103 protein-coding genes and 1 riboswitch (1 of these 104 only partly in view) are annotated in these 114,360 nt (G+C 69.6%); of the genes, 54 read left to right on the top strand and 49 right to left on the bottom strand.

Features of this window, described 5'->3' with window-relative positions; genetic code table 11:
• On the bottom strand, positions 1-693 hold the 5' portion of the coding sequence (locus AB0H49_RS25870) for an EamA family transporter (RefSeq protein ID WP_357254986.1). 225 nt of this gene lie to the left of the window's left edge; the window shows 693 of its 918 coding nt (coding positions 1-693); its start codon is at positions 691-693; its stop codon lies off the left edge, out of view.
• A 79-nt stretch (positions 694-772) separates the two neighbouring features.
• Here AB0H49_RS25870 and AB0H49_RS25865 point away from each other — a divergent pair, with 79 nt between their 5' ends.
• On the top strand, positions 773-1,648 hold the full coding sequence (locus tag AB0H49_RS25865) for a LysR family transcriptional regulator (RefSeq protein ID WP_357254984.1): 876 nt from the start codon (positions 773-775) through the stop codon (positions 1,646-1,648).
• A 559-nt stretch (positions 1,649-2,207) separates the two neighbouring features.
• Here the strand turns inward: AB0H49_RS25865 and AB0H49_RS25860 are convergent.
• Positions 2,208-3,629 (bottom strand): MFS transporter, encoded by a 1,422-nt coding sequence (locus AB0H49_RS25860; protein WP_357254982.1) that lies wholly within the window; start codon positions 3,627-3,629, stop codon positions 2,208-2,210.
• A 121-nt stretch (positions 3,630-3,750) separates the two neighbouring features.
• On the opposite strand from AB0H49_RS25860, the gene AB0H49_RS25855 reads away from it, so the two are divergent.
• Both AB0H49_RS25855 and AB0H49_RS25850 read left to right on the top strand, forming a co-directional pair.
• Complete coding sequence (locus AB0H49_RS25855; RefSeq protein ID WP_357254980.1) at positions 3,751-4,650, top strand: LysR family transcriptional regulator; 900 nt, start codon at positions 3,751-3,753, stop codon at positions 4,648-4,650.
• 37 nt (positions 4,651-4,687) lie between these two features.
• Complete coding sequence (locus AB0H49_RS25850) at positions 4,688-5,326, top strand: hypothetical protein (protein ID WP_357254978.1); 639 nt, start codon at positions 4,688-4,690, stop codon at positions 5,324-5,326.
• A gap of 96 nt (positions 5,327-5,422) precedes the next feature.
• On the opposite strand, the gene AB0H49_RS25845 is transcribed toward AB0H49_RS25850, so the two are convergent.
• Positions 5,423-5,989, bottom strand: coding sequence for a TetR/AcrR family transcriptional regulator (locus tag AB0H49_RS25845; protein ID WP_357254976.1), 567 nt, complete (start codon positions 5,987-5,989; stop codon positions 5,423-5,425).
• Positions 5,990-6,060: 71 nt separating this feature from the next.
• Here AB0H49_RS25845 and AB0H49_RS25840 point away from each other — a divergent pair, with 71 nt between their 5' ends.
• Positions 6,061-6,510, top strand: a complete 450-nt coding sequence (locus tag AB0H49_RS25840) for a DUF6463 family protein (protein WP_355002618.1) — start codon at positions 6,061-6,063, stop codon at positions 6,508-6,510.
• Positions 6,511-6,550: 40 nt separating this feature from the next.
• On the opposite strand, the gene AB0H49_RS25835 is transcribed toward AB0H49_RS25840, so the two are convergent.
• Positions 6,551-7,927 carry an aminotransferase class I/II-fold pyridoxal phosphate-dependent enzyme gene (locus AB0H49_RS25835; RefSeq protein WP_357254974.1) on the bottom strand — a complete coding sequence of 459 codons (1,377 nt, stop codon included), beginning with the start codon at positions 7,925-7,927 and terminating at the stop codon, positions 6,551-6,553.
• A 105-nt stretch (positions 7,928-8,032) separates the two neighbouring features.
• On the opposite strand from AB0H49_RS25835, the gene AB0H49_RS25830 reads away from it, so the two are divergent.
• From AB0H49_RS25830 to AB0H49_RS25770, 13 genes are all read left to right on the top strand, one after another.
• The gene (locus AB0H49_RS25830; RefSeq protein ID WP_355002616.1) at positions 8,033-8,881 is read left to right on the top strand and encodes a nitrilase-related carbon-nitrogen hydrolase; all 849 of its coding nucleotides are present in this window, start codon (positions 8,033-8,035) and stop codon (positions 8,879-8,881) included.
• A gap of 13 nt (positions 8,882-8,894) precedes the next feature.
• Entirely contained in the window at positions 8,895-10,316 is a 1,422-nt protein-coding gene (hydA, locus tag AB0H49_RS25825; protein WP_357254971.1) for a dihydropyrimidinase, read from the top strand.
• 9 nt (positions 10,317-10,325) lie between these two features.
• Entirely contained in the window at positions 10,326-11,351 is a 1,026-nt protein-coding gene (locus tag AB0H49_RS25820; protein ID WP_357254970.1) for a TIGR03842 family LLM class F420-dependent oxidoreductase, read from the top strand.
• Positions 11,348-12,676: an aspartate aminotransferase family protein gene (locus tag AB0H49_RS25815; protein WP_357254968.1), complete on the top strand. Its 1,329-nt coding sequence runs from the start codon at positions 11,348-11,350 to the stop codon at positions 12,674-12,676. Before AB0H49_RS25820 ends, AB0H49_RS25815 begins: the two co-directional genes overlap by 4 nt.
• Positions 12,673-14,181 carry a CoA-acylating methylmalonate-semialdehyde dehydrogenase gene (locus AB0H49_RS25810; RefSeq protein WP_357254966.1) on the top strand — a complete coding sequence of 503 codons (1,509 nt, stop codon included), beginning with the start codon at positions 12,673-12,675 and terminating at the stop codon, positions 14,179-14,181. The genes AB0H49_RS25815 and AB0H49_RS25810 overlap by 4 nt, the downstream gene beginning before the upstream one ends.
• A 26-nt stretch (positions 14,182-14,207) precedes the next feature.
• A complete protein-coding gene (locus AB0H49_RS25805) occupies positions 14,208-15,671 on the top strand; it encodes an NCS1 family nucleobase:cation symporter-1 (protein ID WP_357254964.1) in 1,464 nt (487 codons plus the stop codon).
• 81 nt (positions 15,672-15,752) lie between these two features.
• Complete coding sequence (locus AB0H49_RS25800) at positions 15,753-16,259, top strand: GNAT family N-acetyltransferase (protein WP_357254962.1); 507 nt, start codon at positions 15,753-15,755, stop codon at positions 16,257-16,259.
• A 76-nt stretch (positions 16,260-16,335) separates the two neighbouring features.
• Complete coding sequence (locus AB0H49_RS25795) at positions 16,336-17,298, top strand: alpha/beta hydrolase (protein WP_357254960.1); 963 nt, start codon at positions 16,336-16,338, stop codon at positions 17,296-17,298.
• A gap of 212 nt (positions 17,299-17,510) precedes the next feature.
• Positions 17,511-18,632: an alpha/beta hydrolase gene (locus tag AB0H49_RS25790; RefSeq protein ID WP_357254958.1), complete on the top strand. Its 1,122-nt coding sequence runs from the start codon at positions 17,511-17,513 to the stop codon at positions 18,630-18,632.
• Positions 18,633-18,713: 81 nt separating this feature from the next.
• Positions 18,714-19,364, top strand: a complete 651-nt coding sequence (locus AB0H49_RS25785; protein ID WP_355002675.1) for an ABC transporter permease — start codon at positions 18,714-18,716, stop codon at positions 19,362-19,364.
• Positions 19,357-20,538 (top strand): ATP-binding cassette domain-containing protein, encoded by a 1,182-nt coding sequence (locus tag AB0H49_RS25780; RefSeq protein WP_357254956.1) that lies wholly within the window; start codon positions 19,357-19,359, stop codon positions 20,536-20,538. The genes AB0H49_RS25785 and AB0H49_RS25780 overlap by 8 nt, the downstream gene beginning before the upstream one ends.
• Complete coding sequence (locus AB0H49_RS25775; protein ID WP_357254954.1) at positions 20,535-21,308, top strand: ABC transporter permease subunit; 774 nt, start codon at positions 20,535-20,537, stop codon at positions 21,306-21,308. Before AB0H49_RS25780 ends, AB0H49_RS25775 begins: the two co-directional genes overlap by 4 nt.
• Positions 21,305-22,270, top strand: coding sequence for a glycine betaine ABC transporter substrate-binding protein (locus AB0H49_RS25770; protein WP_357254952.1), 966 nt, complete (start codon positions 21,305-21,307; stop codon positions 22,268-22,270). Before AB0H49_RS25775 ends, AB0H49_RS25770 begins: the two co-directional genes overlap by 4 nt.
• A gap of 127 nt (positions 22,271-22,397) precedes the next feature.
• On the opposite strand, the gene AB0H49_RS25765 is transcribed toward AB0H49_RS25770, so the two are convergent.
• On the bottom strand, positions 22,398-22,964 hold the full coding sequence (locus AB0H49_RS25765; protein ID WP_355002604.1) for a hypothetical protein: 567 nt from the start codon (positions 22,962-22,964) through the stop codon (positions 22,398-22,400).
• A 177-nt stretch (positions 22,965-23,141) separates the two neighbouring features.
• On the opposite strand from AB0H49_RS25765, the gene AB0H49_RS25760 reads away from it, so the two are divergent.
• Positions 23,142-23,369: a hypothetical protein gene (locus AB0H49_RS25760; RefSeq protein ID WP_357254950.1), complete on the top strand. Its 228-nt coding sequence runs from the start codon at positions 23,142-23,144 to the stop codon at positions 23,367-23,369.
• Positions 23,370-23,812: 443 nt separating this feature from the next.
• Here the strand turns inward: AB0H49_RS25760 and AB0H49_RS25755 are convergent, their stop codons facing one another.
• Entirely contained in the window at positions 23,813-24,898 is a 1,086-nt protein-coding gene (locus tag AB0H49_RS25755) for an alkane 1-monooxygenase (RefSeq protein ID WP_357254949.1), read from the bottom strand.
• Between the two features lie 650 nt (positions 24,899-25,548).
• Entirely contained in the window at positions 25,549-26,859 is a 1,311-nt protein-coding gene (locus tag AB0H49_RS25750; protein ID WP_355002601.1) for a lipase family protein, read from the bottom strand.
• 274 nt (positions 26,860-27,133) lie between these two features.
• Here AB0H49_RS25750 and AB0H49_RS25745 point away from each other — a divergent pair, with 274 nt between their 5' ends.
• Both AB0H49_RS25745 and AB0H49_RS25740 read left to right on the top strand, forming a co-directional pair.
• Entirely contained in the window at positions 27,134-27,739 is a 606-nt protein-coding gene (locus AB0H49_RS25745) for an ATP-dependent Clp protease proteolytic subunit (protein WP_355002600.1), read from the top strand.
• Entirely contained in the window at positions 27,736-28,329 is a 594-nt protein-coding gene (locus tag AB0H49_RS25740; protein ID WP_355002599.1) for an ATP-dependent Clp protease proteolytic subunit, read from the top strand. The genes AB0H49_RS25745 and AB0H49_RS25740 overlap by 4 nt, the downstream gene beginning before the upstream one ends.
• Before the next feature lie 5 nt (positions 28,330-28,334).
• Here the strand turns inward: AB0H49_RS25740 and AB0H49_RS25735 are convergent, their stop codons facing one another.
• Positions 28,335-28,703 (bottom strand): helix-turn-helix transcriptional regulator, encoded by a 369-nt coding sequence (locus AB0H49_RS25735; RefSeq protein WP_355002598.1) that lies wholly within the window; start codon positions 28,701-28,703, stop codon positions 28,335-28,337.
• A 130-nt stretch (positions 28,704-28,833) separates the two neighbouring features.
• Between AB0H49_RS25735 and AB0H49_RS25730 the strand changes: the two genes are divergently transcribed.
• Together AB0H49_RS25730 and AB0H49_RS25725 are read left to right on the top strand one after the other, a co-directional pair.
• On the top strand, positions 28,834-29,493 hold the full coding sequence (locus tag AB0H49_RS25730) for a class I SAM-dependent methyltransferase (protein WP_357254946.1): 660 nt from the start codon (positions 28,834-28,836) through the stop codon (positions 29,491-29,493).
• Positions 29,494-29,605: 112 nt separating this feature from the next.
• On the top strand, positions 29,606-32,938 hold the full coding sequence (locus AB0H49_RS25725) for a protein kinase (protein ID WP_357254944.1): 3,333 nt from the start codon (positions 29,606-29,608) through the stop codon (positions 32,936-32,938).
• On the opposite strand, the gene AB0H49_RS25720 is transcribed toward AB0H49_RS25725, so the two are convergent.
• Both AB0H49_RS25720 and AB0H49_RS25715 read right to left on the bottom strand, forming a co-directional pair.
• A complete protein-coding gene (locus AB0H49_RS25720) occupies positions 32,939-33,523 on the bottom strand; it encodes an HdeD family acid-resistance protein (protein ID WP_357254942.1) in 585 nt (194 codons plus the stop codon).
• A 57-nt stretch (positions 33,524-33,580) separates the two neighbouring features.
• Positions 33,581-33,994 (bottom strand): VOC family protein, encoded by a 414-nt coding sequence (locus tag AB0H49_RS25715; protein WP_357254940.1) that lies wholly within the window; start codon positions 33,992-33,994, stop codon positions 33,581-33,583.
• Between the two features lie 197 nt (positions 33,995-34,191).
• On the opposite strand from AB0H49_RS25715, the gene AB0H49_RS25710 reads away from it, so the two are divergent.
• Positions 34,192-35,166 carry a glycosyltransferase family 9 protein gene (locus AB0H49_RS25710; RefSeq protein ID WP_355002593.1) on the top strand — a complete coding sequence of 325 codons (975 nt, stop codon included), beginning with the start codon at positions 34,192-34,194 and terminating at the stop codon, positions 35,164-35,166.
• A gap of 4 nt (positions 35,167-35,170) precedes the next feature.
• Here the strand turns inward: AB0H49_RS25710 and AB0H49_RS25705 are convergent, their stop codons facing one another.
• Positions 35,171-35,488 (bottom strand): metalloregulator ArsR/SmtB family transcription factor, encoded by a 318-nt coding sequence (locus tag AB0H49_RS25705; RefSeq protein WP_355002592.1) that lies wholly within the window; start codon positions 35,486-35,488, stop codon positions 35,171-35,173.
• A gap of 261 nt (positions 35,489-35,749) precedes the next feature.
• On the opposite strand from AB0H49_RS25705, the gene AB0H49_RS25700 reads away from it, so the two are divergent.
• Together AB0H49_RS25700 and AB0H49_RS25695 are read left to right on the top strand one after the other, a co-directional pair.
• Complete coding sequence (locus AB0H49_RS25700) at positions 35,750-36,376, top strand: M23 family metallopeptidase (RefSeq protein ID WP_357254938.1); 627 nt, start codon at positions 35,750-35,752, stop codon at positions 36,374-36,376.
• 222 nt (positions 36,377-36,598) lie between these two features.
• Positions 36,599-37,615 (top strand): hypothetical protein, encoded by a 1,017-nt coding sequence (locus tag AB0H49_RS25695; protein ID WP_357254936.1) that lies wholly within the window; start codon positions 36,599-36,601, stop codon positions 37,613-37,615.
• Between the two features lie 66 nt (positions 37,616-37,681).
• Here AB0H49_RS25695 and AB0H49_RS25690 read toward each other — a convergent pair whose 3' ends face one another.
• The gene (locus tag AB0H49_RS25690) at positions 37,682-38,005 is read right to left on the bottom strand and encodes a hypothetical protein (RefSeq protein ID WP_355002589.1); all 324 of its coding nucleotides are present in this window, start codon (positions 38,003-38,005) and stop codon (positions 37,682-37,684) included.
• 262 nt (positions 38,006-38,267) lie between these two features.
• On the opposite strand from AB0H49_RS25690, the gene AB0H49_RS25685 reads away from it, so the two are divergent.
• Positions 38,268-38,603, top strand: a complete 336-nt coding sequence (locus tag AB0H49_RS25685; protein ID WP_067791875.1) for an RNA polymerase-binding protein RbpA — start codon at positions 38,268-38,270, stop codon at positions 38,601-38,603.
• Between the two features lie 60 nt (positions 38,604-38,663).
• Here AB0H49_RS25685 and AB0H49_RS25680 read toward each other — a convergent pair whose 3' ends face one another.
• From AB0H49_RS25680 to AB0H49_RS25650, 7 genes are all read right to left on the bottom strand, one after another.
• Positions 38,664-39,446: an ABC transporter permease gene (locus AB0H49_RS25680; protein WP_355002674.1), complete on the bottom strand. Its 783-nt coding sequence runs from the start codon at positions 39,444-39,446 to the stop codon at positions 38,664-38,666.
• Between the two features lie 172 nt (positions 39,447-39,618).
• Positions 39,619-40,611 (bottom strand): ATP-binding cassette domain-containing protein, encoded by a 993-nt coding sequence (locus AB0H49_RS25675; RefSeq protein WP_355002588.1) that lies wholly within the window; start codon positions 40,609-40,611, stop codon positions 39,619-39,621.
• A 16-nt stretch (positions 40,612-40,627) separates the two neighbouring features.
• A complete protein-coding gene (locus AB0H49_RS25670) occupies positions 40,628-54,280 on the bottom strand; it encodes an amino acid adenylation domain-containing protein (protein ID WP_357254933.1) in 13,653 nt (4,550 codons plus the stop codon).
• Between the two features lie 378 nt (positions 54,281-54,658).
• Positions 54,659-56,383 carry an apolipoprotein N-acyltransferase gene (gene lnt, locus AB0H49_RS25665; RefSeq protein WP_357255122.1) on the bottom strand — a complete coding sequence of 575 codons (1,725 nt, stop codon included), beginning with the start codon at positions 56,381-56,383 and terminating at the stop codon, positions 54,659-54,661.
• Positions 56,384-56,385: 2 nt separating this feature from the next.
• Positions 56,386-57,984: an amidohydrolase gene (locus AB0H49_RS25660; protein ID WP_357254931.1), complete on the bottom strand. Its 1,599-nt coding sequence runs from the start codon at positions 57,982-57,984 to the stop codon at positions 56,386-56,388.
• 53 nt (positions 57,985-58,037) lie between these two features.
• Positions 58,038-58,562, bottom strand: coding sequence for an FxsA family protein (locus AB0H49_RS25655; RefSeq protein WP_357254929.1), 525 nt, complete (start codon positions 58,560-58,562; stop codon positions 58,038-58,040).
• A gap of 83 nt (positions 58,563-58,645) precedes the next feature.
• Positions 58,646-59,305, bottom strand: coding sequence for a response regulator transcription factor (locus AB0H49_RS25650; RefSeq protein ID WP_067791887.1), 660 nt, complete (start codon positions 59,303-59,305; stop codon positions 58,646-58,648).
• A gap of 118 nt (positions 59,306-59,423) precedes the next feature.
• Between AB0H49_RS25650 and AB0H49_RS25645 the strand changes: the two genes are divergently transcribed.
• Positions 59,424-60,125, top strand: a complete 702-nt coding sequence (locus tag AB0H49_RS25645) for a DUF4132 domain-containing protein (protein WP_355002584.1) — start codon at positions 59,424-59,426, stop codon at positions 60,123-60,125.
• A gap of 1 nt (position 60,126) precedes the next feature.
• Here AB0H49_RS25645 and AB0H49_RS25640 read toward each other — a convergent pair whose 3' ends face one another.
• Positions 60,127-61,305: a histidine kinase gene (locus tag AB0H49_RS25640; protein ID WP_355002583.1), complete on the bottom strand. Its 1,179-nt coding sequence runs from the start codon at positions 61,303-61,305 to the stop codon at positions 60,127-60,129.
• A 122-nt stretch (positions 61,306-61,427) separates the two neighbouring features.
• Between AB0H49_RS25640 and AB0H49_RS25635 the strand changes: the two genes are divergently transcribed.
• Positions 61,428-62,195, top strand: a complete 768-nt coding sequence (locus tag AB0H49_RS25635) for a TSUP family transporter (RefSeq protein ID WP_357254926.1) — start codon at positions 61,428-61,430, stop codon at positions 62,193-62,195.
• A gap of 7 nt (positions 62,196-62,202) precedes the next feature.
• Here the strand turns inward: AB0H49_RS25635 and AB0H49_RS25630 are convergent, their stop codons facing one another.
• Positions 62,203-62,859, bottom strand: a complete 657-nt coding sequence (locus AB0H49_RS25630; RefSeq protein WP_355002581.1) for a helix-turn-helix domain-containing protein — start codon at positions 62,857-62,859, stop codon at positions 62,203-62,205.
• Positions 62,860-63,056: 197 nt separating this feature from the next.
• Here AB0H49_RS25630 and AB0H49_RS25625 point away from each other — a divergent pair, with 197 nt between their 5' ends.
• Complete coding sequence (locus AB0H49_RS25625; protein WP_357254924.1) at positions 63,057-64,601, top strand: TldD/PmbA family protein; 1,545 nt, start codon at positions 63,057-63,059, stop codon at positions 64,599-64,601.
• 95 nt (positions 64,602-64,696) lie between these two features.
• A complete protein-coding gene (locus AB0H49_RS25620) occupies positions 64,697-66,013 on the top strand; it encodes a metallopeptidase TldD-related protein (RefSeq protein WP_357255120.1) in 1,317 nt (438 codons plus the stop codon).
• A gap of 69 nt (positions 66,014-66,082) precedes the next feature.
• Here AB0H49_RS25620 and AB0H49_RS25615 read toward each other — a convergent pair whose 3' ends face one another.
• The 3 genes from AB0H49_RS25615 to AB0H49_RS25605 all read right to left on the bottom strand — a co-directional run bounded on the left by AB0H49_RS25615 (position 66,083) and on the right by AB0H49_RS25605 (position 67,708).
• Positions 66,083-66,583: a DUF4333 domain-containing protein gene (locus tag AB0H49_RS25615; protein WP_355002579.1), complete on the bottom strand. Its 501-nt coding sequence runs from the start codon at positions 66,581-66,583 to the stop codon at positions 66,083-66,085.
• Between the two features lie 165 nt (positions 66,584-66,748).
• Positions 66,749-67,135: a PPOX class F420-dependent oxidoreductase gene (locus AB0H49_RS25610; protein ID WP_357254921.1), complete on the bottom strand. Its 387-nt coding sequence runs from the start codon at positions 67,133-67,135 to the stop codon at positions 66,749-66,751.
• 24 nt (positions 67,136-67,159) lie between these two features.
• Positions 67,160-67,708: a PadR family transcriptional regulator gene (locus tag AB0H49_RS25605; RefSeq protein ID WP_355002577.1), complete on the bottom strand. Its 549-nt coding sequence runs from the start codon at positions 67,706-67,708 to the stop codon at positions 67,160-67,162.
• A gap of 118 nt (positions 67,709-67,826) precedes the next feature.
• On the opposite strand from AB0H49_RS25605, the gene AB0H49_RS25600 reads away from it, so the two are divergent.
• Positions 67,827-68,546: a glyoxalase gene (locus AB0H49_RS25600; protein ID WP_357254919.1), complete on the top strand. Its 720-nt coding sequence runs from the start codon at positions 67,827-67,829 to the stop codon at positions 68,544-68,546.
• A 16-nt stretch (positions 68,547-68,562) separates the two neighbouring features.
• Here AB0H49_RS25600 and map read toward each other — a convergent pair whose 3' ends face one another.
• Together map and AB0H49_RS25590 are read right to left on the bottom strand one after the other, a co-directional pair.
• A complete protein-coding gene (gene map / locus AB0H49_RS25595; protein ID WP_357254917.1) occupies positions 68,563-69,330 on the bottom strand; it encodes a type I methionyl aminopeptidase in 768 nt (255 codons plus the stop codon).
• A gap of 179 nt (positions 69,331-69,509) precedes the next feature.
• On the bottom strand, positions 69,510-69,656 hold the full coding sequence (locus AB0H49_RS25590; RefSeq protein ID WP_185757093.1) for a hypothetical protein: 147 nt from the start codon (positions 69,654-69,656) through the stop codon (positions 69,510-69,512).
• Between the two features lie 458 nt (positions 69,657-70,114).
• On the opposite strand from AB0H49_RS25590, the gene AB0H49_RS25585 reads away from it, so the two are divergent.
• From AB0H49_RS25585 to AB0H49_RS25550, 8 genes are all read left to right on the top strand, one after another.
• Complete coding sequence (locus AB0H49_RS25585; protein WP_357255118.1) at positions 70,115-71,890, top strand: hypothetical protein; 1,776 nt, start codon at positions 70,115-70,117, stop codon at positions 71,888-71,890.
• Entirely contained in the window at positions 71,887-72,078 is a 192-nt protein-coding gene (locus AB0H49_RS25580) for a hypothetical protein (RefSeq protein ID WP_355002574.1), read from the top strand. Before AB0H49_RS25585 ends, AB0H49_RS25580 begins: the two co-directional genes overlap by 4 nt.
• Positions 72,075-72,464, top strand: coding sequence for a hypothetical protein (locus tag AB0H49_RS25575; RefSeq protein WP_357254915.1), 390 nt, complete (start codon positions 72,075-72,077; stop codon positions 72,462-72,464). The genes AB0H49_RS25580 and AB0H49_RS25575 overlap by 4 nt, the downstream gene beginning before the upstream one ends.
• A gap of 76 nt (positions 72,465-72,540) precedes the next feature.
• On the top strand, positions 72,541-73,878 hold the full coding sequence (locus tag AB0H49_RS25570; protein ID WP_357254913.1) for a hypothetical protein: 1,338 nt from the start codon (positions 72,541-72,543) through the stop codon (positions 73,876-73,878).
• Positions 73,879-73,932: 54 nt separating this feature from the next.
• Entirely contained in the window at positions 73,933-74,196 is a 264-nt protein-coding gene (locus AB0H49_RS25565; protein WP_357254911.1) for a helix-turn-helix transcriptional regulator, read from the top strand.
• A gap of 52 nt (positions 74,197-74,248) precedes the next feature.
• Entirely contained in the window at positions 74,249-74,647 is a 399-nt protein-coding gene (locus AB0H49_RS25560; RefSeq protein ID WP_355002570.1) for a TOBE domain-containing protein, read from the top strand.
• Complete coding sequence (gene modB, locus AB0H49_RS25555; RefSeq protein WP_355002569.1) at positions 74,644-75,456, top strand: molybdate ABC transporter permease subunit; 813 nt, start codon at positions 74,644-74,646, stop codon at positions 75,454-75,456. Before AB0H49_RS25560 ends, modB begins: the two co-directional genes overlap by 4 nt.
• Entirely contained in the window at positions 75,453-76,502 is a 1,050-nt protein-coding gene (locus AB0H49_RS25550) for an ABC transporter ATP-binding protein (RefSeq protein ID WP_357254908.1), read from the top strand. Before modB ends, AB0H49_RS25550 begins: the two co-directional genes overlap by 4 nt.
• Positions 76,503-76,574: 72 nt before the next feature.
• Here the strand turns inward: AB0H49_RS25550 and AB0H49_RS25545 are convergent, their stop codons facing one another.
• Entirely contained in the window at positions 76,575-76,745 is a 171-nt protein-coding gene (locus AB0H49_RS25545; RefSeq protein WP_355002567.1) for a hypothetical protein, read from the bottom strand.
• 157 nt (positions 76,746-76,902) lie between these two features.
• On the opposite strand from AB0H49_RS25545, the gene AB0H49_RS25540 reads away from it, so the two are divergent.
• From AB0H49_RS25540 to AB0H49_RS25530, 3 genes are read left to right on the top strand one after another with little or no spacing between them, the layout of a single operon-like run.
• A complete protein-coding gene (locus tag AB0H49_RS25540) occupies positions 76,903-77,277 on the top strand; it encodes a metalloregulator ArsR/SmtB family transcription factor (RefSeq protein ID WP_357254906.1) in 375 nt (124 codons plus the stop codon).
• Entirely contained in the window at positions 77,274-78,365 is a 1,092-nt protein-coding gene (gene arsB, locus AB0H49_RS25535; RefSeq protein WP_357254904.1) for an ACR3 family arsenite efflux transporter, read from the top strand. Before AB0H49_RS25540 ends, arsB begins: the two co-directional genes overlap by 4 nt.
• Positions 78,366-78,395: 30 nt before the next feature.
• Positions 78,396-78,827 carry an arsenate reductase ArsC gene (locus tag AB0H49_RS25530; RefSeq protein ID WP_357254902.1) on the top strand — a complete coding sequence of 144 codons (432 nt, stop codon included), beginning with the start codon at positions 78,396-78,398 and terminating at the stop codon, positions 78,825-78,827.
• Positions 78,828-78,869: 42 nt separating this feature from the next.
• Here the strand turns inward: AB0H49_RS25530 and AB0H49_RS25525 are convergent, their stop codons facing one another.
• Complete coding sequence (locus tag AB0H49_RS25525) at positions 78,870-79,424, bottom strand: ATP-binding protein (RefSeq protein WP_357254900.1); 555 nt, start codon at positions 79,422-79,424, stop codon at positions 78,870-78,872.
• Positions 79,425-79,642: 218 nt separating this feature from the next.
• On the opposite strand from AB0H49_RS25525, the gene AB0H49_RS25520 reads away from it, so the two are divergent.
• On the top strand, positions 79,643-79,774 hold the full coding sequence (locus AB0H49_RS25520) for a hypothetical protein (protein WP_355002562.1): 132 nt from the start codon (positions 79,643-79,645) through the stop codon (positions 79,772-79,774).
• Positions 79,771-80,220, top strand: a complete 450-nt coding sequence (locus AB0H49_RS25515; protein ID WP_355002561.1) for an SgcJ/EcaC family oxidoreductase — start codon at positions 79,771-79,773, stop codon at positions 80,218-80,220. The genes AB0H49_RS25520 and AB0H49_RS25515 overlap by 4 nt, the downstream gene beginning before the upstream one ends.
• 650 nt (positions 80,221-80,870) lie before the next feature.
• On the opposite strand, the gene AB0H49_RS25510 is transcribed toward AB0H49_RS25515, so the two are convergent.
• A complete protein-coding gene (locus AB0H49_RS25510) occupies positions 80,871-81,380 on the bottom strand; it encodes a hypothetical protein (protein WP_357254897.1) in 510 nt (169 codons plus the stop codon).
• A gap of 322 nt (positions 81,381-81,702) precedes the next feature.
• Positions 81,703-85,359, bottom strand: coding sequence for a cobaltochelatase subunit CobN (gene cobN / locus AB0H49_RS25505; protein WP_357254895.1), 3,657 nt, complete (start codon positions 85,357-85,359; stop codon positions 81,703-81,705).
• A 29-nt stretch (positions 85,360-85,388) separates the two neighbouring features.
• Positions 85,389-85,510, bottom strand: a riboswitch (cobalamin riboswitch).
• A gap of 222 nt (positions 85,511-85,732) precedes the next feature.
• Here cobN and cobG point away from each other — a divergent pair.
• Positions 85,733-86,911, top strand: coding sequence for a precorrin-3B synthase (gene cobG, locus AB0H49_RS25500; RefSeq protein ID WP_357254893.1), 1,179 nt, complete (start codon positions 85,733-85,735; stop codon positions 86,909-86,911).
• Between the two features lie 82 nt (positions 86,912-86,993).
• On the opposite strand, the gene ddaH is transcribed toward cobG, so the two are convergent.
• Positions 86,994-87,836, bottom strand: coding sequence for a dimethylargininase (gene ddaH, locus AB0H49_RS25495; RefSeq protein ID WP_357254891.1), 843 nt, complete (start codon positions 87,834-87,836; stop codon positions 86,994-86,996).
• A gap of 129 nt (positions 87,837-87,965) precedes the next feature.
• On the opposite strand from ddaH, the gene AB0H49_RS25490 reads away from it, so the two are divergent.
• The 5 genes from AB0H49_RS25490 (at position 87,966) to AB0H49_RS25470 (ending at position 92,249) form a co-directional block, all read left to right on the top strand.
• Complete coding sequence (locus AB0H49_RS25490) at positions 87,966-88,403, top strand: Lrp/AsnC family transcriptional regulator (protein WP_355002557.1); 438 nt, start codon at positions 87,966-87,968, stop codon at positions 88,401-88,403.
• A gap of 286 nt (positions 88,404-88,689) precedes the next feature.
• Complete coding sequence (locus AB0H49_RS25485) at positions 88,690-89,325, top strand: precorrin-8X methylmutase (RefSeq protein WP_141810222.1); 636 nt, start codon at positions 88,690-88,692, stop codon at positions 89,323-89,325.
• Entirely contained in the window at positions 89,322-90,998 is a 1,677-nt protein-coding gene (locus AB0H49_RS25480; RefSeq protein WP_357254888.1) for a precorrin-2 C(20)-methyltransferase, read from the top strand. The genes AB0H49_RS25485 and AB0H49_RS25480 overlap by 4 nt, the downstream gene beginning before the upstream one ends.
• A 50-nt stretch (positions 90,999-91,048) precedes the next feature.
• Positions 91,049-91,654 carry a helix-turn-helix domain-containing protein gene (locus tag AB0H49_RS25475; protein ID WP_355002555.1) on the top strand — a complete coding sequence of 202 codons (606 nt, stop codon included), beginning with the start codon at positions 91,049-91,051 and terminating at the stop codon, positions 91,652-91,654.
• A gap of 70 nt (positions 91,655-91,724) precedes the next feature.
• Positions 91,725-92,249 carry a PadR family transcriptional regulator gene (locus tag AB0H49_RS25470; protein ID WP_355002554.1) on the top strand — a complete coding sequence of 175 codons (525 nt, stop codon included), beginning with the start codon at positions 91,725-91,727 and terminating at the stop codon, positions 92,247-92,249.
• On the opposite strand, the gene AB0H49_RS25465 is transcribed toward AB0H49_RS25470, so the two are convergent.
• The 4 genes from AB0H49_RS25465 to AB0H49_RS25450 all read right to left on the bottom strand — a co-directional run bounded on the left by AB0H49_RS25465 (position 92,250) and on the right by AB0H49_RS25450 (position 95,708).
• Positions 92,250-92,999 carry a cobalt-precorrin-6A reductase gene (locus AB0H49_RS25465; RefSeq protein ID WP_357255116.1) on the bottom strand — a complete coding sequence of 250 codons (750 nt, stop codon included), beginning with the start codon at positions 92,997-92,999 and terminating at the stop codon, positions 92,250-92,252.
• Positions 92,996-93,601 (bottom strand): hypothetical protein, encoded by a 606-nt coding sequence (locus AB0H49_RS25460; RefSeq protein ID WP_355002553.1) that lies wholly within the window; start codon positions 93,599-93,601, stop codon positions 92,996-92,998. The genes AB0H49_RS25465 and AB0H49_RS25460 overlap by 4 nt, the downstream gene beginning before the upstream one ends.
• Before the next feature lie 96 nt (positions 93,602-93,697).
• On the bottom strand, positions 93,698-94,945 hold the full coding sequence (cbiE, locus tag AB0H49_RS25455) for a precorrin-6y C5,15-methyltransferase (decarboxylating) subunit CbiE (protein ID WP_357254885.1): 1,248 nt from the start codon (positions 94,943-94,945) through the stop codon (positions 93,698-93,700).
• A 7-nt stretch (positions 94,946-94,952) separates the two neighbouring features.
• Entirely contained in the window at positions 94,953-95,708 is a 756-nt protein-coding gene (locus tag AB0H49_RS25450; RefSeq protein ID WP_357254883.1) for an SDR family NAD(P)-dependent oxidoreductase, read from the bottom strand.
• A 105-nt stretch (positions 95,709-95,813) separates the two neighbouring features.
• Here AB0H49_RS25450 and AB0H49_RS25445 point away from each other — a divergent pair, with 105 nt between their 5' ends.
• Positions 95,814-96,212 carry a PPOX class F420-dependent oxidoreductase gene (locus tag AB0H49_RS25445; RefSeq protein WP_355002550.1) on the top strand — a complete coding sequence of 133 codons (399 nt, stop codon included), beginning with the start codon at positions 95,814-95,816 and terminating at the stop codon, positions 96,210-96,212.
• 16 nt (positions 96,213-96,228) lie between these two features.
• Here the strand turns inward: AB0H49_RS25445 and AB0H49_RS25440 are convergent, their stop codons facing one another.
• Positions 96,229-97,356 carry a Xaa-Pro peptidase family protein gene (locus tag AB0H49_RS25440; protein ID WP_357254881.1) on the bottom strand — a complete coding sequence of 376 codons (1,128 nt, stop codon included), beginning with the start codon at positions 97,354-97,356 and terminating at the stop codon, positions 96,229-96,231.
• A gap of 111 nt (positions 97,357-97,467) precedes the next feature.
• Here AB0H49_RS25440 and AB0H49_RS25435 point away from each other — a divergent pair, with 111 nt between their 5' ends.
• Positions 97,468-98,433, top strand: coding sequence for a 5'-3' exonuclease (locus AB0H49_RS25435; protein ID WP_357254879.1), 966 nt, complete (start codon positions 97,468-97,470; stop codon positions 98,431-98,433).
• A gap of 350 nt (positions 98,434-98,783) precedes the next feature.
• Here the strand turns inward: AB0H49_RS25435 and AB0H49_RS25430 are convergent, their stop codons facing one another.
• The 7 genes from AB0H49_RS25430 to AB0H49_RS25400 all read right to left on the bottom strand — a co-directional run bounded on the left by AB0H49_RS25430 (position 98,784) and on the right by AB0H49_RS25400 (position 106,829).
• Positions 98,784-99,500 (bottom strand): DUF4333 domain-containing protein, encoded by a 717-nt coding sequence (locus AB0H49_RS25430; protein WP_355002547.1) that lies wholly within the window; start codon positions 99,498-99,500, stop codon positions 98,784-98,786.
• A 146-nt stretch (positions 99,501-99,646) separates the two neighbouring features.
• Positions 99,647-102,343, bottom strand: coding sequence for an RNA helicase (locus tag AB0H49_RS25425; protein ID WP_357254877.1), 2,697 nt, complete (start codon positions 102,341-102,343; stop codon positions 99,647-99,649).
• Positions 102,344-102,346: 3 nt separating this feature from the next.
• A complete protein-coding gene (gene tatC / locus AB0H49_RS25420; RefSeq protein ID WP_355002545.1) occupies positions 102,347-103,294 on the bottom strand; it encodes a twin-arginine translocase subunit TatC in 948 nt (315 codons plus the stop codon).
• A gap of 148 nt (positions 103,295-103,442) precedes the next feature.
• Complete coding sequence (tatA, locus tag AB0H49_RS25415) at positions 103,443-103,703, bottom strand: Sec-independent protein translocase subunit TatA (RefSeq protein WP_355002544.1); 261 nt, start codon at positions 103,701-103,703, stop codon at positions 103,443-103,445.
• Positions 103,704-103,805: 102 nt separating this feature from the next.
• A complete protein-coding gene (locus tag AB0H49_RS25410; RefSeq protein ID WP_357255113.1) occupies positions 103,806-104,837 on the bottom strand; it encodes a 2-dehydropantoate 2-reductase in 1,032 nt (343 codons plus the stop codon).
• 19 nt (positions 104,838-104,856) lie between these two features.
• A complete protein-coding gene (locus AB0H49_RS25405; RefSeq protein WP_355002543.1) occupies positions 104,857-105,837 on the bottom strand; it encodes a YafY family protein in 981 nt (326 codons plus the stop codon).
• Positions 105,834-106,829: a YafY family protein gene (locus tag AB0H49_RS25400; protein WP_355002542.1), complete on the bottom strand. Its 996-nt coding sequence runs from the start codon at positions 106,827-106,829 to the stop codon at positions 105,834-105,836. Before AB0H49_RS25400 ends, AB0H49_RS25405 begins: the two co-directional genes overlap by 4 nt.
• Before the next feature lie 71 nt (positions 106,830-106,900).
• On the opposite strand from AB0H49_RS25400, the gene AB0H49_RS25395 reads away from it, so the two are divergent.
• Positions 106,901-107,248, top strand: a complete 348-nt coding sequence (locus AB0H49_RS25395) for an MTH1187 family thiamine-binding protein (protein WP_357254875.1) — start codon at positions 106,901-106,903, stop codon at positions 107,246-107,248.
• A gap of 32 nt (positions 107,249-107,280) precedes the next feature.
• Here the strand turns inward: AB0H49_RS25395 and AB0H49_RS25390 are convergent, their stop codons facing one another.
• The 6 genes from AB0H49_RS25390 to dop form a co-directional block, all read right to left on the bottom strand.
• Positions 107,281-107,661 carry a nuclear transport factor 2 family protein gene (locus AB0H49_RS25390; RefSeq protein ID WP_355002540.1) on the bottom strand — a complete coding sequence of 127 codons (381 nt, stop codon included), beginning with the start codon at positions 107,659-107,661 and terminating at the stop codon, positions 107,281-107,283.
• Between the two features lie 108 nt (positions 107,662-107,769).
• Positions 107,770-109,128, bottom strand: a complete 1,359-nt coding sequence (gene pafA / locus AB0H49_RS25385) for a Pup--protein ligase (protein WP_185757090.1) — start codon at positions 109,126-109,128, stop codon at positions 107,770-107,772.
• 339 nt (positions 109,129-109,467) lie between these two features.
• Positions 109,468-110,241 (bottom strand): proteasome subunit alpha, encoded by a 774-nt coding sequence (gene prcA / locus AB0H49_RS25380; RefSeq protein WP_355002538.1) that lies wholly within the window; start codon positions 110,239-110,241, stop codon positions 109,468-109,470.
• The gene (gene prcB, locus AB0H49_RS25375; RefSeq protein ID WP_355002537.1) at positions 110,238-111,086 is read right to left on the bottom strand and encodes a proteasome subunit beta; all 849 of its coding nucleotides are present in this window, start codon (positions 111,084-111,086) and stop codon (positions 110,238-110,240) included. Before prcB ends, prcA begins: the two co-directional genes overlap by 4 nt.
• 14 nt (positions 111,087-111,100) lie before the next feature.
• Positions 111,101-111,295, bottom strand: coding sequence for a ubiquitin-like protein Pup (locus tag AB0H49_RS25370; protein WP_067781199.1), 195 nt, complete (start codon positions 111,293-111,295; stop codon positions 111,101-111,103).
• A gap of 175 nt (positions 111,296-111,470) precedes the next feature.
• Entirely contained in the window at positions 111,471-112,970 is a 1,500-nt protein-coding gene (dop, locus tag AB0H49_RS25365) for a depupylase/deamidase Dop (RefSeq protein WP_355002536.1), read from the bottom strand.
• A gap of 92 nt (positions 112,971-113,062) precedes the next feature.
• Here dop and AB0H49_RS25360 point away from each other — a divergent pair, with 92 nt between their 5' ends.
• A complete protein-coding gene (locus AB0H49_RS25360) occupies positions 113,063-114,256 on the top strand; it encodes a DUF418 domain-containing protein (RefSeq protein ID WP_357254871.1) in 1,194 nt (397 codons plus the stop codon).
• Positions 114,257-114,360 lie beyond the last annotated feature (104 nt).

The following is a 114,360-nucleotide window of genomic DNA, read 5'->3' as shown; positions in this document are numbered from 1 at the left end:
GACCAGACCCAGCCAGAGGTAGCCGAGCGCGGCGGTCGGGTCGATCGCCGAAGGCGGGCCCTCGACGAGAAGGGTGACGGGAAGCAGGAAGAGGCCACCCGCGGTGAGCTGCCACGCGGCGAACGCGGTGGCGCCGACTTCGGCGGGGCGTCCCCAGCGCTTGGTGAGGGTCAGCCCGAACGCCATCGAGGCCGCGCTGCCCAAACCCGCCACGATCCCGGTGAAGTCGAGTGCCGCACTCGGACCGAGCACCACCAAGCTGACGCCGACCACGCCGGTCACTCCCCACGCGAGGCGCCAAGCGGACGGACGCTCGTGCAGCACAGCCACGGCCAGTAGGGCGACGATGAGCGGCTGGGCCGCGGCCAAGGTGGCGGCAACGCCGCCCGGCAGGCGTTCGGCCGAGACGAACAGCAGCGCGGTGAGCAGGCCGATGTTCAGCACGCCGAGTGCCGCGGCTTTCCACCACCACGCGCCGCGCGGCAGCGTCCGGGTGATGGCCAGCGCGATCACACCGGCGGGCAACGCGCGAAGGAGACCCGCGAACAGCGGGTGTCCCGGTGGCAGAAGCTCGGTGATGACGACATACGTCGTGCCCCATGCCGCGGGGGCGAGCGCCGTCAGGGCGGTCCGCCGCAGATTTCCCCGCGGTGCACCTCCCAGGGAAACCTCCTGTACTGCTGGACTTTTCACGTTCGCAGTCTCACCCGGCGGCAATCAATGAGTCCAACACATGTTTGTCACTTCATCGATCGTGATCCACGATTGATTCATGGAGCTTCAGCAGATGCGCTACGTGGTCGCCGTCGCCGAGACGACCAGCTTCACCCGCGCCGCCGAACGGTGTCTGGTCGTCCAGTCCGCGCTCAGTCACCAAATCGCCCGTCTGGAAAGGGAACTCGGTGCGCGGCTGTTCGAGCGCACCAGCCGCCGGGTGCGGCTGACACCGGCGGGCGCTGCGTTCCTCCCGGCCGCGCGTCAGTGTCTGGACGCCGCCGAACGCGCGGCCGCCGAAGTCGCCGCCGCCGTCGGCGAGGTGCGCGGACGACTCGCCGTAGGGCTGATTCCGACTGTCGCCGCGGTCGATCTCCCCGCGGCGCTGCGCGAATTTCGCGGGCGGTACCCGCACGTGCGCGTCAACCTGCGGGTCGGTGCGAGCGAGGAGCTGACCGAGCAGGTCGAGCGGGGAGCTATCGATGTGGCCTTCCTAGGACTGCCGACCACGACGCAACCGCGGGGTGTCGCCGCCCACGAACTCGCCCGCGACCGGCTCGTCGCCGTGGTCGCGCCAGACCATCCGCTCGCGGGCGAACCCGCGGTCGACCTACGCAGGCTGTCTTCCGAAGTGTTCGTGGACCTGCCGGCCGGGACAGCAGGACGCGCCCAGTCCGACCAAGCCTTCGCCGCGGCCGGTCTCGCCCGGGACGTCGCCTTCGAAGTGAGCACCGCGGACTCGCTGATGTCGCGGCTCGTCGAGCAGGGGCTCGGCATCGCCCTGCTCGCCTCGTCCTACGCGCCACGGCTCACCGGCGTCGTCACCCTCGAGATCACCGACGCTCCCGCCCGCGTCGAGTACGCCATCTGGGGCCAGTCCACCCGCACCCCGGCGGCGACCGCGTTCCTCTCGGTTCTCGACATCCCAACCTGAGCGAGTTCACCAGCCGGGCACGCGAAGCCGCCGGTTGGCCAATCGAACCGCGCGGCGCAAGACGGGGCGCTCTCGAGAGCGAGGCTCGAACGGGTCGTCGTCGGCAGACTTCGAGCCACGCCACTACTCGAAGGAACGGTAGGCTGCTCGAGGTGACCGGATATCCGCTTTCGGCCGAGGAGGCCGCTGAACTGTGGGCGGCGTGGACTCCCACCGAAGTCGCGGAACGTATGGCGGGCGTCTCGGCGCCGTGGTACGTGGCCGCCGGGTGGGCGCTCGATCTGTTCACCGGAGGCGATGCTCGCGAACACAGCGATCTCGAAATCGGTATTCCGCGAGAACGATTCGGCGAGGTTGTCGCCGCTTGTCCCGGTTTCGAGTGGGATGTCGTCGGCGACGGACGGGTGTGGCCGTTTCCCGCGGAAGCCGAGAATCAGCATCAGACCTGGCTGCGGAATCCGGCGACCGGGCGCTATCACCTCGACGTGTTTCGCGAACCGCATATCGGTGATCGCTGGGCTGTCGCGGATTCATCCCGGGCACCCGTGGCTCGAAAGACTCAGCGCGACATAGCCCGAGGCCTGCGCAGCATCAGAACCAACACCGAACCGGCACCGACCAGCAGTGCCGCGACCGCGAAAGTCCAGTGCGTTCCCCGCGCTATCTCCGCCGGTGTACCCGTCGTGATGTCCCGCGTTCCGGCGGCGCGCGCGAAGACCGCGCCCATGACCGACGCACCGGTCATCAGACCGAGGTTGCGGGAGAGGTTCAGCATCCCGGACACCAAGCCACGCTGTTGCGCGGCAACATCTTTCATCACCGCGGTGTTGTTGGCCGCTTGGAACGTCGCGTAACTCGCGGTGCAGACGACCAACGGCAGCACGTAGCCGAGGACGCCCGCCGCCACGGGCATCACCGACAGCGTCAGTGTGGCGACGATGATGCCGACGAGACCGACGATCACCATCGTTCCCGACCCGAAGCGGTCGGTGGCGCGCCCGGCAGGCACGCCGGTGAGCGCTGAGACCGCCGGCCCCGCCGACATCACGAGCCCCACCGCGGCGGTGCCGAGACCGAGCGCACCGCCCAGGTGGAACGGGCCGACGACCAGGGTCGTCATCATGACGGCCGAGACCAGTGCACTCGTCGTCAACCCGACGGCGAGCGCCGGATCGCGCAACATCCCGAGGGTCAGCAGCGGGAACGACACCTTGCTCTCGACGACCGCGAACAGCACGAGACCCGCACCGGCGACGCCGAGCAAGCCGAGCGAGAGCGGCCCGAACGACCCGGCGGTCACGGCGAGCGCATAAGCCCCCAGCGTCACGGCCAGCAGTACGGTGCCCATGGTGTCGAAACCCCGGGCCGAGGTTCCGGACGCACTGTCCGCAGGCAACCGGAGGGTGAGCGCCAACGCGAGCGCCCCGACCGGCACGACAGCCAAAAAGATCGCTCGCCAACCGAATACATCGATCAGCGCACCGCCGAGGGACGGCCCGAGCGCCGTACCGACGGCCGACATCGTGCCAAGCAGCCCCATCGCGCTACCCGTGCGATGTTCGGGCACGACGGCGCCGACCGAGGCCATCGTCAGCGCCATCATGCACGCCGCACCAATCCCTTGCAGCGCCCGCGCGGCGATCAGGAGCGCCAGATTCGGAGCGAGACCGCACGCCAGCGTCGCGACGGTGAACACCGCGATACCGAGCACCAGGAACCGACGGCGGCCGACCAGGTCGCCGAGCCGACCGACCCCGACGATCAGCGTCGTGATGGCCAGCAGGTAGGCGATCACGATCCACTGGACCTCGTGGAAGGACGCGTCCAGCGCCACCGCCATCGACGGCAGGCCCACGTTGGCGATGCTGATGCTCAGCGACGGCAGCAGCATCGACAGCGAGAGTGCGGTGAGCACCCAGCTCGGTGCGCGACGGCCCACCGGCTCGTGCCCGACGCCGGGAGGTGTTGCTGATCTGGACATGAAGGTCTTCCTCCTGGCTTCGACGGTGTGCCTCGAACGTAGGTTCCATTCCGACCTGGCGGAAGACGCAAAGAAGTAAAGCCAACTGTGCACCGGACGCCAGGTGTGCGATCCTGTCCGCATGGCGCGGCCCGATCTGAACTTGCTCGTCACCCTGGACGTTCTGCTCGAGGAGGGCAGCGTGACGGGGGCGGGCGAACGGCTCGCACTGAGTCCGTCCGCGATGAGCCGTGCGCTCGCCCGGCTCCGGCGCGCCACCGGAGACCCGTTGCTGGTGCGGGCGGGACGCGGCCTGGTCCCCACTCCCCGTGCCGTCGAGTTGCGCGAACGGGTGCGCGGGCTCGTCCAGGAAGCCGAAGCGGTGTTGCGGCCGGTCGAAACTCTCGATTTGGCCACGCTGCGAAGGACTTTCGCGCTGCGCGGCAGCGATGGGTTCGTCGAGCGATTCGGGCCCGCGCTGGTTGCCGAGGTCGCCGAGGCGGCGCCGGGCGTGCGCTTGCGGTTCCTTCAGAAGACCAAGAAAGACACCGCGCCCTTACGCGAGGGCGTCGTCGACCTGGAAACCGGCGTCGTCGAGAACGCGCTGCCGCCGGATGTGCTCAGCAAACCACTGTTCACCGACCGCTTCATCGGCGTGGTCCGCGCCGAGCATCCCCTCGGCACCGGGAAGGTGACCGCCGCACGGTACGCCGCGGCGCGCCACGTGCACGTCTCCCGTCGCGGACTGACCGCCGGACTCGTGGACGAGGCGCTGGAACCGACCGGCCACCGCCGCGACGTCGTGACCGTCGTGGACGGCTTCGGCGCGGCACTGGCGCTCGCCCGAGCCACCGACCTCGTCGCCACGGTGCCGCGGCGGCACACGGCGAACCTGCGTGCGGGACTGCGCTCGTTCGAATTGCCTTTCCGTGCCCCGGAAGTGACGATCTCTCTGCTGTGGCACGTCCGGCTCGACGCGGACCCGGCGCACCGGTGGTTGCGCGATCGCGTCTCGGCGGTGTGCCACTTCGAGGACGACTGACCCACCGATGTCGGCGCGACCTGCTACCTTCCGCGGCATGGTGATCGACGGAAGCTCCGCGCACGGAGCGCCTCTGGTGGAGCGCGTGATCGAGGCGGTGCGGCAAGACCCGGGAGCTTCCATGCTCCCGCACCAGCACGTGCCGTGGGTGACGGGAGCCCCGCGGCCGATGGCGGCGGATGTGTTGGCCGAGACGGTCTTTCCCTCCGGGCATCCGTTGTCGCCGAGTCTGCGGGCGTGGCTGGCGTTCGACATCGGCCTGCTGGAGCGCTACGACTGGTTCGGAACGGACGGCGGCTTCGCACCCCGGCGGCTCGACGAGCTGGTCCGCGACGAGCTCGGCGAGCCATGGGCCGAGTGTTACGCCCCGCTCGCCGAGCGTTTCGAGGAGTGCTTCCTTCTCCCGGGCGGCTCGGACTCGCGCCGGATCCTCGCCGTCGGCGAAACGGATTCGGAGGGCGAGTATCCCGTCCTCGCCCTGGACGTCGACGACCTGCCGTTCGTCGGTTTGATGTATCCCGGCATCGATGTCTACCTGGCCGACCGGGCGGGACTCATCCGTACCGAATTTCCTACTTACACAGCGCTTTTCGATCACGCTGCCTACAGCAGGCGGTTGCTTCAGCACGCCAGGTCGTGGTTCGCGGGAGAAGCCTACGCCGAGTTTCCATTCTGATCCGAAGCTGGACGAGGGTACCGCGACGGCGGCGCAGCCCACCGCCGCTACATCGAGGCGGGTCCACCAAAAGAAGCCCGGCAGACCAGCGCGGTACTACGGACGCAAAAGATGTTCTCCGGCAAGCTGAATCGCTTCGAGTTTGGTGTACCCGGGATGGTCCGCGACGATGAAGTGGCGGCCGATGGCCAGCGCGAAGGTCAGCATGCATCGCGCCTCGATCTCGTCGGGATCGTCGAGGAAGGCGCCGAACATCTTGCGCAGGAAGTCCATTCGCTTGTTGTCGATGCGCCGCAGCCGCGCCGCGACGGATTCGTCGCGGTTGGCCCAGGCCCGGATCGCGAGATCGATCCGGTGCAGGTCCTCGGAGAAGGTCAGTTGGCCGACGCGCCGGATGCGCTCGGCGGCGTCGCCGCCCTCGGCGTCGGCTTGGGCGATGACCTCTGTGGTGCAGCGGCATTCCCACTCGTCGAGCATCTCCGCCAGAAACGCGGCGCGGCCGTCGAAGTGCCCGTAGAACCCGCCCTTCGTCACTCCGAGTGCGGCGGCGAGCGTTTCGACACGGACCGCGTCGGGGCCTCCCCCGGCGAGCGCGTCGAGACCCGCCGCTATCCAGCGGGCGCGTGTCGTGCGGGCCACAGCGGGAATCGGGGTCACCTCCATTGATCGCCTCTCGTTTATACGGTACCGTACAAACGAACTGTACGGTACCGTATAAAAGGGAAGGCGAACCGATGAACGCCGGAAAGTCGTTGCTACGCTGGGCGAGCGGGATCATGATCGTCCTCGGCACCGGCCATCTCATCCTGTTGGCACTCTTCGCGTGGAGCGACATCACCGACTGGGTGGATCGCGGAGTGTGGGCGGCCGTCCCGCTCGGTCTCACCGACGAGGAGGAGACGGTCGCGTCCACGCAGAACGCGCTGACCTTCTGGAGCGGTCCCGGCAGCTTCGCCGTGCCGTTGATTCTGTTGGGCTGTCTCACTTGGCATCTCGCGCGGCGCGGCGTGCCAGTGCCCGCCTGGGTCGGCTGGGCTTTGGCAGTGTGGTGTGCCGTGGGCGGCGTGCTTCTCGTGCCCTCCCCGTACTTCGCCGGCACAGTCGCCGGAGTCCTGGTCGTCTTGGCGGCGCGACAGGGCGATCGGTCGGTCACGGCACGAGAGCGGGCGATGGACCCGGCCTGACGTCGCCCGGTAGCGTCACGGCCGGGCGGTGGCGAGGAGGCTATCGACCGTCCCGAGACCCCGGGTCGAGCGAGAAGTACTCCGACTGCCGCGGGCGGGCGGCTAAGGCGAGGGCGGCGGCGACCTCGTCGATGCCGCCCGACAGCGGCGCGATGGTCACGCGCACCGCTTCCGGATGACCGCGATCGGCCACGAAAAAGGGGCCGCCGGGTGCTACGCGGATTCCGTTGGCCGCCAAGTGGATCAGGGCGGTGCGCTCGTCGGCGACCGGCAGCCAGGCGTTGAGGCCCTGCCCTTCGGCGAGCCGGGCGCCGTGATGCCGAAGCGCGTCGGCGAGGGCGCGGCGGCGGACCTGATATTGCTCGCGCGCGTGGTCGACGGTGCGGGTGACGGTGTCGTCGCGAAGCATCTCGTGCAGCAGGCGCTGCAGGATGCGCGGCGTCCAACCCGGCCCGAGGACCCGAGTGGCGACAATCCGGTCGATGATCTCCTCGGGACCGGACAGGGCCGCGATCCGCAGGTCGGGACCGTGCGATTTGGAGTAGCTGCGCACGTGCAGCACCCGGTCGGGCAGCCAGCGGCCGAGGCTGATGTCCTCGGCGGGGACGACGGCTCCGGAGTGATCGTCCTCGACGATCATGCAGCGGTGATCGCCGCGGCGCAGGATCGCGACGAGTTCCTCGGCGCGCTCGGTGCTCATCGACGCGCCGGTGGGATTCTGCGCGCGCGGTTGCAGAACCGCCGCGGTCGCGCCGGTGGCCACCGCCCGCGCGAACTCGTCGGGCAGCACCCCTTCCGCGTCCATGCGCACCGGAACGATCTGCGCGCCAATGGATTCCAGGTAGTCGAGAATGTGCGGGAAGGTGGGATCCTCGACGATCACCCGATCACCGAATCGAACGACGGCCTGCAGGCTGCGGGCGACCGCGTCCATGGCGCCGTCGACGACGGTCAGCGCGCCGGACCCGGTGGGCCAGTCCGCCTGCAACAACCGCCCGAGCTCGGGAACCACCGGCGCCTGGTGGTAGTCGGTGGTCTCGGCGTTCAGGGCCAGCCGGGACAGGATCGATCCGATCTCGGGCAGCAGCGCCGGATCGGGCGTGCCGAGCGAGAGGTCCAGCCGAGCGGAGCTCGCGCCGCGGGTCATGCTGTCGGTCCGGGAGGACCCCGCCCTGGTCCCGCCGTCGGCGACGAACGTCCCGCTCCGACCGCGGGACACCACCAGCCCGGCCTGCGCCAGTGCCCGCCAGCCGTGACTCACGGTCGCCGGACTGACCCCGAGGCGATTCGACAGCTCCCGCACCGTGGGCAGCCGGTCACCGGCGCGTAGCTCGCCGCTGGTGATCAGCCGGGCGATGGCGCCCGCGATACCCGCGGGAGTGGGGTCATCGATCTGGATTCGGTCGTTCGTTTCCATGCCTCGATCACCTCGCGAGATTTACACTTTCGGCACCGACTGAAATATTCAGGAAATGTTTACCTTCGAAGATAACATAACCAACTTCGGCAGGGAGATCGACAGGTGACGACAATCAAAGCCGCCATCACCCAGGCGACGTGGACCGGCGACAAGAAGTCGATGCTGGCCAAGCACGAAGGTTTCGTCGAGCAGGCCGCCGCCGCGGGCGTGCAGGTCATCTGCTTCCAAGAACTGTTCTACGGACCGTATTTCGGCAACGTGCAGGACAAGAAGTACTACGAGTACGCCGAATCCGTGCCGGGTCCGACGACGGAGCGGTTCGCGGAACTGGCCAGGGAGCACCGGATGGTGATGGTGCTTCCGGTGTACGAGGAAGACCAGCCCGGCGTGCTCTACAACACCGCCGCGGTGATCGACGCCGACGGCACCTACCTGGGCAAGTACCGCAAGCACCACATTCCGCAGCTGTCCGGCTTCTGGGAGAAGTTCTATTTCCGGCCGGGCAACCTGGGCTACCCCGTCTTCGACACCGCCGTGGGCAAGGTCGGTGTCTACATCTGCTACGACCGCCACTTCCCGGAGGGCTGGCGCGCCTACGGATTGGCGGGCGCGGAACTCGTTTTCAATCCGTCCGCGACCAAACCCGGTTTGTCCGAACGACTGTGGGAGCTGGAGCAACCCGCCGCGGCGGCCGCCAACCAGTACTTCATCGGCGCGAACAACCGCATCGGTACGGAGACGGAGGAGTTCGGCGACGACGCCGTGACCTTCTACGGCACTTCGTATTTCGTCGACCCGCGCGGCTGCTACGTCGGCGAGCGGGCCTCCACCGACACCGACGAACTGGTGGTACGCGAACTCGATCTGGACCTGGTGCGCGAAGTCCGCGGCGACTGGCAGTTCTATCGCGACCGGAGACCGGATACCTACGACGCCATCGTGGCGCCCTGAACCAGGAGGGACCATGGGTACCACACTGATCACCGGAGGAACGGTCGTCTCGGCGACCGGGCGCGGCGCGGCCGACGTCCTGGTCGACGGCGAACGCATCGTCGCGCTGCTGGAGCCGGGCACGACGGCGCTCGGCGCGAACCTGGCCGAAACGGTGGACACCGTCATCGACGCGACCGGCAAGTACGTCGTCCCGGGCGGCATCGACGCGCACACCCACATGTCGATGCCGTTCGGCGGCACAACGGCTTCCGACGATTTCGAGAGCGGCACCAGGGCCGCCGCCTGGGGCGGAACCACCACGATCATCGACTTCGCGGTGCAGAAGTTCGGCGAGCGCGTGCAGGATTCCTTGGACACCTGGCACAAGATGGCGTCGGGCCAGTGCGCGATCGACTATTCGTTCCACCAGATCATCGGCGACGTCGACAACGAATCCCTGGCCGCGCTGCGCAGGCTGCCGGACGAGGGCATCACCAGCTTCAAGCTCTTCATGGCCTACCCGGGAGTCTTCTACAGCGACGACGCGCAGATCCTGCGCGCCATGCAGATCGGCGCGAACACCGGTTTGCTCACCATGATGCACGCCGAGAACGGCCCCGCCATCGACGTTCTCGTCGAGCAACTGCTGGCCGAGGGCAAGACCGACCCCTATTACCACGGCATCGCACGCGCCTGGCAGCTGGAGGAGGAGGCGACGCACCGCGCGATCATGCTCGCCGATCTCACCGGCGCACCGCTGTACGTGGTGCACGTGTCGGCGAAGCAGGCCGTGGCCCAGTTGGCCGCGGCTCGGGACCGGGGCAGCAACGTCTTCGGTGAGACCTGCCCGCAGTACCTGTACCTGTCCTTGGAGGACAACCTCGGCGCGCCCGGTTTCGAAGGCGCGAAGTGGGTGTGCTCGACCCCGCTGCGCTCGCGGCGCGAAGAGCATCAGGACCAGGTGTGGCAGGCGTTGCGCACCAACGACCTTCAGATGGTGTCCACCGACCACTGCCCCTTCTGCATGAAGGGACAGAAGGACATGGGGATCGGCGATTTCTCCAAGATTCCCAACGGCATCGGCACCGTCGAGCACCGTATGGACCTGATGTACCAGGGCGTCGTCGAGGGCCGCATCACCCTGGAGCGCTGGGTGGAGATCACCTCGACCACCCCGGCCCGGATGTTCGGCCTCTACGGGCGCAAGGGCGTGCTCGCACCGGGCGCGGACGCCGACATCCTGGTCTACGACCCGGACGGCCACACCTCCATCGGCCTCGGCAAGACCCATCACATGAACATGGACCACTCGGCGTGGGAGGGCTACGAGATCGACGGCCGCGTCGACACCGTGCTCTCGCGCGGCAAGGTCGTGGTCGCGGACGGCGAGTATCGCGGCCGCAAGGGTGACGGGCAGTTCGTGCGCCGCGATCCGTGCCAGTACTTGATCTGAGGAGACGCCATGCAATTCGGAGCGGTACTACAGTGCGATCCCCCGGCGGCGCGCACCGTCCAATTGGCGAAACTGGCCGAGGCGCATGGGTTCAGCCATCTGTGGACCTTCGACTCGCACCTGCTGTGGCAGGAGCCCTATGTGCTCTACAGCCAGATCCTGCACGAGACGAAGCGAATCATGGTGGGGCCCATGGTGACCAACCCGGCGACCCGGGACTGGACGGTCACGGCGTCGCTGTACGCCACACTCAACGAGGCCTACGGCAACCGGACCATCTGCGGCATCGGGCGCGGCGATTCGGCGGTACGCGTCGGCGGCGGCAAGCCCACCACACTGAACACGCTGCGCGAATCCATCCACGTGATCAGGGAACTTGCCAACTCGCGACCCGTCGAATACGGCGGCAGCACCGTGCAGTTCCCCTGGAGCGTCGGCTCGACGCTGGACGTCTGGGTGGCCGCCTACGGGCCGAAAGCGCTGGCGTTGACCGGCGAGGTGGCCGACGGCTACATCCTGCAACTCGCCGACCTCGACATCGCCGAGTGGATGATCGGCGCCGTGCGGAAGGCGGCGGAGGCGGCGGGCCGCGACCCCGGCTCGCTCGAGATCTGCGTGGCCGCACCGATGTACATCGGCACCGACCGCAAGCACATGCGCGACCAGTGCCGCTGGTTCGGCGGGATGGTCGGCAACCACGTCGCCGACATCGTCGCGCGCTACGGCGCCAGCGGTGCGGTGCCGCCCGCGTTCACCGAATACATCGCGGACCGAACGGGTTACGACTACAACCAGCACGGCCGGGCGGGAAACGTGCACGCCGACTTCGTCTCCGACGACATCGTCGAACGGTTCTGCCTGCTCGGCACCGCCGACGAGCACATCGCCAAACTTCGGCGGCTCGCCGACCTCGGCGTCGATCAGTTCGCGGGCTACCTGCAACACGACAACAAAGAGGAAACCATGCGCGTCTACGGCGAGACCATCATTCCGCAACTGCGGCAGACTATTACGGCAACGAAGGTGACGGCATGACCGCCGTGCGCGTCGACTTGGACGCGCGCGCCTACGAACTCGACCGCAGCCATGTGTTCCACTCGTGGTCGGCGCAGGCCGCGCTGCAGCCGGTGGTGCTCGCGGGCGGTCGCGGCTGCCGGGTGTGGGACCACGCGGGCCGCGAATACCTCGATTTCGCCAGTCAGATGGTCAATGTGAACATCGGCCACCAGCATCCGGTGGTCACGGCCGCGATCGCCGACCAGGCCGCGCGCCTGGCCACCATCGGACCGGCCACCGCCAACCTGCGACGCGGCGAAGCGGCCCAGCGGATCACGGCCCTCGCGCCGGACGGTCTGGACAAGGTGTTCTTCACCAACGGCGGCGCGGACGCCAACGAGAACGCCATCCGGATGGCGCGCCTGCACACCGGCCGCGACAAGGTGCTCTCCACCTACCGCTCCTACCACGGCAATACCGGCGCCGCCATCGTCGCGACCGGCGATTGGCGGCGGATGCCGAACGAATACGCGCGCGGCCACGTGCATTTCTTCGGCCCCTACCTGTATCGCAGCGAGTTCTGGGCGAGCACCCCCGAGGAGGAGAGCGAACGCGCGCTGCGGCACCTGGAGCGGGTCGTGCAGTGCGAAGGACCCGCGACCATCGCCGCGATCCTGCTGGAGACCGTGCCGGGCACCGCGGGCATCCTGGTGCCGCCGCCCGGCTACCTCGCCGGCGTCCGTGCCATCGCCGACCGGTACGGCATTGTGCTGATCCTCGACGAGGTGATGTGCGGATTCGGCCGCACCGGACGGTGGTTCGCGTTCGACGGCTACGACGTGGCGCCCGATCTGATCACCTTCGCCAAGGGCGTCAACTCCGGTTACGTCCCCGTGGGCGGCGTCGTCATCTCCGACGCGATCGCTCGCACCTTCGACGACACCGTCTTCCCCGGCGGCCTCACCTACAGCGGGCATCCGCTGGCCGCGGCGTCGATCGTGGCCGCACTGGACGTGATGGCCGACGAGGGCATCGTCGCCCATGCCGAACGCATCGGCCGCACCGTGCTCGGCCCCGCGCTCGCGCGACTGGCCGACGACTGCCCGGTGATCGGCGAGGTACGCGGCGAAGGTGTGTTCTGGGCCGTCGAACTCGTCGCCGATCGCGCCACCCGCGAACCCGTGTCGGCCGCCACCATGGCGCGGGTGAAATCCGACCTGATCGCCAGGGGCTACCTGCCGTTCCTGGCCGACAACCGCATTCACGTCACGCCGCCCTGCGTGGTGACCGAGGCCGAGATCGCCGAGGGCGCCGCCATCCTGCGTGACGTACTGACCGCCCTGCCAGCCGAGGAGATCCGATGACGAATCCCGCGACCACCGACATCGTCGACCACTGGGTCGACGGCAAGCCGTGGACCGGCGAATCCGAACGCACCGCACCGGTTTTCGATCCGGCGCTCGGCGTCGCGCAGCGCAGCGTCCGGATGGCCACCGCCGAGGACGTGGGCGCCGCCGTCGCCGCCGCCGCGGCGGCGCTGCCCGGCTGGGCCGACTCCTCCATCGCCACCCGGCACCGGTTCCTGCTGAACTTCCGGGAACTGCTCAACTCACGCAAGGACGAACTGGCGAGCATCCTGACCGCCGAGCACGGCAAGGTGCTCGCCGACGCGGCGGGCGAGGTCGCCCGCGGGCTCGAGGTCGTCGAGTTCGCGCTGTCCATGCCGCATCTGCTCAAAGGCGAGTTCAGCCAGAACGCCTCGACCGGGATCGACGTGTACTCGGTGCGCGAACCGGTCGGCATCGTCGGCATCATCAGCCCGTTCAACTTCCCGGCCATGGTGCCGCTGTGGTTCTTCCCGATCGCGATCGCGGCGGGAAACACGGTGGTGCTCAAGCCCAGCGAGAAGGATCCGTCGGCGGCGAACTGGCTCGCCGAACTCGCGGCCGACGCCGGTCTGCCCGCGGGCGTGCTGAATGTCGTGCACGGGGACAAGGAGGCCGTCGACGCGCTGCTCACCCATCCGCGGGTCGCGGCGATCTCGTTCGTCGGCTCCACCCCGATCGCCGACTACGTCTACCGGACCGCGGGCGCGCACGGCAAACGGGTGCAAGCGCTCGGCGGCGCCAAGAACCACATGCTCGTCCTGCCGGACGCCGACCTGGACCTGGCCGCCGACGCGGCGGTCAACGCGGGCTTCGGATCGGCGGGCGAACGGTGCATGGCGGTGAGCGTGGTGCTCGCGGTCGACACCATCGCCGACGACCTGGTGGAACGCGTCGCGGCACGGATGACCGGCCTGCGCACTGGAGACGGCCGCCGCGGCTGCGACATGGGGCCGCTGATCACCCGCGAGCACCGCGACCGTGTCGCCGCCTACCTCGACACCGCCGTCGCCGACCAGGCGCGGGTCGTGGTCGACGGCCGCGACAGCGCCGTCGACGGCGACCCCAACGGGTTCTGGCTCGGACCGAGCCTGATAGATCGGGTGCCGGTGACCTCGGCGGTCTATCGCGACGAGATCTTCGGACCCGTGCTCTCGGTGGTGCGGGTCGAGGGCTTCGAGCAGGGCGTCGAGATCGTCAACGCCTCGCCCTACGGCAACGGCGTCGCGATCTTCACCAACGACGGCGGCGCGGCGCGGCGCTTCCAGCGGCAGGTGCACGTCGGCATGATCGGAGTGAACGTGCCGATCCCGGTCCCGGTGGCCTACCACAGTTTCGGCGGCTGGAAGGCGTCGCTCTTCGGCGACGCGAAAGCATACGGCCCCAACGGATTCGCGTTCTTCACCAGGGAGAAGGCGATCACCTCCCGCTGGCTCGACCCCAGCCACGGCGGCATAGACCTCGGTTTTCCGCGGAACAGTTAGCACCACCGAAGCACGAAGGACATCCGATGACAGACACTCGGGTACGGCCGCTGGACGGCGCGCCGGGCAGTTCCACGCTGGTCAACGACGACTTGGCCCCCACCACCGAGGCGACGGCGACCTGGCGTACCTGGGACATCTTCTGTCTCTGGATGACCTCGGCGCACAGCATCGCCAGCTACGGGTTCGCCGTCGGCATGCTCGCGCTCGGCATGACCGGGTGGCAGACCATGCTCGCCCTGTTCACCGGCGTGCTCGTGCTGTGGTTGGGCAGCAATCTGGTCGGCGTCGCGGGACAGAAGGTCGGGGTGCCGTTCCCGGTCTTCGCCCGCGCCGCGTTCGGCGTGTTCGGCGCCAACGTTCCCGCGCTGCTGCGGGCGATCGTCGCGGTGTTCTGGTACGGGATCCAGACCTATTTGGCGTCCACCGCGCTGATGGTGCTGCTGCTGCGGGTGTCGCCGGGGTTGGCGTCGTGGACCGAATCCAGTTTCCTCGGCTTGTCGACGCTGGGCTGGATCGCGTTCCTCGTGCTGTGGACGGTGCAGCTGGCGATCATCAACTACGGCATGGAAGTGGTGCGCAAGGCCTCGGACTTCGCGGGTCCCGCGGTGTGGATCGGCATGATCGCGCTGGCGATCTGGATTCTCGGCAAAGCCGAGTGGAGCATCGACTTCAACGCCCGTGCCGGTGCGCCGCTGTCGGGCGGTGCGACGGTGGCCGCGTTCGTGGGCGTCGCCTTCCTGATGGTGTCGTTCATGGCGGGTCCGCTCGTCAACTACGCCGACTTCGCGCGGTTCTCGCCCAGCAGGAAGGCGGTGCTGCGCGGCAACGCCTGGGGCATCCCGTTCAACGAGACCGCGTTCGTCGTGCTGTCGATCGTCATCTCGCTGGCCACGCTGAAGGTGTACGGGAAGGTGCTGACCGACCCGGTGCAGCTGGTAGCCGACATCGACAGCGATATCGTGGTGGTCGTGGCCGCGGTGTTGTTCGCGACGGCGACCGTCGGCATCAACGTGGTTCTCAACTTCGTGTCCCCGGCCTACGACATCTCCAATGCCGCACCGCGATACATCTCGTTCCGCACCGGCGGCATCGTCACCGCCGTGCTGTCCATCCTGGTGATGCCGTGGAAGCTCTGGGAGAACCAGGATTTCATCATCTACTTCCTCGGCGGCGTCGGCGCGCTGATGGGCCCGGTGTTCGGCATCCTGATCGTCGACTACTACCTGGTGCGGCGGCAGCGCACGGCGGTCGCCGAGCTGTACTCCGACACCGCGGAGGGGCGCTACTACTTCTCCCGCGGGTTCAACCCGAAAGCCCTGGCGGCGCTGGGTATTTCGGGGACGGTGGCGGTGATCGTCGCGCTGGCTCCGGATTCCCAGGAGGTGACGGCGCTGTCGTGGCCCGTCGGCGCGGCGCTGGGCGCGGTATTGATGTACGCGTTCGACGCCGTCCGCCCGTCCGTGCCCGCTGATGCGCACGCGGAGTGATCATGAGTCGGGTCGGTTGGCGCGGCGGGAGCGGTCGGAAATCGACGTGACAAAGCGGGCGGCGACGATGATGCTGGCCGCATGTCGATCAGGAGCGGCGGCGCCGGGGACGTGGAGGCGATCGCGGAGCTGCACACCGCGAGCTGGCGGACGGCCTATGCGGGCATCATGCCGGACGAGTACCTGAGCGGGCCGCTCGAGACGGATCGGGCCGAGCTCTGGAGTCGACGCCTGACCGAGGCGGTGACGCCGGGACTGTTCGTCGCCGAGGATGCCGCGGCGTTGCTCGGCTTCGCTTATCTCGTTCCCACGGCGGACGGCCGGGTGCTGCTGGACAACCTGCACGCCGGGCCCGACAGTCGTGGCCGCGGGATCGGCAGCCGCCTGCTCGAGCACGGTCTGAAGTGGGCGGCGACCGAATTCCCCCGCCGCGCTGTGTATCTGGAGGTGTTGCGCGACAACACCGCCGCGATCGCCTTCTACGAACGGCGCGGCGGACGACGGACGGGCGCGCGGATCGGGCGGTTCGAGGCCGGGTTCGAGTTGCCGGAGTACGAATACACCTGGGATCCGGCCGTCCCGGCGTGAAGATCCAGATCGCCCGCTGGAATACACTCCAACTCAGTCGTTAGCCAAAATTTAGCTGAGTGAGCGAGGAGTTGCCATGAGCGAGCGTCCGCGGTGGTATCGCGATCAACAGGCGTGGCGCGACCTACAGCAGTTCCTGCCCGAACGCCTCCGACTGACCGGCGACAACGAGCCCGCCGAGGAGTACTGGGACTGGCGTGGCCATCACGTGCACCTGGACCGGTATCCCCTGCCCGACGCTCCCGCCAAGGTCGTGCTGCACCACGGGGTCGGCACCAACGGCAGGCAGATGAGCTTGGTCGCGGGCGCGACGCTGGCCCAGCGCGGCTTCGAGACCGTCGCGCTCGACAACCTCGGCTACGGCCTGACCCAGGTCGCCGACGGCGCCGCGCCCGGCTATCACGACTGGATCCAGCTCACCACCGACTTCCTCGCCTACGAAAGCACCCGCGACGACCGTCCGATCGTGCTGTACGGCCTCAGCGCGGGCGGCATGCTCACCTACCACGTGGCGGCGCACGCACCGCGCGGCACGCTGCGCGGCATCATCGGCACGACCTTCCTCGACCCGCGCGACAAGACCGTCTGGCGGGCGGTCTCCCACGACCCCTTCCATGCCACTTTCGGCACCGCGGTCTTCAACTTCCTGGCCCGCACTCCGCTACGTGGCGTCCGCTACCCGATGTCGGCGGCATCGAAGATGAGCGCGCTGTGCAACAACACGGACGCGATGAAAGTCTTTCTGCGCGACAAGACTTCGGCGGGGAGCTGGGTCTCGGCCAGGTTCTTCAGCGAGTTCGGCGCCTACTCTCCCGATATCGAGCCCGCCGATTTCGACGTGTGCCCCGTCCTGCACACCCAGCCCGCCGAAGACCACTGGACTCCGCTCGAGCTCAGCAAGCCGGTCACCAGCGCGATCACCAAGGCGCCTGTCACCACCGTCGTGCTCGACAACGCCGGGCACTACCCGCTCGAAGAACCCGGTTTGCGCCAAATGCACGACGCCATCACGGAATTCGTCACCCAGAACACGCGGTGAGGTCGGGCGGTGGGACAGTCGGGCGGCGGAACGCGTCGGCGCGATGCGGGCCGGTCGCCGCACGTGGCGCGCATTCACGGACAATCGCCACCGTTCCCCGATCCAAGTGGCAGCATCGATGAGGCAGGTCCCGGCCTCTTGGGTCGGCCAGCACCGGACCGCCGCGACGAGGCCGTCGCCGCGGACCAGAACCACGCGAAAGAGGTATTCCCGTGCCGGTCGATCCCGTCAACCCGGTACCCGCCGCGCCGCCGGCCACGCGGATGGCCGCGGCGGCGGTTCGCGGTTTGCTCCGATTGCCGCGTCGCACCAAGCGCGCACTCGCCGGTCCGGCGGTTCACCGCGACGGCAACGAGCTCGACCTCGACGCGCAGCTGCTCCTGCGAATCACCCGGACGCTGCCGAGGCCCGAGCCGAACCCGGTGACCCTGCGGACCCAAGCGCGCCGGATGGCGGCGATCGGCGCGGGGCGACGCGCGCCCGTCCGCGTCGACGACTGCACCGTCGCCGGCGCCGCGGGACCGCTGCGGGCGCGGCTGTACGACCCCGGCGCGGCGAACGCCCTGCTGGTCTACTTTCACGGCGGCGGCTGGGTCATCGGCGATCTCGACACCCACGACGCGCTGTGCCGGACATTGGCATACACGGCCGGAATACGAGTCGTCGCGGTCGACTACCGGCTGGCGCCCGAGCATCCCTATCCCGCGGCGATCGACGACGCGGCGGCCGCGTTCCGCGACATCGTCGGTCGCGCGGACGAATTCGGCGTCGCGCCGGAACGCGTCGCGGTGGGCGGCGACAGTGCGGGCGGCCATCTGGCGGCGGTGCTGTGTCAGCGGATGCGTCGCGACAGCGGACCCGCTCCCCTGCTCCAGCTGCTGATCTACCCGCCCACCGACTTGACCGGAAAAGCCGAGTCCCGCAGGACATTCGCCGAAGGGTTCGCGCTCACTCGCACCGACATCGATTTCTTCGACCGCTGCTTCCTGCCACCCGACCTCGACCGCACCCGACCGGATGTGTCTCCCCTGCGCGCCGAGACCACGGCCGGACTTCCCCGAGCCGTCGTGATCACGGCGGGTTTCGATCCGCTGCGCGACGAAGGCGAAGCGTACGCGAACCGGCTGCGAACCGACGGTGTGCCCGTCGCACTGCGCCGATTCGACGGCTACATGCACGGTTTCGTCAACAACGCGCTCGCCTTCGGCCCCGCGGTGCACGAGGTCGCCACGCTGCTCGCCGACGCCCTGTCCGCGTCAGGCGGCTCCTCGACCGACCCCGGAACGGACAGCGGACGAGACCGGGCGGCCACTGGCCCATCCAACTCCCCATAGACGGCCATTTCGGGCGCACCGCCCCGCGCCGGGTGGGGTGCGAGATAGACTCCGGCACAACGCTGTACGGGAGGTTCGGCCCTGGACGCACTGTGGACGTTCGTCGTCGATCGGCGACACCAGCTGCTCGTCGACTCGTATCTGCATGTCTCGGCGGTGATCCAGTCGTTGCTGGTCGCGGCGCTGATCGCCGTGATCGTCGGCGTGCTCGTCTACCGCAGTCCGTTCGGTTCGGCGGCGGCGACGGCCGCGGCGAGCGCGATCCTCACGGTGCCCTCGTTCGCGCTGCTCGGCTTGCTGATCCCGGTGCTCGGACTCGGCGTCGGTCCGACGATCACCGCGCTCGTGCTCTACGCGCTGCTGCCCATCTTGCGCAACACCATCGTCGGCCTGGCCGCGGTGGATCCGTCGGTGGTCGACGCGGCGCGCGGAGTCGGGATGAACCGGATGCGCGTTCTCGCCGCCATCGAGCTGCCGCTGGCCTGGCCTTCCATCCTGACCGGGATGCGGGTCAGCACGCAGCTGATCATGGGCATCCTCGCGCTCGCCGCGTACGCCAAAGGGCCCGGGCTCGGCAATCTGATCTTCTCCGGGCTGTCCCGGCTCGGCAGCCCCAACGCCGTGCCGCAAGCGTTGAGCGGCACGGTGCTGATCATCGTGCTCGCGCTGCTGCTGGACGGTCTCTTCGTCGTCGTGGGACGACTGACCACCCCGAGGGGGATTCGTGACTGACACCGAGACCGGCGCGGTATCCGGCGTGCAGATCGTGCTCGACACGGTCACCAAACAGTATCCGGGACAGCGTGATCCGGCCGTGGACGCGGTGTCGCTGACCATTCCGGCCGGTGAGATCGTCGTCCTCGTCGGACCGTCGGGCTGCGGCAAGACCACGACCATGCGGATGATCAACCGACTGATCGAGCCGACCTCCGGCACCATCACCATCGGCGGACGCGATGCCGCGGACATGAATCCCGATCAGCTGCGCCGAGGCATCGGGTACTCGATCCAGCAGGCCGGGCTCTTCCCGCACATGACGGTGGCCAAGAACATCGCGACCGTGCCCGGCCTGCTCGGCTGGGACCGCGCGCGGATCGCCGCGCGGGTCGACGCGATGCTCGACCTCGTCGGCTTGGACCCGGACACCTTCCGCGGGCGTTACCCGCGCCAGCTCTCCGGCGGACAGCAGCAGCGCGTCGGGGTGGCGCGCGCGCTGGCCGCCGATCCGCCGGTGCTGCTCATGGACGAACCGTTCGGCGCGGTCGACCCGATCACCCGCGGGCTGCTGCAGGACGAATTGCTGCGTCTGCAGGCGGAACTCGGCAAGACCATCGTCTTCGTCACCCACGATTTCACCGAGGCGGTGAAGCTGGGCGACCGGATCGCGGTGCTCGGCGACCGGTCCCGGATTCTCCAGTACGACACCCCGGCCGCGATCCTCGCCGATCCCGCGGACGAGACCGTGGCGGGGTTCGTCGGCGCCGACGCCTCGCTCAAGCAGTTGACGTTGACCCGAGTCGGTGACGTGGAACTGGGCGACTGCCCGACGGCAGGACAGGACGAACCGGCGGAGACGCTGCGCGCGGCACTCGCCGACCGGGACTGGCCGTGGGCGCTGATTCTCGACGATCGCCGACGGCCCCTACGCTGGGTGTCGGCCGAGCACGTGACGAGCGCGCGGACGCTGGGCGAGGTGGGCAGCCCGATCGGTCAGACGCTGTCGCTGCGATCGACCCTGCAGGACGCGCTGGAGGCGCTGCTCGCCGAGCAGACCGCGACCGCAGTCGTCACCGATGCGCGCGGCGAGTACGCGGGATTGATCACGATCGACACACTGGTCGGGCACCTGTCCACGCTGCGGGCGCGCCACGGCGGGGATCGGTCCGCGGCCGAGGCGACGCCGTGACCGCGCCCCGCACCGCCGCGTCCGCCCCTGCCGCCGCACGCCGAGCTGAGAGTCTGCGGCTTCTCGTGCAGCCCGCTCTGGTCTCGGTGCTGACCGTCGGCGTGCTGGTGTGGGCATTCCGCCGGGATCTCACCGCCACTCAACGCGCGAGTATCAACGCGAGCAACATCGCCACCGTCACCTGGCAGCACGTGCTGCTCACCGCGACGGTGGTGCTGATCGTGGTGGTGGTGGCGGTGCCGCTCGGCACGCTGCTCACCAGGCCCGGATATCGCGGTCTCGCGCCGGTTTTCATCGGCATCGCCAATGTCGGCGCGGCCGCGCCCGCCATCGGTCTGATCGTGCTGTGCTACCTGGTGACGCGGACCACCGGGTTCTGGATCGGGGTCGCGCCGATCGCCTTCTACACCCTGCTTCCGGTGCTGCGCAATACGATCCTCGGCTATCAGCAGGTGGATCGCACGCTGGTCGACGCGGGACGCGGTCAGGGCATGTCGGCGGCGACGGTGTTGCGGCGCATCGAGTTTCCGCTGGCGGTGCCGTACATCCTTGCGGGACTGCGCACTTCGCTCGTGTTGGCGGTCGGCACCGTCACGCTGTCGTTCCTGGTCAGCGCGGGCGGGCTGGGGATTCTCATCGACACCGGGTACAAGTTGCGCGACAACGTCACCCTGGTGGTCGGCGCGGTGCTCGCGGTGGCGTTGGCCCTGCTCGTCGACTGGCTCGGGGCGTTGGCGGAACGCTTTCTCGGACCGAGGGGCCTGCGATGAGGTGGCTGATCGTGCTCGCGGTGGCGATACTGACGCTCGCCGGGTGCGGTTTGGAGTCGGGTGGCGCCGTGCCGCTGCGCGTCGGACCCGGCAGCATCCAGCCGGTGCCGGAACTCGACGGGGTCACGATCACCGTCGGCTCCAAGGACTTCACCGAGCAGAACATCCTCGGCTATCTCATCGAGTTCGCCATGACAGCGGCGGGCGCCAACGTCCGCGATCTGACCAACATCCAAGGCTCCAACAGCCTGCGCGACGCGCAATTGCACGGCCAGGTCGACGTGGCCTACGACTACACCGGCACCGGCTGGATCAACTACCTCGGCAACGAGACCCCGGTGCCGAGCGAACTCGGGCAGTTCGAGGCGGTCCGCGACGCCGACCGCGCGGAACACGGGATGGTGTGGACGGCGATGGCGCCGATGAACAACACCTACGCCCTGGTGACGAGCAGCCGCACCGCCGAGCAGACCGGCGTCCGGACGCTGTCGGACTACGCGCGGCTGATCGAGGCCGACCCCGCGGCCGCCGCCACCTGCGTCGGCACCGAATTCAACGTCCGGCAGGACGGTTATCCGGGAATGGCGCGCAAATACGACATCGACGTCGGCAAGGTGCGCAAGCAGATCATGCAGGACGCCCTCGTCTACCAGGCGACGGCCGACGCGGCGCAGTGCCGCTTCGGCTCGGTCGCCGCGACCGACGGACGCATACCCGCGCTGAATCTCGTGCTCCTGCAGGATGATCGGGCCTTCTTTCCGAAGTACAACGCGGCGTTGGTGCTGCGCGCCGACTTCCACGAAGCGCATCCGCGGATCGCCGAGATCATGACACCGATTTCCGCGTTGCTCACCAACGAGGTGATCACCGAGCTGAACCGGCAGGTCGACGTGGACGGTCGCGAACCCGCCGAGGTCGCTCGCGATTGGCTTGTCGGACAGGGGTTCGTCACCGCCGAGTAGATCGCACATGTGCGGGCAATCCGTCCTCGGCGAGCGAGCCGAATGCGACCGGACAGCGCTCCGCTAGCAAACTGGGCGGAGTTCGCTCGCTGGGCCGAAAACGCTGAGTACCAGCCATATCGGCGCGCTACGAGAGACGGCTGATCGGCCAGTCGCCCGGTAGGTCGAGCCAGGCGCCGATCATGCGGATGGCGGTGAGCAGCGCCTGGATTTCGTCGAGGCCGGACGCCACGGCGTGGCGGCTGCCGTCGATGCGGAACGGGCACACGTAGAACTGGTTGTCGGAGGAGGAGATCGGGCGGCCGATGGTGATGGTGTGCGGGCCGTCGGCGGCGATCAAGGTGCGGATCGCGAGCAGATCACCGAGCTCGTATTCCATTCCAGGGTCGTGCGCTATGTCGTCGCGGGTGGGTGGGGCGGGGAAGCCGAGCTCGGCGGGTCCCGCGACCGTGAATTGCGCGCCGGCCTCGTTCGCTTGGGTCAGCTGCGCGCCGATCTCCACCAGCGCGCGATACAGAGCCGCCAACGCGTCCACCCCGCTTGCCCTCGACTCGCCCCAGCCCTGAATTCGGAAGCCGCACACGTCACCTCCGGCGCCCGCCGCCGGTCGCGGCCTGCCGACTTCGATCAGAACCGACCGATCCCCGTCGGCGACCATTCGTTTGGCAATCACCTCACCCAGGCGATCGATCACCGGTACACCTCCCGCCTTCCGGCCGATCCGCCGGACATGTTGCGCCCGTTCGTTCCACAGCGACGGTCCTCGTGATACCCGCCCACCAACGGGCTTAACCGGCCGCCACCCTTGTGATACCGAACGAGAACTGCCAGTCACGTTTTGATCACGGACAGGACGGGTACCACAACCGGCATGACTCCGATGAACGAGCGACCTGCACAGATCGTCGGCATCGAACGCGGAACCGCCGTGCTCGGCGGCATCATCGCGCTGGCTCTCGGCTGCGGAGTAGCGGTCATCACCGGGTCCCTATCGGCCGCCCTCGGCTCTTTCGCCGCCGTCTGCATCGGCATGATCGTGCTGGTGCCCGCGATCGGCCGCCCACCCCGCCGACCCACCAACTCGATTCGCGTTTCCTGACTTTCGCCCGAGGTGCTGCGAGTTCACGTGACTCCGCAGAGCACGCTTCTACTCGACGGCACCCGCCGCCGCGCACCCACCGGCCGAAGCCGCGGCACGAACCCGAACCAACCACAAACCGCCTTATGACTACCGTCGATAGAGAAATGGTTTCGACGGTAGTCATAAGGCGGCTCTTCGCACTTCGACAACCGCCATTTCTCACCCGCCGATTGTCGACTACACGGATCCAGCCCAACGCAACTCGGCCGTCCGGCATCGATGGATCGCGCCCTGCCGGTGATCGGTCAACACCTGGAGCTTGGATCGGCCAGCATGGGAGCCCAAGAGCCCGCTCGGCACCGTCCAGCTCGGAGCCCGCTCGGCACCGTCCAGCTCGGCAGACCCGCTCGGCTCAGCACCGGCTGAGGGGCTCGGTGCCCCTTCGGCGAGGCAGACCAGGATCAGCGGGTGGCGTAGCCGCGGGGCCCGGGGGTGGGAGTGCGCTTGGAGGGGGGTTTGCCTTTGGATTTGGCGGGGGATTTGCGGTTCACGAGGGTCATGTCGCCGTTGTAGTGGGCGAGGACGCGGTGGTCCATGACGGCGCGCCAGAGTGGGGGGATGGCGGCGAGGACGACCATGGTGGCGTAGCCAGCAGGTAGCTGGGGGGCCTCCTGTGAACTACGCAGGGTTTGGTAGCGGCGACCCGGGTTCGCGTGGTGGTCGCTGTGGCGTTGCAAATGGAACAGGAAGATATTGGTGACCAGGCGGTCGCTGTTCCAGCTGTCGCGCGGCGAGCAGCGCACGTAGTTGCCGTTCGGGCGGCGGCCCCGCAGCAGGCCGTAGTGCTCGACGTAGTTCACCGTCTCCAGCAAGCCTGCGCCGATCAGCGCCTGCAGCGCCAGGAAGGGGATCACCTTCGGGCCGAAGAGCACGATCATCGAGCCGAACAGCGCGATGCTCATCGACCACGCCTGCAGCAGATGGTTCTCCAGGGTGAACCAGCGCTTGCCCTTGCGGGACAGGCGTTCCCGCTCCAAGGCCAGCGCCGAGCGGAACCCGCCGAACATGCTGCGCGGCAGGAACTCCCACAGCGTCTCGCCGTACCGGCCGCTCGCCGGGTCCTCCGGCGTCGCGACGCGCACGTGGTGGCCGCGGTTGTGCTCGACGAAGAAATGACCGTAACCGGATTGCGCGAGAGCGATCTTCGCCAGCCACCGTTCCAGGTGTTCGACCCGGTGACCGAGCTCGTGCGCGGCGTTGATGCCGATACCGGACACCACACCGAGGGTCACGGCAAGCCCGAGCTTGTCCGCGAGGCTCAATTCCGTTCTGGACCACAGGAATCCCGCGATCATCAGTCCGATGAACTGCATCGGCAGGAAAAGGTATGTGCACCAACGATAATAACGATCGTTGGACAATGCCTCGTAGTCCTCGTCGCGTGGATTGCTTCCGTCGTCACCCACCGCCCAGTCGAGCAGCGGGATGACCACGAACACGATGATCGGACCGATCCACCAAAACAGTTCCAGCCCAGTATGAGCCACCAGTTGTGAGGGAAGTAGTGCGCACCCCGGCGCGATCAATCCGAATACCCAGAGGTACCGCTTGGGGTCGCGTGCTTGCGTATTTTTCAAGACAGTCATAGCCATCCCGCTGATCCAACAGAACACAACCCGGACAGAGTGTGCCGCCGAAAACGGTTACGCTAAATCGGTCGCTTCAGGATAACTGTTTCTCGGCAGCATTCCAGCAAACCGCGAAAATAGTCTTCTGACCGGGCGACTTCGCCGTCGATATCGCACACCGGCGATCGGTCGCCGCGGGCGAGCCCGAGATCGGTGCGCCGGGACCAGTTCTCGCCCCGCGCACCTTCGACGTCGTGGAATATCGCCGTATACGGGCACACTCGGGTACGGAATCGGCGAACTCCACCGAGCTCGAGCCGCTGTCCATGGCCACCGGGAGATGCCGACCGCGCAATGGTCGCAATATCGCAACGAAATGGCGGCTTTCCGTCGAACGTCTCCCCCGCGCGAAAGTGCGGCAACCATGCCGCGAAGCGCGATTCGCGCCGAATCACAGCCCCCTCAGCCCCGGCCGAACACCCCCATCACGAACGAATGCGCGGCACAAACAGGACATCGTCCGCCCCATGGCGATACGTCCGGTGTCCGAATGTGCCGCGCATCCGCTGCTACGGCAGCGCCCCGCAGTTGGTGGGCGCCGGAGCATCCGAGAGCCGATCCATCATCCACTGCTGAGAGGCGATCAGCGCCGGGAAGAACGCCAGCACATGGGTGCCGACAACCCCGGACATGCTGGGAATCTGACCGTTCGCCTCCAGCTGAACCGGCACGCCGCGGCTGCACCAGCTGGCCGCCATGGCGTGGATGGGCGGGAACGGCGCGCCCTCGTCGTTCGGCGCCGAGGCGACGAGCACGGGCACATTCGGAGTGAGTCCGCCGACGATCTGCTCGTCGAATGCTTGCTTCAACGCCGGGGACTGGTCGATCACGGCGGTCAGCGGCTGCCCACTCGTGGTCCACTGGGACGTGTGCCCATGCATCTGGGCCAGACCCATGGGGACGGCGCACTTGCCGAGCGATTCGTTCAGAATCGCCTTGCCGGTGTCGTTGAGTTCGGCGTCGAGCACCGGACCGACCGACGGGTAGTTGGCGGCCATGCCGTTGAGGATCCAGGCGTAGGTGGCCCCCATGCTGGCCCGGCCGTCGTTGTACCCGATGAAGAACTGGTCGTCCACGACCGGGCCGCCGACGTAGGCGCCGCGGACGTTCAGCTCAGGCGCGTAGCTCGGCTGGAGTTCGGCCGCGCCCGCGGAAGCCATGCCGCCCTGGGAGTATCCGTACAGGATGACCGGCGCGTTCGGGCCGAGGCCGCTGCCCGGCAGCTGCAACGCCGCGCGCGCGGAGTCCAGCAACGCGTGCGCTTGCGACTTGCGGTTGAGGTAGTCGTGCACCGCGGGCGTGCCGAGGCCGTGGTAATCGGTGATCACCACCGACATGCCGCGCGACAGCAGCGTGGTGAGTGCGAGCAGGTCGTATTCGAAGATCACGTCGCCGGGTGGCTGGTAGGAGACGACCTGCGACAGCAGCTTCGAAGGCGCGCACTGATCGCCCTGCCCCTTGGTACCGCCCGCGTACGCGACCAGCGGACGCTCGCCGGGACCGATCCACGGCATGGCGGGCTCGAGGTACGTGCCGACCACGGCGGTCGGCGCGTCTTGGGCATCGTTGCTGACGTACATCAATCGGGTCGCGCGCGCCGGGACCATTCCGGGTTGTCCGGGAGCCGACAGCGCCACCACCGACGGTTCCGCGCGCAGGATGTTGCCCGGTGCACCGCCCACGGGCGGCGGAACGTAGAAATCGGCGACGGCTTCGGCCGCCGGATCCGTCCATGCTGGTGCTGCGGAAATCGCCCCGCCGCCGACCACGGTGAGGGTTCCCGTCAAAACTGCGGCCAAGCTGAGTAATCGACTCCTCACGATCCGATCCTTCCTTCGATTGGGAAGAGCCATGACATCGAGAATCGGATATCGAGATTATCCGTACTGCGGCGATTAGGCAGCCACAACGCGCATCGTATTTCCGTGAAAGGCGGTTCCGAGCGCCGATTTCCCCGTCCCGGCGCCGACAATCGCGCCGAGAGCACATGTTTGGCGCATCGTCCGGATACCCCGCTTTCGGCGCTGCTGTGAGCAGATCTGCCGAGGGCAGCATCGGCACATTTCCACCGTCCGGCTGGGGCACGGTGGACGCATGGCTCACGACGACAAGACCCCACTGTTCAGCTGGCGCGCCAGAGAGCAACTGCTCGGCCGCCGCGTCCTGGTGCTCGACGGCCCCCTCGACGACGACAACGGCACGCTGCTTGCTACACAGTTGCTAACCCTCGCCGCCGAGAACGACGAAGCGGGCATCTCGCTCTGGATCCACTCGCCGGGCGGCTCTGTTCCCGCCATGCTCGCGATCCGCGACGTCATGCGGCTCGTGCCGTGCGAGGTGTCCACGCTCGCTCTCGGATTGGCGTGCAGTGCAGGGCAATTCCTGCTCTCGGCGGGCAGCAGAGGCAAGCGCTTCGCGCTGCCGCACGCCAGGATCCTGATGCACCAGGGCTCGGCGGGCATCGCGGGTACGGCCGTCGACGTGGAGGTCCAGGCCGACGACCTGCGCCACACCGTGGAAACGGTGCTCGGGCTCATCGCCGCCGACACCGGCCAGCCCTTCGAACGGATCTACGAGGACTCCCTGCACGACCGGTGGTTCACCGCGACGCAGGCCAAGGAGTACGGATTCGTCGACCACATCGTCGAAAGCTTCGGACAGGTCGTCCCCCAACGCCAGCGAATCGGGATCTCGGCATGACTACCTACACCATCCCCAACGTCATCGCCCAGCATCCGCGCGGCGGCGAGCGCATCACCGACATCTACTCGCACCTGCTCGCGGAACGCATCGTCTATCTGGGCACACCGATCGACTCGGGCGTCGCCAACGCGCTGATCGCCCAGCTGCTGCACCTGGAATCGGAGAGTCCCGAACAGGAGATCCAGTTCTACATCAACTGCGAGGGCGGCGACCTGACCTCCATGCTCGCGATCTACGACACCATCCAGCACATCGGCGCGCCCGTGCACACCACCTGCGTCGGCCAGGCCATCGCCGTCGGCGCGGTGCTGCTCGCGGGCGGCGCGCCGGGGCACCGCGCGATGCTCCCGCACGCCAGGGTGGTGCTACATCAGCCCGCGGCGCGCGGCCAGGGCGCGATTCCGGACCTGATCCTGCAGGCCGACGAACTCGTGCGGATGCGGGCGGAGATCGAGTCGATTCTGGCCAGGCACACCGGCCAGTCGGTGGAGCGGCTGCGCCACGACACCGATCGGGACCGCGTCTTCACCGCGCAGGCGGCCATCGACTACGGACTGGTCGACACCGTGTTGCAGCCGCGGGGATGACCGGCTCAGGCCGCGCGGACCAGCAGGGTCGGCGCGGCCCCGGACCGCCGCTGGTAGGCGTGCCGCCGCCCGCGCAACTCCTCGGCGACCTGCTCGGTCAGCCCGCCGAGGGTGGTGCCGAGCGCACCGGCCAACGCCGCGATCATCTCGCTGGACGGCTCCTTGCGCCCGCGCTCGACCTCCGAGAGGTACTGCGGCGAGATGCCCGCCCGGCCCGCGGTTTCCACGAGCGTCTCGCGCTGTTCCCGCCGCAGCGCGCGCAACCGTTCGCCGAGCGCCTCCCGCCACAGCGGTTCCGGAGCGGACGGCTCGGGTCGGCGCGTTCGGTCGTCACGGCCACCGGGGATCGAGTGCAGTCTCGGATGCTCGGTCATGGAGGAAGCGTACGTTTCGCCCCGCGGTGTTCGGCTAGTCATTACGCTGTGGGCGTACGGGTCCGACGCGGTAGCCGCCACCGCACCGGACCCTTGACCTGAACCCAGGTTCAGGGTGCACGCTGGAAGCATGACTCAGGCTCCGGAATTCTGGAACACCGTCTACGACAACGACACCGCCCCCTGGGTGATCGGGGAACCGCAACCGGCGATCCTCGCCCTCGAACGGGACGGCTGGATCAGCGGCCGGGTGCTCGATCCCGGCACCGGCGCGGGTGAGCACACCATCGCGCTGACGAAACTGGGCTACGACGTGCTCGGCGTGGATCTGTCACCGAGCGCGATCGCCTACGCCCGGCGCAACGCCGCGGACAAGGGCGTCCCGAACGCCCGGTTCGAGGTGGCCGACGTGCTCACGCTCGCCGACGCGGACGACGACCGGCTCGGTGTCTTCGACACCGTGGTCGACAGCGCCCTTTTCCATGTCTTCGGCACCGAGCCCGACGCGCGGGCCGCCTATGTGCGCGGATTGCTCCGGGTGTGCACGCCCGGCGGACTCGTGCACGTCCTCGCGCTGTCGGACACCGAGGAGGGTTTCGGGCCGCGCATCAGCGATTCGCTGATCCGGGAATCGTTCGCGGGCGAGGGCTGGGAACTCGAAGAACTCGTCCCCTCCACCTATCGCGGGCGGGTCACCGAAGTGGTGGCCGAGGACGCGGCCCGCCTCGACCTGCCCACCGAGGGCCCGGTCGACGTGGTGGCCTGGCTGGCGCGTATCCGGCGGGTCTGAGCGGGCGTCGGTCCGGGGCGGTGGCGGGGTCGGCTCTCGGAGTTATCCTCGGGAAGCAGGAACCGACCCGTAGGGCCGGGTCACCACGAGCTCGCCCGGAATCGAGGCCACGATGGCCGACATGCTGCCGACACAGCGCAGTTCCTCCTCCGGCGTGGTCGGGGACTTGAACGCCGAAGGGTTCGAGGAGGCGGAGGAGATCGGACGCGGCGGCTTCGGCGTCGTGTACCGCTGCAAGCAACCCGACCTGGACCGGATCGTGGCCGTCAAGGTCCTGACCTCGGATCTCGACGCGGAGAGCATGCAGCGGTTCATCCGGGAGCAGCAGGCCATGGGACGGCTGTCCGGCCACCCGCACATCGCTGATGTCTTCCAGGTCGGCACCACCGGCGGCGGGCACCCGTATCTGGTCATGCCGTACCACGCGCGCGGCTCGCTGGAGCAGCGGATCAGGAACTTCGGTCCGCTCGATTGGACCGCGACGCTACGACTCGGCGTCAAGATGGCCGGGGCACTGGAGGCCGCGCACCGGGTCGGCACCCTGCATCGCGACGTGAAACCCGGCAACATCCTGATCACCGACTACGGCGAGCCGCAGCTGACCGACTTCGGCATCGCGCGCACCGTGGGCGGTTTTCGGACGACAACCGGAATCATCACGGGCTCACCGGCTTTCACCGCGCCGGAAGTGCTGCGCGGTGAGCCGTCGACACCCGCGTCCGACGTGTACAGCCTTGGCGCCACGTTGTTCTGCGCGCTCACAGGGCACGTCGCCTACGAGCGCCACACCGGCGAACAGGTGCTCGCCCATTTCCTCCGGGTCGCCGCGCAACCGATCCCCGACCTGCGCGCCGAGGGCATGCCCGACGATGTCTGCGCCGTCATCGAGCACGCCATGGCGGGCGACTCGGCGCAGCGGCCGGAATCGGCGCTCGCCCTGGGCGACGAGTTGCGCGCGGTGCAGCAGCATCGCGGAGTGCCGGTCGACGTCATGGTGTTGCCGATCCCGCCCGGCCCGCGGAAGACGCCGCCCGCCGCGACGGTTCACCAGCGCGAACGCCCGACCGCTCCCCCGACCCCAGCGACGAAGTACCGCCCGCCGACCCCGTCCCGGACGCCCGTCACCAGGAAGCGCCTGCTCGATCTGCTTCGCTCGGGCGCGCGCAAGCGGTTGACGTTCATTCACGCGCCCAGCGGCTTCGGCAAGACCACGCTCGCCGCACAATGGCGCGACGAACTCGCGAACGCGGGCACGCCGGTCGCCTGGCTGACCGTCGACGAGGACGACAACAACCTCGCCTGGTTCCTCGCGCACCTGGTGGAGGCCATTCGCGGTCCGCGCCCTCACCTCGCCGACGAACTCGACCGCGTTCTCGAGGTCCATCCCGCCAAGGCCGAGCGGTACGTGCTCACCGCGCTGGTCGATGATCTGCACTCGCACGACGACCGGGTCACCATCGTGCTGGACGACTGGCAGCGGGTGACCGACGAATCCTCGCTGGCGGCCGTCCGTTTCCTGGTCGAGCACGGCTGCCACCACCTGCCGATCATCGTGACGAGCACGTCTCGCTCGGGACTTCCGCTGAGCCGGCTGCGCATCGACGGCGAGCTGGAGGAGATCGATGCGGGCGCACTGCGTTTCGATGTCGACGAGGTGCGGCACTTCTTGGCGGAGGCGGGCGGGCTGCACTTGCCGGACGCCGATGTCGAAGCCCTGACGGAGGCCACGGACGGCTGGGCCGCGGCGCTGCAATTGGCGGTGTTGTCGCTGCGCAAGGGCGATGACCCGGCGCACCTGGTCGACAGCCTGTCCGCACACGCCGACATCGGTGAGTTCCTGGCGGAAAACGTGCTCGACGCGCTGGAGCCGGACATCCTCGAATTCCTCACCAGGACTTCGATATGCGGGCGAATCTGCGGTGCGCTCGCGACCGCCGTCACCGGCGACGAGCATGGGCGCGCGATGCTGGAGGACGTCGAGGACCGCGGGTTGTTCTTGCAACGCATCGACCCGAATCGCGAATGGTTCCGCTATCACCAGCTTTTCGCGGGATATCTGCGGCGCCGACTGGAGCGGGATCGTCCCGAGGAGATCGAAGCGCTGCACTATCGGGCATCGGAGTGGTTCGCACGGCACGAGTTGCTCAATGAAGCGGTCGATCACGCGTTGGCCGCCCAAAACCCGGACCGCGCCGTCGATCTCATCGAGCAAGGCGGCGGATACCTGCTGGAGCGGTCCAAGATGACGACAATGCTGGGCATCGTGGCCAAGCTGCCGCCGCGGTCGATCCAGTCGCGGCCCCGTATCCAACTGTTCCTTTCCTGGGTGTATCTCGTCCTGCGCAGGCCGGAACCCGCCGCCGCCGCGCTGGCTCGCTTCACGGCCGCGCTCGACGAGGCCGAGCTGACCGACGCCGAACGAGCGGACCTACGCGCCGAGGCCGATGTGCTCGCGGGCACCAGAGAGATGTTCGCCGATCGAATCGACCAGGGAGACAGGTTGATCCGCGCCGTGCTGTCGCGTCCCGGCGACTTCTCCGCGCGGGTCGCCGGAGTGGCGACCAACATCGCCGCGATCGCCGCGATCCACCGCTTCGATTTCGACGCCGCGCGCCGGTGGCAGCAGCGGGCCGTGCCCTATCACGATGCCACGGGGCCCTTCCTCAGGGTGTACGGCCGCTGCTTCGCGGGCATCGCCGAGCGAGAGCAACTTCTGATCCCGGCGGCCGACGAGGCCTTCCGCGACGCGGTGGAGTTCGCGACGGCGACCATGGGCCCGCACTCGCACGCGGCGCGGCTCGCGAGCGCACTGCTCGGCGAATTGCGTTACGAGACAGGCGATGTGGACACCGCGGCGGAACTGCTGCTGGAGAGTCTCGGATTGGCGGACGAAGGCGGGGGCGGCGTCGATTTCATGATCGCCACCTATGCGGCGGGAGCGCGTGTCGAAGCCGTCAGGGGCGATCTCCGGGCCGCCGCGAAGCGGTTGAACGACGGCATGGCGAGCGCCGAGCGGATGGCGCTGCCGCGCCTGGCGGCCCGGTTGCGCAACGAGCGAATCCGGTTGGGACTCGACCTCGCGCCCGCCGAGATCGAGCGCCTCGTCGGTCGGCGAGAACTCCGGCACGACGACGGGATCGCCACGCTCATCGCCGAAATCGACGAGGACTCGGCGATTCGGCTGCTGCTCACCGCGTACCCGCCGGACCGGTACGACGAGGCGTGCGAGCGGGCGCGCGCCCTGCTGACGAGCATCGAGTCCGCGCCTCGCCCGCTCGCCGCGGTGCGCGCCCGCTTGCTGCTCGGCACGGCGCTGCGCCGCGCGGGCCGGGCGGAGGAGGCGGAACGGGAGCTGGCCGCCGCGGCGGCGAGGTGCGACGAAGCGGGGCTCGTTCGTCTGCCGATCGATGCGATGCGCGACCTGCCCGGCCCCGGCGCTCGCTGATCAGGCAGCGGTTTCGGTCAACCGCCTGAAGTCCTTGCGAACGCCGAAGGCGGTGATGATCTCCATGATGCCGAGCACGATCAGCCAGATGCCCGCGACGAGGGTCAGGGTGGCCACCGAGCTGACCGGCCAGATGATCAGGACGACACCCGCGATCGCGGTGATCACGCCGAAGAAGCCCTGCCAGCCGCGTCCGGGCAGGCCGGGATCGGAGGCGGCGGCCACGAGCACGGCCACGCCGCGGAACAGCCAGCCGATACCGATCCACAGCCCGAGCAGCAGGATCGAGGCGAGCTCGTCACGGAAGCAGAACACGCCGATGATGATCGACAGCACGCCGCTGAGGAAGTACAGCACCCGCATGCCCGCGCTCTTGGTCGCGCCGAACGCGGCCACCAGCTGCAGCACACCGGCGATCACCAGGTAGATGCCGAACAGGATGCCCGCGACCACCAGGGTCTTGCCCGGCCACACCAGAATCACCACACCGAGGATCACCGAGAGGACGCCGGTGACCAGAACGGTTTGCCAGGCGCTCCTCGCGAGCGCCTGAACAGGTCCCTCGACCACACTGTTTGTCGTCATGACCAGATGTTATGCCGCGCGACATAAGTTTTCTGGACATTTGCTATACAGCGTGGGTCACTCCTCGGGCCCGACGATGTTCACCATCCACGCGATGCCGAACTTGTCGCGACACATGCCGAATTCGTCGCCCCACATCTGCTTCTCCAGCGGCACAGTGACCACGCCGCCCGCGATCAGCTTGTCCCAGTAGCCGCGCAGCTCGTCCGCGTCGTCGCCGCTGAGGCTGATCGAGATGCTGCTGCCCGGCTGATATTCCATGCCGGGCGGGGTGTCCGCCGCCATCAGCGTGAACCCGCTCGGCGTCTCCAGCTGGCCGTGCATGACCAGTTCGGCGCCGGGCGATTCCTTGTCGCCGAACTCGCCGAAGGTGTTCACGGCCAGGGTGCCGCCGAATACGTCGCGATAGAACTCGAGTGCCGGGCGCGCGTTGTCGCCGAAGCCGAGGTACGGGTTGAGCTTGGAGACCATGGAATGCTCCTTAGCTGTAGTTGCCGCCAGGTGCGAGGGTACTGCCGCGCCGCGGAGAGTGGCGTGGATAACGCTCGACGGGCTCCACGTTTACCGCCCGAGCGCCATGGGAAGTCATCCGTAAGTGGCTCTCGTCGTTTGAACACCTGCGGGGTGGGGGTCGCATTTCGTGAGTCTCGGGTTGCTAGGAGAAGAGGGTGGCGGTTGTACTCGTGCTACAGGCACGCGGACTCGGTGATCTGCTCACCGCGGTCCCGGCGCTCCGTGCGCTGCGACGAGCCAAGCCGAGCGACCAGATCGTCCTCGCCGCGCCGCACCGGCTCAAGCCGATCGTCGACCTGATCACCTCGGTGGACACCATGGTCCCCACCGCCGACGTGAGCGCGCTGCGCTGGGACGGACCGTCGCCGAAGCTGGCGGTGAACCTGCACGGGCCGAGCGCCGAGAGCGTCGTCGAGCTGGTGAAGACCGATCCGGCACGGATCCTGACCTACCGCAACCCGGCATTCCCCGAGCTGGCGGGCCCGATCTGGCAGCCGGACATGCACGACGTGGAGCGGTGGTGTCACCTGCTCGAGTCCGACGGCATCGTGGCCGACCGCCGCAACCTGGGCTTGGTGCCGCCCGTCTCCACCAACAGCCGCCGCGACTGCGTCGTCGTGCACGTCGGGGCGGGCGCTCCCGCGCGGCGCTGGCCGCCGGACCGGTTCGCCGCGGTCGTCCGGCACCTGCTGGTGCTCGGCCGCGAGGTGGTGCTCACCGGCGACGAGTTCGAGCGGGACATCGCGCTGAACGTCGCCGCGCGCGCCGGACTTCCCCAGGCGAACGTGCTCGCGGGCGAGCAGAACCTCATCGACCTCGCCGCCACGGTCGCCGAGGCCGCGTTGGTGATCAGCGGTGATACGGGCGTCGCGCGGCTGGCCACGGCTTTCGGCACCCGCACCGTTCTGTTGTTCGGCCCGACGCCGCCGCGTTGGGGCGGACCGCCACCGCATCTGCTTGCCAGGCACATCGTGCTGTGGGCGGGTCAGACGGGTGATCGGCATGCCGATACGCCCGATCCCGGGTTGCTGCGTATCGGAGTGGGCGAGGTCGTCGGCGCGGTCGAGAAGCAACTCGACCAGCGAAACTCCGCCGCGGCGCGGCGCCCGACCTACCGCAGGGTGGGCTGACTCCTCATTGCTCGGCGCGCGCCTCGCTCAGCGCGGCCGCGTAGGCCGCCAGCGCGCTCGGCCAGAACTGTTCGAGGTAGTCGCGCGCGTCGCCGAGTCCGCGCGGATCGAGCGTGTACACCCGCCGGGTGCCTTCCGCGCGCACCATGACCAGCCGCGCCGCCCGCAGCACTTTCAGGTGCTGGGAGACCGCCGAGCTGCTCACGCCGACCAGGTCGGCCAGCTCCCCGACCGATCTCGGCGCATGCGGCAGCGCCTCGAAAATCGCCCGCCTGGTCGGCTCGGCCAGCGCCTCGAGTGCCCGAACTCCGTTAGTCGCCACTTAAACATTGTGATCAACTAGCAATTAGCTGGTCAAGATCGCGTACTACCCAATTTCCCCAGGTAGGTAACACGGACGCGCTCTTCCGTTATCCGTTCGTGATACTCGAGCTGGGCTTTTACCGTTCTGTGACGGTAGCCACAAGGTAACAATTCGACTATCACGGTCCGTTAGCTTCGAGTCATGCCCGTGACCGATCTGTTATCAGCCCTTCGGCCCGGCGCGACTCGCTCTCGCCGGCACCGTGTCGCCACCCGTGCGGTGGCCGTCTCCGCCGCCGTTGGCGCCTCCCTCGGCGTCCTGGCTTTCGCCAACCCCGACAACCCGGCGCCCGCGGCCGCCGAAACCGCCGCGAACTCCAGCGCCATCCAGTACGCGGCGTTCGACCCGACCCAGCCGTCCGCTCCCGAGGCCTGGGACGAGCACCGCGCCGCTCAGGAAGCCGCCCCGGCGCCCGTCGCGGAACCCGTCGCGGAACCCGCCCGTCCGCACACCGTGCGTCCCGTCGCGGGCCGACTCACCTCCAACTTCGGTTCCCGGTGGGGCTCGCAGCACAACGGCCTCGACTTCGGCGACCCGATCGGCGCTCCGATCTTCGCCGTCACCGACGGCGTCGTGATCGAGGCAGGCCCCGCTTCCGGCTTCGGCCTGTGGGTGCGAGTCCAGCAGGACGACGGCACCGTCGGAGTCTACGGACACGTCAACGATATCCTCGCGGAGGTCGGCCAGCCGGTCCTGGCAGGCGACGTGATCGCGACCGTCGGTAACCGTGGCCAGTCCACCGGTCCGCACCTGCACTACGAAGTGCACGATCCCACCTACGGCCCGATCGACCCGATGCCGTGGCTCGCCGCCCGTGGCGTCCACGTAGGTTTCGCCGGGGAGTGATCCGCACCCGGGTTCGCGAGCCCGATGAGGGGCTCGCGAATCCCCGCCGGTCGTCACTCCCGGCAGCCATGCCCGCGAACAGCGCCGTTCGCGGGCATGTGCGTTCTTCCGCCGCTCCCCCGCCCCAGGGTGAGCGGCGGAGTCGTCTGATACTCCGGTACGGGGCGCGAATAGTGCTGTGGCGGGACGTGTTCCGGCGTCCGCGATTCCTACGTTCGGGACATGTCGACGACCGAACTCGCCACCGTCAGCGGACACGACCAGCCCGATCTCCCGCGCGATACCCGGCGCCTGCACCGTCCCCTGCTCTGGTCATCGGTCGCTATGGCCGCGCTCGTCCTGTTCTCGCTGGGCGGGATGATCGTCGACGACCGCACGCTGCTCGGGGAGTCCGTGTGGTTGAAGACCTTCAAGTTCGGGGTGGCGTTCGCGGTATACGAGATCACGCTCGCATGGCTGTTGTCCGTGCCGCACAAGGGATCTCGCGCCACCTGGTGGCTCGGCACGACGTTCGCGGTGACCGGGGCGCTCGACGTGGGCTTCATCGTGGTCCAGGCCGCGCGCGGCACCTTCAGCCATTTCAACTCGTCCGACGACCCGGTCAACTCCATCGGCCAGATGGTGTTCGCCACCGGCGTGCCGGGCCTGTTCTTCGCGAACCTGCTCATCGTGCTGATCCTGTCCTGGCAGCGGCTGGTCGACCGGCCCACCGCCCGGGCCATCCACTCCGGACTGGCGCTGGCCGTGGCGGGCATGGCGCTCGGGTACCTGATGGGCTTCACCGGCGAACAGCTCGTCCGTGACGCCAACGGACAAGTCGTGGAGCTGGTCGCTGGCCACACCGTGTTGCCGGAAGACGCGCCCGCCGCCGAACTCGCGATCCGCGACACCGCCGAAGGCATGCCGTTCACCCACTGGAGCACCATCGGCGGCGACCTCCGCGTCCCCCACTTCATCGGCCTGCACGGCATCCAAGCCCTGCTCCTGGCCACCTTCCTGCTCACCCACCTGGCCCGCCGCCACCGCTGGCTGGGCCCCGAACCCACCCGCGCCGCCCTCATGGCCGTCCTCGCCCTCACCTACACCGGCGTACTCGCCATCACCTTCTGGCAAGCCATGCGCGCCCAATCCCTCCTCCACCCCGACCCCCACACCCTCACCGCCTACGCCGCCCTCCTCACCTTCACCACAACCGCAACCTTCGTCCTCTACTACCGCGCCCGCCGTCTCGCGGCGTAGGTAGTGCCTCACCATCCGGTGCTGGACTACAGGAGCTGCCATAAGACGCGGAATCGGGCGTCGGGGCTAGCGCAGGCGTTCGGCTTCTCTGGCCAAGGTGACGAGGGTGGCGCTGAGGGAGGCGAGTTCGGTGGCGTCGGCGCCTTCGCCGATCGCGGTGGCGATGTCCTCGGCGGCGCAGCGGGCCGCGAACCAGCGGTCGGCGAGGTCGGCGGCCTCCTGGGCGCTGAGCACCACGGAGTCTTCCGGGATACCGGTGCCTTTGAGGCTGTTGCGGTGTTCGTAGGCCCGTTGGCGGCAGGACTGGCGGCAGTACCGGCGACGACGTCCGGCCTCCGACTCCACGATCTCCCGCCCACACCACAGGCAGGACAGCAAGCGGCGCGACATGAGGCAGAACACTAGTGTGTCGCCCGGCGAGTTCGCCCGCAGACCCCCCGCCGTCGCCGGACCGCAACATGGGAAACCGCAGGACGCCCGCGTCGCGAAGCACGACATCGCCACCGACTACAATGGAACGGTTCACCGTCGCCGTGTCGGGAACTATTGACGCAGGCCCGTTCGTTGCACTAGAGGTCCAGCGAGCGCAGGACGCGTTCGCCGGGCACGGTCGCAGCGCAACAAGACTCGAGCACACAGGGAGAGGCACACCATGGCAGATCGCGTACTCCGGGGCAGTCGGCTCGGAGCGGTGAGCTACGAGACCGATCGCGACCACGACCTGGCCCCGCGTCGGATCGCCCGGTACCGCACCGACAACGGCGAAGAGTTCGACGTGCCCTTCGCCGACGACGCCGAGATCCCCCCGACGTGGCTGTGTCGCAACGGCCAGGAGGGCATCCTGGTCGAGGGCACCACGCAGGAGACCAAGAAGGTCAAGCCGCCGCGCACCCACTGGGACATGCTGCTGGAGCGTCGCAGCAAGGAAGAGCTCGAGGAGCTGCTCAAGGAGCGCCTCGAACTGCTCAAGACCCGCCGCCGCGCCTGACGCAGCCGACTGAAAAGGCCGCCTCCCGATCGGGAGGCGGCCTTTTGTCGTGTCCGCGACTCAGTGGCTGGCGACCTTGCGGTAGCGCAGCAGCGCCAACGGCATCGCCACGGCCAGGATCGCGACCGAGCAGATGATGGCGTACTCGACACAGTGCTCGGCGGCCCAGCCCGAGGGCGGCACGAACGAGGGCGGGGAATCGTTCTCGAACAACTTGCGTCCGGACGCCGAGACCGCGGTGATCGGATTCCACTCCGCCATGGTGCGCAGCGGCCCCGGCAGCGTCTCGGCGGAAATGAACGCCGACGAGATGAAGCTGAGCGGGAACAACCAGATCAGGCCCGCGGACTGGGCGACCTCGACGGTCGGCGAGAACAGACCGGTGACCGCGCCGACCCACGACATCGCGAACGCGAACAGCAGGATGATCCCGAAGGCCAGGACGGCGTCGGCGATTCCGCCGTTGATCCGCCAGCCGACGATGTAGCCGCAGACCACCATGACCACCAAGCTCAGGATGTTCACGGCCAGGTCCGAGAGCGTGCGGCCCATGAGCACCGCGAGCCGAGACATGGGCAGCGTGCGCATCCGATCGATGATGCCCTTGTGCAGGTCGCCCGCCAGGCCGACGGTGGTGAACGCCGCATTGAAAGCGACCGTCTGGGCGAAGATTCCGGCCAGCAGGAACTCGCGGTACTGGCTGCCGCCCAGCGAGGCGCCGAAGATGTAGGCGAAGAGGAACACGAACATCAACGGCTGGATGGTCGCGGTCACCAGCAGCGTCGGCACCCGCAGGATGGTCAGCAGATTGCGCCAGGCGACGATCGCGCTGTCCCGGAAGATCCGCAGCTTCGGTGGCGTGATCTCTTGAGGCACCGGCTCTTTCGGTTTCGTCTGCGCGGTCTCCTCGGCCTTGTCGAGCTCGTCGCGTACCACGGTGGAGGCACTCGTCACGGGGCCACCTCGCTCGCGCGGGGCGATGCCGCTGTCGTAGTTGTCGGTTCGAGTCGCTGACTCACGACATGATCTCCTCGGGTACGTCGTCGGTTTCCGATTCGGCGCTCGGCGTCGCCGCCGATGTGCCGGTGAGGGACAGGAATACGTCGTCGAGACTGGGTCGGTGCACGCTCGCGTCGACCACGCACACCCCGGCGTCGTCGAGCCTGCGCAACGCCTCGACCATGGTGCGCGAGCCGTCGCCGACCACCACCGTCACCTCGTCGGTGCCGGTCTCGTGGCTCGGCTCGCCGACGCCGATCTGGGCGAGCACCGTCATCGCGGGCTTGGCCTCCTGGCCGGGCGCCAGGGTGACGGTGAGCCGGTCGCCGCCGATGGAGGTCTTCAGCTCGTCGGCCGAACCGCGCGCGATGACCCGCCCGCGGTCGATGACGGTGATGCGGTCGGCGAGCAGATCGGCCTCTTCCAGGTACTGGGTGGTGAGCAGCACGGTGGTGCCGTCGTCGACGAGATCGCCGATGACCCGCCACATGTCGAGCCTGCCGCGCGGATCCAGACCGGTGGTCGGCTCGTCGAGCACCACCACCGCGGGCCGGGCGACGAGCGCGCCCGCCAGGTCGAGGCGGCGCGCCATGCCGCCTGAGTAGGTGCCCGCGCGGCGGTGCGCGGCGTGGTCGAGGCCGAGCGCGCCGAGCAGTTCGGCGGCGCGGGTGGTGGCTTGGCGCGGTGTCATGCCGTAGAGCCGGGCCACCATGCGGAGGTTCTCGTAGCCCGAGAGGTTGGCGTCGACCGCCGCGTACTGACCGGAGAGACCGATCCGCCGCCGCGCGTCCGCCGGGTCGCGGAGCACGTCGATGCCGGCCACCCGCACCGAACCCGCGCACGGCTTCAGCAGGGTCGTGACGATCCGGACGGTGGTGGTCTTGCCCGCGCCGTTGGGCCCGAGCAGTCCCATCACCGTGCCCGCCGGAATCTCCAGGTCGATGTCGTCGAGCACTCGAATCTTGCCGTAGTTCTTGACGAGACCGCGCACCTCCACCGCGAGAGTCATGACCGCACCTCACTCACTAGGCATCCTCCTTCGTTGTGCCCGCGCCGCCGTCGAGCTGCCGGTTCAGCACCGGTCCGATCACGGCGAGCGACTCGGGTGCGGTCATGGCCGAATGGCGGCAGAGCAGTTCGTGGTCGTGGACGGTTCCGGTGACGAACGGCTCCCACGCCGCCGCGCACCGTGCCGGATCGGCCTGGTTGATCTCGTCGGCCGCGGCGGTGAAGAACAGCACGTCGCCATCGAAGGTGCGCGGCTGGAAGCCGTGCGCCAGCTCCGTGCCGTTGGTGTAGCCGGTGTACAGCCGTTCCAGGTGCTCGACGGTGAGCGCCGCGAACGCGCCGGGGCGCGAGCGCAGCAGTTCCGCCGCGTCGAGCAGGCTCATCGTGGGATCGAGTTCGACGTCGTCGCCGAGGTCGCTGCCGAACTCCGCGATGATGTCGGCGACGCCCGGGATGGCGTGTTCGAGCAATTCGTCGGAGAGCTGGTAGCTGTCCATCATCGCCAGCAGCGCCACCTCGTCGCCGGACTCCTGCAGCCGCACCGCGATCTCGTGCGCGATGAGACCGCCGAGCGACCAGCCGAGCAGGTGGTACGGACCTTCGGCCTGCACCGACTTGATGTGCGCCACGTAGTAATCCGCGGCCTCGCCGATGGTGGCGAAACCCTCCTCCCCCGCGACGTGCGGTGATTGCAGCCCGTACAGCGGCCGGTCCGGCGACAGGTGCGCGAGCAGACCCGAATAGCACCAGGACAGCCCGATCGCCGGGTGGACGCAGAACAGCGGAGCCCGGCGTCCCGGAGCGGTCGGCCGGATCGGCAGCACCGCGCCGAGCGCACCGGCCATCGCGGTGGCCGCGCCGTCGGAACCTGCCAGCCGCGCGGCGATAGCCGCGGGTGTCGCCTCGCCGAACATCACCTGCACCGGCAGGTCGATGCCCTCGGCCCGCACCTGGGCGACAACCTTCGTGGCCAGCAGCGAGTTGCCGCCGAGTTCGAAGAAAGCGTCGTCGGCGCCGACCCTTTCCACCCCGAGCACCGATTCGAAGGCCGCGCACAGCACCGCCTCGACCGGGTTGCTCGGCGCCCGGTAGCCGCCGGACGCGCTGAACACCGGTTCCGGCAGCGCCTTGCGGTCGAGTTTGCCGACCGGGCTCAGCGGGACCTCATCGATGAGCATGATCGATTGCGGCACCATGTAATTCGGCACCAGCCCGGCCACGTGCTCGGTCAACTCGGCGGCGCCGACCTCGGTTCCGTTGCGCGGCTTCACATACGACACCAGCGCCGTGCTGCCCGCGGGCGTGCGATAGCCGATGGTGGTGGCGAACTCGACCGCGCGGTGGCGAGTCAGCGCGGTGTCGATCTCGCCGAGCTCGATACGGAAGCCGCGGATCTTGACCTGGTGGTCGGTGCGGCCGACGTACTCGATCTCGTGTTCGCCCTCCGCCGCGCCGGACCACCAGCGCACCAGGTCGCCGGTGCGGTACATGCGCTCACCCGGCTTGCCGTACGGGTTCGCGACGAACCGCAGCGCGGTCAGTCCCGGCCGATTCAGGTAGCCGCGGGCCAGCGCGCTGCCCGCCAGGTGCAGCTCACCGGTGACGCCGACCGGCGCCGGATGCAGCCTGGCGTCCAGCACGGTGGCGGCGACGCCGCGGATCGGACCGCCGATGGTGATCGGCCCGTCGGGCTCCATGGGCTGGGAGATCACCGTGACGATGGTGGTCTCGGTGGGCCCGTACGCGTTGTACAGGTTGCGACCGGGCGCCCACCGGGCGACCAGATCGGGCGGCAGCGCCTCGCCGCCGACCAGTACATGCGCCAGATCGGTGACACCGGTCGGGTCGACCGTGCCGAGCGCGGAGGTCGTGATGAACGCGTGGGTGATCCGTTCCTCGATGAACACCTGTGCCAGCTCCGCGCCGCCGACCACTCCGGGCGGGGTGATCACCAGCGTCGCCGCGCCGCCCAGGGCGAGCAGCAGGTCCAGCATCGCGGCGTCGAAGCTCGGCGTCGCGAAATGCAGCACGCGGCAACCGGGTTGGACGTCGAAGCGCTCCGCGGTCTCGGCGGCGAAGTTGGACAAGCCGCCGTGGGTGACCATCACGCCCTTCGGGGTGCCCGTCGAACCGGAGGTGTAGATCACGTACGCCGGGTTGTCGACCCGCAGCGGGCGCACCCGCTCCCGTTGCACGATCGCCTTGTCCGACGCCGCGAGCACGCCCGCGCGGAACTCCGCGTCGTCCAGCACGATCCACTCGACGCCGTCGGGCAGCTCGTCGCGGTACTCGGCGAGCGTGATACCCAGCGCCGCACCGGAATCGGTGAGCATGTGGGAGATGCGCCCGGCCGGGTACAGCGGGTCGACCGGCACGAACGCCGCACCCGCCTTGGCGACCGCGAGCACCGAGGCGACCGACTCGACCGAACGCGGAATACCCAGCGCCACCAGGGTTTCCGGGCCGACGCCGTGGCCGATGAGCACCCGGGCCAGCCGGTTGGTCCAGCGATCCAGCGCGTCGTAGGTCACCTGCGTGCCGTCCGAGATCAGCGCCACCGCGGTGCGGTCGACATTCGCCGCGGCCTCGAACACGTCGGAGAAGACGATCGGGCGGTCGGCCTCGATGCCGCGCACCGGGGCCAGCCCGGTCCACTCCTCGGGGTCGAGCAGTTCCAGATCGCCGACGGCGGCGGTCGGCGTCGCCGCGATCGCCCCGAGCAGGCGCACCAGGCGCTTGCCGAGTCCGTGCGCGGTCCGCTCGTCGAACAGATCGCTCGCGTAGTTCACCGCGAGGGAGATACCGCCTGGCTCGCGCTGCGCGGTCTGCTCCTCGGTGAGGGTGAACTGCAGGTCGAACTTGGCGATCCCGGTGTCGCCGTCCTCGGCCTCGATGCGCAGACCCGGCAGTTCCAGGCTCCGCAGCGGACGATTTCGCACCGAGAGCATCACCTGGAACAGCGGATGGTGCGCCTGCGAGCGGGCCGGGTTGAGCACCTCGACGAGGCGTTCGAACGGCAGGTCGGCGTGCGCGAACGCGTCCAGATCGGTGTCCCGCACGCTGTGCAGCAGGTCGGTGAACCGCGCGTCCGGATCGAGCCGGGTGCGCAGTACCAGCGTGTTGACGAACATGCCGATCATCCGGTCCAGCGCCGGGTGGCCGCGGCCCGCGATCGCGGTGCCGACCGCGATGTCGTCGGTCGCGGTCATCCGGTGCAGCAGCACCGCGAGCGCGGCGTGCAGCACCATGAACATGCTGACGTTGTTGCTGGTGGCCACCGCCTGCAGCTCCCGGTGGGTGACCGCGTCGATCGCGCATTCCACCGTGCCGCCACGATAGGAGGGCACGGGCGGCCGCGGCCGGTCCGCGGGCACGTTCAGCAGTTCGGGAACACCGTCGAGGGTGGCTCGCCAGTAGTCGAGCTGGCGGCGAAGCACCGAGTCGGGATCGTCTTCGGCGCCGAGCGTATCCCGCTGCCACAGCGTGTAATCCGCGTACTGCAGGGTCAGCTCGTCCCATTCCGGCCGCTGTCCGGCGCAGGCGGCGCGGTAGGCCACGGCCACGTCGACGGCCAGCGGCTCCAGCGACCAGCCGTCCATCGCGATGTGGTGCACGACGAGCACGAGGACGTTGTCGGTCGAGGCGGCGGGCCGGGCCGTGCCGTCCGGATCGGGTTCGTCGGACACGGTGATCAGCGCCGCGCGCAGCGGCACGGACTCGCCGAGGTCGAAGCCCGGTTCGGCGAAACTCCGGACCGCGTCGGCGACGCCGTCGGGGGTGACCGTCGCGACGAACAGCGTCACCGCCGCGTCGGCGGGATCCAGGACCACCTGGGCAGGTTCGCCGTCCAGCTCCGGGAACACCGTGCGCAGCGACTCGTGCCTGGCCTGCACCTCGTGCAGCGCCCACACCAGCGCGTCGACATCCAGTTCGCCGCGCATCCGCAGCACGACCGGAATGTTGTAGGCGCCCGCGCTGCGGTCCGCCGCGTCGGCGACCGGGCCGACTTCGTTGAACCGGTTGAGGAACCACAGCCGGTGCTGCGCGGCGGACAACGGAATCCGGTCGGGCCGCTCGCGCGGCACCGGCCCGGGGCGCGCCTCCGCGCCGGACGGCCCGGACTCGAGCATGGCGGCCAGCTCGGCGACGGTCGGCGCGGTGAAGACGCTGCGCACCTCGAGCCGGGTGTTGGTCGCCGCCTCCAGTCGCGCGACGAGCTGGGTGGCCAGCAGCGAGTTTCCGCCGATGTCGAAGAAGCTGTCGCTGGCGCCGACCGTCTCCGCGCCGACCAGATCGGCCATCACGGAGGCGACCAGCTTCTCCAGTTCGGTCTCCGGCGCCCGGCCGACGGATACGGCCGCGAACTGCGGCTCTGGCAGCGCCGCGGTATCCAGCTTGCCCACCGGGGTGAGCGGGATCCGGTCCAGCACCGTGATGCTCACCGGAACCATGTGCGCCGGAAGCTGTTCCGCGATGTGCGCGCGCAAGGCCTCGGTGTTCACGCCCGCGCGCACATCGATCGGCTGGACGAAGGCGACGATCCGATCGGCGCCCGCGATGTGGCGGACGTCGGTGTGCGCGAACCGCACGCTCGGGTGCCCGCCGAGCGCGGCGGTGATCTCGCCGAGCTCGATGCGGAACCCGCGCACCTTCACCTGGTGGTCGCTGCGGCCGAGGTAGACCAGCTCGTTCGCGGCGTTCCAGCGCACCACGTCGCCCGTGCGGTACATGCGGGCGCCCGCCGGTCCGAACGGGTCGGCGACGAACCGCGCGGCGGTGAGGCCGAGTCGGTCGAAATAGCCACGCGCCACACCGAATCCGCCCAGATACAGGTCGCCGGGCACGCCGATGGGCACCGGCCGCAGCCGGTCGTCGAGCACCATGGCCCGCGCACCGCGCACCAGCGTGCCGATGGTGATCGGCGCGCCGACGGTCACCTCGGCCGCCGTGACGACGACCGTCGTCTCGGTCGGGCCGTACCCGTTCAACATCAGCCGCCCCGGCGCCCAGCGGGCCACCAGCTCCGGCCCCCACGCCTCGCCGCCGATCATTAGCGAACGCAGGTGCGGCAGCGGCCAGCGTTCGTTGTCGATGGTGGACAGCGCCGCGGGCGTCATGAACGTGTGGGTGACCCGCTCGCGGTCCATCAGCGCGGCCAGCTCGTCGCCGCCGTAGATGTCCGGCGGGCAGATCACCATGGTCCCGCCCGCACCCACCGCGAGCAGCAGGTCGAACACGGCGGCGTCGAAGCTCGGCGAGGAGAAGTGCAGCGTCCGCGCGTCCGCGTCGACGCGCATCCGGTCGCGGATCTCGTCGGCGAAGTTCGACAGTCCGCTGTGGGTGACCGCGACGCCCTTCGGCCTACCGGTCGAGCCCGAGGTGTAGATGATGTAGGCCAGGTCGGCGATCCGCACGGGCCGCGACAGCTCCGCGTCATCGATCGGTCCGTCGTCCAGCCCGTCGAGCTCCGCCGTCATGGCCGGCTCGTCGAGCAGCAGCCAGTCGGTCGACGCTTCGTCGCCCGCGGCGCGCAGCCGCCCGGCGTGCCCGGACACGCTGACGCCGAACCGGCAGCCGGAGTCGGTCAGCATGTGGCGGACGCGATCGGCCGGGTAGTTCGGGTCCACCGGCACGAAGGCCGCACCGGATTTGGCGACCGCGAGCACGGTCAGCACCGAGTCGATGGAGCGGGTCAGGCCGAGCGCGACCCGATCGCCGACGCCGATGCCGCGCCCGACGAGGGCACGGGCCAAGCGGTTCGAACGCCGGTCGAGTTCGGCGTAGGTCATCGAGACGCCGCCGGACCGCACCGCGTCACGCCGCGCGTGCCGCCGCGCCGTGGCGGTGAAGTACGCCGCCAAGCTGAGCTGCGGCGTGGTGTGCCCGCCGGTCGCCGGGCTGAGCAGCCTGCGCTCGTTCTCGGTGCGGGCATCGATCTCACGGACCAGCGCACGCGGGTCGGCGGTGACCGCGGTCAGCACGCGCAGGAACCGATCGGCCAGCGTCTCGACCGTCTCGGCATCGAAGAGCTCGGCCGCATAGACGAATTCGAAGTCACGCGCGCCGGCGTCACGGGCCGCGACCCGCAGTTCCAGGTCGAACTTGGCGCGCGCGATGTCGAGTTCCTCGGCGCTCAGTGCCAGCTCCGGCAGTTCGAGGGTCGGCGTGGGCCCGTCCTGAACGGTCAGCGCCACCTGGAACAGCGGTCGGTTCGCCCCGGCGCCCGCGACCCGGCCCAGCTCCTCGACGACGCGCTCGAACGGCACGTCGGCGTTGGCCATGGCGGTCAGCTCGGTGTCGCGGTCGGCGCGCAACTGGTCGCTGAACGGCCGGTCCGGATCCACGTCGGAGCGCAGCATCATGGTGTTCACGAACATGCCGACCAGTTCGTCGAGCTTGGTGTCCGTGCGGCCCGCGACCGGCGTGCCGATCACGATGTCGCGCCCGCCGGTGACGAACCGCAGCAGCACGGCCAGCGCCGAGCGCAGCACCATGAACAGGCTGACGCCCTGCTCACGCGCGAGTTCGGCGAGCGCCCGCTGGACCGGCTCCGGCACGGCGAACCGCACGGTGCCCGCCTGCTGGGTCGGGTCGAGCGGCCGCGGGCGGTCGTACGGCAGTGGCAGCTCGGTGGGCAGGTTGGCCAGTTCGGTGCGCCAGTAGGCGAGCTGCGCGCCCGCGACGCTCTCCGGATCGCTCTCGTCGCCGAGGCAGGCCCGCTGCCAGAGCCCGAAGTCGGCGTACTGCACCGGAAGTGGCGTCCACACCGGTGCGCGACCTTCGCGGCGCGCCGCGTAGGCCACCGCGAGGTCGCGGGTCAGCGGGCCGAGCGACCAGCCGTCGGCCGCGATGTGGTGCACCACGATACCGAGTTGGTAGCGCTGAGTAGCGGTGCGCAGCAACGCGATTCGCAGCGGCGTGTCCCTGGTCAGGTCGAAGCCGCCGCGCGCGAGTACGCGCAGCGCGTCCGTCGCCCCCGCCTCGTCGACCATGATCGGCTCCACCGAGGGCAGCGCCCGGCCGATCGGCAGGACCAACTGCTGGGCGCCCGCGCTGTCCTCCGGGTACACGGTGCGCAGCACCTCGTGCCGCTCCACCAGATCGGTGAGCGCGGCGCGCAGCGCGGGCACATCCAGATCGCCGTCGATTCGAATGACGAAAGCGATGTTGTAGGCGCTGGATTCGGGCGAGAATCGATTGAGGAACCACAGTCGCTGCTGCGGCAGCGACAGCGGGATGCGTCCCGGACGCGGAGTGTGCACAGCCAGCGCCACCCGTCGCGTCCGGGGCGCTTCCGCCAATCGCTCGGCGACGGCGGCGACCGTCGGCTCCTCGAACAGCGTCCGCACCGGCAGATCCACACCGAACTCGGCGTGCAGCGCGGCCGCCAACCTGGTGGCGAGCAGCGAGGTGCCGCCGATGTCGAAGAAGCTGTCCTCGGCGCCCTCGACCGGGTGTCCGAGCACGGCGCCGAACACGCCCGCCACCCGGATCTCGGTCTCGGTGCGCGGCGCGCGCGACGGACCTGCGGCCGCGAACACCGGCTGCGGCAAGGCCTTTCGGTCCAGCTTGCCGGACGGGGCGACGGGCAGCCGATCGAGCATCATCACCGAGGCGGGCACCATGTAGCCGGGCAGCTGCTGTCGCGCTGTCTCCAGGATCGCGGCGGGCGTCACGCCCTCCGCGTCCTTCTCCGCCGTCACGTAGGACACCAGCCGCGGGTCGCCGTGGTTGCCGGCGTGCACGATCGTCAGCGCGGAACGCACGCCGGGGTGCGTGCGCAGCGCGTGGTCGATCTCGCTGAGTTCGACGCGGAAGCCGCGGATCTTGATCTGGTCGTCGGCCCTGCCGAGGAAGCGCAGCCGCCCGGCCGGATCGGCGACCACCAGATCGCCGGTGCGGTACATCCTTTCGCCTCGCCTGCCGTGCGGATTCGCCGGGAAGCGTTGCGCCGTCAGGCTGTAACGGCCGAGGTAGCCGCGGGCCAGGCCGGGGCCGGACAGGTACAGCTCGCCCGGCGTGCCCGGCGGCACCGGGTGCAGGCGCCGGTCGAGCACGAACAGGCGCATGCCGCGCACCGGCATGCCGAGCGGCACCGGATGTCCCGCCGCCATCGGTCCCGACGCCGTCGCGGCGACGGTGGCCTCGGACGGCCCGTACATGTTGTGCATGCGGTGCCGCGCCGACCAGGTCGCCACGAGCTCCTCGGAGCACGCCTCGCCGCCGACGATCACGGCCTCGAGCTCGTCGAGACCCTCGTCCGGCACGGTGGCCAGCGCGGCGGGGGTGATGAACGCGTGCGTGACGTGCTCGTCGCGCAACAGTTCCGCCAGCTCCGCGCCGCCGTACGTCCCGGCCGGAGCGATCACGATGGTCGCGCCCGCCGCGAAACCGAGCAGCAGTTCGAGTACCGACGCGTCGAAGCTCGGCGACGAGAAGTGCAGCGTGCGTGCGGAATCCGTGACGCCGAACTTGTGCATCTGCTCGCTGGCCAGCGACGCGATGCCGGCGTGGGTCACCACGACGGCCTTCGGAATTCCGGTCGAGCCCGAGGTGTAGATCAGGTAGGCGGGGTGGCTGGTCCGCAGCGGGTGGTGCCGGTCGGCGTCGGTGATCGGCGCGGTGGAGTGGTGGTCGCACTCGGCCGCCAGTTCGGTCGACCCGAGCACCAGCCAGTCCACGTAGGACTTGCGGTGCCGCCCACGCGGCGCGGGCCATTCGGGTATGGCGGCCAAGCACTCCGGAATGGTCAGGCCGAGAAACGCGCCGGAGTCGGCGATCATGTGCCCGATCCGCTCGGCCGGATAGCCGGGATCGATCGGCACATACGCCGCACCGGTTTTCGCGACGGCCCAGACCGCGGCGATCGAGTCGAGGCTGCGCGGCAGCGCGATGGCCACCACCACCTCGGGCCCCGCGCCGTGCTCGATCAGCACGCGCGCCAGGCGGTTCGACATCTCGTCGAGTTCGCGATAGGTGGTGGCCTGTCCGAGGTAGCGCACCGCGACGGCGTCGGGCAGCCGCTCGGCGGTGGCCGTGAGCAGGCGGGCCAGCGAGATCGAGGGCTCGGCGGGTGCGGCCGCGATGGGGACCAGGTTGTCGGCTTCCCTGCGGTCGAGGATGGCTATGTCGCCGACCGGCATCTCCGGCGCCGCGACCGCCGCGGTGAGCAGGGCGACGAAACGGCGTGCGAACGATTCGACGGTCCGCTCGTCGAAAACGTCCTTGGCGTAGCCGAATTCGGCGGTGAGCGGACCGTCGCCGAAGCTGTCGTGCACCTCGAGCTGCAGATCGAACTTGGCTACGTCGGCCGCGAGCGGCACCACCTGGGCCGTCACGTTCGGCAGTTCGACGCCGAGTTCCGGCGCGCGGTCGTAGGACAGCATCACCTGGAACAGCGGGTGTCGCGCGGCTGACCGCTCCGGGTTGACCACCTCGACCAGCCGCTCGAACGGCACGTCCGCGTTGGCGAACGCGTTCAGGTCGGTCTCGCGGGCAACGTCGAGCATCCGGTCGAAACCGGCCGCCGCGTCGACCTCGGTGCGCAGCACCAGCGTGTTGACGAACATGCCGACCAGGTCGTCGAGCGCCGGATCGGAGCGGCCGGCGATCGGGGTGCCGACCGCGATGTCGGAGCTCGCGCACAGCCGGGCCAGCAGGGTGGCCAGTGCCGCGTGCAGCACCATGAACATGCTGACACCGCGGCTGGCGGCGAGTTCGGCCGCGGCACGGCGAGTTTCGGCCGAGATGGTGAACGCGACCCGGCCGCCGGTGGTGGAGCGGCGCATCGGGCGCGGGCGATCCAGCGGCAGGTCGAGCTGGTCGGGCAGGCCGGCCAGCGCCGAACGCCAGTAGGTCAGCTGGCGGCTCAGCGCGCTGGCCGGATCGTTCTCGTCGCCGAGCAGTTCGCGCTGCCAGAGGGCGAAATCGGCGTACTGCACCGGCAGCGGCGTCCACCGCGGCGCGGCGCCCTCCGCGCGCGCGGCCACCGCCGCCATCAGGTCCTTGGCCAGCGGCGTCACCGACCAGCCGTCACCACAGATGTGGTGCAGCACGATCAGGAACACGTGCTGCTGCGGACCGGTCTGCCACAGGGCGACCCGGATCGGCGCCTGACCGCGCAGATCGAAGCCGTACCCGGCGAACTCGGTGGCCAGCGCGGCCACGTCGGCGCCGATGGCGTCGATCGGATCCAGGGTCAGCGGGATGTCGGCGGCCTGGTGGATCAGCTGGTAGGGGCCGTCGGCGGCTTCCGGGAAGGTGGTGCGCAGGCTCTCGTGGCGATCGATCACGTCGACGAGACCGGCGCGCAGCGCCGCATGGTCGAGCGGTCCGTCGAGGCGGACGGCCAGCGGCATGTTGTACGCGGCGGCATGCTCGGCGAAGCGGTTCAGGATCCACAACCGCTGCTGGGCCAGCGACAGCGGAATCCGTTCCGGCCGTTCGGCGGGCAGCAGCCGCGGCGAGGTGGTGTCGGGGATGTGCGAGGCGAAGCGCTGGGTGAGGGCGGCCACCGTGGACGCCTCGAACAGGTCGCGGATGGTCAGCGCGGTGCCCAGCGCGACGTTGATCCGCGCGACGGCGCGGGCGGCGATCAGCGAGTTGCCGCCGAGATCGAAGAAGCTGTCCTCGAGCCCGATCGCGTCGATGCCGAGCACTTCGCTGAATATCGCCGCGAGCGCGCGCTCCACCTCGGTGCGCGGCGCAGCGGTCACCGGCATCGTCCTCGCGACCAGCGTCGGCACCGGCAGCGCCTTGCGGTCGATCTTGCCGTTGGCGCTGAGCGGTAGTTCGTCGAGTTCGATGACCGCCGAGGGGACCATGTAGGCGGGCAGCGTGCGGCGCAGCGCGGCCAGCAGGGTCTGGGTGTCCATGCGCTCGTCGTCCGCGCCCGGTGCGGCGACCACGTAGGCCACCAGCTCGTCGCCGGTGCGCCCGGTGTGCGCCACACAGACCGCCCTGGTGACGCGCTCGTCGTCCAGCAGCGCGGCCTCGATCTCGCCGAGCTCGATGCGCAGGCCGCGGATCTTCACCTGGAAGTCGGTGCGGCCCAGATACTCCAGCACGCCACGGCCCTCGGCCGTCGGCTCGAGCTGCCAGCGGGCGAGATCACCGGTGCGGTACATGCGCGCGCCGGGAGTGAACGGGTTGGCCACGAATCGGTCGGCGGTCAGCCGCGGCTGGCCGAGATACCCGCGGGCCAGCTGCACACCGGCCAGGTACAACTCGCCGACGACGCCGGGTGGCACCGGTCGCAGCCGCTCGTCGAGCACGTAGGTCTGGGTGTTCCAGACCGGCGAGCCGATCGGCACGGTCTCCGGCGAACTCGGGCACGGCCAGTAGGTGACGTCGACGGCGGCCTCGGTGGGCCCGTACAAGTTGTGCAGCTCGGTGCCGCGCAGCACCGCGTGGAAATCGCGAACGGTGGCGGCGGGCAACGCCTCGCCGCTGCAGAACACCCTGCGCAGGCCGACGCACCCGCGCACATCGGTGTCGGTGACGAACACCGACAGCATGGACGGCACGAAATGCGCCGTGGTGATGCGCTTCTCGGCGATGACGCGCGCGAGGTAGGCGGGATCGCGGTGGCCGTCGGGCGCCGCGATCACCAGACGCGCGCCGATCTGCAAGGGCCAGAAGAACTCCCAGACCGAGACGTCGAAGGTGGCCGGGGTCTTCTGCAAAACCGCGTCGGTGCGGTCGAGCGGGTACTCGTGCTGCATCCAGTGCAGCCGGTTCACGATGGACTCGTGAGATACGCCGACGCCCTTGGGTTTTCCGGTGGAGCCCGAGGTGAAGATGACGTAGGCGAGGTGCTCGGGACGCAGCGGCGCCCACCGGTCGGCGTCGGTGATCGGCGCGGCGTCATAGCCGGACGTGTCCAAGGTGTCGAGCATCAGCACCGGGGTGCGCACCGGAAGCGCCAGCCCGTCGCGCTCGGCGCCGAGCAGGCACACCGGAGCGGCCTGGCCGAGGATGCCGTCGATGCGATCGGCCGGGTGATCGGGGTCCAGCGGCAGGTAGGCCGCGCCCGCCTTGACGATCGCGTACATGCCGACGACCAGTTCGATGCCGCGCCGCAGGCAGAGACCGACGACAGTGTCCGGGCCCGCGCCGCGCGCGATGAGCAAGCGCGCCAACCGATTGGCTTGCTCGTCGAGCTCGCGGTAGGTCAGCGCGCGTCCCTCGAACTCGAGCGCGGTCGCCTCCGGGCAGATCTCCACACGCTCGGCGAACAGCTCGGCCAGCGTGCTTTCCCGGACGGGCGTCTCGGTGTCGTTCCATTCGCGCAGCACCAGTTCGCGCTCGGCGTCGGTGATCGCGCACAGCGACGCCGCCGCGGTCTCCGGCTCGGATTCCAGGAACTCGCCGAGGAAGTCGAGGAAACGACCGTGGTGCATGGCGACCTCGCGGTCGGCGTACAACCTCGGGTTGGCCTCGAAGTCGACGTGGATGTGGCCGGCTTCGCCGTTGTAGAGGTTGATCGAGAGGTCTTCCACCGGTCCGGTGGCGAGCACGTGCAGCGAGCCGGTCGACTCGCCGAACTTCAGCTCGTTGTGGAACAGCATGATGTTGACCATCGGCCCGAAGAATCCGCGCGCGTCCCTGGAGTAGCCGCAATCGCGCCGGATGTCGTCGTGCCGGTAGCGCTGATGCCGCAGGGCGCCGGTGATCTGCAGTTCCGTAGAGCGCACCACGTCGCCCACGGTGGTGCCCGCGTCGAAGCGCAGGCGAATCGGCACCACGTTCGACAGCACGCCCGCCGAACGACGCAGCGCGACGGTGGTTCGCGCCGCGACGGGCAGGCTCAGCACCACATCCGAATCGCCGGTCACCGAGCGCACGTAGCAGGCGAGCGCCGCCACGAACAGCGTCGAGTTGTTCGTGTCGAACGCCGCCATCGCCGCGGTCATGGCGGCGTCGGCGCGGTCGTCGAGCATGCCCATGGCCAGATGCCTGCCCGGATCCGGGGTCGAGGAGGTGACCGCGACGGTGGACAGGCTGAGCGGTCCGCCCGCGCCCGAGAGCTGTTCGAGCCAGTACTCGCGGTCGGTGCGGAACCGGTTGGACTCGCGGTAGGCCGACTCGTCGGCGTAGATCTGCGCCAGCCCGGTCGCGCGCGAGACCGACGGCTCCGTCCGGTTCTGGACCGCGGTGTAGATCTCGGCCGTGCGGGTCAGCGCGTTCATCGCGCCGTAGCCGTCGATCACGATGTGGTGGCCGCGCGAGTACCAGAAATACTCGTAGTCACCGACGCGCAGCACCACGTTGGTTGTGAGTGGATCGTGTTCCAGATCGATGGGAGAGCTGGCGTGCTCGGTCATCCAGCGCAGCGCGGCGCCGCGCGGGTCGGGTTCGTCGCGCAGATCGAAGCGGCCCCAGCCGGGGCGGCGGGACCAGTCGACCATCTGATGGGGAATACCGTCGATCTCCGCCATTCGGACGTGCCCGACCTCGGTCTCGGCACCGAAACGCTCGATAGCGTAGAGCAGACACCCGACGTCCAGATCTCCGTGGATCTCGACGTATTGGGCGATCGTCAAGGGTACGTCGGGCCGAATCCGCTGGGCGTACCACAGGGCCGTCTGCGCTGGGGAGAGAGCGAAGGGTTGTGCCGAAAACTCACCCGAAGTGCATTGGTCGACGCGATCGGTGGCCAATGAACTCATTCATCACTCCGTTCTGCCGCAACTGACGCAACTCCCCGACCCCCCTACGGCGGCCACGCATGCGCGAGCCGTAGGACGTGTGATCCACGCCCTATGATTCGGAGCACCCCAGATGCCGGATGGCCGACGTATTGGATTTGTTTCACATCGAACGACGTTGGCAGAACGTCCTTTTGGCCAGCTACATTTCCGCAAACTTTCGCGTCGAGCGGCGTCGCGGACCACAAACACCGAGGTCCGACGGCTTACGCCGCGGACGGAATCAACCCCCGACGCCCATGTCAGCAAACACTTGGCAACATAACAAACAGGCTACGGAGGCCTCGCCCGTCCCGGAAGAGACCGGATGTTCGGTTGTCGAGGAGATCGTGATCCAGGTCAGCCGACCGATTGGTCGGCCGAAAAGCCCTGCCAGGTCGCGTGAACAGACCGCGACCTCCGCCGGTGGGACAACGCAACAACGACGGCGGCAGCGGTCAGGATAGCCGAGACCCATTCGGGTGCGGCGCCAATTCGAGTAGCCAAAGTGGTGCTGGTGCGCAACGGCAGGTCCGCGACGAGGGCCGCGGGCACGAACAACTCGGTCTGCTGCGGCACCGCTCCGTCGGCGGTGACGATCGCGCTGACGCCCGAAGTGGCCGCGACCACCAGTGCCCTGCCGTGCTCCACCGCGCGCACCCGCGACATCGCCAACTGCTGATAGGTCATCTCGCTGTCGCCGAAGGTCGCGTTGTTGGTCGGCACGGTGAGCAATTCCGCGCCGGCCCGCAGCGAATCGCGAAACGCCCGGTCGAACGCGACCTCGTAGCAGGTCGCCACGCCGATGTCCACGCCGGCGGCGCGTACTGTGCCGTCACCGTCACCCGGCACGAAATAGCCTGCGCGGTCGGCGTATTCGGAGAAGAGCCGGAAGAAGGAACGCATCGGCAAGTATTCGCCGAACGGTTGGATGATCTTCTTGTCGTGCCGGTCCGCCGGACCTTCCGCGCCGTTCCACACCATCACGGAATTCGTCGTGGTGCGATCGCCGTTCACGAGCACGGCGCCCACCAGGATCGGCGCCTGGATCGCCTCGGAGGCCCGCGTGATCAGCGCCGCCGCGTCGGCATTGCGCAGCGGATCGATGTCGGAGGAGTTCTCGGGCCAGATCACCACATCCGGCTTGCGCGCCCGGCCCGCGGCGACGTCCTCGGCCAGCTGCTCGGTGCGCCGGACGTGGTTGTCCAGCACCGCGCGTCGCTGCGCGTTGAAGTCGAGACCGAGGCGCGGCACGCTGCCCTGAATCGCGGCGACTGTGATCGTCCGGTCACCGTCGTCAGGGGCGGGCAGCGCGGTCCGGAGGATCACTCCGGCGAGCGGCATGACAGCCAGAGTCGCTGCCGCGGTGACGATCCCGGTCCGCGACGCGGTGCCGAGCCGGGGTTTCGTCGTGACGGCCGGGCCGCTCCCGGACAGCTCGTCCGCCGAGTTCGGTACGCCCGCAGCGTCCTTCGACTCCTCGGCGGCTGCGGCCTCGCCCGGCGCGGCGGGCGCGCGCAGCGTCGGCAGCCGTTCGATCAACGCCGCGAGTCCAGTGCCCGTCAACGCCACCGCGAAGCCGATCAGCGGCGCGCCGCCCACCGCGGCCAGCGACAGGAACCAGCCATCCGCCTGACCGAAAGCCAGCCGACCCCAAGGGAATCCGCCGAACGGGAAGCTCGATCGAACCCATTCGGTGGTCACCCAGGCCAGCGCCACCCACAGCGGCCATCCGGGCAGCCGCCCGATCAGGTTGGCCAGCAGGCCGAACAGCCCGATATACACCGCGCACGTGGTGGAGAGCGCCAGCCAAGGCAGCGGCCCCACGTAGATTCCGGTCCACGGCAGCAGCGGCACGAAAAAGCCCAAGCCCGCGAGCATTCCGTAGCCGAAGCCGCCGCGCAGGCCGCCCGCGCCGCGCACCGTCGCCGTGAGCACGGCGATGCCGACCGGCGCGAGGAACCAGAACGGGCGCGGCGGAAAGCTGCCGAACAGCAGCAGTCCCGCGATCAGCGCGGCCAGCGAACGCGCGGCCACGCCGCGCAGCCGCTCCGGTGCGCGGGAGGTGCGCGTCGGGCCGGGCATCGTCATGCCTCGAACAGGGTGACGCCGCGGTGCACGGTGCGCAGGCATCGCGGCGGCGCCGAATCCGGTTCCAGCGGCGGCAGTCCCGGCACGCGGGACCGCGGATCGGTGGACCAGCGCTGCACCGAGTCGGCGGCCGCCGCGACGACGAGATCGCCTGCCTCCCATACGGCGTACGAGGCGGGCGCGCCGGGCACGAGGGTGCCCGCGATGCCGTCGCGCACGCCGCCCGCGCGCCAGGCCCCGCGCGTGGCGGCCGCGAACGCCGCGCGCGGCGAGATGCCGTGGCCCGGCGTGCGGTGATTCGCCGCGGCGCGCACGGCCAGCCACGGATTCAGTTCGGTGACCGGCGCGTCCGAGCCGATGGCCAGCGACACACCCGCGGCGGCCATGGCCGCGAACGGATTCAGCGTGGCCGCGCGCTCGGCGCCGAGCCGGGCCGCGTACATGCCGTCCGTGCCGCCCCATGTCGCGTCGAAAACCGGTTGCACACTGGCGATCACGCCCCAGGCGGCGAGCTTGCCGATCTGCTCGGCGTCGAGCATCTCCGCGTGCTCGACGCGGTGCCCGCGCGCCGCGACGGCCGGGCCGCCGAACTCGTCCACGACCCGCTGGAAGCCCGCGACCACCGCGTCCATGGCGGCGTCGCCGATCACGTGGAAGCCCGCCTGAATGCCCGCCGCGGTGCACGCTCGCAGGTGCGCGGCGATGGCTTCGGCGTCCAGATATCCATTTCCCGTCCCGGGCGTGTCGGCATAGGGTTCGCGCAGCCACGCGGTGTGCGAACCGAGCGAGCCGTCCACGAACAGGTCGCCGCCGAGCGCGTGCACGCCGAGTTCGGTGACCAGGGCTTTGGCCTCCTCGGCGCTGGTCACGGCCTCGCCCCAGTAGGCGCGGACCTCCACACCGTGCTCGAATGCCAGCAGTTCGCGCACGTCGTCGCGGCCCGCGATGTCGGGTCCCGAGCATTCGTGGACGGCCACGATGCCCCGCGCCGCCGCCGCGTCCAACGCGGCGCGGCGGGCCTCGTCGCGCCTGGCGCGGTCCAGGCCGCCGAGCACCGCGGAACGCACGAGGTGGTGCGCCGCGCCGCGTAGCGGCTCGCCCCTGGTGAACCCGGCCGTCGAGGTCACCTCGGGGACGGTGTCCAGCAGGGCCGAGGACACCGCGGCCGAATGCGCGTCGACTCGGGTCAGGTACACCTGACGGCCGGGTCCCGCGGCGGCGTCGATCTCCTCGACCGTCGGCGGGCGGCCCTCCGGCCAGCGTGTCTCGTCCCAGCCGTCACCGAGGATCGCGCCGCCGGGCTGGGCCGCGGCATGGTCGCGCAGCGCCGCGAGACAGTCGGCGAGCGAGCGTGTTCCGGACAGGTCGAGTCCGGTGAGTTTCAGGCCGAGCGCCGTCACGTGCACGTGCGGCTCGACGAACGCGGGCGCCACGAAGGCGCCGGCCAAGTCGATGATCTCGGCGTCCGGATGCAGCGCCCGGCCGGGTTGTTCGGCGCCGAGCCACACCACTGTGCCGTCGGCGACCGCCATCGCGGTCGCGTCCGGTGAACTAGAGCTGTAGAAACGACCGCCGAGCAGCAACTGGGTACCCACGGGTCACCAGTCTGCCGTATCCCGGATTCGGTCGATCACCGTGGACGGGCGGGTCAGGCCGGGCCGACCGCGCGGCGGGCGTTGCCCTGACCGTCGTCGTACCACTGGGGGACGGCAGTCGGCGGAGCCGACGGGGTGGACGAATACTGCTGCACCACCACGCCGTCTACTACCTCGTCACCGTCGATGACGACGCCGCGGTACGGCGCGTTGCGCACCAAGCGGCCGAAGCGACGCGCGGCCACCGCGGCGACGACCGGACGCACCAGCGTCCTGGTCGGCGGCAGCAGCAACAGCAGGCCGAACAGCGAGGTCACCAGGCCGGGCACGAACATGAGGACGCCGCCCGTCGCGACCAGCGCGCCGTCGGCGACGGCGGTGCCCGGGGTGATCTCACCGCGTCCGGCGCGACGGAATTGTTCGATCACCCGCCGCCCCTGCGAGCCGATCAGCAGCATGCCCACGGCGGAGCCCGCGATGAGCAGCAGGATGGTGGGCACGACGCCGATCAGCTGACCGACGGCGAACAGCGCGGCGATCTCTACGACCACGTAGAGCACGAACAGCAGAGCGGGCATGGCGTTCCTTCCGGACGATCTACCCCTACCAACGCCCGCCCGCGGAGTTTTTCTCCCGGGCGCGGCTGATAGCTCGCTGAGATTCAGCCGCCGGGCCGCACCAGCCCGGTCTCGTAGGCGAGCACCACGGCCTGCACCCGGTCGCGCAGGCCGAGTTTGGTGAGCACCCGGCCGACGTGCGTCTTCACGGTGGCCTCGGAGAGGTAGAGCTGTTCGGCGATCTCGGCGTTGGAGCGGCCAGCGGCGATCTGCTCGAGCACCTCGCGCTCGCGCGCGGTGAGCACGTCGAGCACCGAGGGGTCGCGCATGCCCGCGGGATCGTCGGCGATGAGCCGGTCGAGCAGCCGCTTGGTGACCTTCGGCGAGACCACCGCGTCGCCCGCGGCCACGCTGCGGATGGCAGAGACCAGGTCCTCGGGCGGGGTGTCCTTGAGCAGGAAGCCGCTGGCGCCCGCGCGCAGCGCGCCGAGTGCGTGTTCGTCGAGGTCGAAGGTGGTCATCACCAGGACGCGGCAGCCGTCGCCCGCCTCCACGATGCGGCCGGTCGCCGTCACGCCGTCGACCACGGGCATCCGGACGTCCATCAGCACCACGTCGGGGCGCAGTTCCTTGGCCTTGCCGACGGCGGCGGCTCCGTTCTCGGCTTCCCCGATCACCTCGATGTCGGGATGCGCGCCGAGCACCATCTTCAGGCCCATGCGCATCAATTCTTGGTCGTCGACTACGAGAACGGTGATCGGCACGGCTCCAATCTAGCGGTGCCCGGCGACGATTCGGTTACCCTCCCGCGCGTCTCACGGGATTGTCGGCGCGCGTCGCTATTCTCTTGCGTTCCCTGTAATCGACTCTCGTGGTGGAGAGATGTGCGAACAGATTCAACTTCTGGAGCTCGCGATGATTCAGCAGCGCACGTGGACCGGCGGCCAGCACCGCGTCGCCGTCCTGGACCATCCGTCCCTGCGCCACCCGGCGCGACGGTTGGTGTGGCTGGGCTTCGACGAGCGGGCCAACCCGGAGATTTCCTTTCGAATCGGGGCGGACGGCGCCGCCACCGACCGTGACGGGCGAACGATCGGCGTCGACTCGGCGCGCATCGCCGTCGCCCATCCGCTACAGCTCGCCGAGGAGCTGCCGTACTGGGTCAGCCAGTTCACCGATCACGAACTGCGCCAACCCTTTCCGCAACTCGCGCGGGAGGTGCACGCACTGACCGAGCGGGAGCGCACGGCGACCTCGCTGGAACGTTTCGCGCACCGCATGGTGCCCACGCACGCGCTGCTGCGGCTGGAGGATTTCGGCTGGCGTCGCGGCGCTCCGGTCGACGGTGTGCACGATCACTTCTACCGGCCGGTCGAGGGCGATCTCCAGGTGCTCCTGCACCTGGACGACGGCATCGCCGTCGAGGACCCCGCACCGGAGGGCGAGCGGGTCATCGAGGCGGTCGAGCTGAGTTCGCCGCCGGTGTCGTCGTGGTGGCGCCGGTGCGGCGACACGGCCTTCGGCGCGCTGGATCCGATCACCGCGAGCGAGGTGCTTCGCGAACTCGCGGCGGTCTTCGACTAGGTCAGCAATCCGTCCCGTCGGGCTCGAGCGGGATGGTCGCGCGCACCCGCCAGGCGCCGTCGGCGGCGCGCCCGACGTCCAAGGTCCCGCCGAGCACCGCGATGCGTTCGCGCATGCCGACCAGCCCGAGACCGCTGCCCTTGATCGGGTTGGCCTCGGGCCCGTGCACCGGAACGCCGCCGGAATCGGTGACCTCGACAAGGACGTCGCTGTCGCGGCGCTGCACCCGCACCCACGCCTTCGGGTGGGCGCCCGCGTGGCGCAGCGTGTTCGTCAGCGACTCCTGCACTATGCGGTGCACGCCGAGGCTCACCTCGGGGGCGACGTCGTCGATGTCGCCGGTCAGCTCGAGCTCGACGGCGAGGCCGGTGCCGCGCATCATCTCCACCACCCGGGCGATGCCCGCCGTGCCGTGCTGCGGCAGCTGGTCCGGCGCGTGCTCGGTGCGCAGCAGCGCGACGGTGCGACGCAGCTCGCGCAGCGCCTCACGGCCGGTGCTGGCGATAGTGGTGACGGCCTGTTCGGCGCTGTCCGGGTCACGGCGCAGTGCGTACTTCGCGCCGTCGGCCTGCACGATGATGACGCTGACCGCGTGCGCGACGACATCGTGCAGTTCGCGCGCGATGCGGGTGCGTTCCAGCGCGACCGCCTCGTGGGTGCGCCGCTCCCTGTCGTAGTCGGCGACCGCGAGCCGGGCCGCGACCTCGGCGTCGTAGGCGTGCCGCGCGCCGTTGAACTCGGCCAGGGTCCAGCACAGCGCGTAGTACAGCGCGATGAACGCGAGCGTCGACCAGACCGGCTGATCGAGCAGCAGGGTGGACGACGCGGTGTCGAGCACCAGACCGGCGAGCAGCAGTAGTCCCTCGCGCCTGCCGACATAGGCGACCAGCGTGTACAGCATGATCCCGAGGGCGAGCAGCGCCGGGTGCACGGCCTTGTCGTCGAGCACGTAGCTCAGCAGTGTGGTGCACAGGGCGAGGCCGAGCAGGGTGGCGGCCATGGCCCTCGGGTAGACCCGGCGGAACGCGACCGGGATCGGCAGCAGCCCGCCGACCACCAGATATACGGCCTTCTGATCGGTGTCGCCGATGGCCGTGAGGTCCAGCAGCAGCAGCCCGAACGCCAGGATGGAATCCGCAACGAGGGGCTTGCCGCGAAGCCACAGACTGAACCGGCGCATGACGGCCAGACTAAGGCGTACCTCCGCGTTCGCCGCGGGCATGCGGCTGTCCGTGGCCGCACCGGCAATGCCGGACCGTCCCAGGCAGCGGGGAAACATGGGACGTCTGGTTGTCTTGCAGCGTGGATCTCGCAGATTGGGCGGCGCTGGTGGCGGCCGCGACCGCCGCAGGATGGGTCGACGCCGTGGTCGGCGGCGGCGGCCTGATCATCCTGCCGACGCTGTTCCTGGTAGCGCCGGGCATCGCGCCGCAGACCGCGTTGGGCACCAACAAGCTGGCGGCGGTCGCGGGGACCACCGCGTCGGTGCTGACGTTCGCCAGGAAGGTGCCGATGCAGTGGCGGGTGCTGCTGCCCGCGGCCTGCATCGCCGCCGTGGCCGCGGCGGTCGGCGCCGCGGCGGTCTCGCTGATCGACCGCGACCTGTTCATCCCGATCGTCATGGTGGTGCTGGTGTCGGTCGCGCTCTTCGTGACGCTGCGCCCATCCATCGGCGTCACCATGGCGACCCATCCGCCGACCCGCCGCAAGGTGGTGCTCGTGGTGGCGCTGGCCGCCGGACTGATCGGGCTCTACGACGGCTTGCTGGGTCCGGGTACCGGCACCTTCCTGATCATCACCTTCGCCACCCTGCTCGGCACCGAGTTCGTGCGGGCCGCGGCCATGGCGAAGGTGATCAACTGCGGGTCCAACGTCGGCGCGCTGATCTTCTTCGGTCTCACCGGGCACATCCTGTTCGCGCTCGGCGCGACCATGGCGGTGGCCAACGTCGCGGGCGCGATCGCCGGATCACGGATGGCGCTGAGCCGCGGCGCGGAATTCGTCCGCATCGTGCTGCTCGTCGTCGTGGTGGCGATGGTGATTCGCCTGGGCTGGCAGCAGTTCGGCTGAGCCGTGCTCAGCCGACCGGTTCGGCGTGGGCCGTGCAGGTGGAGGCGAGCCACGGCCGCAAGACTTTGGAGGTGGTCTCGTGGATCTTCCGGTGCAGCCGCTCGCCGTCCTCGGGTCCGGAATGGGGCTGCTGGAAGAGCACGGTGAGCGCGCCGGAGACCGCGCCGACCACCGCGCCGACCAGCGCCGCGGCGCCGACCTCGTCGAGTTCGTCCGGGAACGCGGCGTGCAGCTGCCTGCCGATCTCGCGCTGCGCCACCAGCTGGGCGTGCGCGGCGCGTCCGCTCACCGCGGGCACGGTCCGCGAGACCTGGGCGCGCACCGCGGCGATGCGGGCGCCCAGATCGTCGACGAGATGTTCGCCCGGGTTGTCGCCCGCCGCCCGTAGCGCGCGCAGCAGCACCTCGACCGGACGTTCGCCGACGCGGCGGCTGGCGATCGCGGCCACCGCGAGCCGGACCCGCTCGTCCGGCTCGGGGAAGAGCAGTTCTTCCTTGCTGGCGAAGTAGTTGAAGAAGGTGCGCGTGCCCACCTCCGCCGCGGCGGCGATGTCGGCCACCGTGGTGTCGTCGTAGCCTCTGGTCTCGAAGAGCTCGACGGCGGCCTCGAGCAGAGCGCGGCGGGTACGTTCACGTTTGCGGTCACGGAGGGCGGATGGCGGCACGCGGGCACAGTACGGCATTCCGCAGCGCCGATGCGGTAACCCGGGTCTCGCGCGCGCCGTTCGCGTCGGAACGATAGCGCACGTCAGGCCTGGCGTTGGACGGATCGTCGCTGTGCCGCTGGGCTTTTCGCGCGAGACGCGCACCGCCGCGGAACGGCGCGCGGACCGGTCGGCGAGAACCCGGTAGCGTTGCCGGGGTGAGCATCGCGACTTCCGAGGACACGTCGGGCTCGGCGATCGACGCCGAATTCCGCGCGCTACCACTGTCCGCGCTGACCGACGCCGCGCTCGCCGCGGCCACCGCGGCTGGCGCCGAACACGCCGACCTACGAGTGCACCGTTTGGTCACCCAGTCGATCCGGCTGCGGGACGGGCGGGTCGAGGCGATCAGCAACGCCACCGATCTCGGCTTCGCCGTCCGCGTGATCGTCGACGGCACCTGGGGTTTCGCCTCGCATGCCGCGCTCACCGCCGACACCGCCGCCGAGGTGGCGCGCCGCGCGGTCACCGTGGCGAAAGCGTTGCGCGAGCTGAACCGGGAGCGCGTCGAGCTGGCCGACGAGCCGCGCTACGACGGCGCGCACTGGGTCTCGGCCTACGATCTCGACCCGTTCACCGTGCCGACCGCCGAGAAGGTCGCGCTGCTGCAAGACTATTCGGGCAGGCTGGCCGCCGCCGACGGCGTCGACCACGTCACCGCCTCGGTGTTGCAGGTCAAGGAGCAGACGTATTACGCCGACACCGCGGGCTCGTCGATCGCCCAGCAGCGGGTCCGGCTGCACCCGCAGTTGGAGGCGATCACCGTCGACTCGGCCGCGGGCGTCTTCGAGACCATGCGCACCCTCGCCGCACCGGCGGGGCGCGGCTGGGAGTACGTCACCGGCGCGGACGGAATCTGGGACTGGGACGACGAACTCGCGCGGATCCCCGGCTGGCTCGCCGAGAAGGTGACGGCGCCGAGCGTCACCGCGGGCCCGACCGATCTGGTCATCGATCCCAGCAATTTGTGGCTGACCATCCACGAATCCATCGGGCACGCCACCGAATACGATCGCGCCATCGGCTACGAATCCGCTTACGCGGGCACCTCGTTCGCGACACCGGACAAGCTCGGCACGTTGCGCTACGGCACGCCTATCATGCACGTCACCGGCGACCGCACCGAGCGGCACGGCCTTGCCACCGTCGGCTACGACGACGAGGGCGTTGCGGGGCAGCGCTGGGATCTGGTGCGCGACGGCGTGCTCGTCGGCTACCAGCTGGACCGGGCGTTCGCACCGCGGCTCGGGCTGACGCGCTCCAACGGCTGCTCCTACGCCGATTCCGCGCACCACGTGCCGATCCAGCGGATGGCCAACGTCTCGCTGCGACCCGATCCGGAGCGCGACACCAGCACCGAGGAGCTGATCTCGCGGGTCGAGGACGGGCTGTACATCGTCGGCGACAAATCCTGGTCGATCGACATGCAGCGCTACAACTTCCAGTTCACCGGGCAGCGCTTCTTCCGTATCCGCAACGGCGCGCTGGACGGGCAGGTGCGCGACGTCGCCTACCAGGCCACCACCACCGACTTCTGGGGCGCGATGGAGGCCGTCGGCGGCCCAGCGACCTGGCAGCTGGGCGGCGCGTTCAACTGCGGTAAGGCACAGCCCGGTCAGGTGGCCGCGGTCAGCCACGGCTGTCCGTCGATCCTGGTGCGCGGCATCAACGTTCTCAACACCAGGACGGAGGCGGGTCAGTGAGCGAGCCGGGCATCGACACGGTGGACGCGCGCGGCGTGGCGCCTGCGGGCGAGGTCGTCGAGCGGGCGCTGGCCCTCTCCCGCGCCGACGAGGCGATGGTGATCGTCACCGACGCGCACGAGGCCTCGCTGCGCTGGGCGGGCAATTCCATGACGACCAACGGCTCCTCGGTGTCGCGGGGCTGGGCGGTGGTCTCGATCTTCCGCGACGGACCGCACGCGGCCCGGGTCGGCAGCGTCAGCTCGACGAGCGTCGATTCGTCCGAGATCGAGGCGATCGTGCGGGCCAGTGAGGCGGCGGCGCGCACCGCCGAACCCGCGAAAGACGCCATGCCACTGCTGGAATCGGACGCACGCGCCGCGGATTGGGCAGAGTCGCCCGGCAGCACGGGTATCGAGGTGTTCGCGGATCTGGCGCGTGACCTGTCGGCCGGTTTCGACGGCGCCGACCAGCTCTACGGCTTCGCCCACCACCAGATGCACACCACCTGGCTCGGCACCTCCACCGGCATCCGCCGCCGCTTCGTGCAGCCGACCGGTTCGGTGGAGATCAACGGAAAACGCGGCGCGGGCGCGGAGCTGGCGAGCGCCTGGGTCGGCGTCGGCACCGCCGATTTCACCGACGTCGACACACCGGGCTTGCTCGCCGAGCTGAACCGCCGCCTGGATTGGGCGGGCCGCCGCGTCGAGCTGCCCGCGGGCCGCTACGAGACGCTGCTGCCGCCCTCGGCGGTCGCCGACCTGATGATCTATCTGGCATGGTCGATGGAGGGCCGCGGCGCGCACGAGGGCCACAACGCCTTCGCCCGCGCGGGCGGTACTCGAATCGGCGAGCGGCTCACCGACATTCCGCTCACGCTGTACTCCGATCCCGTCGCCACGGGACTGGAGTATCGGCCCTTCGTCGCGACGCCCGCCTCGTCGGAAGCGCTGTCGGTCTTCGACAACGGCCTGTCCGCCGAGCGGGTGGACTGGTTGCGCGAGGGTGTCGTGGAATCGCTCGTCTATCCGCGCGCCACGGCGGCGGAATTCGACGCCACCGCGACCGTGCCCGGCGAGAATCTCTTGCTCACCGGCGGTTCCGGGGCGAGTGTGGACGAGATGATCGCGCGTACCGAACGCGGTCTGCTGCTCACGACGCTCTGGTACATCCGCGAGGTGGATCCGGCGAGCCTGCTGCTGACCGGTCTCACCAGGGATGGCGTGTATCTGGTGGAGAACGGAGCGGTCACCGCGGCGGTGAACAACTTCCGCTTCAACGAGAGCCCGATCGATCTGTTGCGCAGGACCACCGAGGCGGGCGCCACCCAGACCGCGCTGCCCAGGGAGTGGAAGGACTGGTTCACCCGAACCGCCATGCCGCCGTTGCGGATTCCGGACTTCCACATGTCCTCGGTCAGTCAGGCCACCTGAGACACGACGCCGGGCCGCTCGCGTTCTCGCGGCGGCCCGTGCGGGGTGGGATCGTTGCGGTGACCGGCCTCAGTACGGGCGGCCGACCTCGTAGGTGCCGTCGGTGTCGGTGATGGTGACCGACACGGACTTCTGTGTGCTGCCGACCTTCACGAGGCAGTCGAAGCTCGCGTCGACCGTCACGGTCTGGCCAGCGGGGCAGCGGACGTCGCGGACGTCGTCGATGCCGTAGGAGTCGATGAGGACGAGTTGCACGCCGCGCTGGAGGTCCACCTGGTCCAGCAGCTGGGGCGCGGGCTCGACGGCGCGGACCGGCGCGACGGGCGCCGGGGACTGCGCCATCGGCGCCGAGGCGGCCGGCGTCCGAACGGGGTTGTCGGCCACCGCGCTCTCGCGGATGTTGACCACCACCAGTCCGGCGATGACACCGGCGATCGCGATGGCGACGGCGGCGACCAAGCCGGCGACGAGCACGGGAAGCCAGCCGCTGTCGGTGAATTCGCCGGTGTCCGGATGTTCGGCGACCGGGTAGGGCTGTGAGGCCCGCGGCGGCCGAGTCGGTGCTGTCATGAACGATCCCTCCCCCCGGGGCAGGGTCGAGACATCGTGTCCGCCTGGGGACTACCCCGGTATGCCCGACGAACAATAGCCGAGCCGTGATCGCCGCACCGCCGGTCCCCCGGAAACTCCGTGTCCGCCTTGCCTATTCCGGACTTTCCGGGCGCTCGGCCCGGGCTACGCGTCCGGGGTGAACTCGATGCCGATCGTGCCCGCTTTGCCCCTGCGCAGGTTGCTGCCGAGGATGACGAGCGGCCCGAGCAGCCAGTACTTCCTGCGCAGCAACTTGCGCACGCGCTCGGTGCCCTCGGCGTTCAGCACCCGGCCCGTGCCCGCGACGACGGCGCCGTGCAGCCGCTTGCCGCTGTAGTCGCACGCCTGCACGGTGCAGGCGGGATTCCGGCGCAGCCGCTTGACTTTCCAGCTGTCGGTGACCGTCCAGACATACAGCTTGTCGCCCTCGGCGACCGCCCACACCGGCGTGGCGACGGGCGTGCCGTCCTTACGGTAGGTGGTCAGCTGCACGTAGTCGGCGGAGCCTGCGTCCCCGAGCGAGTTCGTCATGATCGCAGCGTATCCGCAACGCGGTCACTCGGGCATGCGGTACTCTCCCGAATCCAGACGGGCGAGCAGACCGTCGGTCCACCGGGTCAGGTTGTCGAAGACGCCGCTCCAGAGCTCCAGCAGGTCGGGCATGTGCGGCGACTCGTAGCGACCGGGGTAGGTCGGGATCATGGCGATCAGCTCGTCGCGAACAGCGGCCGCGTTGCGCCGCTGCTCCCCCAGCTTCGCGATGACGTGCGCGCGTGGCAGCGCGTCCATGAAGGCGATGGCGGCGCCGAGCTCTTCCATGTCGATGCTGACCAGCGCGGCGTCCATGAGCCTGCGGAACTCGGTCTCGCCCGCCTCGGTGAGCTCGTACAGCATCCGGCCGGGTCCCTGATCGCTGCTCTCGGTGCCGAGCGCGCGCAGTTTTCCTTCCTGCGTCAGCTGTTTGAGCGCGTGGTAGATCGAGCCGGGCTTGACGTTCGTCCAGGTTTCGGCGCGCCAGGACAGCAACTCGCGCCGCACGGCGTAACCGTGGGCGGGTTGCCGGGTGCGGATGACCCCGAGGACGAGCAGACGGACGGCCGCCACGCGTGACTCCTTTCTCCGTGCGACGAACGACTCATGCTACTCAAATTTGACTTCCGCGAACGAACGCCCCTAGCCTCCCAGTAATCAAGTTTGACTAGCGCCTTCGGAGGAACGACTCATGGACGACTTCCCGGTTCCGGTGCTGTGGACCGCGTCGCCGACCGCCACCCTCGACTTCTACCGGGCCATCGGATACACGGTGACGCACGAACAGACCCGCCCCTACGTCTATCTCGCGCTCGAAGCACATGGCTGCCCAGTGCATTTCAACTCGCCGCCCAAGGACTTCGCGATACCGGCCGAGCGGGTCGGCTGTCTGGTGATGGTCGACGACGTGGCCGCGCGTCACCGTGAACTCACCGCCGCGTTGCGCGCCGCCTTCGGCAAGGTGCCCGCCAAGGGCCGCCCGCGCATCACCCGCTTCCGGCCGGGACAGAGCCGTTTCACCCTCGTCGACCCCGACGGCAACACCCTGCTGTTCATCCAGCGCGACGAACCCAGCGAACTCGAGTACGGCGGTTCGTCCGAGCTGGCGGATCTGGCGAAGGTGCTCGACAACGCGCGGATTCTGCGCGATTTCAAGAACGACGACGAGGCCGCCGCGCGGGTGCTCGAAGTCGGCCTCGGCCGCTTCGCCGCCACGGCCGCACCGGTGGAGCGCGCGCGGGCGCTGGCCATGCTCGCCGAGATCGCCGTCGCCGCGGAAGACCCCGAGCGCGCCGCCCGGTACCGCGGCGAGGTGCGCGCGCTGAACCTTTCGGACGAGGATCGCGCGGCGGTGGCCGTGGATCTCGGTGCGGGCACCGATCTGGAGCGGTGGCTGACCGATACGCGCTGAGCCGGAAGGGGTCTCGTCAGGAGGCTCGGGTGAGCACCTGCGGTCCGTCGGCGGTGATCGCGACAGTGTGCTCGGAGTGCGCGGTGCGCGAGCCGTCGGCGGAGCGGATGGTCCAGCCGTCGGCGTCGGTGTAGATGCGGTCGGTGGTGCGGGCGAACCACGGCTCGATGGCGAGGGTGAGCCCGGGCCGCAGCCGATACCCGCGACCGGCGCGGCCCGCGTTCGGCACGTGCGGGTCCTCGTGCATGGTGCGCCCGAGACCGTGCCCGCCGAACTCGGTGTTGACCGGAAAGCCGTAGGAGCGGGCCACCTCTTCGATGGCCGCGGAGAGATCGCCGATGTGGTTGCCGGGCACCGCGACCGCGATGGCGGCGGCGAGCGCCTCCTCGGTGGCGCGCACCAGCTTCCGGTCCGCCTCCGCCGCCGTGCCGACGATGACGGTGATGGCCGAATCGGCCACCCAGCCGTCGACGCCGACCGCGAGGTCGATGCTCAGCACGTCACCGTCGCGCAGGGCGTAGTCGAACGGAAGGCCGTGCAGCACAGCGTCGTTCACCGACAGACACACCGTGTTGCGGAACGGACCGCGCCCGAAGGACGGCGCGTAATCCCAATAGCACGAGACCGCTCCGCGCTCCCGGATGCGGTCGCGCACATAGGCTTCCAGGTCGAGCAGGTTGACCCCGACCCGCGCCCTGGTGCGCAGCTCGGCGAGCACGTCCGCGACGAACTCCCCCGCCACCCGCATCCGAGCGATCTCCGCGGGCGACTTCAACTCCACCATTCCCGACCTCCACTGCGCCGAATCCCACCGGCGAGCACGCGCCCGGCCGGTATTTTTATACCAGACTAGCTACGGCGGTATTTAAATACCAGCCACACGCGAGAACTCGCCGCGCCCGGCGATCCCCGGACGCGGCGGAACTCAGGAGACGCACATGCCGGATCGCTCCGGCGGCAGCCCTACTCCGCGTCGTCCTCGCCTTGCTCCTTGGCGCGCAGGGCCTCCGCCAACTCGGCGCGCAGCCGTTCGGCCGCCTGCCGATCGTTGCAGTCCTCGGCCGTGGTGATGTCCTGACGAAGCTGGGCGATCGTGTCGCGGGAAACCATGAATCCTCCCTCTCGCTCTCGCGGCGTTGTCATTCCATCCATGGGGTGTCCGGTTTCGCCGGACGGAAACCCTTGCCCGGATGCGAGATTTCCGGGCACGACCGGGTAATCGTCCCGTGAGTGGCGCCACATCATGTGGGTGAACAGTCGTACTCTGACAGGGATGGACGGTGTCGCGCGCGCCACCTCTCCCAACGTGCGCGACGCTCCACTCCCGTACCGGACGCTCCACTCCCGCACCGACGGAAAGGGCTCCCAAGCTGCCCTTCATCGCGGTCGCGAAGCAATAACACCACCTGCTCGACAGTGTGTGCTACGTTTCGTAACATTAATAGGCGACGAGTGTAAACTCACTGGCGTTGGAGGTTTTCGTGTCCGGCACGATCCACGAAGCGATAGGAGAGATCGCCGCGCAGGGCACCGAGGGCGGCGGCGCGGCGTTGGACCAGGTGGCGATCATGACCGGCTCGGCGGGCCTGATCGCGCTGGTGCTGCTGTGGGTCGGTTATCTGCACCGGACGCGGCGCATCACGTGGCTCGGCGCCACGGCCGACCGGATCGGCGCCGTCTTCAACCGGCCCGGGTGGGTGGCACTGCCCATCGTGATGTTCCTGGCCACCATCCTGACCGCGCTGCTCGGCTTCATCTGGGACGTCAGCCTGCACGTGGGCAACGGCCGCGACGAAGGCCCGCTCGCCAATCCGGCGCACTACTTCATCCTGGCCGGACTGTTCTTCCTGTTCACGGCCGGAATGCTGGCGATCGTGCTACCACTGGACCAGAAGCCGGGCGAGGCGGCGGTGCGGATCACCCGCACCTGGTACGCGCCCGTCGGCGGCATTCTCATCGCCGGGGCGGGCCTCTACGCGCTCATCGGCTTTCCGCTCGACGACATCTGGCACCGGATGTTCGGCCAAGATGTGACGCTCTGGGGACCCACGCACCTGATGCTCATCGGCGGCGCCGGACTCTCCCTGGTCGGCGTGCTGCTGCTGGAATTCGAGGGCGGCCGCAACCGGCCCGATCCGGACCGGGAAGACGGCTGGCTGATCTGGACGCTGCGCGCGTTCGCCTTCGGCGGCCTGATCATCGGTCTGTCGGTGTTCCAAGTGGAATTCGATTTCGGCGTCGAGCAGTTCCGGCTCGTCCTGCAGCCGATGCTGATCGTCGCGGCGGCCACCGTCACGCTGGTCGCCGCGCGGGCGACGCTCGGCGCGTTCAGCACCTTCGTGGTGGTCGGCTTCGCGGCGGTGGTGCGCGGGATCGTGGCGTTCCTGGTCGGCGGGCCGATCATCGACGCGCCGCGCAACGTCTTCCCGCTCTACCTCGGCGCCGCCGTGGTCGTCGAACTGCTCGCCCTGCTCCCCTTGGCGCGCAAGCCGCTGTGGTGGGGCGCGGTGGCCGGTTTCGCGGTGGCGACCGTCGGTGTCTGGCTCGAATCCCTCTGGGTCGACGCGATGTTCGTCGATCCGTGGCCCGCTTCGATGTGGCCGGAACTGCTGGCGATGACGGTGCCGACGGGCATCGCGGGTGGTGTCGTCGGCGCGCTGCTCGGCATGGTGCTGCGCGGTGAGCCGTTGCCGCGCCCGCCCGTGCGCCGCACCATGGTCGTCGCCGCGGTGCTCGTCGTCGCCGCGACCACCACCAACGGCCTGCTCATTCGCCTCCCGGATCAGGCGAGCGCGACCGTCGCGCTGCGCGAGGCCGAGCCCGTCGACGGCGGCCGCATGGTGACCGCCGACGTGCGGCTCGAACCGGCCGACCTGGTCGGCTTCGATCCCGAATGGGTGCAGATCCTGGCCTGGCAGGGCGGCGTCGGATCGGACAGCCCCGGCCGCGGCCTGGTCGTCGACCAGCTGCGGCGCGTCGGCGACGGCCACTACGTCTCGACCAAACCCGTTCCGGCGCACGGCACCTGGAAGACCGTGCTGCGCCTGCAGGACGGCCGCATGCAGACCGCGCTGCCGATCTTCATGCCCGACGACCCGGGCATCGGCGCCGCGGAGGTCGCCGCGCCACCGGAGTTCACCCGCCCGTTCGTCGCCGAGATCACGGTGTTGCAGCGGGAGCGCTCGTTCGACCATCCGGCCTGGCTGTTCGGCGCCGCCTCGCTGGTCGTTCTGGTGTGCAGCCTGATCCTGATCGGCGCGCTGTCCTGGGGCGCGGCGCGGATCAACGACCGCTACCCCACCACCGCGCGGACGGACGCGACCGAGCCCGTCGCGGCCGGATGACCGGCGCCGCCGACGGCGTGGAGCTGCTCGCGGACCATTCCGTCCTGCTGGCCATCCCCGCCTTCCTTCCCGCGTTCGCCGTGGTGGGCATCATCGTGCTCATCGCGGTACGCGACCGCCGCGCCGAGCGGCGCGAGAGCGAGCGGAACGACCGAACCCCTTCGAACAGCGACGAGGAGACCCGATGACCCGCACGTGGCGCTACGCCGCGCTCGCCTGCGCGGTGGCCGCCGCCGCGCTGGGTTGCGCCACCGAGGACGCCCCGAACACGCCGCGGCCCAGCGCGAGTTCGCCCGCCGAAGCCGACGCCGTCGTCGTGCGTTTCCGTATCGCGAACGGGTCGGTGAGTCCGGTGAACGAGCGCAGGGAGGCCAAGATCGGGCAGCCGATCGAGCTGGTGGTCGACAGCGACGCCGAGGACGAACTGCACGTGCACGCCACGCCGGAGCACACCTTCGAGGTCCGCCCCGAGGCCGGGCAGCGCTTCCGGTTCACGGTGGAGGTGCCGGGGCGGGTCGAGATCGAACTGCACCGCGCGCACAAGACCGTCGCCACGGTAGTCGTGCGCCCGTGAACGAGCGCCAGCGAGCGAACCATAGGCACAGCGCGCACTCGCGCACGACGGAGCCGAGCACCAGCGAGGTGGAGTCGTGAACGAGGTCCTCGCGCACGGGATCTCCGGTGCGACCGATCTGCCGATTCCGTTGTCCTACGCGTTGATCGGCGCCGCGTGGGCCCTGACGTTCTCCTTCGCCGTGCTGGCCTTCGCGTGGCGTGAGCCGCGACTCGATCCGGACTCGCCGGGCGTCGCGCTGCCCGCGTTCGCGCGCGCCATGGTCGATTCCGCGGCGGTGCGGACGGTGCTCGCGGGGCTCGGGCTGCTCGGGGCGATCGCGGTCCTCGCGGTCGGCTTCTTCGGCGCGGCCGAGTCGGCGGACAATCCCGTGCCGGGGATTGTCTACATCTATCTGTGGGTCGGGGTGATGGTGGCCTCACTGGTGTTGGGGCCGGTGTGGAAGATCGTCTCGCCGGTGCGCGCGCTGCACCGCCTGGCCTGCCGGGTGGCGGGGCGGACGCCGGGGCGCGGGCTGCTGCCCTACCCGGAATCGTGGGGCTGCCTGCCCGCGGCGCTGGGGCTGTTCTCGTTCGTGTGGCTGGAATTGGCTTATCCCGAACCGGGTTCGGTGCTCGCCGTGACGATGTGGTTTCTCGGCTACCTCGTCGTGGGGACGGTCGGCCTCGTGGTGTTCGGGACAACGTGGGCCGAGCGCGGCGACCCGCTGGAGGTGTACAGCAGTCTGCTGGCGCGTCTGAGCCCGTACGCGCGGCGCGACACCGGGGTCCCGGTGCTGCGGTGGCCGCTGAACAATCTCGCGGGCACGCCCGCGCTCACCGGCTCGGTCGCGGTGGCGGCGACACTGCTGGGATCGACCGCGTTCGACAGCTTTTCGATGTTCGCGAGTTGGCGCGACTTCCTCGATCGCGCGGGCGGCGACTCCACCCTGCTGACCACCTTGCTGCGCACCGCGGGGTTGCTCGGGTTCATCGCCGTTGTCGGCGGCGCCTTCCGGCTGGCCACCCGCGCGACCGGCGGCGTCACCAGGGCGGAGCGGGCGCTGCTGCCGATTCGGCTCGCGCACAGTCTCACCCCGATCGTGGCGGGCTACCTTGTCGCGCACTACCTCAGCTTCCTGGTCGAGAAGGGGCAGGCGACGCTGATCCTGTGCGCCGACCCGTTCCAGCGCGGCTGGAACATCCTGTGGCTGGGCGATTTCGACGTGCAGTACATCCTGTCCACCCATCCCGCCGTACTGGCCAGCATCAAGGTGCTGGCCGTCCTCACCGGTCACATCCTCGGCGTCGCCGCGGCACACGACCGCTGTCTTCGGCTGCTCCCGCCCGCGCACCGACTGACCGGCCAGCTCGCGCTGATGCTGACCATGGTCGGCTACACCTTCACCGGGCTGTACCTGTTGTTCGAGGCCTGACCCGTCGACCGCGCCAACTTGCGGTATTTAAATACCGCCCCTACCCTGGGGCGCATGGTTCGCCTGCCGCTGACACCCGCCCAGATCGAGGCGGGCCGCCGCTTGGGCGCTCGGCTGCGCGCGGCGCGTGGCGAGCGCGAACTCACCGAGGTCGCCACCGCCGCGGGGATCTCGCCGGAGACGCTGCGCAAGATCGAGACCGGTCGCCTGCCGTCGCCCGCCTTCGGCACGGTCGTGGCACTGAGCCAGGCGCTCGAACTCCCGCTCCAGGAACTGGCCGACACCTGGCGCTCCGCTGGGCTCGCCGAATCCGCCTGACCGCTACCGCCCGGGTTTCCCTTCCCGCGAATACGTCAATAAACTCCAATTCGTGACGAATCTGCGGATCAGTGAAGCGGCCGCCCTGATGGGCGTCAGCGACGACACCGTGCGACGGTGGATCGACCAGGGCAAGCTGCCCGCGATCCAACTCGACAACGGCCGCAAGGGCGTCGACGGCCGCGATCTGGCGCAATTCCTGCGCGCCAACGCCGAGGCGCCCGCGCCGGGGGTGACGGTGGCGGCGTCCGCGCGCAACCGCATGCGCGGCATCGTGACCCGCATCGTCAAGGACACGGTGATGGCCCAGGTCGAGATGCAGGCCGGACCGTTCCGGCTGGTGTCGCTGCTCAGCCGCGAATCGGTGGACGAACTCGGCCTCGAGGTCGGCAGCGTCGCCGTCGCGTCGGTGAAGTCCACGCACGTCGTCGTGGAAATTCCGGAGACGTGACCATCGCCGCGCGGCGACGGGCGGTGCGCGGGCGGCGGCCGCTGATCCTTGTGCTGCCCGCGGTGTGCGGGTTGATCTTCTTGGTCGCGCCGTTGCTCGGGCTCGCGGTTCGAGCGCCGTGGGCCACCATGCCGGAGCGCCTGTTCAGCGCGGAAGTCGCCGAGGCGCTTCGCCTTTCGCTGGTGTGCGCGAGCCTGGCCACCCTCGTCTGCCTGGCGCTCGGCATTCCGCTGGCCTGGCTGCTGGCGCGCGGCGACGTGCCGGGCCGCGGTCTGGTGCGGGCGCTGGTCACCGTGCCGCTGGTGTTGCCGCCGGTGGTCGGCGGTGTCGCGCTGCTGCTGGTGCTGGGTCGGCGCGGATTGATCGGCCAGTACCTGTACGACTGGTTCGGCGTCTCGTTGCCGTTCACCACGGCGGGTGTGGTGGTGGCCGAGGCCTTCGTGGCGATGCCGTTCCTGGTCATCTCGGTGGAGGGCGCGCTGCGGGCCGCGGACCCCCGGTTCGAGGAGGCCGCCGCCACCCTCGGCGCGTCCCGCTGGTACGCGTTTCGCCGCGTCACCTTGCCGTCTGTGCTGCCCGGCGTCGTCGCGGGCGCGGTGCTCTGCTGGGCCCGCGCACTCGGCGAGTTCGGCGCGACCATCACGTTCGCGGGCAGCTTTCCCGGCAAGACCACCACCATGCCGCTCGCGGTGTATCTGGCGCTGGAGACCGATCCGGACGCGGCGATCGTGCTGAGCCTGGTGCTGCTGCTCGTCTCGGTGGGCGTGTTGGCCGCCTTGCGGGAGCGGTGGATTCGAGGTGCGATGTGACGCTGGACGCCGAGATCCGCGTCACCCGCGGCACATTCACCCTCGACCTCGCACTGACGGCGAAACCGGGCGAGGTGGTGGCGCTGCTCGGCCCGAACGGCGCGGGTAAGAGCACGGCGTTGCGGGCGCTGGCTGGCCTGCTCGCGGTGACCGAGGGACGCGTGCGGCTCGGCGAACACATCTGGGACGCACCGCCTTCGGTGTTCGTGCCCGCCGAGCACCGCGAGGTCGGCGTGGTCTTCCAGGACTATCTGCTCTTCGCGCACCTCTCCGCGCTGGACAACGTCGCGTTCGGTTTGCGCGCCCGCGGCCATCGGCGCGCCGCGGCCCGTGAGCGCGCCGCCGAATGGCTCGATCGCGTCGGCCTTCCCGAGTACGCGCACCGCAAACCCCGCGCGTTGTCCGGCGGGCAAGCCCAGCGGGTCGCGCTGGCCCGCGCGCTGGTCACCGAGCCGCGGCTGTTGCTGCTCGACGAGCCGCTCGCCGCGCTCGACGCGAGCACCCGGCTCCAGGTGCGCTCCGATCTGGCCCACCATCTGCGCGACTATCCGGGCCACACGGTGCTCGTCACCCACGATCCGCTCGACGCGATGGTGCTCGCCGACCGGCTCGTCATCCTGGAACACGGCCGCGTCGTACAGCAGGGTGCGCCCGCGGAGGTCGCCAGGCAACCCCGTTCGGATTATGTGGCGAACCTGGTGGGGCTCAACCTGTATCGCGGCACCGCCCGCGGCGGCGTCGTCGATCTCGACGAGGGCGGCGTCCTCACCATCGCCGAACCCGCCGACGGTCGAGTGCACGTCGCCTTTCCGCCGAACGCGGTCGGCCTGCACCTGGAACACCCCGCGGGCAGCCCGCGCAACGCATGGCCGGTCACCATCACCGGCATCGAACAACACGCCCACACCACGCGCGTCCGCCTCGACGGCCACCCACCGGTCCTCGCCGACATCACCCCGGCCACGGTCGCCGAACTCCGGCTGCGGCCCGGGATGGAATTGTGGGCGGCGGTGAAGGCGACCGAGGTCAGGAGCTATCCGGCCTGAACCGCGCGACGCTCGCCGCCGTCGCATCGCCGAACCCCGCCCACGACTCGCGCTGCCATTACGCGGCGGCCGCTAGTCCAGGTCGATGCGGATGGTGAGCATCGGCCCGCCGCGTGCGAGTCGCCGGAGCAGGATTCCGTCGAGCCGATAGAACGGCCGCCCCTTGCCCAGCAGGCGGTGGCGCGCGGTCGCGTCGTCATCGTCCAGGAAGGTCGCAGTGCCGGTCCGCCACCGCAACCGCACACCGTCGCGCACCTTGGCGGGCCGAGCGCGGTCGCCGAGGCGAGCCCGAATCCGGTCAACGCGGTCGAGAACACTCGGCCGCGGGCAAGGGTGCGGACCGCCTCATTCACCAGATGTTTGCTTGCGATCCGATTTAGACAACCATCAATATAGGCGTATGTCGAAGTCGGAACTTCCCTTGCTTCCGGTGCAGCCGTGCTCGGCCGCGCCGATCGTCCGCGAACCGCTGTCCGGCGAGGCGGCGGCCGAGTTGGCGGGCGTGTTCAAGGCGTTGTCGGATCCGATTCGGCTGCGGCTGCTCAGTTCCATCGCCGCCCGCGCGGGGCAGGAGGCGTGCGTCTGCGAGTTGTCCGAAGGCATCGATCTGACCCAGCCGACGATCTCCCATCACCTCAAGGTGCTGCGTGAGGCGGGGCTGCTCACCAGCGAACGCCGCGCGTCGTGGGTGTACTACCGGGTGATTCCCGAAGCGCTGCACAGGCTTTCGGAGGTGCTACTGGTCGAGAGCGGCGCCGCCGGGGTGAACCCTTGAGCGCCGAGACCCGAACCCCGCAGAACGGAGTCGTGGCGAAACTGTCCACGCTGGACCGGTACCTGCCGGTGTGGATCGGTGTCGCGATGGCCGCCGGGCTGCTGCTCGGGCGAATGATTCCGGGGCTCGGGGACGCGTTGAGCGCCGTGGAAGTCGACGGGATCTCGCTGCCGATCGCGATCGGCTTGTTGATCATGATGTATCCGGTGCTTGCGAAGGTCCGCTACGACCGCCTCGACACCGTCACCGGTGACCGCAAGCTGTTGATCGGTTCGCTGGTGTTGAACTGGGTCTTGGGCCCGGCACTGATGTTCGCACTGGCCTGGCTGTTGTTGCCGGATCTGCCCCAGTACCGGACCGGGTTGATCATCGTCGGGCTGGCGCGCTGCATCGCGATGGTCATCATCTGGAACGACCTGGCCTGCGGCGACCGCGAAGCCGCCGCAGTGCTGGTGGCGTTGAACTCGACCTTCCAGGTGATCATGTTCGCCGCGCTCGGTTGGTTCTACCTGTCCGTGCTGCCCGGCTGGCTCGGCCTGGAACAGACCACCATCGACACCTCGCCGTGGCAGATCGCGAAATCGGTGCTGATCTTCCTGGGCCTTCCCTTGCTCGCGGGCTATCTCACCCGCCGCTTCGGCGAACGCGCGAAGGGCCGCGCTTGGTACGAGTCGACACTGCTGCCCAGGATCGGCCCGTGGGCGCTGTATGGGTTGCTGTTCACGATCGTGATCCTGTTCGCCTTGCAGGGCAAGCAGATCACCTCCCAGCCCCTCGACGTCGTGCGCATCGCGATTCCGCTGCTGGCCTACTTCGCGATCATGTGGGGCGGCGGCTACCTGCTCGGCCCAGCAATGGGCCTGGGCTACGAACGGACAACGACCCTCGCGTTCACCGCCGCGGGCAACAACTTCGAACTCGCCATCGCGGTCGCGATCGCCACCTACGGCGCGACCTCCGGGCAGGCACTCGCCGGGGTCGTCGGCCCGCTGATCGAAGTTCCGGTGCTCGTCGGACTCGTCTATGTGTCGCTGGCCCTGCGCGACCGCTTCCCGTCCAGCACCGCGGCGCAGACCCCGCTCGCCTGATCCGCGTCGACCCGAAAGGCCAGCTCCCCCATGGCTTCCAAGCCCAGTGTCCTGTTCGTCTGCGTCCACAACGCCGGACGCTCCCAGATGGCGGCCGGGTTCCTGACGCACCTTGCCGGTGCCGACATCGAGGTCCGCTCGGCGGGCAGCGCGCCCGCCGAATCGATCAACCCCGCCGCGGTCGAGGCGATGGCCGAGCTCGGCATCGACATCTCCGATCAGCGGCCGAAGATCCTCACCTTCGACGCGGTGGAGACCTCGACCGTGGTCGTCACCATGGGCTGCGGCGACACCTGCCCGATATTTCCCGGCGTGAGTTACCGCGACTGGGTTCTCGACGACCCGGCGGGCAAGGGAGTGGAGGCCGTGCGGCCGATCCGGGACGAGATTGGTCGCCGGGTCGCGGAACTCGTCGCGGAACTACTGCCCACGCGTGCCTGGCTCACCGACCCTGCCAGCTGAGCGGGTATCACATATCCGGGTAAAGCCCCGATGGCCCAACGCTCAGCTGGGAATGACGAAATCGCAGGCGTCATAAGCCTTATCGCGTGTCCCGGACTCGAGTACCGAGGACTGATAAGCCTCCCACCGGCCGAGCTTGGACGCGTCGCGGTCGGCGCCGCGCGCGACCATCCGGGCTCGGATCCGCTCGGCGGGCGTATCCAGCCAGACCGTGACGATCGGGATCGACGGCGCCGATTCCGGATAGGCGCGCACGTGCTCGCCCAGCGTGCGTCCCGCGGCGTGCGCGGCACGGATGACGGACAGGAACGGCGCGTCGAGTACGACCGGGGCCGCGGCGGCGACGGTCAGCCCCGTGCGGATGAGTCCCTCGTACAGGCCAGGGGCGATCAGCGCGCGATAGGTGTCGGAATCGCGGTCGTGCCGATCGCCGGTCAACGCCTCGATCACCGCTTCCTCCAGGCGCGGCACGAAGCGGTCCTTGTCCAACACGACGGCGCCGGTCAGCTCGTGCACATACGCCGCGGCCGTGGACTTCCCGGAGGCGGGAAATCCGCACAGCAGCACCAGCCCGCGAGAACCGAGCGCGTCGGCCACCCGCGCAACCGTTCCCGCACGCCCGTCTCCACCCGATCCAGGTCCTCCAGCACCGCTCCAGTCCACCACATCCTCGGCACGCTCGACCCGCGCTCCATCCCGCCGGTCGGCCTAGCCCACGCGGCCGTCTCCCGCGCCGGGGTTGCGCCTGGAAGAACTCCGGACACCGTTCGGAGCGCTTCACGGTCTTCGCGGGCCGGAGCTACACCCTGGCCCGCGTGCAGGAGATCGCCGACCAGGCGGACGTCGCCGACAGCGCGGTCGGCACCTTCGTCAGCGCCTCCGCGAACCCGGTCGACCCGCCGGACTTGACCTCAACCTTTGTTCAGGTACCAAGCTGTCGATCATGAACGCAACGACAGACGAATCGCCGGTGGTCGAGGACACGACCGTGGACCACACCGAGGACATCGCCGCGATCAAGCGATTGGTGGCCGATGTGGAGGAGGGCTTCAACAACAAGGACGCGGAGCTGATGGTCAGCGGCTTCACCGCGAACGCGTCGGCGGGGAACGCGGTGGGCATGGTGATCACCGGGCGGGATGCGCTGCTGGAGGCGGGCCGCAAGGGGCTGGCGGGATTCCTGAAGGACGAGTACGCGCGCTACGAGGTGACCGACATCGTCTTCCTGCGGCCGGATGTGGCCGTCGCGCACAAGGCCGCGCGGGCGATCACGGCGGAAGGCGATCCCATCGATGTGGATCCGGCGATGGTCGCGCTGTACGTCCTGGTGAAGGAGGGCGGGCGCTGGTGGACGGCGGCGCGGCACAACACGCTCGTCCCGAAGGCCGAGTGAGGCGTTACCACAGGTCGGAGGGCCGCGCGAGGGAGAACTACCCCCGAACAGAACAGTCCCCGGTAGTCTCCATCGAATCCTTGGGTTTCAGTCGTCGCTGATTACCCTGGTCTTCGACTGGCTTGCCGGGGGCCTAGCCGGATCCTGTGCGAGTTACCAGTACTTTCTTTGGACGTCTCCGCCGATTGTGTGGCACTCTTCGGTGTTCCGGTGTACATCTAGTGTCCTCGGTTTTCGCCGCTAGTCAATACCTGGAGACCCCCAATTTCGAGGTATTTCGCCTGCTCACCGCGACGTCGACACCCGGCTGCGGGACCCCCGGCGAACCTGCGGCAGACGGCCCCGCAGCGGACGGCATCCCGTGCGATCACTGCCATCGCACGGCCGGTCGCACCGGTACAAGGCGGGAATGCGCGCGGAGAAACCGGGCCCGGGCCGCCCCTCCCCGGCGACGCGGTCTCCTCACACCATCTTGGACGCTTGGCCGCGGTCCTTTCTCCTGCGCAGCGTGCGAAAGGGCCGCGAGGCGCATTTCGAGAAATTGAAATGCACCGTGTCCGGAATTTATCGTCGCACGAATGCGGCCCGTCCGGTTGTTTCCCGGACGGGCCACGGGTTCGCGAGGAGTGTTCACCCCTCGATTGCTCGCCTCAGGCGTTCGCGCCGATGATCCCGCCGATCACCGCTCCGATGATGCAGCCGGGAATGGCCGGGAGGATGAAGAAGATCGCGCCGATCAATGCGCCGATCACACAGCCGATCGCGATACCCGCGATCGTCGTTCCCGCATCGCCGATGAACCCCAGTTCCGGCTGGGCCGGAGCGCTGACCGGGGTCAGCGTCAATTCCGTTGCGCTCGCGTCGATTACCGGCGCGACGCGCACCAGCTGACCCGTCACGGAGTGCAGTGTGGTCGGCACGCTGCCGATCACCGTGCCGTCGGGCGCGTGCACCAGCACCGCGTCCGGCGCGATCTCGAAGGTCCCGGCGGCCAAGGTGAGCGTCGCCCCCGAGCGATCCGGCGCCACCGAAGCGGTGTACTCGACGCCGCGGTCCACCCCCGCCACCACGCCCCCCGGCGAGCCGTTGGCGGTCGCGGTGGCGATTCCGGTGGTCGCGGCGATGGTCAGCACCGCTGCCGCTATCAACTTTTTGATCATGATGAATTCCCATCATCCGGCCGATCCGAATAGTGTGTGCCCCGAGAATCGGCTTTCAGGACATCGATATGATGCGCCTTCCACACTCTCGATGTCGACAGAATGACGAAACCGAATTACGTTGCAAGATCAGCGAATCGGCCCAGGAATTGGGGGGTTGCCAGCACCGGCCCTTCGACTTTTCGCGGACGAATACGGCGACGGCGGGAAATGAAACGACATGCGCCGCAATAAAAACCGAGGCGTCGTTTTGCGGAGCCATTCCGAACGAATTGGGGGCGGGGCGGACCCGAGTACGACCGGGTCCGCCTGCGCCGCGATACTACTCGAGTTCCCCTTCGGTCTCCAGATACACCTGGCGCAGCCGGTCCAGCGTCTCGGCCTCGGGGGCGGACCACATGCCGCGCTCGGCCGCCTCCAGCAGCCGTTCGGTGATGCCGTGCAGCGCCCACGGGTTGGACTGTTCCATGAACTTGCGGTTCACGTCGTCGAAAACGTAACTCTCGGTGAGCTTCTCGTACATCCAGTCGGCGACCACGTCGGTGGTGGCGTCGTAGCCGAACAGGTAGTCCACGGTGGCGGCCATCTCGAACGCGCCCTTGTAGCCGTGCCTGCGCATCGCCTCCAGCCAGCGCGGGTTCACCACGCGGGCACGGAACACGCGCGAGGTCTCCTCGGAGAGGGTCCTGGTGCGCACCGCGTCGGGTCGGGTGCTGTCGCCGATATAGGCTTCCGGATTCTTGCCGGTGAGCGCGCGCACGGTGGCGACCATGCCGCCGTGGTACTGGAAGTAGTCGTCGGAGTCGGCGATATCGTGCTCGCGGGTGTCGGTGTTCTTGGCCGCCACCGCGATTCGGCGATAGGCCGAGCGCATGTCGTCGGCGGCCGGTGCGCCGTCGAGATCGCGGCCGTAGGCGTAACCGCCCCACGCGGTGTAGACCTGCGCGAGATCATCGTCGGTGCGCCAGCTCTTGGAATCGATGAGCTGGAGCAGACCGGCGCCGTAGGTGCCCGGCTTGGAACCGAAGATGCGGGTGGTGGCGCGGCGGGCGTCGCCGTGTTCGGCCAGATCCGACTCCGCGTGCGCGCGAACGTAATTCGACTCCGCGGGCTCGTCGAGCTCGGCCACCAGCCGGACCGCGTCGTCGAGCAGGGCGAGCACGTGCGGGAAGGCGTCGCGGAAGAACCCGCTGATGCGCACGGTCACGTCGATACGCGGCCTGCCGAGTTCGGCGAGTGGGATCGCTTCGAGAGTCGTAACGCGGCGGCTGGCCTCGTCCCACACCGGCCGCACACCGAGCAGCGCGAAGACCTCCGCGATGTCGTCACCGGAGGTGCGCATGGCCGAGGTGCCCCACACCGAAAGGCCCACCGAGCGCGGGTATTCGCCGTGGTCGGCGCGATAGCGTTCGACCAGCGATTCGGCCATGGCCTGACCGGTCTCCCAGGCCAGCCGCGACGGCACCGCCTTCGGGTCGACCGAGTAGAAGTTGCGGCCGGTCGGCAGCACGTTGATCAGGCCGCGCAGCGGCGAACCGCTCGGGCCCGCCGGGACGAACCCGCCGTTCAGCGCGTGCAGCACCCGCTCGATCTCGACGCCGGTCTCGCGCAGGCGCGGCACCACTTCCGTTGCGGCGAAGCGCAGTACGGCGCGCACCGCACCGGCCGTACCCGGTTCCGCGCCGCCGATGGCCGCCGCGCCCGAGGGCACGAGGGTGTCGGCGAATCGCGCGACCAGTCCGTCGATCGCGTCCACCGACCAGTCGGCGGCCTGTAGCGCGCCGAGCAGCTCGCGCGCGCGACCCTCGATCACGTCGACCCGCTCGCGCGCCTCGTCGCCGGATTCGTTCAGCCCCAGTGCCTCTCGGAGTCCGGGCACCGACACCTCGCCGCCCCACAGCTGCCGCGCGCGCAGCATCGCGAGCACCAGATCGAGTTCGCCGTCGCCCGCGGGCGCCTGGCCGAGCACGTGCAGGCCGTCGCGGATCTGCACGTCCTTGATCTCACAGAGCCAGCCGTCGACGTGCAGCAGCATGTCGTCGAAGGACTCCTCGTCGGGGCGTTCGGTGAGCCCGAGGTCGTGGTCCATCTTGGCCGCGCGCATCAGCGTCCAGATCTGCTGGCGGATGGCGGGCAGCTTGGCCGGGTCGAGCGCGGAGATGTTGGCGTGCTCGTCGAGCAGCTGCTCCAATCGCGAGATGTCGCCGTAGCTTTCGGCGCGCGCCATCGGCGGGATCAGGTGGTCGACCAGGGTGGCGTGCGCGCGCCGCTTGGCCTGGGTGCCCTCGCCGGGATCGTTGACGAGGAACGGGTAGATCAGCGGCAGGTCGCCCAGCGCCGCGTCGGTGCCGCACGAGGCCGACATGCCGAGCGTCTTGCCGGGCAGCCACTCCAGGTTGCCGTGCTTGCCCAGATGCACCATGGCGTCGGCGGCGAAACCGCCCGCCGTCTCCGGCGCGGCCAGCCAGCGGTAGGCGGCCAGGTAGTGGTGACTGGGCGGCAGATCGGGATCGTGGTAGATGGCGACGGGGTTCTCACCGAAGCCGCGCGGCGGCTGCACCATCAGCACCACGTTGCCGAAACGCAGTGCGGCGATGACGATCTCGCCTTTCGGGTCGGCCGATCGGTCGACGTACAGCTCACCCGGCGGCGGACCCCACGCCTCGACGACGGCCTCGCGCAGGTCTTCCGGGAGGGTGTCGAACCAGGCGGTGTAGGTGGCGGCGCCGATGCGGATCGGGTTGCCTTCCAGCTGTTCGGCGGTGAGCCAGTCCGGGTCCTGACCGCCCGCCGCGATGAGCGCGTGGATCAGGGCGTCGCCGTCCCGTTCTTCGAAACCGGGAATCTCCCCCGACTCGCCGAGATCGTAACCGGCGGAACGCAATTCGGTGAGCAGCCGAATGGCGCTCGCGGGCGTGTCCAGACCGACGGCATTGCCGATGCGGGCGTGCTTGGTGGGATACGCGGAGAGCATCACGGCCAGTCGCTTCTCGGCGGGCTGGATGTGGCGCAGCCGGGCGTAGCGCGTCGCGATGCCCGCGACCCGGGCGGCCCGCTCCGGGTCGGGGACGTAGGTGGACAGGCCGTCGGCGTCGAACTCCTTGAACGAGAACGGCACCGTGATGATGCGGCCGTCGAACTCCGGCACGGCCACCTGGGTCGCCACGTCCAACGGCGAGAGGCCGTCGTCGTTGTCCTCCCACTGGGCGCGGCCGCTGGTCAGGCACAGGCCCTGCAGGATCGGCACGTCCAGTTCGGCGAGCGCGCCGACGTCCCATGCCTCGTCGTCGCCGCCCGCGGACGCGGTGGCTGGCTTGGTGCCGCCCGCGGCGAGCACGGTGACGACCAGCGCGTCGGCTTGGCGCAGCGTGTTCAGCAGCTCGGGTTCGGCGGTGCGCAGCGAAGCGCAGTACAGCGGCAGCGGTCGCGCGCCCGCGTCCTCGATCGCCGCGCACAGTGCGTCGACGTAGCCGGTGTTGCCGGCCAGATGCTGGGCGCGGTAGTAAATCACCGCGACGGTCGGAAGGCCCGCGACCGGCGCCGGGTGGCGGGCGACGCGCTCGAGCTCGCCCCAGCTGGGCAGCTGCACCGGCGGCGCGAAGCCGTGGCCGGTGAGCAGGACCGTGTCGGACAGGAAGTTGTGCAGCTGGCGCAGGTTCTCCGGACCGCCCGCGGCCAGGTAGTTGTGCGCGTCGGCCGCGACGCCGCCCGGGACCGTCGAGCATTCCATGAGCTCGGCGTCCGGCGCGATCTCACCGCCGAGCGCGACCATCGGCACACCGCTGTCGCGGAGCGCGGCGAGCCCGTCCTCCCAGGCACGCTTGCCGCCGAGGATGCGGACGACCACGAGATCGGCCCCGTCCAGCAATCCAGGCAGGTCGTCGACCAGCAGGCGGGCGGGGTTGCCGAGCCGGTAGTCCGCGCCGCTGGCGCGCGCGCTGAGCAGATCGGTGTCGGACGTGGACAGCAGCAGGATCACGGGTGACCTTCCTCGGGTGACGCGCCCATCGGGGTGTGGTGCTCGCCGGAGAGGGTCTGGCTGTTCACAGTGGCGCGACCGCACCGGAATTGCACCGGTTTCCTCGACGCCGCCGAGCACGCCGAGCGTACCCGGCATGGCGTGGCCCGCCGCACGCCCGGTTCCGGAGCGGTCGGTGTCGCCGTCTGCTGGCAGCGAGGAAAGAGCGGAGCCGGTCGGTCCGCGAGCCTGCGGGCGTGCGCTCGATGCCGAGGTCGTAGCTACCGCCGAAGCTGCGGGTCGTGCCGTTGGCCGCGTCGTTCTCGGCATCGCGCGCAGGGCGAACTCCCGCCCGTGGGTTCGGGCACGCCCGCGCACGTAGGCTGAAGGAGCTATGACTCGAACCGCCCCCGATTCCTGCCCCGGCGTGCTGCGGCTGCATCAGGCCGCCGACGGACCGCTCGCGCGCATCCGGGTGCCCGGTGGACGGCTCACCTCCGACCAGGTGCTCGCCCTGGCGACCGCGGCGAGCGAGTTCGGCGACGGCGCGATCGAATTGACCTCGCGCGGCAACCTTCAGCTGCGTCAGGTGCGCGACGCGGAGGCGCTGACCGCACATCTGACGGCGGCGGGATTGCTGCCGAGCCGGACGCACGAGCGCGTGCGGAACATCGTGGCCTCGCCGCTGTCCGGGCGGGTCGGCGGGCTCGCGGACGTGCGCGGGCTGGTCGGCGATCTCGACGCTCGGCTGTGCGCGACGCCCCGGCTGGCGGAACTGCCGGGACGGGTGCTGTTCACGCTCGACGACGGCCGCGGCGATGTCAGCGGTCTGGACGGAGACATCGGCGTCCACGCGGTCGGCCCCGACGAGTTCGCGCTGCTGCTGGCGGGAGCCGACACCGGCATCCGCGTCACCAAAGCGGAGGCCGTCGATAGCGTGCTTGCCGCCGCCGAGGGCTTTCTCGAGGTGAGTTCGGGCCAGTGGCGGCTGCACGAGGTCGCGGACGGTCCGGCGAGGATCATCGAGTCGATCGGTCTGACGCCCGGCACGGAGCGCGTGGAAATCACTGCGGCCCAGGATGTTCCGATCGGCTGGCTCGACCAGGACGACGGCTCGGTCGCGCTCGGCGCGGGCGTCCGGCTCGGCGCGCTCGACGCGCGACTCGCCGAATTCGTCGCGGCGATCGAGCGCCCGGTGATCATCACGCCGTGGCGCAGTCTGATCGTCGCGGACCTCGAGGAGTGGGCCGCCGAACAGGTGGTCCGCGTGCTCGCGCCGATGGGCTTGATCTTCGACGCCGCCTCGCCGTGGTTGCACGTCAGCGCGTGCGCCGGACAGCCCGGCTGCGCGAAGTCGCTGACCGACGTACGCGCCGACGTCACCGCGGCAGTCGAATCCGGCCGCGTCCTGGCGGACAGCTCGTCGACCGACAGCGCGGGCGACAACATCCCCGCCGAGGAAGTCACCGTCGCGGGACGTCAGCACTGGTCCGGCTGCGACCGCCGTTGTGGCCGCCCGCGCGGCGAGGTCACCGATGTGGTGGCGACTCCCGACGGCTACCGCGTCGACTGAGCACGCGATAGCGCCCGAACCGACGTCAGGTGGACCGGGCGAGGCCGGTTCGCGCGCGCGGCACTTATCCCGCCGCCCGCCTTCAGTGCAATTCCAGCGTGCAGCACTTGATTCCGCCGCCCGCCTTCAGCAACTCCGAGACGTCCACCGGGACCGGAAGGTAGCCGCGGGCGCGGAGGGCGGCGGCGAGGTCGGTGGCGTGCGGGCTGAGGAAGACGTGATACCCGTCGGACACCCCGTTCAGGCCGAGAACGGCGGCGTCGGCGTCGGTCGCCTCGACCGCGTCCGGGAACAGGCCCGCGAGCACGGTGCGGCTGGTCTCGTCGAAGGCGGGCGGGTAGTAGGCGATGGTGGACTCGTCGAGAACCATCAAGACGGTGTCCAGGTGATAGAACCGCGGGTCCACCAATTCCAGTGAGACGACCGGGATTCCGAAGTGCAGCTCGACCTCGCGGTGGGCCGCCGCGGAACTGCGGAAGCCGGTGCCCGCCAGGAATCGGCCGCCGATCAACGCGAAATCGCCCTCGCCCTCGTTGAGTTCCGCGGCCGCCGCGACGTCCACGCCGCGTCCGGCGAACCAGCGGTGGAAGGCGGGACCCTCGGCGGCGCGTTCGGGGTGGGTGAAGCGCGCGGACATGATCCGGTCGCCGACGGCCAGTCCGCCGTTGGCGGCGAACACCATGTCGGGCAGACCCGGTTCGCCGGGCACCACGTCGACCCGGTGACCATGGCGCTCGAAGGTCGCGCGTAGGTCGTCCCACTGGGCGAGCGCCAGCGCGCGGTTCACCGGCGCGTCCGGATTCATCCACGGATTGATCGAATACCGGACGTCGAAATGGTCGGGGCGACACATCACGAACCGGCGCGGCACGGGTCGGCGTGCGGGGGCGGGCTCGGTGGTCTGGAGGGTAGCTACTGAGGTCATCGTGGCTCCCGGAGTGAGGAATACGGCTGCCACGAAGGTAAAGGGCCTAGCATTGCGTCCGGAACGCCGAATCGTTGCGCAAATCGACGGTAGAACGGCGAATCATTGCGTCACGGAGGAAGGGCTGTGATGGACGATACCGACCGCAAGATTCTCGGCCACCTGCTGCGCTCGGCGCGCGCCTCGTTCCAGGAGATCGGCTCCGCGGTGGGGCTTTCCGCGCCCGCGGTCAAACGCCGGGTGGACCGCATGGTCGCCAGCGGTCAGATCACCGGCTTCACGGCGCTGGTGAACCCGGCCGCGCTGGGCTGGACCACCGAGGCCTACGTCGAGGTGTACTACCGCGACAACATCACCCCGGCCGAACTGCGCCGAAGCCTGGAGCCGATCCCGCAGGTGGTCGGTGTGTGGACGATCGCGGGCGAGGCCGACGCGCTGGTGCACGTCATGGCCACCGACATGGCCGAGATCGAGTCGACGGTGGAGCGAATCAGGGAGAACGCGCGCGTCGGGCGCACCCGCAGCGCGATCGTCATGTCCCGCATCCTCGAACGACCACGCACCTGACCCGCGACCCGCACGCCCGCTCCACCGTTCGGCGCATACCTGCGCGTCCATTCCGGCCATCGGCAGGTCATTCGCCTGCCCCGTCCGCCCACCCCGAGTTGGGCGCGCCTCCGTCCCCGTTTCGGACATTCCGGGACCTCGGGGCGGACTCCCCCGCCGATCTGGCCGACCCGCGGCATACCTGCCTCACGGTTCGACACGTCCCTGCGTGGCCATACCTCCGCCCTCGCTCCGACATCCCGGGGCTGTGGGCGGACTCCCCCGGCCGCGTCCTAGGGTGGACGCCATGTCCGACGTGCGCACCAGCTACCTCACCGACGGGGCCGAGATCTATCGGCAGTCGTTCGCGACGATCCGAGCCGAGGCGGACCTGAGCGCCTTCCCGCCGGACGTGGCGCGGGTGGTCGTGCGCATGATCCACGGCTGCGGACAGGTGGATCTGACCGAGGACATCGCCTTCTCCCCCGGTGTCGTCGCGGCGGCGAGGGCGGCGTTGCACGCGGGCGCGCCGATCCTCTGCGACGCGCAGATGGTCGCCTCCGGCGTCACGCGCAAGCGACTGCCCGCCGACAACGAGGTGATCTGCACCCTCGCCGACCCGCGGGTGCCGGAACTGGCCGCGGCACTGGGCAATACGCGTTCGGCGGCGGCGCTGGAGCTGTGGCGTGACCGGCTGGACGGCGCGGTCGTCGCCATCGGCAACGCGCCGACCGCGCTGTTCCACCTGCTGGACATGCTGGACGCGGGCGCCCCGCGCCCGGCCGCGATCCTCGGCATCCCCGTCGGTTTCGTCGGCGCCGCCGAGTCCAAGGACGCGCTGGCGGCCTACGGCGGCGTCGAATACCTGACGGTGCGCGGCAGGCGCGGCGGCAGCGCCATCACCGCGTCGGCACTGAACGCGATTGCGAGCGAAGCGGAATGACCACACCGGGCAAACTCTGGGGTATCGGACTCGGGCCGGGCGATCCCGAACTGGTGACCGTCAAGGCGGCGCGAATCATCGCGGCGGCCGATGTGATCGCCTTCCACAGCGCGCGGCACGGGCGCAGCATCTCGCGCGGCATCGCCGCGCCCTACATGCGGCCGGGCCAACTGGAGGAGCACCTCGTCTACCCGGTGACGACGGAGACCACCGACCACCCCGGCGGCTATCAGGGCGCGATCGACGAGTTCTACGAACAGGCCGCCGAACGACTGGCCGCGCACCTGGCGGCGGGTCGCTCCGTCGCCCTGCTCGCCGCCGGTGATCCGCTGTTCTACAGCTCCTACATGCACATGCACCGCCGTTTGGCGGATCGCTTCGAGGCCGAGATCGTTCCGGGCATCACCTCGGTGAGCGCGGCGTCGGCGGCGCTCGGCACCCCGCTGGTGGAGGGCGAGCAGGTATTGACGGTGCTGCCCGGCACCATGCCGACCGAGGAACTCACCCGCCGCCTTCGCGATACCGATGCCGCCGCCATCATGAAGCTCGGCCGCACGTATCCCGGTGTGCGGCAGGCACTCTCGGACGCGGGACGACTCGACGACGCCTACTACGTGGAGCGGGCAAGCACCGACCGCGAGCGAGTGCGCACCGCCGCCGAGGTGAACGACGCCGACGTGCCCTACTTCTCGATCACGCTGGTGCCGGGTCCGCGACCGACGACGCCGCTGCCGAGAAGTTCCGCCGCGAGCACCGAAGCACGCTCCGCCGTCGAAGTGAGCCAAGCGACGGCCGCCTCGACCGGCGTATCGACCTCGGCGAGCGCCTCCGACCCGGCCGCCGAAGACGCCGCCGCACCGCTGGCTCGAGCGGATTCGACTACGGCGAACGCGCACTCCGATGCTCCACCAGCGCAGGCGGATTCGATCGGCGAGGTCGTGGTCGTCGGCCTTGGCCCCGGCTCGCCGGACTGGACGACCCCCGAGGTGCGCGAGGCGCTGAACGCCGCCACCGATCTCGTCGGCTACACCACCTACATCGACCGCGTCCCGCCGCGTCCCGGCCAGCGCAGGCACGCCAGCGACAATCGCGTGGAGTCCGAACGCGCCGCCATGGCTTTGGATCTGGCCAAGCGTGGCGCGAGAGTCGCGGTGGTTTCCTCCGGCGATCCCGGGGTGTTCGCGATGGCGGCGGCGGTGTTGGAGGAATCCGCCGAACCGCAGTGGCAGGACGTGCCGGTGCGGGTGCTCCCCGGCCTCACCGCGGCCAATGCCGTGGCCAGCCGGGTCGGCGCGCCGCTCGGCCACGACTACGCCATGATCTCGCTCTCCGACCGGCTCAAGCCGTGGGAGGTGGTGGCGCAACGCCTTTCGGCCGTCGCGGCGGCCGACATGGCGATCGCGATCTACAACCCGGCGTCCTCGCAGCGCACCTGGCAGGTCGGCGCGATGCGCGATCTGCTGCTGGAGCATCGCAAACCGGAGACCCCGGTGGTACTCGGCCGCGACGTCGGCGGGCCCACCGAGTCGGTCCGGGTGGTGTCGCTCGCCGATCTCGATCCGGCCGACGTGGACATGCGCACCCTGCTGATCATCGGCGCGTCCACCACCGCGACGGTCGAGACCGCGCACGGCACTCGCGTCTACACCTCGCGGCGCTACCACCGTCCCTGACTCGCGACGACCTACCATAAGTCTCTTCGCGAGGACGAAAGGAGACCGTTGTGCCGCGGCTGGTGGACCACGAGCAGCGCAGACGGGAGATCACCGACGCCGCGCGGCGGGTCATCGCGCGCGGCGGACTGGAGTCCGCCACGTTCCAATCGGTGGCCGCCGAGGCAGGCATCTCGGTGCGCTTGGTGCAGTACTACTTCGGCACCAAGAAGGACTTCCTGCGCGCCACCCACCTCGCGGTGAGCGCGGACGCGGGCGATCGCTTCGCCAAGCGATTCGCCGCGCTGGGCGAGCAGGCCGCTCCGCGCGACGTCATCTACGCGATGCTCGAGGAACTGCTGCCGATGAACGAGCAGCGGCGCCAGGACACCGTGGTGCTCGGCGCCTTCCAAGCCGCCATGCTCGCCGGGTCGGGTCTGACCGCGGACGAAACCCTGGGCGGCACACAATGGTTGATCGCCGCGGTCGCCGACCAGCTGCGCCGGGCGAGCGACTCGGCCGACGCCGAGCTCGACGCCACCGTCATCGTGCTCGCCGCCGCCGCGCTCACCCAGAGTATGGTGGCCGGCGTTCACTCCAACGAGGCGGCGACCGACCTGCTCGAGCACCTACTCCGGCGCGTACCCGGACCGGACGCCGCGCGACGAAGCGATTGAGAACCCGAACGCGGACAGCGCGGTCGTTCCGCTAACATTCCACTATGGAACGTCGAGAAGGGATCCTCCGATGACGACGACCCGGCGCAAACCGCTGAATTCGACGGCCGCCTCGCTGCTCGGTTTCCTGCACGAGGGGCCGATGTCCGGCTGGGACCTGGTGACGCTCGCCCAGGACCGGATCGGCGATTTCTGGACGATCACCCAGAGCCAGGTGTATCGCGAGCTGGCCGCGATGGACGCCGCCGGGCTGGTCGCCAAGGGCGAGACCGGGGCGCGGGATCGCACGCCCTACCGGATCACCGACGCGGGCCGCGAGGCCTTTCTCGAATGGGTCACCCGCGATCCCGGTGCGGAAACGATCCGGGTGCCGCTGCTGCTCACCATGTCGTTCGGCGACCATGTCGACCCCGAGCACCTCGATCGGATCATCGCCGCCAACCGCCAGGTGCACCAGCGCCGCCTCGATCGCTACCTGAAGGACGAGTGCGACACCCTGCGGCCGCACCAGCGGGCCACGCTGGAGTTCGGCATCGGCTACGAGCGCGCGGTGCTGGCCTGGTTCGATCGGCTGCCCGAGTTGCTCAGGCGCTGATCAGCGCACGCCGGATGCCTTGTCCCGCAACCATTCCCAGGCCTCGGCCACAGTCTCGACGACCTCCGCTCCGGCGGGCAGTGGCGGCCGGTCGACCAGCACGACGGGCAGCTCGGCCGCCCGAGCGGCGGCCAGTTTGGCGTAGGTGCGGTCACCGCCGCTGTCCTTGGTGACCAGCACGTCGATGCGGTGCCGCGCCAGCAGCCGGGATTCCTCGTCCACTGTGAAAGGTCCGCGGGCGAGCAGTACTTCACGGTTCGGGGGCAGCTCGGTTTCCGGCGGGTCGATGGCGCGGATCAGAAACCACTGTTCCGTGAGTCCGGCGAACGCGCCCACGCCCTGCCTGCCGATGGTGAGGAATACGCGCTCGCCGAGGTCCGGGAGCGCGCGAGCAGCGGCCGCGAGATCTGGCACGCGAATCCACCGGTCGCCCGCCACCTCGGTCCAGCCCGGCCGCCGCACATGCACCAGCGGTACGCCCGAACCACGCACGGCGGCAGCGGCATTCGCGGTGATCGTGCCCGCGAAGGGGTGAGTGGCGTCGATGACGGCGTCGATCCCGTTGGCCTCCAGCCACTCCCGTAAACCCGCGACGCCGCCGAAGCCGCCGATTCTGACCGATCCCTCCGGCAATCGCGGGTCGCGAACACGACCGGCGAGCGAGGAGACGATGTCGAATCCTCGCTCGCCGGAAGCGATGTGGGCCAGCTCCCGCGCTTCGGCGGTGCCGCCCAGGATCAGAGTTCTCAGGGCTGACCGCTGAAGTAGGCGATGCCCGCGTTCAGCAGCGAGGGGCCGCCCGCGACGAGCAGGCCGATCACACCGCCGATGATGGCGCCGGGAATGACGCCGACCACGAGACCGAGCAGACCGATCAGGCCGCCGATCACCGCGCCGACGGCGGCGCCGAGCGAGGCGCGCTGCAGTTCGGCGAAGAACCATTCCTGCGCGCCGATGTCCTGCACGGCGACGACATCGGCCTTCGGGGTCAGGGTCAGGGACCGACCGTCGGCGTCGATCGCGGCGGCGATCTCCACCGGCGCGCCGTTGCTGGCCTCCCGCGCGGCGAGCGGAATGGCCGTGACGACCTCACCCGCGTCGTTCTTCAGCGTGACGGACTTGCCGTCCGCGTCCAGGGTGAACGCGCCGCCCGTCACGGTGGTGACGATGGACTTGCCCGCGTCGGCCAGTCGCGCGGTATAGCCGACGCCCTGGTCCTGGCCCTGCGCCGCGAGCGCGGTCTGCTCCTGGGCGACAGGGGGTTCGGCCGGTGCGGCATAGGTGGTGCCCGCGGTTACGCCGGTGGCGGCGATGGCCAGGAGAGCGGTAGCGGCGAACTTCTTGTACTTCATGTATCTCCCCATGGAATCGGTTTTCCGATAACGAGTGGATCTCGCGCCCGACCCTACCCGCTGACAAGCACGTGTTTCACCCTCGCATCGGAGGTTTCAGGGTGAACCCTGAACCGATTTGACGACCGTCCACTGCGCGACGGGTAGCTGGGGACGCCACGCGGTGAAGCCGCCGAGCGGCTCGGCCCGATAGATCTGGAACTTTCGCAGCTCACCGCCCCGCGCGGCGGCCATGGCGACCAGCAGTGCTTCCGATTCGGCGGTGACGGCGTTCGCGACCAGCCTGCCACCCTGGCGCAGATGGGCAAAGCATGTCTCGAGCAGGCCAGCCTGGGTGACCCCGCCGCCGACGAAAATGGCATCGGGCGAAGGCATTTCGTGCTCGGCGGCCAGCTCGGCGAGCACCTCGCCGCGCACCCGCACGTGCGGGACCCCCAGCGCGGTGGCGTTGGCGGTGATCTGCTCCCTGCGCCGCTCCAGCCGCTCGAAAGTGACTGCGCGGCACGCGGGATGCGTTCGGCACCATTCGATGGCGATACTGCCCGAGCCACCGCCGACATCCCACAGCAGTTCACCCGGCGCTGGGGCCAGTGCGGCCAGGGTCAACGCCCGCACCTCGGCCTTGGTGAGCTGGCCGTCGCCGCCGTAGACGGTGTCGGGCAGTCCGGGCAACCGGGTGACGCGGGTGCGGGCCGGATCGGCGACGCAGTCGACGGCGACGATGTTCAGCGGGTCGCCCGCGTCGAGATCCCAGGATGCCGCGGTGGCGGTTCGCAGACGTTCCGACGGCCCGCCGAGCTGCTCGAGCACCGTGAGGCTCGATCCACCGAATCCGTTGTCTCGCAAAAGTTCCGCCAGCCGGGCCGGGGTGGTCTCGTCAGCGCTGAGCACCAGCAGCCGCCTGCCGTCGACCAAGTCGGGCAGAACCGCTGCCACGGGGCGGCCCACCGCGCTGACGACCGGCGTCTCGGCCAGCGCCCAGCCGAGACGCGCGCACGCCAGCGACGCGGAGGACGGTTGCGGCAGCACCCGCAGGGACGCGGGCCCGAACAGGCGGGCCAGCGTGACGCCGATGCCGTAGAACATCGGGTCGCCGCTGGCGAGTACACAGATTCGGCGCGCGGCGTGCTCGGCGAGCAGTCCGGGCAGCGCGGGGAGCAGCGGCGAGGGCCATGCGTGCCGGTCTCCATCGAGATGCGTTGGCACCAATGCCAATTGTCGCTCGGAGCCGAAGATCACCTCGGCCGCGGCCACCGCGTCCCGTGCCGCGGTGCCGAGCCCGTCCCATCCGTCGGCTCCGATCCCGACCACCGCGATCGGGGAGCCTTGCCAAGTGCCGGTCACCTCGCGCTCATCGAGGCATCCGCCGCCAGAGGAACTGCGGAACCATGCGCGCCACGACAGCGGCCGGGCCGAGGGCGCGGGGCACCCAGATCTTGCCCGCTCGGCGGCGCAGCCCGTCGACGACGGCGTCCGCCACCTGACCGGGCGTGCTCGACAGCGGCGCGGGGTCCATGCCCTCGGTCATCCTGCCGATGACGAAACCCGGACGCACCAGCAGGAGGTGGACGCCGCTGCCGTGCAGCGCGTCGGCGAGTCCGCTGGCGAATCCGTCCAATCCGGCCTTGGCCGAGCCGTACACGTAGTTGGCGCGGCGCACGCGCGCGCCCGCGATGGAGCTGAAGACGACGATCTGGCCCTGGCCTTGCGCGCGAAGCAGATTCGCGAGAGTGGTGAGCACGCCGACCTGGGCGACGTAGTCGGTGTGCACGACGGCGACGGCGTGTTCGGGATCGCGCTCGGCGCGGGCCTGGTCGCCGAGGATGCCGAAGGCCAAGACGGCGACGCCGATGGGTCCGTGCTCGGCGGCGATCTTCTCCAACAGCACGGCGTGACCGCCGGTGTCGTCGGCGTCGAACTCCACCGCGTGCACCGCGACCGCCCCGGCCCGTTCGACGGTCGCGATCTGCGCCGCCAAGTCGTCGCTGCGTCGCGCCGCGAGGATCACCACCCGGCCCGGAGCCAGGCGCTCGGCGATCTCGAGACCCATTTCGCTGCGTCCGCCGAGTACCAGAACCGAACCCGCGGCGATCCCTCGCTTACCCATGCGCTCAGTCTGTCATCCCGGCTCACGACGCCGACCAGCCCCTCACATCGCGAAAACGCCCGTGCCGTGGCAGCCACCGTGCAACACAGGGGCTACCGTCGAGGTATGCCGACCACCACCGCACCGCTGTCCCCCGCCGCACTCGACTTCGTCACCGAACGTCATCTGGCGACACTGACCACGTTGCGCGCCAACGGCACGCCGCACGTGGTCGCGGTGGGATTCACCTGGGACCAGGAAGCGGGGATCGCGCGGATCATCACCAACGACGGGTCGGTGAAGGTGCGCAACGTGCGCCGCTACGGGTACGCGGCGGTCAGCCAGGTGGACGGCATCCGGTGGCTGACCCTGGAGGGACCCGCGCGGGTGCTGGACGACCCGGCGAGCGTCGCCGACGCGGTCGAGCGTTACGCGGGCCGCTACCGAGTGCCGAGGGAGAACCCGACCCGCGTGGTGATCGCGATCGAGGTGCGCCGCGTGCTCTCGTCGAGCACGCTGCGCTGACAACGCCTTTCGTCCGTCACAGCACGGTCAGGCCGTGCGGACGTCCGTTCATGGACTCGCAGCCCTCGGGCGTGACCACGACGATGTCCTCGATGCGGGCGCCCCACTCGCCGCGGAAGTAGATGCCCGGTTCGATGCTGAAGGCCATGCCCGGCTGCAGGATCAGGTCGTTGCCCGCGACGATGTAGGGCTCCTCGTGCACGGACAGGCCGATGCCGTGACCGGTCCGGTGCACGAACGCCTCGCCGAAACCGGCCTCGGTCAAGGGTTTCCGCGCGGCGGCGTCGACGGAGGCGGCGGTGACGCCGGGGCGGACGGCGGCGACGGCCGCGGCCTGGGCGCGTTCCAGCTCGGCGTAGCGCGCGGCGACTTCCGGACTCGGCTCGCCGAGCACGTAGGTGCGGGTGCAGTCGGAGTAGTAGCCCGGCTCGACGGGACCGCCGATGTCGACGACCACTACGTCGCCCTGCTCGATACGCCGGTCGGACACACCGTGGTGCGGATCGGCGCCGTGCGGTCCACTGCCGACGATGACGAACGCGGCCTCGGTGTGGCCTTCCGCGACGATCGCCGCGGCGATGTCGGCGCCGACCTCGGCCTCGGTGCGTCCGGCTTGGAGGAACTCGCCCATCCTGGCGTGCACCCGGTCGATCGCGGCGCCCGCCCGGCGCAGCGCGTCGATCTCGGCGTCGTCCTTGCGCATGCGCAGTTCTCGCAGCACCGGCGTGGCCGAGACCGGAAGGCCGCTGAACGAGACCGCCAACGGCAGCAGGTGCAGCGCGGGCATCGCGTCGGCGACCGCGACCCGGGAACCGACGTGCAGCGTGGACTTCACCACCTGGTACGGGTCGACGCCGTCGACCCAGTCCAGCACCTGCAGACCCAGCTCCCCCGCCGCGGATCCGGCCAGCGAGGCGAGTTCGAGCTTCGGGATGATCACCGACGGCGTCGCGCCGTCGGCCGGGATCACCAAGCAGGTCAACCGCTCGAAGGATTCCGCCGCCGAACCGATCAGATAGCGCAGATCCGGCCCCGGCGTGATGAGCAGGGCGTCGAGGTGCGCCGCGCGCATCGACTCCACCGCCCGCTCGAGCCGGTCTCCGTAGACATCCGCCGCGAACCTGGACTCCGTGTGCCCACTCATACCGATCGACGTTACCCGTCCTCGGCTCGGAGCAAACCCGAACACCTGGCAGCCCCCCGGCACCGCTCGGATCGGCTCCGGCCTGTCGGAGCGGGCGGGTAGCCTCAGCGCGTGACCTCTGCTGCGACATCAGGCCCGCTGCTGCTGCTCGACGGTGCCAGCCTGTGGTTCCGCGCGTTCTACGCGATTCCGGACAAGATCACCGCGCCGGACGGGCGTTCGGTGAACGCGCTACGCGGCTTCACCGACATGGTCGCCTCGTTGATCACCAAGCACGCGCCGAGCAGGCTGGTCGTGTGCCTGGACCTGGACTGGCGGCCGCGGTTCCGCGTCGACCTCGTGCCGTCCTACAAGACACACCGGCTCGCCACCTCGGCCGACGCCGCGCCGGGCGAGGAGGAAGTGCCCGACCGGCTGACCCCTCAGGTCGAGATGATCCTCGAGGTTCTCGACGCCGCCGGTATCGCGACGGGCGGCGCGGCGGGTCTGGAGGCCGACGATGTGCTCGGCACGCTGGCGAGCCGCGAGCGCACCGACGAGGTGATCGTGGTCAGCGGCGATCGGGACCTGTTGCAGCTGGTGCGCGACGAGCCCGCGCCGACCGTGCGGGTGCTCTACGCCGGGCGCGGGTTGGCCAAGGCCGAACTCTTCGGTCCCGCCGAGGTGTCCGCGAAGTACGGCGTGCCGGTGCGCAACGCCGGACCCGCCTACGCCGACCTGGCCACGTTGCGCGGTGACGCCTCCGATGGCTTGCCGGGTGTCGCTGGCATCGGCGAGAAGTCGGCGGCGACGCTCATCTCCCGCTTCGGTTCGCTCGACGCGCTGGTCGCCGCCGTGGACGATCCGGACTCCGAGCTGGCCCCCGGCGTGCGCGGGAAACTGCGTGCGGCGGAGGACTACTTGAAGGCGGCGGCTCCCGTGGTGCGCGTGGTGTGCGACGCCGACGTCGACCTGTCGCGTCCGGACGCGCTGCCGATCGCACCGGCCGATCCGGACCGCCTGCGGGAACTCGCGGTGGCCTACAACGCGGAAAGCCCGGTCACCCGGCTCACCGCCGCCCTGGCCTCGCGTTCCTGAGATCGCCGCGACGGCATTCGGCGCTATTTTGCGTCGAATGCAACCATGCACCATCGGCGTCTGTGCGTCCGTCGCAGCGAGAAGGCAGCCAGGTTCACCGACCATCCGAGGGAGGGCTCAGCGCTGCGTTCCAGGATCTCGTGCCGCGAGTGCTGTGCCGCCGATCCTCTCAAGGGGTTGCGGCAGGTCATGCCAGAAGGCGGTCACGAGCTCGGCCCGTACAGCGCGGGCCGGGCCGGACGGGCTGAAAAAGCAACGAGCCCACGAACATCGGTTCGTGGGCTCGGTCCGGTTCTCCACCCCACCGGACGCCCGCGCCGCAGCACGGGCCGTCCGGCCCGGGATCACGCTCAGCTCGGGCGGCCGACCTCGTAGGTGCCGTCGTCCTTGGTGATCTTGATGTTGACCTTCTTCTGCTCGCCGCTCACCTTGAGGGTGCACTCGAAGCTGGCGTCCACCTCGACCTTCTGGCCCGACGGGCAGGAGACGTCGGTGACGTCCTGGATGCCGTAGGAATCCGTGAGCACCTTCTTGACGCCGTCCTGAACGGCAACCTGGTCCAGCTTGTCCGTGGCGGTGAGCACCAGCACCAGCGCGACGACCGCGCCGATCACCAGCACGCCCAGCGCGGCGAGACCGATGATCAGGCCCTTCTTGCCGCCACCGCCGCCGCTCTGCTGCGGCTGCTGCTGGCCCTGACCCCACTGCTGCTGGGGCTGCTGACCCCACTGCTGCTGTGGCTGCTGTTGCTGGCCCCAATCCTGTTGCTGCGGCTGACCCCACTGCTGCTGCGGCTGACCGGGCGTCTGGCCCCACTGCTGCTGCGGCTGCTGGGGCTGTTGGGGCTGGCCCCACTGTTGCTGCGGCTGGCCGGGGGTCTGGCCCCACTGTTGCTGCGGCTGATTCTGGTCGCCCCAGTGCTGGGTGGGCTGCGCCTGCGACGGAGTCTGCTGGCCACCCCAGTGCTGGGTCGGTCCGGCGCCGCCGGGCGCCTGCTGTCCGCCCCACTGCTGGGTGGGATCGTTGCGTCCCTCCCCGGGGTCGTTCGGTCCGTAAGGGCCGCTCATCTGCTTGCCTCCACTCGCATCGTTATTCACACGGTAGCCCCCCGCCGGCGACTCGTCGCACTCACATGATTCGCTCGCTGCGCTCGCTCATGCGACTCCTCCGCCACGGTCGGTACGCGAAAGAAATCAAATCACAATCGAATCCGCTACGCGGCGTCCACTGCCACGACACCCCGCCGGATCGCCCGGACCGCCTTCGCCGCCGTTCCCGCGATCTCCGGGTCGTCGGCCGTGCCGTGGATCTGGTCGAGCAGGTCGATCACCTGCCTGCACCACCGGACGAAATCGCCCGCGGACAGTGGCGCGCCCTGGTCGCCGCTGGCCAGCAACGACTCGGCCAATCCGTCGCCGCGGGCCCATTTGTAGACGCCGGTGACGAATCCGAGGTCGGGTTCCCTGGTCGGCGGCAGCTTGTGCCGCGCCTCGTCGGAACGCAACTCGCTCCACACGCCGATGGTCGAGGCGACCGCGCGCCGGATCGGCGCCGTGGGACCCGTCGCGCCGAGAATGCTGCCCTCCTGGCGGGATTCGTAGACCAGCATGGACACCACGCCCGCCAGTTCGGCCGGACCGAGGCCGCGCCAGAGGTCGTGGCGCAGGCATTCGGCGACCAGAAGGTCGCTCTCCGCGTAGATGCGGGCCAGCCTGCGTCCATCCGCGGTGACCTCGCCCTCGTGCACGAAGCCGCGCTCCTCCAGCAGACCCACGATGCGATCGAAGGTGCGCGCCAGCGAATTCGTCGTGGCGGCAACCTTCTGGCGCATACTCTCGGTCTCGCGAAGCAGCCGGTTGTAGCGCTCGCCGATCCGGCTCATCTGCTCGCGGTCGGGCCTGGTGTGCGCCGGGTGGGCGCGCAGGCTGCGGCGCAGCGTGGCCAGTTCGCGGTCATCGGCCGCTTCGGAGCGCTTGCCGCGGCGCGAACGACCCGGCGCGTTGATGCCGGTGCTGCGCAGCGCCGAGGCGAGGTCGCTGCGCGCGCGGGCGGTGCGGTGGTCGACGCGCCGGGGCAGCCGCATGTGGCCGAGCGGCTCCGCGGGCACCGGGAAGTCGGCGACCGAGACCCGGCCGGCCCACTTGTCCGCGGTGAGCACGAGCGGACGCGGATCGTTCGGGGTGGTGTCCGGCTCCAGGATGACGGCGAGACCCGCGCGGCGGCCGGAGGGAATCGCCACCACGTCGCCGCGGCGCAGCGCCGTCAACGCGCTGACCGCCGCGCCGCGCCGGTCGGTACGGCTCTGCTGAGCCAGCTGCCGTTCCCGCTGCTTGATCCGCTCGCGCAGCGAGATGTATTCCAGGAAGCCGCTTTCCGCGCCGCCGAGCTGGTCGCGCAGCTTGCGCAGCGCACCCTCGTTGCGCTCGATGCCGCGCACCAGCCCGACGACCGAGCGGTCGGCCTGGAATTGCGCGAACGAACGCTCCAGCAGGGCGCGCGATTCGTCGGCGCCCATTCGATCGATCAGGTTGATCGACATGTTGTAGCCGGGCCGGAAGGAACTGCGCAGCGGATAGGTCCGGGTGGACGCCAGGCCCGCCACCGCACTGGTGTCGACCTCCGGCTGCCAGAGCACCACCGCGTGGCCCTCGATATCGATGCCGCGGCGGCCCGCGCGACCGGTCAGCTGCGTGTACTCACCGGGCGTCAGCTCGGCGTGCGTCTCGCCGTTGAACTTGACCAGACGTTCCAGCACCACGGTGCGCGCGGGCATGTTGATGCCGAGCGCGAGCGTCTCGGTGGCGAAGACGGCCCGCACCAGCCCGCGGACGAACAGGTCTTCCACCGTGTGCCGGAAGGCGGGCAGCATGCCCGCGTGGTGGGCGGCCAGCCCGCGGTGCAGCGCCTCGCGCCACTCCCAGTAGCCGAGCACCTCGAGATCGGGTTTCGGCAGATCACCGGTGTGCTTCTCGATGATCGCGTCGATCTCGGCGGCCTCGCCCTCCCGGCTCAGATCCAGCCGCGAGCGCAGGCACTGGGCCAGCGCGCCGTCGCAGCCCGCGCGGCTGAAGATGAAGGTGATCGCGGGCAGCAATCCCTCCTCGTCCAAGCGGGCGAGCACCTCGGGGCGCGGCAGCGGACGGAAGTCGCGGCGCATGCCGCCGCGTCCGCGCGGCACACCCCAGTTGTTCATCCGGTCCGCGGACTCGCGATGACGGATGTAGCGCACCAGGTCCTCGTCGACGAGCACCTTCTGCTCGCTGGACTTCGTGTCGAACAGATCGAACATCCGCTTGCCGACCATCACGTGCTGCCACAGCGGCACCGGGCGCGTCTCGTCCACCACCACCGAGGTGTCGCCGCGCACGGTCTCCATCCAGGCGCCGAATTCCTCGGCGTTGCTGACCGTGGCCGACAGGCTGACCAGCCGGACGTCGGCGGGCAGGTGCAGGATGACCTCCTCCCACACCGCGCCGCGGAACCGGTCGGCCAGGTAGTGCACCTCGTCCATCACCACGTACGACAGCCCGCGCAGCGCGTCCGAGGACGCGTAGAGCATGTTGCGCAGCACCTCGGTGGTCATCACCACCACGGGCGCGTCCGGGTTGATCGTCTGATCGCCGGTGAGCAGGCCGACGCTGTCGCGGCCGTACCGCTCGGTGAGGTCGGCGAACTTCTGGTTCGACAGCGCCTTGATCGGTGTGGTGTAGAAGCATTTGCCGCCGGACGCCAGCGCCAGGTGGACGGCGAACTCGCCGACCACGGTTTTGCCCGCGCCGGTCGGCGCGCACACCAACACGCCGTGGCCCTCCTCGAGCGCACGGCAAGCGTCACGCTGGAAGGGATCGAGGGTGAATTTCAGCTCGGCGGAGAACCTGGCCAGCTCGGTGCGGGACCGGTGATCTGTCACCGTTCAGAGGGTATCGGAGTAGTCCGACACCGGTCGCGTGGATTTCGCCGACGGATCCATGATCGACTCCGCCGCCCCGATCGGCTCGGGCCCGGCGATCGCGGAGGCCTCGTCGTCGGCCAGCGCCTCGAGCGCCTCCCTGCGCGCCTTGCGCTTGTCGTTGAGCCTGGCGACCTGCACCGCGAACTCGAAAAGCACCGTCAGCGCGCACGCGAGCGCCAGCATCGAGAACGGATCCTGCGGTGTGACGATGGCCGCGAAGACGAACAGGCCGAAGATGATCCCGCGCCGCCACGCCTTGAGCTTCTCGTAGGTCAGCACGCCGACGAGGTTCAGGCCGATGATCAACAGCGGCGTCTCGAAGCTGACACCGAAGATGATCAGCAACTGGATGATGAAGCCGAAGTACTGCGAACCGCTCAACGCGGTGATCTGCACGTTGTCGCCGATGGTGAGCAGGAAGCTCAAGGCGTGCGCCACCACGACGTAGGCGAGCACGGCGCCGAGCCCGAACAGCACCGTCCCCGAGGTGACGAAGCCGACCGCGACCTTGCGTTCCTTCGCGTACAGGCCGGGGGTGATGAATGCCCAGATCTGGTAGAGCCAGATCGGCGCCGCCAGCACGACGCCCGCGGTGAAACCGACCTTCAACCGGAGCATGAACTGCTCGAACGGCGCGGTCGCCAGCAAGCGGCACGACCCGTCGGGGGTCAGCGCGGCCCTGGACTCGGGGGGCAGTGAACAGTACGGTCCGCGCAGGATCTCGCCGAGGCTCTCGAGGCCGAAGAACGAATGCGAGTACCAGAGGAAGCCGATCACGGTGGTCAGCAGCACCGCGAAGATCGACTTCAGCAACCGGCTGCGCAGTTCCTGCAGGTGCTCGACCAACGACATGGTGCCGTCGGGATTCGTCCTGCGCCTGCTGCGCCGGGGATCGAACGGGATTCGCATATCTGTGGTTGCCCCTGTGCTCGAGTGCCGCGCCTGGCGCGGCGGTATCGCGTCCCGTGCGGTGTCAGGGACCGACGAACGCCTTCACGGACCGCCGAACAGCACTGACCGGGGTGAGACCGTACTCACCCCGGCGGGAACATTCGACTCAGACCGACTTCTTCTCGGCCTGCGGCGTGATCGCCTGGTTCGAGGGCTGCGCGGGCGGCAGCTGCTGCGCCGGCTGCTGAGCGGGCGCGGCGCCCGCGGCGGGGCTCGCCTCGTTCTGCATCTGGCTGACCTCGCTCTTGAAGATGCGCAAGGATCGGCCGAGGCCGCGCGCGGCGTCCGGCAGCCGCTTCGCACCGAACAACACCACGAACAGCAGCGCGATGATCAGCAGGTGCGACCAGCTGAACGTGCCTGACATCTGTACCTCCCAAGACTGTGGTAGCTCCGATGCTACCGGACCTCACGACACCCGAACTCGCCCGACTTCGCCCGTTTGCCGTGCGTTCAACCTCGACTTTTGCTATTGCGGCGATTCGGGCGCGGCCGCGGCGCGCAGTTGCGCGAGCAACTCCGGCCCCGTCCAGGTCCGCCGATCGCCCTGCTCGGCCGCGACGACGAGTTCGATGAGCCGCTGGTTCACCGGGGTCGGCGCGCCGACCATCGCGCCGAGACCAACGATTTCGCCACAGAGCCAAGAGATTTCGGTCTTGCGACCGGCGGCGAGATCGTCGGCCATCGAGGAACGCGCCACCGGATCGATGGCGAGCACCTGCCCCGCGACCCGGCGGAACACGCCGTCGGGCACGGTCAGCAGCCGGGTCATCAGCTCCGGCGGCAGCGGGGTGAGCCGGGCCGGGCGTATTCGCGCCTTGTTCATCGCGGCGAGCGCCTCGCGCTGGGCGAGCGCGAGGCAGCGGCGGTAGTCCCGGTCGGCGAGTTCCTCGCGCAGCGGACGGCCGGACAGCGCGTTGATCGGGTTGTTCAGATTGAGCAGCAGCTTGGCCCACTGCACGGGTCGCAGGTCCGAGTGGCGGCGCAACGGCAGCCCGGCCCGCGCGAACAGCTCGACATAGTCGGCCAGCGCCGGGTCGTCCTGCACCGCGAGCCCGCCCTCGGTGCCGCGGTGGAAGCGGCCTTCGGTGTGGTGCACGACGTTGAACATCACCATTCCGGCGAGCACCACACAGGTGGGCAGAATCTCCCGGATCACCGTGTCGTTGCCGATGCCGTTCTGCAAGCTGAGCACGACCGTTCCTGGCCGGATCTTGCCGGTGAGCTCGCGCACCGCGGCGGCGGTCGCCCCGGATTTCACCGCGACGAGCACCAGATCGGCCGAGCCGACATCCTCCGGGCCGGTCGCGAGCGAGAGCCGGTCCGGGGAGACGAGCACCTCTCCGCCGTCGAGGTCGGTCAGGCGCAGGCCCGCGGCGCCGACCTCGTCGAGCAACCATTGCCTGCCGACGAACGTGACGTCCGCACCGGCCGCCGCCAGCTTTCCGCCGACGAAGACGCCGATGCTGCCCGCGCCGAGCACCATGACTCGCCGCGGCATGTTGCCGAGCTCGGTCACCTCACTCCAATTCCTCTAGTCCCGCGTCCCCGTACGCGGCCAGCGCCGCGTTGGATCGCTCGCGCACCGCGGCGATCAACTCCGGCGGACCGAGCACCGTGACGCCCGATCCGAAGCCGAGCAGCAACCGCGCCATCCAGTCCAGGGTGGCGAAACGCATGGTCGCCTCCAGGCTGCCGTCCGGGTGCACAGCCTGCCGGTGCATCGGGTACTGGTCGAGCACCCAGCCGTAGTCGCCGCGGATGCGCAGCCGCGCCAGCGGGACCGCGGGATCGTCCTGGAACAGATCGAGCGAGGCGGCCGCCTCGGTGGCGGCGTGGCTGGGCGGCCGGGCGGGCTCGGTGAGTTCGGTGGCGGCTTCGATCCGGTCGAAGCGGAACAGTCGCACGCCCTCGGCCTCCCGGCACCACGCCTGCAGGTAGCTGTTGTCGTCGACGAGCACGATCCGGATCGGATCGACGACCCGCTCGGAGACCACGTCGCGGCTGGCCGAGTAGTAGATGATGCGCAACGCGTGCTGGCGGGCCAGACCCGAACGCACGGTCGCCACCGCGGGCGCCTCCACCGGGGTGGCTCGCGCGTCGCCCGCCGTCCGCGGCGCGCCGCCCGAGATGGCGGACTCGATCTTGGCGATGGCCGCGTGCGCCGCGGTCGGGTCGACCATGCCGGGCATGTCCACGATCGAACGCAAGGCGACCAACAGCGCCGTGGCCTCGGTGGAGGTCAGCCGCAGCGGCCGGTCGATGCCCGCGGAGAAGGTGACCTCGATGCTCTCCTCGGAGAAGGACAGATCGATGAGATCGCCCGGCCCGTAGCCGGGCAGGCCGCACATCCACAGCTGGTTCAGGTCGCTCATCAGCTGTTTGGTCGTGACGCCGAGGTCGGCGGCGGCGTCCGCGGCGCTGATGCCGGGGTTGGCGATGAGGTACGGAATCATGTTGAGCAGCCGAGAAAGCCGCACGGAGAGCCGGCTGGTCGTCACGCCCGCACCTCCGTCGTGTCGAACACCGAGCGCAGCCGGGCGACCACGTCGGCGCGCAGGTCGTCGGGGGCGAGCACGAGGGCGTCCGGGCCGAGACCGGTGATCAGCCTGGCCAGCCAGTCGCGCGAGCGGATCGGCACCTCGACCACCATGCCGCCGCGCCCGCCGACGGCGCGTTCCTCGACGACCTGACCGAGCCTGCGGATCTCCTGGCCGCGCCCGTCGGCGATCCACACCGTGGCCGAGCCGCTGACCGGCGCGCTGCTGGTGACTGTCGCGACGATCGCGCGCAGGTCGACGTCCTCGGGCTTGTGCACCGCGTTGACCGGGCCGTAGGGCGTCACGTCGTCGCCGATGCGGGAGAGGCGGAAGCTGCGCACCGCGTCGCGGTCGCGGTCGTGGCCGACCAGATACCAGCGCCCGTGGTGGGTCACCACGCCCCACGGTTCGACATCGCGCATGAGATACGGCGCGTTGACCGCGCCGCGATGCTCGAAGCGCACGGCCTGCCCGGCGTCGACGGCCGCGAGCAGCTTGCCGAGCACCGGCTCCGAGCCGCGGGTGCGGGCGGGCACGGCGGGCACCGAGGCGACGGCCGCGTCCGTCTCGACGTGGATGCCCGCGGCCCGCAGCTTCAGCAAGGCGCCTTCGGCGGCCGCCGCCAGCTCGGGGGACTCCCACATCTGCACCGCGACCGCGACCGCGGCGGCCTCCTCGTCGCTCAGATCGATGTCGGGTAGTTCGTAGGCGTCGCGGTTGATCCGGTACCCCTCCAGCGTCGAATACCGGTTCACCGGCCCGACTTCCAACGGAATGCCCAGGTCGCGCAGCTCGTTCTTGTCCCGCTCGAACATGCGGCTGAACGCCTCGTCGCTGGCCGAGTCCTCGTAGCCCGCGACGCTTTCCCTGATCCGCTCCGCGCTCAAGAACTGCCGGGTCGACAGCAGCGCGATGACCAGATTCATCAGCCGCTCGACCTTGGATATCGCCACCCGTAAGAGGGTAATCGCCACCGTCGAATCACCGCGCGGCGGCGCGCGATAATCGAGCGCGGCGGCGCGCGATGAACGAGCGACGGCGCGCGACCACCCACCTCGCGGAGCACAATGGTGCGGTGATCGTTGCCTTCTCCGTGACCCCGCTCGGCACGGGCGTGGACGTCGGCCCCGCGGTGGCCGAGGCGGTGCGCGTCGTCCGGGCGAGCGGCCTCCCCAACCGCACCGACGCCATGTTCACCACCCTCGAGGGCGAATGGGACGAGGTCATGCGCGTCGTCAAGGACGCTACCGACGCCATCCTCTCCATCGCTCCCCGCTGCAGCCTCGTCCTGAAGGCCGACATCCGCCCCGGCGTCACCGACGCGATGACCGCCAAGGTCGAGTCGGTCGAGCGCTACCTCGCCGAGAACTGACTTCCCTGCCGCTGGCGCGCATCCAGCGCCGCTCACTCCTCAGGGAAGCGTGTCTGCTGGTAGCAGGACAGGCGCCAGCCGTCGGGGGTGTGGGTGTAGACGCTGGACATGACGCCGCGGAAGGCGGGGTCCGTGCCCTCGCGGTAGGCGATGCCGACGTAGATCAGGGCGGTGGCGTCGGAGCCGACGCGCACCAGGCGGGGGTTCTGGATTTCGTAGGTGCGCCATGGCGGGGCGTGGCGCAGCGATTCGACGACGCCGTCGCGGTCCAGCACCATGCCGTTGGCCAGGATCATCAGCGCGTCGTCGGTCATGAGCGCGCCGTAGAAGTCCGCGCCGGTACTCGCACACAGCGCGTCCCAGCCGCGGCCCTCGAGGTCGAGCAACTCGTCGAGCACATCCGTGTCGGTCATTGCTCCACAGTAGGCGCGGGATGGGCAGACGAGGCCGAGCCGACGCGCGGCTGTCTCCTGCCCATCCGACACTCGTCCGGAAGAACTCCGGCTCCCCGGAAAGACGGACTACATCGAGGCGATCAACCGGTCGACGCGCTCGTCGACCGAGCGGAACGGGTCCTTGCACAGCACGGTCCGCTGCGCCTGGTCGTTCAGCTTGAGGTGCACCCAGTCGACCGTGAAGTCGCGACCGGCCTCCTGCGCGGCGGTGATGAAATCGCCGCGCAGCTTGGCGCGAGTCGTCTGCGGCGGAGTGTCGACCGCCGCGTCCACCGCGTCGTCCTCGGTGACACGCTTGGCCAGACCCTTGCGCTGCAGCAGGTCGAAGACGCCGCGGCCGCGCTTGATGTCGTGATAGGCCAGATCCAGCTGCGCGATCTTGGGATCGGACAGCTCCATGTTGTAGCGGTCCTGGTAGCGCTGGAACAGCTTGCGCTTGATCACCCAGTCGATCTCGGTGTCCACCTTGGCGAAGTCCTGCGCCTCGACCGCGTCCAGTGTCCGGCCCCACAGGTCGACGACCTGGTCGATCTGCGGATCGCGGTCCCGGTTGCGCAGGTGCTCGACGGCGCGGGCGTAGTACTCGCGCTGGATGTCGAGCGCGCTGGCCTGCCGACCGCCTGCCAGCCGGACGGGACGGCGACCGGTGAGATCGTGGCTGACCTCGCGGATGGCGCGGATCGGGTTGTCCAACGCGAAGTCGCGGAACGAGACGCCGGCCTCGATCATCTCCAGGACCAGCGCCGCCGTGCCGACCTTGAGCATGGTCGTGGTCTCGGACATGTTCGAGTCGCCGACGATCACGTGCAGGCGCCGGTACTTCTCGGCGTCGGCGTGCGGCTCGTCGCGGGTGTTGATGATCGGGCGCGACCGGGTGGTCGCCGAGGAGACGCCCTCCCAGATGTGCTCGGCCCGCTGCGACAGGCAGAACGTGGCCGCCTTCGGCGTCTGCAGCACCTTGCCCGCTCCGCAGATCAGCTGCCTGGTCACCAGGAACGGCAGCAGCACGTCGGAGATACGGGAGAACTCGCCCGCGCGCACCACGAGGAAGTTCTCGTGACAGCCGTAGGAGTTGCCCGCGGAGTCGGTGTTGTTCTTGAACAGGTAGATGTCGCCGCCGATGCCCTCTTCGGCCAAGCGTTGCTCGGCATCGATCAGCAACTCCTCGAGCACCCGCTCGCCCGCCCTGTCATGGGTGACCAACTGGTGCAGACTGTCGCATTCGGCCGTGGCGTACTCCGGATGCGAACCGACGTCGAGATACAGCCGAGCGCCGTTGCGAAGGAACACGTTAGAGCTACGGCCCCAGGACACCACCCGGCGGAACAAGTACCGGGCTACCTCGTCGGGGGACAGCCGACGGTGACCGTGGAAGGTGCATGTCACACCGAACTCGGTCTCGATCCCCATAATTCGTCGCTGCACACCATCGACATTACAGCCATGTCAGGTACTCGCGTGGCGCTGCGGACAACACGGACGCATACGTCTTCACAACGATTCGGCACCGTATGCCCGGCGCGCTCGGCCGGTCAGACGCGGATTTCGCCCCGAGGGCCGCGGCGAAACCCCTGCGCCGAGCGGACGGCGAGCGCACATATTCGTCGGCGCGATCGCCGCGTCGCGACAGATCTTTCGACGGGCCGCTGCCGCGCACCCGGCCGCTGGAACTTTGCGCGGCACGATCGCGGCGCCTTCGGAGACAGCGGATGGCCCGCGTGGGATCGCCATCGAGGCGGTCCCACGCGGGCCATCGGTCTTCGACTACTCCGAGTCCGAGGATTCCTCGGGAAGCTCCACCACGGTGGTCTTCGTCTTCGCCGCGCTCGCCGGCTGAAGCAGCTTCTCCAAGGCGGTGTCGGCGATCCTGCGGAACGCCCGGCGCGGCCGCGACTGTTCCAGCGTGGCCACCTCGAGCGAACTCACGCCGAGCGCTCGCTTCTCCTTGTCGGCGCCCTCCGGAATCCCGGCCTGCAGCGCCTTGACCGCGACACCGATCGCGGCCGACAGGTCGAGACCCGGCCGGTAGGACCCCTTCAGCGCGGAGACGATGGGCTCGGTCGTGCCGCCCATCACCACGAACTCGCGCTCGTCCACGATCGAGCCGTCGAAGGTGATCCGGTACAGCACCGACTGCGGCGCCTGCTCCGGATAGCCCACCTCCGCCACGCAGATCTCCACCTCGTACGGCTTGAGCTGATCGGTGAAGATCGTGCCGAGGGTCTGCGCGTAGGCGTTGGCCAGCGCCCGACCGGTCACGTCGCGCCGGTCGAACTGGTACCCGCGCAGGTCGGCCTGCAGGATGCCGCCGCGGCGCAGGTTCTCGAACTCGTTGTACTTGCCGACGGCCGCGAACCCGACGCGGTCGTACAGCTCACTCACCTTGTGCAGCGTCGCGGAGGGGTTCTCCGCCACGAACAGCACACCCTTGTCGTACGCCAGAACGATGACACTGCGACCACGAGCGATGCCTTTGCGCGCGAGCTCGGTCTTGTCGCGCATGATCTGCTCGGCCGACGCGTAGTACGGCAGTGTCATGCGTTGGCGCTCCCTTCCTGTGCCGCCGCGCGGTCGGCGACGATGCCGCGGGCGATCTCCTCGACGCGCTCCTCGGGCACCTCCACGGCGCCGTCCTCGTCGATCGTGACGATCGTCGGGTAGATGCCGCGCGCCAGATCCGGCCCACCGGTCGCGGTGTCGTCGTCGGAGGCGTCGAACAGCGCCTCGACCGCGATGCGCAACGCCCGGTTGGCGTCGATCCCCTTGGCGTACAACTTCTTCAGCGACGTCTTGGCGAACATCGAACCGGAACCGACTGCGGTGTAACCGAATCGCTCCTCGCTGCGACCGCCGACCACGTCATACGACACGATGCGGCCGACCCGGTCCTGATCGGTGGCCTGCTGGTCGTATCCGACCAGCACCGGCACCACCGCCAGGCCCTGCAGCGCGGCGGGGAGGTTGTCGCGCACCATCTTCGACAGTTTGTTGGCCTTGCCGTCGAAGGTGAGCGGAACGCCTTCGATCTTCTCGTAGTACTCCAGCTCCACCGCGAAAAGGCGCACCATCTCGACGGCCATGCCCGCGGTGCCCGCGATGCCCGCCGCCGAATAGGTATCGGTGATGTACACCTTCTCCATGTCCCTGCTCGCCACCAGGTTTCCCTGCGTGGCGCGCCGGTCACCGGCGATCAGCACGCCGCCGCGGTAGGTCACCGCGACGATGGTGGTGCCGTGCGGAGCGACGTCCTTCGCGACGGCGCCACCGGAGTGTCCGGTGGCGCCATCGATCGCGGCGAATCTGTTGCCGGGCAACAGCTCCGGTGCGTGTGCGCGCAGGTGTTCGGTGAACGAGGAGAGGGCGTACCCCGGGTGGAGACGCATGGGGTCACCTGCTGTCACTGGCCGCCCTTCTGCACATAGGCGCGGACGAAGTCCTCCGCGTTCTCCTCGAGCACGTCATCGATCTCGTCGAGCAGGTCGTCGGTATCCTCCGCCAGCTTCTCGCGGCGCTCCTGACCGGCGGCGTCGACGCCGTCGGGACCCTCGTCCTCGTCGCCGCCCCCGGTGCGCTTGGTCTGCTCTTGTGCCATGGCAGCCGACCTCCTCTGTCCTCATCATGAACGGACCCAAAGTATGAGCACGGTTCCGATCATGAGCAATGTGCGTGCTCGTACAACAACACTACCCAGCCGAGCCGACACGATGTCGGATCTGTGCCCAATTCGCCGCGCGGACAGCGCCCGATTCGCGACCTGGCCCGCGCGGTCAGGTGGTGAGTTGCTGGACCAGCTCGGCGGCGGTGTCCACGCCGTCGAGCAGCTTGCCGACATGCGATTTGGTGCCGCGGCGCGGTTCCAGGGTCGGGATGCGCACCAGCGAATCGCCGCCCAGGTCGAAGATCACCGAGTCCCAGCTGGCCGCCGCGATGTCCGCGCCGAAACGGCGCAGGCATTCGCCGCGGAAGTAGGCGCGGGTGTCGGTGGGCGGCTTGGTCATCGCGTCGAGCACCTGCTGCTCGGAGACCAGCCGCTTCATCGAACCGCGCGCCACCAGGCGGTTGTACAGACCCTTGTCCAAGCGCACGTCGGAGTACTGCAGGTCCATCAGGTGCAGTTTCGGCGCGGCCCAGCTCAGGCCCTCGCGCTGGCGCATGCCCTCGAGCAGGCGCAGTTTGGCGGGCCAGTCGAGCAGGTTCGCGCATTCCATCGGGTCGCGCTCGAGCAGGTCCAGGACCATCGCCCAGTTGTCCAGGATGTCCTGCACGCGGGCGTCCTCGTTGCCCTCGCGGTCCATGAACTTGGCGACCCGCTCGTGGTAGAGCCGCTGTAGCGCCAGACCGGTCAGCTCGCGGCCGTCGGCCAGCGCGACGGTGGCGCGCAGGCTCGGATCGTGGCTGATCTGGTGCACGGCGGTGACCGGGCGGGCCAGCTGCAGGTCGGACAGGTCCTCGCCCGCCTCGATGAGGTCGAGCACCAGCGCGGTGGTGCCGACCTTGAGGTAGGTCGACATCTCGGCCAGATTCGCGTCGCCGATGATGACGTGCAGCCTGCGGTACTTGTCGGCGTCGGCGTGCGGCTCGTCGCGGGTGTTGATGATGCCGCGCTTGAGCGTGGTCTCCAGCCCGACCTCGACCTCGATGTAATCCGAGCGCTGGGACAGCTGGAACCCGGCGTGATCGCCGGACTGGCCGATGCCGACCCGGCCGGAACCGCAGATCACCTGGCGGGAGACGAAGAACGGCGTCAGGCCGACGATGATCTGGTTGAACGGAGTGTCCCGGTTCATCAGGTAGTTCTCGTGGGTGCCGTACGAGGCGCCCTTGCCGTCGACGTTGTTCTTGTACAGCTGCAGCCGCGGGGCGCCCGGCACGCTGGAGGCATGCCGCGCGGCGGCCTCCATCACGCGCTCGCCCGCCTTGTCCCAGATCACGGCGTCGAGCGGGTCGGTGACCTCGGGCGCGGAGTACTCCGGGTGGGCGTGGTCGACGTACAGGCGGGCGCCGTTGGTGAGGATCATGTTGGCCGCGCCGACCTCGTCGGCGTCGATCACCGGCGCCGGTCCGTTCATCCGGCTCAGGTCGAAACCGCGCGCGTCGCGCAGCGGCGACTCCACCTCGTAGTCCCAGCGCGTCCGCTTGGCCCGCGGCACGCCTTCGGCCGCCGCGTAGGCGAGGACCGCCTGGGTAGAGGTGAGGATCGGGTTGGCCGACGGCTCGGTGGGGGTGGAAATGCCGTATTCGACCTCGATACCGATGATGCGCTGCATACCTCGAGCCTAGGCGACACCGACCAATGTCATACCGAGGGTGGTACTTCCGGAGGATCATGTTCCCCGCTCCCGGGCCGGATAGTCGACTCATGACCGAATCCATCGCCGAAACCGGGGCGAAAGCCACCGAACGGGACCGTGCCGGGCGGCCCGCACGGCTCGTCGCGCTCGACGTGCTGCGTGGCATCGCGATCCTCGGCACACTCGGCACCAATGTCTGGATCATGACCAACCCCGAGGGCCTGATCGGCTACATCGACGAACTGGGCGCCGCGACCGACGGCGGCTGGATGTGGACCGAGCGGGTGCTGCAACAGCTGGCGCAGGGCAAGTTCCTCGGCCTGCTGACCATCATGTTCGGCATCGGTCTGGCCATCCAGCAGGCCTCCGCCGCGCGCCGCGGCCGCGCGTGGCCGGGCGGGTATCCGTGGCGGGCCGGGCTGCTGTTCCTGGACGGCGTGCTCAACTTCCTGTTGGTCGCCGAGTTCGACGTGCTGATGGGCTACGCGGTGACCGGCTTGGTGGTCGCCTTCGTGCTCGCCACGAGCGAGCGCGCGCAACGCCGCTGGCTGACGATCGCGGCGAGCGTCCACCTGGCCATTCTCACACTCGTCGCACTGGCGATGGCGTTCGCGCCGCAGCAGGATTCGGCGCCGCGCGAGCCGCTGGACCCGAATCCCTATGCGAACGGCTCGTTCTCGGACCTGGTCGTGTTCCGCTTGGACAACGCGCTGACGTTCCGGGTCGAGGCCGTCTTCGTCTTCGCCATGTCGGTCGCGCTGTTCCTCGCGGGCGCCCGGTTGTATCGTGCGGGCGTGTTCCGCCCGGAGGGCTCCCGAATCCGCAAGCGGCTCATGGTGATCGGCGCGATCGCCGCGCCGATCGATTTCCTGGTCGGCGTGTTCGGCGGCGATCTGGTGCTGCTCACCCGCTACGGCAGCGCGCCGTTCGTCGCCTTCGGTATCCTCGCGCTGGTCGCCGAGTTCTACCTGCGCCGTCCTCGGCTCGGTTTCGCGGGCCGACGGCTCACCGAGGTCGGCCGCACCGCGCTGTCCTGCTACATCCTGCAGAACCTGGTCGCCTCGGCGCTGTGCTACGGCTGGGGTCTTGGCCTGGCCGCGCGGGTCTCCCCCGACGCGCGCGTCCCGTTCACGATCGCGATCTACCTGGTGGTCACGCTGATCATCGTGACGGCCGCGCACCTGTGGCTGCGGCGCTTCGAGCGCGGGCCGGTCGAGTGGGCGTGGAACGCCTGCTACCGGGTGCTGGCCCGCGAGCGCTGACCCGCGCGGCCCCGGTCAGCGCGATCGCACACAATTTCGGCGGCGAACACGAGTAGCGCACTACTCGTGTCACGAGGCGATACGGTACCGGCGCGAGTCGCGGC

Origin of the sequence: Nocardia sp. NPDC050713 (genome assembly GCF_040654315.1) — a bacterium.
Taxonomy (GTDB): Bacteria; Actinomycetota; Actinomycetes; order Mycobacteriales; family Mycobacteriaceae; genus Nocardia.
This window is presented reverse-complemented; position numbering and strand designations above follow the sequence as displayed.

What these genes read in the sequence shown, in the direction of transcription:
- AB0H49_RS25655 (WP_357254929.1), bottom strand. Translation starts at nt 58,562, where the DNA reads ATGCCCGCTCTGCTGTTCGTGCTCTACGTGGTCGTAGAGATCGCCGCG.
- ddaH (WP_357254891.1), bottom strand. Translation starts at nt 87,836, where the DNA reads ATGACCTCAGTAGCTACCCTCCAGACCACCGAGCCCGCCCCCGCACGC.
- AB0H49_RS25620 (WP_357255120.1), top strand. Translation starts at nt 64,697, where the DNA reads ATGGTGATCGTCACCGACGCGCACGAGGCCTCGCTGCGCTGGGCGGGC.
- AB0H49_RS25540 (WP_357254906.1), top strand. Translation starts at nt 76,903, where the DNA reads ATGTCGAAGTCGGAACTTCCCTTGCTTCCGGTGCAGCCGTGCTCGGCC.
- AB0H49_RS25695 (WP_357254936.1), top strand. Translation starts at nt 36,599, where the DNA reads ATGTCGACGACCGAACTCGCCACCGTCAGCGGACACGACCAGCCCGAT.
- AB0H49_RS25645 (WP_355002584.1), top strand. Translation starts at nt 59,424, where the DNA reads ATGTGCGAACAGATTCAACTTCTGGAGCTCGCGATGATTCAGCAGCGC.
- AB0H49_RS25715 (WP_357254940.1), bottom strand. Translation starts at nt 33,994, where the DNA reads ATGGTCTCCAAGCTCAACCCGTACCTCGGCTTCGGCGACAACGCGCGC.
- AB0H49_RS25575 (WP_357254915.1), top strand. Translation starts at nt 72,075, where the DNA reads ATGACCCGCACGTGGCGCTACGCCGCGCTCGCCTGCGCGGTGGCCGCC.
- AB0H49_RS25515 (WP_355002561.1), top strand. Translation starts at nt 79,771, where the DNA reads ATGAACGCAACGACAGACGAATCGCCGGTGGTCGAGGACACGACCGTG.
- AB0H49_RS25445 (WP_355002550.1), top strand. Translation starts at nt 95,814, where the DNA reads ATGCCGACCACCACCGCACCGCTGTCCCCCGCCGCACTCGACTTCGTC.
- AB0H49_RS25480 (WP_357254888.1), top strand. Translation starts at nt 89,322, where the DNA reads ATGACCACACCGGGCAAACTCTGGGGTATCGGACTCGGGCCGGGCGAT.
- dop (WP_355002536.1), bottom strand. Translation starts at nt 112,970, where the DNA reads ATGCAGCGCATCATCGGTATCGAGGTCGAATACGGCATTTCCACCCCC.
- AB0H49_RS25470 (WP_355002554.1), top strand. Translation starts at nt 91,725, where the DNA reads ATGACGACGACCCGGCGCAAACCGCTGAATTCGACGGCCGCCTCGCTG.
- AB0H49_RS25735 (WP_355002598.1), bottom strand. Translation starts at nt 28,703, where the DNA reads ATGACCGAGCATCCGAGACTGCACTCGATCCCCGGTGGCCGTGACGAC.
- AB0H49_RS25810 (WP_357254966.1), top strand. Translation starts at nt 12,673, where the DNA reads ATGACGAATCCCGCGACCACCGACATCGTCGACCACTGGGTCGACGGC.
- AB0H49_RS25745 (WP_355002600.1), top strand. Translation starts at nt 27,134, where the DNA reads ATGGCTCACGACGACAAGACCCCACTGTTCAGCTGGCGCGCCAGAGAG.
- AB0H49_RS25440 (WP_357254881.1), bottom strand. Translation starts at nt 97,356, where the DNA reads ATGAGTGGGCACACGGAGTCCAGGTTCGCGGCGGATGTCTACGGAGAC.
- AB0H49_RS25410 (WP_357255113.1), bottom strand. Translation starts at nt 104,837, where the DNA reads ATGCCGCGGCGAGTCATGGTGCTCGGCGCGGGCAGCATCGGCGTCTTC.
- AB0H49_RS25615 (WP_355002579.1), bottom strand. Translation starts at nt 66,583, where the DNA reads ATGACAGCACCGACTCGGCCGCCGCGGGCCTCACAGCCCTACCCGGTC.
- AB0H49_RS25760 (WP_357254950.1), top strand. Translation starts at nt 23,142, where the DNA reads ATGACTCCGATGAACGAGCGACCTGCACAGATCGTCGGCATCGAACGC.
- AB0H49_RS25370 (WP_067781199.1), bottom strand. Translation starts at nt 111,295, where the DNA reads ATGGCACAAGAGCAGACCAAGCGCACCGGGGGCGGCGACGAGGACGAG.
- AB0H49_RS25805 (WP_357254964.1), top strand. Translation starts at nt 14,208, where the DNA reads ATGACAGACACTCGGGTACGGCCGCTGGACGGCGCGCCGGGCAGTTCC.
- AB0H49_RS25395 (WP_357254875.1), top strand. Translation starts at nt 106,901, where the DNA reads ATGAACGAGCGACGGCGCGCGACCACCCACCTCGCGGAGCACAATGGT.
- cobG (WP_357254893.1), top strand. Translation starts at nt 85,733, where the DNA reads ATGACTCGAACCGCCCCCGATTCCTGCCCCGGCGTGCTGCGGCTGCAT.
- AB0H49_RS25610 (WP_357254921.1), bottom strand. Translation starts at nt 67,135, where the DNA reads ATGACGAACTCGCTCGGGGACGCAGGCTCCGCCGACTACGTGCAGCTG.
- AB0H49_RS25565 (WP_357254911.1), top strand. Translation starts at nt 73,933, where the DNA reads ATGGTTCGCCTGCCGCTGACACCCGCCCAGATCGAGGCGGGCCGCCGC.
- AB0H49_RS25430 (WP_355002547.1), bottom strand. Translation starts at nt 99,500, where the DNA reads ATGAGCGGCCCTTACGGACCGAACGACCCCGGGGAGGGACGCAACGAT.
- AB0H49_RS25530 (WP_357254902.1), top strand. Translation starts at nt 78,396, where the DNA reads ATGGCTTCCAAGCCCAGTGTCCTGTTCGTCTGCGTCCACAACGCCGGA.
- AB0H49_RS25390 (WP_355002540.1), bottom strand. Translation starts at nt 107,661, where the DNA reads ATGACCGACACGGATGTGCTCGACGAGTTGCTCGACCTCGAGGGCCGC.
- tatA (WP_355002544.1), bottom strand. Translation starts at nt 103,703, where the DNA reads ATGTCAGGCACGTTCAGCTGGTCGCACCTGCTGATCATCGCGCTGCTG.
- AB0H49_RS25795 (WP_357254960.1), top strand. Translation starts at nt 16,336, where the DNA reads ATGAGCGAGCGTCCGCGGTGGTATCGCGATCAACAGGCGTGGCGCGAC.
- AB0H49_RS25690 (WP_355002589.1), bottom strand. Translation starts at nt 38,005, where the DNA reads ATGTCGCGCCGCTTGCTGTCCTGCCTGTGGTGTGGGCGGGAGATCGTG.
- AB0H49_RS25675 (WP_355002588.1), bottom strand. Translation starts at nt 40,611, where the DNA reads ATGACTCTCGCGGTGGAGGTGCGCGGTCTCGTCAAGAACTACGGCAAG.
- AB0H49_RS25840 (WP_355002618.1), top strand. Translation starts at nt 6,061, where the DNA reads ATGAACGCCGGAAAGTCGTTGCTACGCTGGGCGAGCGGGATCATGATC.
- AB0H49_RS25585 (WP_357255118.1), top strand. Translation starts at nt 70,115, where the DNA reads ATGACCGGCTCGGCGGGCCTGATCGCGCTGGTGCTGCTGTGGGTCGGT.
- AB0H49_RS25820 (WP_357254970.1), top strand. Translation starts at nt 10,326, where the DNA reads ATGCAATTCGGAGCGGTACTACAGTGCGATCCCCCGGCGGCGCGCACC.
- AB0H49_RS25730 (WP_357254946.1), top strand. Translation starts at nt 28,834, where the DNA reads ATGACTCAGGCTCCGGAATTCTGGAACACCGTCTACGACAACGACACC.
- AB0H49_RS25845 (WP_357254976.1), bottom strand. Translation starts at nt 5,989, where the DNA reads ATGGAGGTGACCCCGATTCCCGCTGTGGCCCGCACGACACGCGCCCGC.
- AB0H49_RS25685 (WP_067791875.1), top strand. Translation starts at nt 38,268, where the DNA reads ATGGCAGATCGCGTACTCCGGGGCAGTCGGCTCGGAGCGGTGAGCTAC.
- AB0H49_RS25865 (WP_357254984.1), top strand. Translation starts at nt 773, where the DNA reads ATGGAGCTTCAGCAGATGCGCTACGTGGTCGCCGTCGCCGAGACGACC.
- AB0H49_RS25580 (WP_355002574.1), top strand. Translation starts at nt 71,887, where the DNA reads ATGACCGGCGCCGCCGACGGCGTGGAGCTGCTCGCGGACCATTCCGTC.
- AB0H49_RS25860 (WP_357254982.1), bottom strand. Translation starts at nt 3,629, where the DNA reads ATGTCCAGATCAGCAACACCTCCCGGCGTCGGGCACGAGCCGGTGGGC.
- map (WP_357254917.1), bottom strand. Translation starts at nt 69,330, where the DNA reads ATGGTGGAGTTGAAGTCGCCCGCGGAGATCGCTCGGATGCGGGTGGCG.
- AB0H49_RS25485 (WP_141810222.1), top strand. Translation starts at nt 88,690, where the DNA reads ATGTCCGACGTGCGCACCAGCTACCTCACCGACGGGGCCGAGATCTAT.
- AB0H49_RS25800 (WP_357254962.1), top strand. Translation starts at nt 15,753, where the DNA reads ATGTCGATCAGGAGCGGCGGCGCCGGGGACGTGGAGGCGATCGCGGAG.
- AB0H49_RS25850 (WP_357254978.1), top strand. Translation starts at nt 4,688, where the DNA reads ATGGTGATCGACGGAAGCTCCGCGCACGGAGCGCCTCTGGTGGAGCGC.
- lnt (WP_357255122.1), bottom strand. Translation starts at nt 56,383, where the DNA reads ATGCCCGGCCCGACGCGCACCTCCCGCGCACCGGAGCGGCTGCGCGGC.
- AB0H49_RS25490 (WP_355002557.1), top strand. Translation starts at nt 87,966, where the DNA reads ATGGACGATACCGACCGCAAGATTCTCGGCCACCTGCTGCGCTCGGCG.
- AB0H49_RS25855 (WP_357254980.1), top strand. Translation starts at nt 3,751, where the DNA reads ATGGCGCGGCCCGATCTGAACTTGCTCGTCACCCTGGACGTTCTGCTC.
- AB0H49_RS25740 (WP_355002599.1), top strand. Translation starts at nt 27,736, where the DNA reads ATGACTACCTACACCATCCCCAACGTCATCGCCCAGCATCCGCGCGGC.
- AB0H49_RS25450 (WP_357254883.1), bottom strand. Translation starts at nt 95,708, where the DNA reads ATGGGTAAGCGAGGGATCGCCGCGGGTTCGGTTCTGGTACTCGGCGGA.
- AB0H49_RS25815 (WP_357254968.1), top strand. Translation starts at nt 11,348, where the DNA reads ATGACCGCCGTGCGCGTCGACTTGGACGCGCGCGCCTACGAACTCGAC.
- prcA (WP_355002538.1), bottom strand. Translation starts at nt 110,241, where the DNA reads ATGACACTGCCGTACTACGCGTCGGCCGAGCAGATCATGCGCGACAAG.
- AB0H49_RS25360 (WP_357254871.1), top strand. Translation starts at nt 113,063, where the DNA reads ATGACCGAATCCATCGCCGAAACCGGGGCGAAAGCCACCGAACGGGAC.
- AB0H49_RS25460 (WP_355002553.1), bottom strand. Translation starts at nt 93,601, where the DNA reads ATGAAGTACAAGAAGTTCGCCGCTACCGCTCTCCTGGCCATCGCCGCC.
- AB0H49_RS25640 (WP_355002583.1), bottom strand. Translation starts at nt 61,305, where the DNA reads ATGCGCCGGTTCAGTCTGTGGCTTCGCGGCAAGCCCCTCGTTGCGGAT.
- AB0H49_RS25720 (WP_357254942.1), bottom strand. Translation starts at nt 33,523, where the DNA reads ATGACGACAAACAGTGTGGTCGAGGGACCTGTTCAGGCGCTCGCGAGG.
- tatC (WP_355002545.1), bottom strand. Translation starts at nt 103,294, where the DNA reads ATGCGAATCCCGTTCGATCCCCGGCGCAGCAGGCGCAGGACGAATCCC.
- AB0H49_RS25770 (WP_357254952.1), top strand. Translation starts at nt 21,305, where the DNA reads ATGAGGTGGCTGATCGTGCTCGCGGTGGCGATACTGACGCTCGCCGGG.
- prcB (WP_355002537.1), bottom strand. Translation starts at nt 111,086, where the DNA reads ATGCGTCTCCACCCGGGGTACGCCCTCTCCTCGTTCACCGAACACCTG.
- AB0H49_RS25835 (WP_357254974.1), bottom strand. Translation starts at nt 7,927, where the DNA reads ATGGAAACGAACGACCGAATCCAGATCGATGACCCCACTCCCGCGGGT.
- AB0H49_RS25590 (WP_185757093.1), bottom strand. Translation starts at nt 69,656, where the DNA reads ATGGTTTCCCGCGACACGATCGCCCAGCTTCGTCAGGACATCACCACG.
- hydA (WP_357254971.1), top strand. Translation starts at nt 8,895, where the DNA reads ATGGGTACCACACTGATCACCGGAGGAACGGTCGTCTCGGCGACCGGG.
- AB0H49_RS25510 (WP_357254897.1), bottom strand. Translation starts at nt 81,380, where the DNA reads ATGATCAAAAAGTTGATAGCGGCAGCGGTGCTGACCATCGCCGCGACC.
- AB0H49_RS25725 (WP_357254944.1), top strand. Translation starts at nt 29,606, where the DNA reads ATGGCCGACATGCTGCCGACACAGCGCAGTTCCTCCTCCGGCGTGGTC.
- AB0H49_RS25670 (WP_357254933.1), bottom strand. Translation starts at nt 54,280, where the DNA reads ATGAGTTCATTGGCCACCGATCGCGTCGACCAATGCACTTCGGGTGAG.
- AB0H49_RS25600 (WP_357254919.1), top strand. Translation starts at nt 67,827, where the DNA reads ATGGACGACTTCCCGGTTCCGGTGCTGTGGACCGCGTCGCCGACCGCC.